This window comes from Streptomyces sp. Je 1-4 4N24, from assembly GCF_026239515.1.
GTDB classification, from domain to species: Bacteria; Actinomycetota; Actinomycetes; order Streptomycetales; family Streptomycetaceae; genus Streptomyces; species Streptomyces nigrescens.
Genome location: NZ_CP110836.1, coordinates 6,678,431 through 6,792,064, shown reverse-complemented (window position 1 = coordinate 6,792,064; position 113,634 = coordinate 6,678,431). Strand labels below are relative to the sequence as shown.

At 71.5% G+C, this 113,634-nt stretch carries 106 protein-coding genes, 1 pseudogene and 1 riboswitch (1 of these 108 running past the window's edge); of the genes and pseudogenes, 36 read left to right on the top strand and 71 right to left on the bottom strand.

What is annotated here, in order from left to right:
• The 11 genes from lgt to hisI all read right to left on the bottom strand — a co-directional run.
• Positions 1–243 carry the 5' end (the start) of a prolipoprotein diacylglyceryl transferase gene (gene lgt / locus SLV14N_RS29640; protein ID WP_263271760.1) on the bottom strand. It extends 828 nt beyond the left edge of the window, so only the first 243 of its 1,071 coding nucleotides appear in the window; its start codon is at positions 241–243; its stop codon lies off the left edge, out of view.
• A gap of 130 nt (positions 244–373) precedes the next feature.
• Positions 374–1,306 (bottom strand): thioredoxin domain-containing protein, encoded by a 933-nt coding sequence (locus tag SLV14N_RS29635; protein ID WP_208685043.1) that lies wholly within the window; start codon positions 1,304–1,306, stop codon positions 374–376.
• A gap of 115 nt (positions 1,307–1,421) precedes the next feature.
• On the bottom strand, positions 1,422–2,240 hold the full coding sequence (trpA, locus tag SLV14N_RS29630) for a tryptophan synthase subunit alpha (protein ID WP_263271759.1): 819 nt from the start codon (positions 2,238–2,240) through the stop codon (positions 1,422–1,424).
• On the bottom strand, positions 2,237–3,523 hold the full coding sequence (trpB, locus tag SLV14N_RS29625) for a tryptophan synthase subunit beta (RefSeq protein WP_208685041.1): 1,287 nt from the start codon (positions 3,521–3,523) through the stop codon (positions 2,237–2,239). Before trpB ends, trpA begins: the two co-directional genes overlap by 4 nt.
• Before the next feature lie 228 nt (positions 3,524–3,751).
• On the bottom strand, positions 3,752–3,880 hold the full coding sequence (gene trpM, locus SLV14N_RS39000; protein ID WP_368041447.1) for a tryptophan biosynthesis modulator TrpM: 129 nt from the start codon (positions 3,878–3,880) through the stop codon (positions 3,752–3,754).
• Positions 3,881–4,064: 184 nt separating this feature from the next.
• Positions 4,065–4,874 (bottom strand): indole-3-glycerol phosphate synthase TrpC, encoded by an 810-nt coding sequence (trpC, locus tag SLV14N_RS29620; protein ID WP_018090304.1) that lies wholly within the window; start codon positions 4,872–4,874, stop codon positions 4,065–4,067.
• A gap of 181 nt (positions 4,875–5,055) precedes the next feature.
• Positions 5,056–5,496: a DUF2752 domain-containing protein gene (locus tag SLV14N_RS29615; RefSeq protein WP_263271758.1), complete on the bottom strand. Its 441-nt coding sequence runs from the start codon at positions 5,494–5,496 to the stop codon at positions 5,056–5,058.
• Between the two features lie 165 nt (positions 5,497–5,661).
• Positions 5,662–5,913 (bottom strand): HGxxPAAW family protein, encoded by a 252-nt coding sequence (locus SLV14N_RS29610; protein WP_127150378.1) that lies wholly within the window; start codon positions 5,911–5,913, stop codon positions 5,662–5,664.
• A gap of 85 nt (positions 5,914–5,998) precedes the next feature.
• A complete protein-coding gene (locus tag SLV14N_RS29605; RefSeq protein ID WP_263273320.1) occupies positions 5,999–6,631 on the bottom strand; it encodes a TIGR02234 family membrane protein in 633 nt (210 codons plus the stop codon).
• Between the two features lie 239 nt (positions 6,632–6,870).
• On the bottom strand, positions 6,871–8,415 hold the full coding sequence (locus tag SLV14N_RS29600) for an anthranilate synthase component I (protein WP_208685038.1): 1,545 nt from the start codon (positions 8,413–8,415) through the stop codon (positions 6,871–6,873).
• 10 nt (positions 8,416–8,425) lie between these two features.
• Positions 8,426–8,815 carry a phosphoribosyl-AMP cyclohydrolase gene (gene hisI / locus SLV14N_RS29595; RefSeq protein WP_026169751.1) on the bottom strand — a complete coding sequence of 130 codons (390 nt, stop codon included), beginning with the start codon at positions 8,813–8,815 and terminating at the stop codon, positions 8,426–8,428.
• A 33-nt stretch (positions 8,816–8,848) separates the two neighbouring features.
• Here hisI and SLV14N_RS29590 point away from each other — a divergent pair, with 33 nt between their 5' ends.
• On the top strand, positions 8,849–8,992 hold the full coding sequence (locus tag SLV14N_RS29590; protein ID WP_158686037.1) for a hypothetical protein: 144 nt from the start codon (positions 8,849–8,851) through the stop codon (positions 8,990–8,992).
• A 61-nt stretch (positions 8,993–9,053) separates the two neighbouring features.
• Here the strand turns inward: SLV14N_RS29590 and SLV14N_RS29585 are convergent, their stop codons facing one another.
• On the bottom strand, positions 9,054–9,686 hold the full coding sequence (locus SLV14N_RS29585) for a TIGR03085 family metal-binding protein (RefSeq protein WP_018090298.1): 633 nt from the start codon (positions 9,684–9,686) through the stop codon (positions 9,054–9,056).
• A gap of 101 nt (positions 9,687–9,787) precedes the next feature.
• Positions 9,788–10,684, bottom strand: a complete 897-nt coding sequence (locus tag SLV14N_RS29580) for a LysR family transcriptional regulator (protein ID WP_208685037.1) — start codon at positions 10,682–10,684, stop codon at positions 9,788–9,790.
• Between the two features lie 95 nt (positions 10,685–10,779).
• Between SLV14N_RS29580 and SLV14N_RS29575 the strand changes: the two genes are divergently transcribed.
• From SLV14N_RS29575 to SLV14N_RS29565, 3 genes are read left to right on the top strand one after another with little or no spacing between them, the layout of a single operon-like run.
• The gene (locus SLV14N_RS29575; RefSeq protein ID WP_208685035.1) at positions 10,780–11,532 is read left to right on the top strand and encodes a succinate dehydrogenase; all 753 of its coding nucleotides are present in this window, start codon (positions 10,780–10,782) and stop codon (positions 11,530–11,532) included.
• Position 11,533: 1 nt separating this feature from the next.
• Complete coding sequence (locus SLV14N_RS29570) at positions 11,534–13,483, top strand: fumarate reductase/succinate dehydrogenase flavoprotein subunit (protein ID WP_208685033.1); 1,950 nt, start codon at positions 11,534–11,536, stop codon at positions 13,481–13,483.
• The gene (locus tag SLV14N_RS29565; protein ID WP_208685031.1) at positions 13,480–14,262 is read left to right on the top strand and encodes a succinate dehydrogenase/fumarate reductase iron-sulfur subunit; all 783 of its coding nucleotides are present in this window, start codon (positions 13,480–13,482) and stop codon (positions 14,260–14,262) included. The genes SLV14N_RS29570 and SLV14N_RS29565 overlap by 4 nt, the downstream gene beginning before the upstream one ends.
• Position 14,263: 1 nt before the next feature.
• Here the strand turns inward: SLV14N_RS29565 and SLV14N_RS29560 are convergent, their stop codons facing one another.
• Genes SLV14N_RS29560 through hisD form a run of 11 tightly spaced genes read right to left on the bottom strand, consistent with a single transcriptional unit; the run spans position 14,264 to position 21,192 of the window.
• Positions 14,264–14,854: a nitrile hydratase subunit alpha gene (locus tag SLV14N_RS29560; RefSeq protein WP_208685029.1), complete on the bottom strand. Its 591-nt coding sequence runs from the start codon at positions 14,852–14,854 to the stop codon at positions 14,264–14,266.
• Positions 14,851–15,135, bottom strand: coding sequence for an SH3-like domain-containing protein (locus tag SLV14N_RS38865; protein WP_208685026.1), 285 nt, complete (start codon positions 15,133–15,135; stop codon positions 14,851–14,853). The genes SLV14N_RS29560 and SLV14N_RS38865 overlap by 4 nt, the downstream gene beginning before the upstream one ends.
• Positions 15,128–15,397 (bottom strand): SH3-like domain-containing protein, encoded by a 270-nt coding sequence (locus SLV14N_RS38860; RefSeq protein ID WP_208685024.1) that lies wholly within the window; start codon positions 15,395–15,397, stop codon positions 15,128–15,130. The genes SLV14N_RS38865 and SLV14N_RS38860 overlap by 8 nt, the downstream gene beginning before the upstream one ends.
• A gap of 26 nt (positions 15,398–15,423) precedes the next feature.
• Positions 15,424–16,188 carry an imidazole glycerol phosphate synthase subunit HisF gene (gene hisF, locus SLV14N_RS29550; RefSeq protein ID WP_208685022.1) on the bottom strand — a complete coding sequence of 255 codons (765 nt, stop codon included), beginning with the start codon at positions 16,186–16,188 and terminating at the stop codon, positions 15,424–15,426.
• Positions 16,185–16,592: a Rid family hydrolase gene (locus SLV14N_RS29545; protein WP_208685020.1), complete on the bottom strand. Its 408-nt coding sequence runs from the start codon at positions 16,590–16,592 to the stop codon at positions 16,185–16,187. Before SLV14N_RS29545 ends, hisF begins: the two co-directional genes overlap by 4 nt.
• A gap of 21 nt (positions 16,593–16,613) precedes the next feature.
• Complete coding sequence (priA, locus tag SLV14N_RS29540) at positions 16,614–17,336, bottom strand: bifunctional 1-(5-phosphoribosyl)-5-((5-phosphoribosylamino)methylideneamino)imidazole-4-carboxamide isomerase/phosphoribosylanthranilate isomerase PriA (protein WP_026169748.1); 723 nt, start codon at positions 17,334–17,336, stop codon at positions 16,614–16,616.
• An 8-nt stretch (positions 17,337–17,344) separates the two neighbouring features.
• The gene (gene hisH / locus SLV14N_RS29535) at positions 17,345–18,001 is read right to left on the bottom strand and encodes an imidazole glycerol phosphate synthase subunit HisH (protein WP_208685018.1); all 657 of its coding nucleotides are present in this window, start codon (positions 17,999–18,001) and stop codon (positions 17,345–17,347) included.
• Positions 17,992–18,156: a hypothetical protein gene (locus SLV14N_RS29530; protein WP_208685016.1), complete on the bottom strand. Its 165-nt coding sequence runs from the start codon at positions 18,154–18,156 to the stop codon at positions 17,992–17,994. The genes hisH and SLV14N_RS29530 overlap by 10 nt, the downstream gene beginning before the upstream one ends.
• Positions 18,153–18,746, bottom strand: coding sequence for an imidazoleglycerol-phosphate dehydratase HisB (gene hisB, locus SLV14N_RS29525; RefSeq protein ID WP_020397738.1), 594 nt, complete (start codon positions 18,744–18,746; stop codon positions 18,153–18,155). The genes SLV14N_RS29530 and hisB overlap by 4 nt, the downstream gene beginning before the upstream one ends.
• Positions 18,743–19,861, bottom strand: a complete 1,119-nt coding sequence (locus SLV14N_RS29520) for a histidinol-phosphate transaminase (RefSeq protein WP_263273318.1) — start codon at positions 19,859–19,861, stop codon at positions 18,743–18,745. Before SLV14N_RS29520 ends, hisB begins: the two co-directional genes overlap by 4 nt.
• 8 nt (positions 19,862–19,869) lie before the next feature.
• Positions 19,870–21,192 (bottom strand): histidinol dehydrogenase, encoded by a 1,323-nt coding sequence (hisD, locus tag SLV14N_RS29515; protein ID WP_208685014.1) that lies wholly within the window; start codon positions 21,190–21,192, stop codon positions 19,870–19,872.
• Positions 21,193–21,455: 263 nt separating this feature from the next.
• On the opposite strand from hisD, the gene SLV14N_RS29510 reads away from it, so the two are divergent.
• The 3 genes from SLV14N_RS29510 to ybaK all read left to right on the top strand — a co-directional run bounded on the left by SLV14N_RS29510 (position 21,456) and on the right by ybaK (position 24,705).
• On the top strand, positions 21,456–23,057 hold the full coding sequence (locus SLV14N_RS29510; protein ID WP_263271757.1) for an oxidoreductase: 1,602 nt from the start codon (positions 21,456–21,458) through the stop codon (positions 23,055–23,057).
• 377 nt (positions 23,058–23,434) lie between these two features.
• Positions 23,435–24,181, top strand: a complete 747-nt coding sequence (locus SLV14N_RS29505) for an LON peptidase substrate-binding domain-containing protein (RefSeq protein ID WP_263271756.1) — start codon at positions 23,435–23,437, stop codon at positions 24,179–24,181.
• 29 nt (positions 24,182–24,210) lie between these two features.
• Positions 24,211–24,705 (top strand): Cys-tRNA(Pro) deacylase, encoded by a 495-nt coding sequence (ybaK, locus tag SLV14N_RS29500; RefSeq protein WP_159746571.1) that lies wholly within the window; start codon positions 24,211–24,213, stop codon positions 24,703–24,705.
• A 50-nt stretch (positions 24,706–24,755) separates the two neighbouring features.
• On the opposite strand, the gene SLV14N_RS29495 is transcribed toward ybaK, so the two are convergent.
• The 4 genes from SLV14N_RS29495 to SLV14N_RS29480 all read right to left on the bottom strand — a co-directional run bounded on the left by SLV14N_RS29495 (position 24,756) and on the right by SLV14N_RS29480 (position 28,831).
• Entirely contained in the window at positions 24,756–25,487 is a 732-nt protein-coding gene (locus tag SLV14N_RS29495; RefSeq protein ID WP_263271755.1) for a DUF2567 domain-containing protein, read from the bottom strand.
• Between the two features lie 68 nt (positions 25,488–25,555).
• Positions 25,556–26,377, bottom strand: coding sequence for an ABC transporter permease (locus tag SLV14N_RS29490; protein ID WP_263271754.1), 822 nt, complete (start codon positions 26,375–26,377; stop codon positions 25,556–25,558).
• Between the two features lie 64 nt (positions 26,378–26,441).
• Positions 26,442–27,374, bottom strand: coding sequence for an ABC transporter ATP-binding protein (locus tag SLV14N_RS29485; RefSeq protein ID WP_263273317.1), 933 nt, complete (start codon positions 27,372–27,374; stop codon positions 26,442–26,444).
• A 161-nt stretch (positions 27,375–27,535) separates the two neighbouring features.
• On the bottom strand, positions 27,536–28,831 hold the full coding sequence (locus tag SLV14N_RS29480) for an NYN domain-containing protein (RefSeq protein WP_263271753.1): 1,296 nt from the start codon (positions 28,829–28,831) through the stop codon (positions 27,536–27,538).
• Between the two features lie 273 nt (positions 28,832–29,104).
• Between SLV14N_RS29480 and SLV14N_RS29475 the strand changes: the two genes are divergently transcribed.
• The gene (locus SLV14N_RS29475; RefSeq protein WP_018090275.1) at positions 29,105–29,281 is read left to right on the top strand and encodes a hypothetical protein; all 177 of its coding nucleotides are present in this window, start codon (positions 29,105–29,107) and stop codon (positions 29,279–29,281) included.
• 77 nt (positions 29,282–29,358) lie between these two features.
• Here SLV14N_RS29475 and dnaE read toward each other — a convergent pair whose 3' ends face one another.
• Positions 29,359–32,910 carry a DNA polymerase III subunit alpha gene (gene dnaE / locus SLV14N_RS29470; RefSeq protein ID WP_208685007.1) on the bottom strand — a complete coding sequence of 1,184 codons (3,552 nt, stop codon included), beginning with the start codon at positions 32,908–32,910 and terminating at the stop codon, positions 29,359–29,361.
• Positions 32,911–33,126: 216 nt separating this feature from the next.
• Between dnaE and SLV14N_RS29465 the strand changes: the two genes are divergently transcribed.
• From SLV14N_RS29465 to SLV14N_RS29435, 7 genes are all read left to right on the top strand, one after another.
• Complete coding sequence (locus tag SLV14N_RS29465; protein ID WP_208685005.1) at positions 33,127–34,494, top strand: DUF2252 domain-containing protein; 1,368 nt, start codon at positions 33,127–33,129, stop codon at positions 34,492–34,494.
• A 581-nt stretch (positions 34,495–35,075) separates the two neighbouring features.
• Complete coding sequence (locus tag SLV14N_RS29460) at positions 35,076–35,426, top strand: hypothetical protein (protein WP_208685003.1); 351 nt, start codon at positions 35,076–35,078, stop codon at positions 35,424–35,426.
• A 1,084-nt stretch (positions 35,427–36,510) separates the two neighbouring features.
• Positions 36,511–37,197 carry a hypothetical protein gene (locus SLV14N_RS29455; protein WP_208688158.1) on the top strand — a complete coding sequence of 229 codons (687 nt, stop codon included), beginning with the start codon at positions 36,511–36,513 and terminating at the stop codon, positions 37,195–37,197.
• Positions 37,198–37,281: 84 nt separating this feature from the next.
• Positions 37,282–38,091, top strand: coding sequence for a DsbA family protein (locus tag SLV14N_RS29450; RefSeq protein WP_263271752.1), 810 nt, complete (start codon positions 37,282–37,284; stop codon positions 38,089–38,091).
• 114 nt (positions 38,092–38,205) lie between these two features.
• Entirely contained in the window at positions 38,206–38,916 is a 711-nt protein-coding gene (locus tag SLV14N_RS29445; RefSeq protein WP_263271751.1) for a hypothetical protein, read from the top strand.
• Positions 38,917–38,960: 44 nt separating this feature from the next.
• A complete protein-coding gene (locus SLV14N_RS29440; protein ID WP_263271750.1) occupies positions 38,961–39,902 on the top strand; it encodes a DsbA family protein in 942 nt (313 codons plus the stop codon).
• 90 nt (positions 39,903–39,992) lie between these two features.
• Positions 39,993–41,636, top strand: coding sequence for an alkaline phosphatase (locus SLV14N_RS29435; RefSeq protein WP_208684995.1), 1,644 nt, complete (start codon positions 39,993–39,995; stop codon positions 41,634–41,636).
• 70 nt (positions 41,637–41,706) lie between these two features.
• On the opposite strand, the gene SLV14N_RS29430 is transcribed toward SLV14N_RS29435, so the two are convergent.
• Positions 41,707–42,318, bottom strand: a complete 612-nt coding sequence (locus tag SLV14N_RS29430) for a dienelactone hydrolase family protein (protein ID WP_263271749.1) — start codon at positions 42,316–42,318, stop codon at positions 41,707–41,709.
• Positions 42,319–42,430: 112 nt separating this feature from the next.
• Between SLV14N_RS29430 and SLV14N_RS29425 the strand changes: the two genes are divergently transcribed.
• The gene (locus SLV14N_RS29425; RefSeq protein WP_263273316.1) at positions 42,431–43,525 is read left to right on the top strand and encodes a mechanosensitive ion channel family protein; all 1,095 of its coding nucleotides are present in this window, start codon (positions 42,431–42,433) and stop codon (positions 43,523–43,525) included.
• A 31-nt stretch (positions 43,526–43,556) separates the two neighbouring features.
• Here the strand turns inward: SLV14N_RS29425 and SLV14N_RS29420 are convergent, their stop codons facing one another.
• The 4 genes from SLV14N_RS29420 to SLV14N_RS29405 form a co-directional block, all read right to left on the bottom strand.
• Positions 43,557–45,152, bottom strand: coding sequence for a Na+/H+ antiporter (locus SLV14N_RS29420; protein WP_208684991.1), 1,596 nt, complete (start codon positions 45,150–45,152; stop codon positions 43,557–43,559).
• A 100-nt stretch (positions 45,153–45,252) separates the two neighbouring features.
• Positions 45,253–46,194, bottom strand: a complete 942-nt coding sequence (locus tag SLV14N_RS29415; RefSeq protein WP_018090264.1) for an RluA family pseudouridine synthase — start codon at positions 46,192–46,194, stop codon at positions 45,253–45,255.
• Positions 46,195–46,277: 83 nt separating this feature from the next.
• A complete protein-coding gene (gene lspA, locus SLV14N_RS29410) occupies positions 46,278–46,880 on the bottom strand; it encodes a signal peptidase II (protein WP_208684989.1) in 603 nt (200 codons plus the stop codon).
• A gap of 120 nt (positions 46,881–47,000) precedes the next feature.
• Entirely contained in the window at positions 47,001–47,774 is a 774-nt protein-coding gene (locus SLV14N_RS29405) for a TraR/DksA C4-type zinc finger protein (RefSeq protein ID WP_208684987.1), read from the bottom strand.
• A 652-nt stretch (positions 47,775–48,426) separates the two neighbouring features.
• Here SLV14N_RS29405 and ileS point away from each other — a divergent pair.
• The gene (ileS, locus tag SLV14N_RS29400; protein ID WP_208684985.1) at positions 48,427–51,582 is read left to right on the top strand and encodes an isoleucine--tRNA ligase; all 3,156 of its coding nucleotides are present in this window, start codon (positions 48,427–48,429) and stop codon (positions 51,580–51,582) included.
• 179 nt (positions 51,583–51,761) lie between these two features.
• Here the strand turns inward: ileS and SLV14N_RS29395 are convergent, their stop codons facing one another.
• From SLV14N_RS29395 to rsmH, 16 genes are all read right to left on the bottom strand, one after another.
• Positions 51,762–52,871 carry a DivIVA domain-containing protein gene (locus SLV14N_RS29395; protein ID WP_026169744.1) on the bottom strand — a complete coding sequence of 370 codons (1,110 nt, stop codon included), beginning with the start codon at positions 52,869–52,871 and terminating at the stop codon, positions 51,762–51,764.
• A 49-nt stretch (positions 52,872–52,920) separates the two neighbouring features.
• A complete protein-coding gene (locus tag SLV14N_RS29390; RefSeq protein WP_069568188.1) occupies positions 52,921–53,214 on the bottom strand; it encodes a YggT family protein in 294 nt (97 codons plus the stop codon).
• A gap of 72 nt (positions 53,215–53,286) precedes the next feature.
• Positions 53,287–53,907 carry a cell division protein SepF gene (locus SLV14N_RS29385; RefSeq protein WP_042162053.1) on the bottom strand — a complete coding sequence of 207 codons (621 nt, stop codon included), beginning with the start codon at positions 53,905–53,907 and terminating at the stop codon, positions 53,287–53,289.
• 124 nt (positions 53,908–54,031) lie between these two features.
• A complete protein-coding gene (locus tag SLV14N_RS29380) occupies positions 54,032–54,799 on the bottom strand; it encodes a YggS family pyridoxal phosphate-dependent enzyme (RefSeq protein WP_208684983.1) in 768 nt (255 codons plus the stop codon).
• The gene (gene pgeF, locus SLV14N_RS29375) at positions 54,751–55,515 is read right to left on the bottom strand and encodes a peptidoglycan editing factor PgeF (protein WP_208684981.1); all 765 of its coding nucleotides are present in this window, start codon (positions 55,513–55,515) and stop codon (positions 54,751–54,753) included. Before pgeF ends, SLV14N_RS29380 begins: the two co-directional genes overlap by 49 nt.
• Before the next feature lie 13 nt (positions 55,516–55,528).
• The gene (gene ftsZ, locus SLV14N_RS29370; protein WP_018090253.1) at positions 55,529–56,761 is read right to left on the bottom strand and encodes a cell division protein FtsZ; all 1,233 of its coding nucleotides are present in this window, start codon (positions 56,759–56,761) and stop codon (positions 55,529–55,531) included.
• 281 nt (positions 56,762–57,042) lie between these two features.
• Positions 57,043–57,858, bottom strand: a complete 816-nt coding sequence (locus SLV14N_RS29365; RefSeq protein ID WP_208684979.1) for a cell division protein FtsQ/DivIB — start codon at positions 57,856–57,858, stop codon at positions 57,043–57,045.
• A gap of 22 nt (positions 57,859–57,880) precedes the next feature.
• The gene (murG, locus tag SLV14N_RS29360) at positions 57,881–58,972 is read right to left on the bottom strand and encodes an undecaprenyldiphospho-muramoylpentapeptide beta-N-acetylglucosaminyltransferase (protein WP_208684977.1); all 1,092 of its coding nucleotides are present in this window, start codon (positions 58,970–58,972) and stop codon (positions 57,881–57,883) included.
• A gap of 6 nt (positions 58,973–58,978) precedes the next feature.
• On the bottom strand, positions 58,979–60,319 hold the full coding sequence (gene ftsW, locus SLV14N_RS29355) for a putative lipid II flippase FtsW (RefSeq protein ID WP_208684974.1): 1,341 nt from the start codon (positions 60,317–60,319) through the stop codon (positions 58,979–58,981).
• 60 nt (positions 60,320–60,379) lie between these two features.
• Positions 60,380–61,834: a UDP-N-acetylmuramoyl-L-alanine--D-glutamate ligase gene (gene murD, locus SLV14N_RS29350; RefSeq protein ID WP_263271748.1), complete on the bottom strand. Its 1,455-nt coding sequence runs from the start codon at positions 61,832–61,834 to the stop codon at positions 60,380–60,382.
• Positions 61,831–62,895, bottom strand: a complete 1,065-nt coding sequence (mraY, locus tag SLV14N_RS29345) for a phospho-N-acetylmuramoyl-pentapeptide-transferase (RefSeq protein WP_026169741.1) — start codon at positions 62,893–62,895, stop codon at positions 61,831–61,833. Before mraY ends, murD begins: the two co-directional genes overlap by 4 nt.
• A 5-nt stretch (positions 62,896–62,900) precedes the next feature.
• Positions 62,901–64,349 carry a UDP-N-acetylmuramoyl-tripeptide--D-alanyl-D-alanine ligase gene (murF, locus tag SLV14N_RS29340; protein WP_208684970.1) on the bottom strand — a complete coding sequence of 483 codons (1,449 nt, stop codon included), beginning with the start codon at positions 64,347–64,349 and terminating at the stop codon, positions 62,901–62,903.
• Positions 64,350–64,411: 62 nt separating this feature from the next.
• Positions 64,412–66,178 (bottom strand): UDP-N-acetylmuramoyl-L-alanyl-D-glutamate--2,6-diaminopimelate ligase, encoded by a 1,767-nt coding sequence (locus SLV14N_RS29335; protein WP_263271747.1) that lies wholly within the window; start codon positions 66,176–66,178, stop codon positions 64,412–64,414.
• A gap of 18 nt (positions 66,179–66,196) precedes the next feature.
• Positions 66,197–68,203 carry a penicillin-binding protein 2 gene (locus SLV14N_RS29330; RefSeq protein ID WP_263271746.1) on the bottom strand — a complete coding sequence of 669 codons (2,007 nt, stop codon included), beginning with the start codon at positions 68,201–68,203 and terminating at the stop codon, positions 66,197–66,199.
• Between the two features lie 7 nt (positions 68,204–68,210).
• A complete protein-coding gene (locus SLV14N_RS29325) occupies positions 68,211–68,870 on the bottom strand; it encodes a septum formation initiator family protein (RefSeq protein ID WP_263271744.1) in 660 nt (219 codons plus the stop codon).
• Positions 68,867–69,835: a 16S rRNA (cytosine(1402)-N(4))-methyltransferase RsmH gene (gene rsmH / locus SLV14N_RS29320; RefSeq protein ID WP_263271743.1), complete on the bottom strand. Its 969-nt coding sequence runs from the start codon at positions 69,833–69,835 to the stop codon at positions 68,867–68,869. The genes SLV14N_RS29325 and rsmH overlap by 4 nt, the downstream gene beginning before the upstream one ends.
• Positions 69,836–70,341: 506 nt before the next feature.
• Between rsmH and SLV14N_RS29315 the strand changes: the two genes are divergently transcribed.
• The 4 genes from SLV14N_RS29315 (at position 70,342) to SLV14N_RS29300 (ending at position 76,095) form a co-directional block, all read left to right on the top strand.
• Positions 70,342–70,902, top strand: coding sequence for a carbonic anhydrase (locus tag SLV14N_RS29315; RefSeq protein WP_208684960.1), 561 nt, complete (start codon positions 70,342–70,344; stop codon positions 70,900–70,902).
• A 231-nt stretch (positions 70,903–71,133) separates the two neighbouring features.
• Entirely contained in the window at positions 71,134–72,153 is a 1,020-nt protein-coding gene (locus SLV14N_RS29310; RefSeq protein WP_208684958.1) for a MoxR family ATPase, read from the top strand.
• Positions 72,153–73,505, top strand: coding sequence for a DUF58 domain-containing protein (locus SLV14N_RS29305; protein WP_263271742.1), 1,353 nt, complete (start codon positions 72,153–72,155; stop codon positions 73,503–73,505). Before SLV14N_RS29310 ends, SLV14N_RS29305 begins: the two co-directional genes overlap by 1 nt.
• Positions 73,506–73,662: 157 nt before the next feature.
• Complete coding sequence (locus SLV14N_RS29300) at positions 73,663–76,095, top strand: transglutaminaseTgpA domain-containing protein (protein ID WP_263271741.1); 2,433 nt, start codon at positions 73,663–73,665, stop codon at positions 76,093–76,095.
• A gap of 330 nt (positions 76,096–76,425) precedes the next feature.
• Here the strand turns inward: SLV14N_RS29300 and SLV14N_RS29295 are convergent, their stop codons facing one another.
• The 3 genes from SLV14N_RS29295 to SLV14N_RS29285 form a co-directional block, all read right to left on the bottom strand.
• A complete protein-coding gene (locus tag SLV14N_RS29295) occupies positions 76,426–76,839 on the bottom strand; it encodes a DUF3040 domain-containing protein (RefSeq protein ID WP_208684953.1) in 414 nt (137 codons plus the stop codon).
• Positions 76,840–77,097: 258 nt separating this feature from the next.
• A complete protein-coding gene (locus SLV14N_RS29290; RefSeq protein WP_018090237.1) occupies positions 77,098–77,853 on the bottom strand; it encodes a methyltransferase in 756 nt (251 codons plus the stop codon).
• A 312-nt stretch (positions 77,854–78,165) separates the two neighbouring features.
• Complete coding sequence (locus tag SLV14N_RS29285) at positions 78,166–78,651, bottom strand: SAV_6107 family HEPN domain-containing protein (protein ID WP_208684952.1); 486 nt, start codon at positions 78,649–78,651, stop codon at positions 78,166–78,168.
• Between the two features lie 230 nt (positions 78,652–78,881).
• On the opposite strand from SLV14N_RS29285, the gene SLV14N_RS29280 reads away from it, so the two are divergent.
• The 5 genes and pseudogenes from SLV14N_RS29280 (at position 78,882) to SLV14N_RS29260 (ending at position 85,306) form a co-directional block, all read left to right on the top strand.
• On the top strand, positions 78,882–79,874 hold the full coding sequence (locus SLV14N_RS29280) for an ATP-binding cassette domain-containing protein (RefSeq protein ID WP_263271738.1): 993 nt from the start codon (positions 78,882–78,884) through the stop codon (positions 79,872–79,874).
• Positions 79,846–82,054 (top strand): annotated as a pseudogene (locus SLV14N_RS29275) (YhgE/Pip family protein). The gene SLV14N_RS29280 and the pseudogene SLV14N_RS29275 overlap by 29 nt, the downstream one beginning before the upstream one ends.
• 35 nt (positions 82,055–82,089) lie before the next feature.
• Entirely contained in the window at positions 82,090–82,707 is a 618-nt protein-coding gene (locus SLV14N_RS29270) for a TetR/AcrR family transcriptional regulator (protein WP_026169738.1), read from the top strand.
• Between the two features lie 360 nt (positions 82,708–83,067).
• A complete protein-coding gene (locus SLV14N_RS29265) occupies positions 83,068–83,694 on the top strand; it encodes a DUF4126 domain-containing protein (RefSeq protein WP_208684949.1) in 627 nt (208 codons plus the stop codon).
• 94 nt (positions 83,695–83,788) lie between these two features.
• Complete coding sequence (locus SLV14N_RS29260) at positions 83,789–85,306, top strand: NAD(P)/FAD-dependent oxidoreductase (RefSeq protein ID WP_208684948.1); 1,518 nt, start codon at positions 83,789–83,791, stop codon at positions 85,304–85,306.
• Positions 85,307–85,417: 111 nt separating this feature from the next.
• On the opposite strand, the gene SLV14N_RS29255 is transcribed toward SLV14N_RS29260, so the two are convergent.
• The 5 genes from SLV14N_RS29255 to SLV14N_RS29235 form a co-directional block, all read right to left on the bottom strand.
• Complete coding sequence (locus SLV14N_RS29255; RefSeq protein WP_263271737.1) at positions 85,418–86,587, bottom strand: hypothetical protein; 1,170 nt, start codon at positions 86,585–86,587, stop codon at positions 85,418–85,420.
• A 36-nt stretch (positions 86,588–86,623) separates the two neighbouring features.
• Positions 86,624–87,541 carry a methylenetetrahydrofolate reductase [NAD(P)H] gene (metF, locus tag SLV14N_RS29250; protein WP_208684944.1) on the bottom strand — a complete coding sequence of 306 codons (918 nt, stop codon included), beginning with the start codon at positions 87,539–87,541 and terminating at the stop codon, positions 86,624–86,626.
• Between the two features lie 204 nt (positions 87,542–87,745).
• Entirely contained in the window at positions 87,746–88,405 is a 660-nt protein-coding gene (thiE, locus tag SLV14N_RS29245; RefSeq protein WP_263271736.1) for a thiamine phosphate synthase, read from the bottom strand.
• Between the two features lie 119 nt (positions 88,406–88,524).
• Positions 88,525–88,890, bottom strand: coding sequence for an Rv2175c family DNA-binding protein (locus tag SLV14N_RS29240; protein ID WP_263271735.1), 366 nt, complete (start codon positions 88,888–88,890; stop codon positions 88,525–88,527).
• Positions 88,891–89,014: 124 nt separating this feature from the next.
• On the bottom strand, positions 89,015–90,256 hold the full coding sequence (locus SLV14N_RS29235; RefSeq protein ID WP_208684940.1) for an NAD(P)/FAD-dependent oxidoreductase: 1,242 nt from the start codon (positions 90,254–90,256) through the stop codon (positions 89,015–89,017).
• 154 nt (positions 90,257–90,410) lie between these two features.
• Positions 90,411–90,525: riboswitch (TPP riboswitch) on the top strand.
• Between SLV14N_RS29235 and thiO the strand changes: the two genes are divergently transcribed.
• The 6 genes from thiO (at position 90,520) to SLV14N_RS29205 (ending at position 96,953) form a co-directional block, all read left to right on the top strand.
• Complete coding sequence (gene thiO / locus SLV14N_RS29230) at positions 90,520–91,743, top strand: glycine oxidase ThiO (protein WP_208684938.1); 1,224 nt, start codon at positions 90,520–90,522, stop codon at positions 91,741–91,743. (Overlaps the previous riboswitch by 6 nt.)
• A gap of 70 nt (positions 91,744–91,813) precedes the next feature.
• Entirely contained in the window at positions 91,814–92,029 is a 216-nt protein-coding gene (thiS, locus tag SLV14N_RS29225) for a sulfur carrier protein ThiS (RefSeq protein ID WP_093645833.1), read from the top strand.
• A gap of 9 nt (positions 92,030–92,038) precedes the next feature.
• A complete protein-coding gene (locus tag SLV14N_RS29220) occupies positions 92,039–92,833 on the top strand; it encodes a thiazole synthase (RefSeq protein WP_263271733.1) in 795 nt (264 codons plus the stop codon).
• 538 nt (positions 92,834–93,371) lie between these two features.
• Complete coding sequence (gene pknB / locus SLV14N_RS29215; RefSeq protein ID WP_272578151.1) at positions 93,372–95,339, top strand: Stk1 family PASTA domain-containing Ser/Thr kinase; 1,968 nt, start codon at positions 93,372–93,374, stop codon at positions 95,337–95,339.
• 66 nt (positions 95,340–95,405) lie between these two features.
• The gene (locus SLV14N_RS29210; protein ID WP_208684934.1) at positions 95,406–96,305 is read left to right on the top strand and encodes a deoxyribonuclease IV; all 900 of its coding nucleotides are present in this window, start codon (positions 95,406–95,408) and stop codon (positions 96,303–96,305) included.
• Positions 96,306–96,398: 93 nt separating this feature from the next.
• Positions 96,399–96,953 carry a DUF4396 domain-containing protein gene (locus SLV14N_RS29205; protein ID WP_263271731.1) on the top strand — a complete coding sequence of 185 codons (555 nt, stop codon included), beginning with the start codon at positions 96,399–96,401 and terminating at the stop codon, positions 96,951–96,953.
• Positions 96,954–96,997: 44 nt separating this feature from the next.
• Here SLV14N_RS29205 and SLV14N_RS29200 read toward each other — a convergent pair whose 3' ends face one another.
• Positions 96,998–97,630, bottom strand: coding sequence for a sulfite oxidase-like oxidoreductase (locus tag SLV14N_RS29200; protein ID WP_086021862.1), 633 nt, complete (start codon positions 97,628–97,630; stop codon positions 96,998–97,000).
• A 147-nt stretch (positions 97,631–97,777) separates the two neighbouring features.
• On the opposite strand from SLV14N_RS29200, the gene bfr reads away from it, so the two are divergent.
• Positions 97,778–98,254 carry a bacterioferritin gene (bfr, locus tag SLV14N_RS29195; RefSeq protein WP_018093517.1) on the top strand — a complete coding sequence of 159 codons (477 nt, stop codon included), beginning with the start codon at positions 97,778–97,780 and terminating at the stop codon, positions 98,252–98,254.
• Positions 98,255–98,323: 69 nt separating this feature from the next.
• Here the strand turns inward: bfr and SLV14N_RS29190 are convergent, their stop codons facing one another.
• Positions 98,324–98,578 carry a bacterioferritin-associated ferredoxin gene (locus SLV14N_RS29190; RefSeq protein ID WP_208684930.1) on the bottom strand — a complete coding sequence of 85 codons (255 nt, stop codon included), beginning with the start codon at positions 98,576–98,578 and terminating at the stop codon, positions 98,324–98,326.
• A 173-nt stretch (positions 98,579–98,751) separates the two neighbouring features.
• Positions 98,752–100,095, bottom strand: a complete 1,344-nt coding sequence (locus tag SLV14N_RS29185; protein ID WP_176740857.1) for a class II 3-deoxy-7-phosphoheptulonate synthase — start codon at positions 100,093–100,095, stop codon at positions 98,752–98,754.
• 259 nt (positions 100,096–100,354) lie between these two features.
• Here SLV14N_RS29185 and SLV14N_RS29180 point away from each other — a divergent pair, with 259 nt between their 5' ends.
• Positions 100,355–102,415 carry an anthranilate synthase family protein gene (locus SLV14N_RS29180; RefSeq protein WP_263271727.1) on the top strand — a complete coding sequence of 687 codons (2,061 nt, stop codon included), beginning with the start codon at positions 100,355–100,357 and terminating at the stop codon, positions 102,413–102,415.
• On the opposite strand, the gene SLV14N_RS29175 is transcribed toward SLV14N_RS29180, so the two are convergent.
• The 5 genes from SLV14N_RS29175 to SLV14N_RS29155 form a co-directional block, all read right to left on the bottom strand.
• Positions 102,381–103,397, bottom strand: coding sequence for a 2-hydroxyacid dehydrogenase (locus SLV14N_RS29175; RefSeq protein WP_263271726.1), 1,017 nt, complete (start codon positions 103,395–103,397; stop codon positions 102,381–102,383). The two genes, SLV14N_RS29180 and SLV14N_RS29175, sit on opposite strands and share 35 nt — an antisense overlap.
• A gap of 145 nt (positions 103,398–103,542) precedes the next feature.
• A complete protein-coding gene (locus SLV14N_RS29170) occupies positions 103,543–104,571 on the bottom strand; it encodes a 6-phosphofructokinase (protein WP_263271725.1) in 1,029 nt (342 codons plus the stop codon).
• 201 nt (positions 104,572–104,772) lie between these two features.
• Positions 104,773–105,444, bottom strand: coding sequence for a response regulator transcription factor (locus tag SLV14N_RS29165; protein WP_208684922.1), 672 nt, complete (start codon positions 105,442–105,444; stop codon positions 104,773–104,775).
• Between the two features lie 43 nt (positions 105,445–105,487).
• Entirely contained in the window at positions 105,488–106,819 is a 1,332-nt protein-coding gene (gene macS / locus SLV14N_RS29160) for a MacS family sensor histidine kinase (RefSeq protein WP_369292821.1), read from the bottom strand.
• 56 nt (positions 106,820–106,875) lie between these two features.
• On the bottom strand, positions 106,876–107,607 hold the full coding sequence (locus SLV14N_RS29155) for a 1-acyl-sn-glycerol-3-phosphate acyltransferase (RefSeq protein ID WP_208684921.1): 732 nt from the start codon (positions 107,605–107,607) through the stop codon (positions 106,876–106,878).
• Between the two features lie 162 nt (positions 107,608–107,769).
• Here SLV14N_RS29155 and SLV14N_RS29150 point away from each other — a divergent pair, with 162 nt between their 5' ends.
• Both SLV14N_RS29150 and SLV14N_RS29145 read left to right on the top strand, forming a co-directional pair.
• Positions 107,770–108,564, top strand: a complete 795-nt coding sequence (locus SLV14N_RS29150; protein WP_208684920.1) for a carboxylesterase — start codon at positions 107,770–107,772, stop codon at positions 108,562–108,564.
• On the top strand, positions 108,551–109,180 hold the full coding sequence (locus SLV14N_RS29145; RefSeq protein WP_208684919.1) for a hypothetical protein: 630 nt from the start codon (positions 108,551–108,553) through the stop codon (positions 109,178–109,180). Before SLV14N_RS29150 ends, SLV14N_RS29145 begins: the two co-directional genes overlap by 14 nt.
• A gap of 1 nt (position 109,181) precedes the next feature.
• Here the strand turns inward: SLV14N_RS29145 and SLV14N_RS29140 are convergent, their stop codons facing one another.
• From SLV14N_RS29140 to SLV14N_RS29120, 5 genes are all read right to left on the bottom strand, one after another.
• The gene (locus SLV14N_RS29140; protein ID WP_208688154.1) at positions 109,182–109,955 is read right to left on the bottom strand and encodes an endonuclease/exonuclease/phosphatase family protein; all 774 of its coding nucleotides are present in this window, start codon (positions 109,953–109,955) and stop codon (positions 109,182–109,184) included.
• Between the two features lie 127 nt (positions 109,956–110,082).
• Positions 110,083–111,024: an ROK family glucokinase gene (locus SLV14N_RS29135; protein WP_093645852.1), complete on the bottom strand. Its 942-nt coding sequence runs from the start codon at positions 111,022–111,024 to the stop codon at positions 110,083–110,085.
• A gap of 122 nt (positions 111,025–111,146) precedes the next feature.
• Positions 111,147–111,623 carry a DUF5304 domain-containing protein gene (locus SLV14N_RS29130; RefSeq protein ID WP_208684918.1) on the bottom strand — a complete coding sequence of 159 codons (477 nt, stop codon included), beginning with the start codon at positions 111,621–111,623 and terminating at the stop codon, positions 111,147–111,149.
• Positions 111,624–111,729: 106 nt separating this feature from the next.
• The gene (locus SLV14N_RS29125) at positions 111,730–112,935 is read right to left on the bottom strand and encodes an ArsA family ATPase (protein ID WP_208684917.1); all 1,206 of its coding nucleotides are present in this window, start codon (positions 112,933–112,935) and stop codon (positions 111,730–111,732) included.
• 2 nt (positions 112,936–112,937) lie between these two features.
• On the bottom strand, positions 112,938–113,420 hold the full coding sequence (locus SLV14N_RS29120) for an SRPBCC family protein (RefSeq protein WP_208684916.1): 483 nt from the start codon (positions 113,418–113,420) through the stop codon (positions 112,938–112,940).
• Between the last annotated feature and the right edge of the window lie 214 nt (positions 113,421–113,634).

Here is a 113,634-nt window from a genome sequence, read left to right as displayed (position 1 = left end):
GAAGTATGGCTCGTACGTCGTGATGACGTGGTAGAGGCGGCCGCCGATCAGCCCGAAGGGCACGGCCCATACGGCGATGTCCGCGACGGTTCCGGAGCGGCCGCCGCGCTGCACCCAGCGCTTGTTGCCGAGCCAGACGCCGACGAAGACGCCGATGATGATGCAGAACGCGTAGCCGCGCAGCGGGATCGGGCCGAGATGTACGACGCCGACCGACGGGCTGGGAATGAATGCGAGGTCCATGGCAGGGACGACGCTACCGCGCCGGGCGGGGTCGGCGGCAACCCGGCCCGGCTACGGCTGCGTAACGACCCCGTCCCCGCGCCGTGACGCTGTGTGTCCGGGGCGGTCGCGGCCCCCATGGGCCGCCCGTCTAGGGCGCGGGCGCGGCGCTCCTGCCGGTCAGCTCTCCCTGGGGTGCCCCGCCTTTGCCGGTCAGCTCTCCCTGCGGTGCGGCGCTCCTTCCGGGGTGCTTGTCCTGGGGTGAGGCGCCCGTGTGCGGTGCGGCGCTCTTCTTCCCCGGCTGCTTGGCCTTGTTGGCGTCCAGCACCATCTTCTTGAGGTCCGCGGGGCCGAACTGTCCGCCCTTCTCCTTCGAGAGATCCCTGCCGTTGAGCAGGACGGTCGGGGTGCCGCGGTATCCGGAGGTGGCGAAGGCGTCGTTGGACTTCTTCACGAAACGGTCGTAGGTGCCGTCGTTGACGCACTTGGTGAAGGCGGGGGTCACCAACCCCTTGACCTTGCCGGCCAGTTGGAGGAGGTACTTCTTGTCGCCGAACTTGTCCTGTGGCTCGGGCGGCTGGTGGGAGTAGAGGAGGTCGTGGTACGCGCGGAACTTCCCGGCGTCCTGCGCGCACAGGGCGGCGTTGGCGGCGTTACGGGATCCCTGGCCGCCGGCGTTGCCGTCGATGATGGTCACCAGGTGGTACTCGCTCTTGAGCCGGCCGGAGTCCTCCAGCTCATGGATGACCGGGCGGAAGCCGGTCTCGAACTGCCGGCAGGCGGGGCAGCGGAAGTCCTCCCACACCGTGAGTGTGGACGGGGCGTCGGCCGACCCCACCGGGACGGCGGGCCTGCCGCCGCCGCTGGCCCGCTTCGGGACGGCGACCTCGTTGTCGTTGGCGGCAGGTTTACCGGAGGACGACGACGCCCAGACGGCGATGCCGCCGGCCACCGCCAGCACCACCACCACCGCCCCCGCGACGATCGCCTGGCGGCCGCGCCGGGCGCGCGCCTTCTCCTTCTCCCGCTGTTCCTGCAGTCGCTCGCGGGCGGATTTCTTACCCTCATGATTCTTCTGGCTCACGCCCCTGGACAACGAAGCGGAGGGGTGCCGCCGCACCCCTCCGCACCGATGTTCGCCCTATCGAGGGACAGCGGCCGTGTCCGCGTTCCTCACGGCCCGGCCGCACGCACCGCCTCTAGGAGCGCTTGCGCACGCCCTCGGCCAGCTCGGCCGCCAGGGAGCGGACCCCGGCGAGACCGGCCGCCAGGTCGCCGTCCGCCGCCAGCATCAGCTTGACGAACGCCGAGCCGACGATCACTCCGTCCGCGAACCGGGCCACCTCGGCGGCCTGTTCGGCGTTGGAGACCCCGAGGCCGACACAGACCGGCAGTTCGGTGGTGGCCTGGGTGCGCCGCACGAGGTCCTGCGCCTGCTCGCCCACCGACTCGCGGGTGCCCGTGACGCCCATCAGCGAGGCGGCGTACACAAAGCCGGAGCCGGCCGCCGTGATGTCGGCGAGCCGCGCGTCCTTGCTGCTGGGGGCGACGACGAAGACGGTGGCGAGACCGTGCTTGTCGGCGTGCTCCCGCCAGGTCGCGGACTCCTGGACGGGCAGGTCGGGCAGGATGCAGCCCGCGCCGCCCGCCTCGGCGAGCTCGGCGGTGAAGCGCTCGATGCCGTAGCGGTCGATCGGGTTCCAGTAGGTCATGACGAGGACGGGCTTGCCGGTGGCCGCGTGGGCCTCGCGCACGGTCCGCATCACATCGGCGATCTTCACCCCGCCCCGCAGGGCGATGTCGTCGGCGGTCTGGATGACGGGACCGTCGAGGACGGGGTCGCTGTGCGGCAGCCCGACCTCCACGACGTCCGCGCCGCCGTCGAAGACGGCCTTGGCCGCCTCGATGCCACCGTCGACGGTCGGGAACCCGGCCGGGAGGTAGGCGATGAGCGCGGACCGGCCCTCGGCCTTCGCGGCGGCGAGGGTGTCACTCAACAGCTTGATGTTCCCGCTCACTTGACGTCCCCCTCGATCTCCGCGTCCTCGGTGCCGGCGTCCGCCTCGACGGCGGCGTCCGCGTCGTAGAGGCCGAAGTAGCGGGCCGCGGTGTCCATGTCCTTGTCGCCGCGCCCGGACAGGTTGACGACGATCAGGCCGTCCTTGCCGAGCTCCCTGCCCACCTCCAGGGCCCCGGCGAGGGCGTGGGCGCTCTCGATGGCCGGGATGATGCCCTCGGTCCGCGAGAGCAGGCGCAGCGCCTGCATCGCGGCGTCGTCGGTGACCGCGCGGTACTCGCCGCGGCCGCTGTCCTTGAGGAAGGCGTGCTCGGGCCCGATGCCCGGGTAGTCGAGACCGGCCGAGATGGAGTACGGCTCGGTGATCTGCCCCTCCTCGTCCTGGAGGACGTAACTCCTGGACCCGTGCAGGATTCCCGGCTCACCGGCGCTCAGCGTGGCGGCGTGCTCGCCGGTCTCGATGCCGTGGCCCGCGGGCTCGCAGCCGATGAGCCGCACCCCGTCGTCCGGGATGAACGCGTGGAAGAGCCCGATGGCGTTGGAGCCGCCGCCGACACAGGCGACCGCGGCGTCCGGCAGGCGGCCGGCGCGCTCCAGGATCTGGCGGCGCGCCTCGACGCCGATGACCCGGTGGAAGTCGCGCACCATCGCGGGGAAGGGGTGCGGTCCCGCGACGGTCCCGAACAGGTAGTGGGTGCGGTCGACATTGGCGACCCAGTCGCGGAAGGCCTCGTTGATGGCGTCCTTGAGGGTGCGGCTGCCGGACTTCACGGCGATGACCTCGGCGCCGAGCATCCGCATCCGGGCGACGTTCAGCGCCTGGCGCTGGGTGTCGATCTCGCCCATGTAGATGGTGCATTCGAGGCCGAACAGGGCGCAGGCGGTGGCGGTGGCGACGCCGTGCTGGCCCGCGCCGGTCTCGGCGATGACCCGGGTCTTGCCCATCCGCTTGGTGAGCAGCGCCTGGCCCAGCACGTTGTTGATCTTGTGCGAGCCGGTGTGGTTGAGGTCCTCGCGCTTGAGGAACACCCGGGCCCCGCCGGCGTGTCCGGCGAACCGCGGCACCTCGGTGAGCGCGCTGGGACGCCCGGTGTAGTTGACCATCAGGTCGTTGAGCTCGGCCGCGAACGCGGGGTCTCCCTTGGCCTTCTCGTACTCCGCGGCGACCTCGTCGACCGCGGCGACCAGCGCCTCGGGGATGAACTTGCCGCCGAACGCACCGAAATAACCTTCGGGGTTCGGCACCCGTCCCTCGGGATCGGGAAGGAAGAAATCGGAGGACATCAGACGCACTCCTCGCCGGGGCGGCTGCCCCGGAAGTCCGGTTGTGTCGGGATGGGCATCACGGTCTGCGGCGCGCACCGCGCGGGATCGCCGCCGCCACAGCTCCGGAGCGTCCGGTGCCGCGGGTGGGCGGGGCGTGGTCCGGCGGTCGTCGTGGGACGCCGTCGGCCGGCGGTCAGCGGACCGCCGTGCCGTGGAGCGGCCCGGTGCCGGCCAGGGGCCGACGCGTCAGTGCGCGGACCCCGGTCGCCATCGCATGCCGTTGATCTGTCCCGGCTCGGAACCGATGTGATACCTGACCCTGCGCCCGTGGACCCGCCGGGCGGGCGCCCGGCAGCCCCGGTGCCACGGCGGCAGCGCACAGCGCTGCGGGCCGGGGCTCCGTCGGGCGGCGGACGGGAAGCCGCGCACGGGCACCGGGCAGGGGACGCGGACGGCCGCCGCCCCGGCGCGCACACCGGCCGGGCCCGGGTGCGGTACCCGGACCTGGCAGCGGCTGCCTGCGGCGGTGGCGGTCATGTCGGTGTGCCGTCCCGGCCGCTCAGGACCGGCCGTGCCGGATCGCCGGGTGGGAGCCCGCGGCGACCAGGTCGGAGACCGCGGTCTTGGGGTCCTTGCCGGTGACCAGGGACTCGCCGACCAGCACCGCGTCCGCGCCGTCGTTGGCGTAGGCGATCAGGTCGTGCGGTCCGCGCACACCGGACTCGGCGATCTTGACGATGTGGTCGGGGATCTCGGGGGCGACCCGGGCGAAGTTGCCGCGGTCGACCTCAAGGGTCTTCAGGTTGCGGGCGTTGACACCGATGATCTTGGCGCCGGCGTCCACCGCGCGGGCGACCTCTTCCTCGTCGTGCACCTCGACCAGCGGCGTCAGCCCGATCGACTCGGCGCGCTCGATCAGCGAGACCAGCGCCTCCTGCTCCAGCGCGGAGACGATCAGCAGCGCGAGGTCGGCGCCGTAGGCACGGGCCTCCCACAGCTGGTAGGCGGTGACGATGAAGTCCTTGCGCAGGACGGGGATGTCGACCTTGGCGCGGACGGCCTCCAGGTCGGCCAGCGAACCACCGAACTTGCGCTGCTCGGTGAGGACGGAGATGACGGCCGCGCCGCCCGCCTCGTAGTCGGCGGCCAGACCGGCCGGGTCGGCGATCGCGGCGAGCGCGCCCTTGGACGGGCTGGAGCGCTTGACCTCGCAGATCACCGTGACGCTCTCGCCCTTGAGGGCGGCGACGCCGTCCTTCGCGGGGCGCGCCTTCTGGGCCCGCTCCTTGAGCTCGTCGAGGCTGACGCGCGCCTGCCGCTCCGCGAGGTCGGCACGAACGCCGTCGATGATCTCGTCGAGCACACTCACGCGAGCGGCCTCCTTCGGGAGCGGTGGCGGTGGACGGTGCCCCGGACAAGGGGTCCCATCCGGTACTCCGATGGTATCCGCCATGGGATGCAGGTCTCACATCCGGTGGACCGTGATCCCACGACCTGGACTTCTCCGGGTGCTGAGGGGCCGGTGGCACACGTTTTGCCCGGCTGCCGCATCACGGTGCGAGCCCGCTGCCGAAGGGGAGGTTGCGGACGACCGTGAAGGCCAGCAGCAGTCCGCCCAGCGCCCACCAGTGGACGGCTCCCGGCCGCGGGCCCGCCGTGCGGCGGCCGCGGACCGCATTGCCCAGCCAGAGCACCCAGAAGACCGCACAGGCGGCGTATGCGGCCACCGCGAGGGCATTGGCGCTCAGCGCCGCCGCGAGGTCGCCGTGCGCGACGGCATGCGCGCTGCGCAGTCCGCCGCAGGCCGGGCAGTAGACGCCGGTGAGGTGCAGGAGCGGGCACACGGGGTAGTGGCCGGGCTCGTTCGGGTCGACGGCACCGAGGACGGCGAAGGCGGCGGTGGCGGCGGCCAGGACGCCCAGGGGCGCCACGAGGCGGCGCGGCAGACCGCCGCGCGGGGAGGCGTCGGGCCGGGCCGCGGGTTGGCTCACGTGCTGATTGTCCGGCCGGACACGCGAAGGCGCAGCTTCTCGGCCGCCGTACGGAACGGTCACGGACGGCGGGTACGGCACCACGGTGCGTACGGGCCGGGAAGCGGCGCCTTCGAGGGATGCTGCGGAAGTGGCGCCGGGCCCCGGCGCCACGGGAGCGGGGGCTCAGCCCTCCTGCGGCTGCGGCTGGGCCTGCGCCTGGGGGCGCGGCTTGGCCGAACGCTTGGGCTCCGAACCCAGACCGGCCATGCGCATCAGACCGCCCACGACGGCACCGAGACCGATCAGCGCCATGCCGGCCCAGAAGCCGGGCACATTCGCCAGCACGATGAAGGCTCCGGCGACGCAGAAGCCGATGAACGAGATGATGACGCCGGTCCAGGCGGCGGGGGTGTGTCCGTGGCCACTGCTCGACATGAATGCTCCTCGATGCTCTGTCCGCGCCGGGTCCGGGCGCGATGATCCTCGTCGGACATTGTCACCGATGCCGCACGGAGCACCGTTACCGGGTGGGGTCCTCACCACGGTCCAGGGACTTCCAGATCTCCTCCGGACGGTCCAGATCCGGTGCGGCCGGGGCCCGCCGCGGGCCGCGTGCGCCGCCGGGCGTGCGCTCGTAACGGCCCGACATCGCCGGCCAGTGGCGTCCGTGGACCAGCGCCAGCAGTCCGGCGACCAGCAGCAGCAGCCCGCCGGCCGCGGCCACCCACGGCCATCCGGTGTGCGTGACGTGATGCACACCGGTTCCGGTCATCCCGACCGCGGTGGCGGCCTTCTCGCGCAGCGCCGAGGTGTCGGAGTTGCCCAGTACGGCGGCGACGGCGACGCCCACACCGCTGAGCGTCAGCAGGCCGGCGACCGCGATCCGGCCGGCCCGGCGGACCGCGAAGACGGCGACCAGCGCGGCCAGTCCGACGACGGCCAGCGCGCCGGGCACACCGGTCACATCGGCGCCGGTCACGGTGCGGGGCAACTCGCCCTGGGCCAGCACCGCGGAGCCCTCGGCCCAGGTGCGGCCGGAGGCCAGCAGCGCCAGGGCGGCGCCGGCCGCGCCGGCCAGCAGCGCCAGGGCGAGGCTGCGGTGCGCGCGGCGCACGGGCCGGGCCGGCGCGGGCCCGGAATCGCCCGGCGGCACGGTGTCGGTGGGGGTCTGGGATGCGGCACTCACGCGTACCACTATCGCGCACCGGCCGCCGGGGACCGGTGCGCGGGGGGTGGTGCGGGCGCCCCCAGCTCCAGGTGCCCAGGTGGTTGGCGGTATGCACGGCGCGCAGCACCGCGGCCGCCTTGTTGGGCACTCGGGGCACCCCGCGGCGGGGTGGACCGGGGCAGGAGCCGTTGGTGGTCCCGCCCGGTGGACCACCCCCCGGCGGGCTACCTGCCCAGGTGGTTGGCGGTATGCACGGCGCGCAGCACCGCGGCCGCCTTGTTGCGGCACTCGGTGTCCTCGGCCACGGGGTCGGAGTCGGCGACCACCCCGGCGCCCGCCTGGACGTAGGCGGTGCCGTGGCGCAGCAGGGCGGTGCGGATCGCGATGGCGGTGTCGGAGTCGCCGGCGAAGTCGAGATAGCCGACACAGCCGCCGTACAGACCGCGCCGGGACGGCTCCAGCTCCTCGATGATCTGCAGGGCGCGCGGCTTGGGGGCGCCGGAGAGGGTGCCCGCGGGGAAGCAGGCGGTGAGCACGTCGAAGGCGGTACGGCCCTCGGCGACCTGCCCGGTGACCGTCGAGACGATGTGCATGACGTGGCTGTAGCGCTCGACGGACATGAAGTCGACGACCTCGACACTGCCCGGTTCGCAGACCCGGCCCAGGTCGTTGCGGCCCAGGTCGACCAGCATCAGATGCTCGGCGCGCTCCTTGGGGTCGGCCATCAGCTCGTCCGCCAGCGCCTGGTCCTCCTGGACGGACGCGCCGCGCGGGCGGGTGCCGGCGATGGGGTGGACCATGGCCCGGCCGGCCTCGACCTTCACCAGCGCCTCGGGGCTGGAGCCCACCACGTCGAAGGCGCCGTCGTCACCGCCGTTGGGGCCCTCGAAGCGGAAGAGGTACATGTACGGGCTGGGGTTGGTGGCCCGCAGTACCCGGTAGACGTCCAGGGCGCTCGCCGTGCACGGGGTCTCGAAGCGCTGGGAGGGCACGACCTGGAAGGCCTCACCGGCCCGGATGCGCTCCTTGATGTCCTCGACGGCGTCCTGGTAGGCCGCGCCGCCCCACTTGGCGGTGTACGGCGGGACCTCGGACGGCGGCAGCGCGGCGGCGCTGGGGGGCGCGGGCCGGGCGAGGTCGTCGGCCATGGTGTCCAGACGGGCCACCGCGTCCGCATAGGCCTCGTCGATACCGGTGTCGAGGTCGTTGTGGTTGATCGCGTTGGCGATCAGCAGGACCGTGCCGCTCCAGTGGTCGAGGACGGCGAGGTCGGAGGTGAGCAGCATGGTCAGTTCGGGCAGCCGGAGGTCGTCGTCGGTCTGCTCGCCGATCTTCTCCAGGCGGCGCACGATGTCGTAGCCGAGGTAGCCGACCATGCCGCCGGTGAACGGCGGCAGCCCCTCGCCCTCGATGAGGTCCCGGGGGGTGTGCAGTGCCTCGACGGTGGCGCGCAGCGCGGCGAGCGGGTCACCGTCGGTGGGCACGCCGACGGGCGGGGTGCCGAGCCAGTGTGCCTGCCCGTCGCGGGTGGTGAGGGTGGCGGCGCTGCGGACGCCGATGAAGGAGTAGCGCGACCACGTACGGCCGTTCTCGGCGGATTCCAGGAGGAAGGTGCCGGGGCGCTCGGCGGCGAGCTTGCGGTAGAGCCCGACCGGTGTGTCGCCGTCCGCGAGCAGGCGCCGGGTGACGGGGATGACCCGCCGGTCCTTGGCGAGGGTGCGGAAGGTGTCGAGGTCCGGAAGGGCGGTGCCGGTGGTTCCCGTGGTCATGGCGCGGAGCCTACTGGTCCTGGCCGTCCCGGGTGGCCAGAACGTCCGCGTCGAAGCAGGTGCGGTCGCCGGTGTGGCAGGCGGCGCCGACCTGGTCGACGCGGACCAGGACGGTGTCGGCGTCACAGTCCAGCGCCACCGACTTCACGTGCTGGACGTGGCCGGAGGTGTCGCCCTTGACCCAGTACTCCTGGCGGCTGCGGGACCAGTACGTGCAGCGGCCGGTGGTCAGGGTGCGGCGCAGCGCCTCGTCGTCCATCCAGCCGAGCATCAGCACCTCGCCGGTGTCGTACTGCTGGGCGATGGCCGGGACCAGACCGTCGGCGCCGCGCTTGAGGCGGGCAGCGATGGCGGGGTCGAGGGCGGGGGTGGTGTCCGGGGTGGTGGCGCGGCTGCTCATGGTGTCCATTGTGCCGTGCGGCATCCTGCAGACATGCATCCTCAGCAGCCGTCCGTGCCGCCACCGCCGCCGGACCCGGACCGTGCCGCACGGGTGGCGGCGCGGGTTCTGGGTGCGGTGTTCGTGGCGGCGGTGGTGGTGGCCGTGGTGGTCGCGGTGGTGGTGCTCCACTCGTAGGCCGGGCCGGGAGGCGGGCTCAGGGAAACGGGTTCAGGCAGTCGGGCTCAGGGAGTCGGGCTCACATCCCCAGCTTCGCCGCCCGCAGCCGGTCGATCGCGTCCTTGTCGCCGTCCAGCGCCACATCGGCGACCTCCTGCCGGCCGAAGGCGAACATCGTCAGCTCGCCCGGTTCGCCGACGACCGTGACCACCGGGGTGCCGCGATGGGCCACCGCCGTCCGCCCGTCCGGCCGCCGCAGCACCAGGCCCACCGGCGATTTCCGGCCCAGCACCCGGGCCATCCGCTCGATCCTGGACCACAGGGCGTCCGCGAAGACGGGGTCCAGCTCCCGCGCGGCCCAGTCCGGCTGGGCGCGCCGGACGTCCTCGGCGTGGACGTAGAACTCGACGGTGTTGGACGCCTCGTCGATCTGCTTCAGCGCGAACGGCGACATCCGCGGCGGACCGGTCCTGATCAGCTGGATCAGCTCCCCGTACGGCTTGCCGGCGAACTCCGCCTGCACCCGCTCCAGCCGGGCGGCCAGCGGCTTGACGAGGAGCCCGCCGGCCGCGTCGGCACGCCGCTCGCGCACCACCACGTGCGCGGCCAGGTCCCGCGCGCTCCAGTTCTCACACAGCGTCGGCGCCTCGGGGCCGGCGCTCTCCAACAGGTCGGCGAGAAGGAGCCGTTCACGCTTCGCATGGGTCGACATGCGGCCAGCCTACGACCGGCCCCGCGGCCCTGCCACGGGGCCACGCCCCGCGCCCGCGCCGGTGGCCGCCCGGTCGCCCCCGGCCGCCGGGCCCGGCCCGCTCAGGACAGGCCCGGGTCCACATGCTCCATCAGGATGCGCTCCAGCTCCCGGGCGGCCCGCGGCGGGGAGACATCGCCCCGGTGGGCGACGGACACCACGCGGTGCATTCCGGGCGTCGAGAAGCGGGTGATCCGCAGGCCGGAGCGGGCGGCGACCATGCTGGGCACCACGGCGAGCCCCAGCCCGGCCCGGACGAAGCCGAGCACCGCGTCCATCTCGCCGCCCTCGACGGTGAAGGTCGGCTCGAAACCGGCCGCCCGGCACGCCGCGGTGGTGAATTCCCGCAGGTCGTAGCCGCGGCGGAACATGGCCAGCGGCCGGCCGCGCAGATCCTCCACCCGGATGCGGGTGCGCCGGCCGACGGGGGCGGGGCGGTCGGGGGCGGAGACCACGACGAGTTCCTCGCGCAGCAGCTCGGTGGTGGCCAGGGCGGGGGCCTGGACCGGGAGCGGGGTGATGATCAGGGCCAGGTCCAGGGCGCCGTCGGCCAGTGCCCGGACCAGGTCCTGCGAGCCGTCCTCGGTGACCATCAGGTCCACGCCGGGGTAGCCGGCGTGGAAGGCGCGCAGGACGTCGGGGACGAGGCTGGCGCAGAGGCTGGGCGGGGCGCCGAGGCGGAGCCGGCCACGGCGCAGCTGGGCGACCTCCTGGACCTCGCGGCGGGCGGTCTCGGCGTCGGCGAGGATGCGCCGGGCGAGCGGCAGCAGGGTCTCGCCGGCATCGGTGAGGGTGATGTGGCCGCGGGCCCGGTGGAAGAGCTCCGCCCCCAACTCCCGCTCCAGGGAGCGGATCTGCTGGGACAGGGAGGGCTGGGCGACATGTTCGCGCTCGGCGGCGCGGGTGAAGTGCCGGGTGTCGGCCACGGCGGTGAAGTAGCGGAGCTGCTGCAGCTGCATGAGGCGACGGTACGGCATCGATAGGCAGAGCCTATGGAGATGAGCCGCACCATGTCTTGGACTGATGGGCGGGCCGGTCCTTACCGTCGTGACCCATGGCACTGGACACACGGACGGACCGACGGCCGTCCTTCGCGGGCCTGCTGTGGGGCTCGACCGTCGGCAAGAAGACGGTGATGGCCGTGAGCGGTGTGATCATGCTGCTCTACCTGGTCGTCCACATGCTCGGCAACCTGAAGATCTTCTTCGGGGCGGCCGAGTTCAACGGCTACGGCCACTGGCTGCGCGTCGTCGGGGAACCGTTCATGCACGAGGAGTGGACGCTGTGGCTGGTCCGCGTCGTCCTCGTGGCCGCCGTCGTCGCACATGCCACATCCGCCTACCAGCTGAGCCGCCGCGACATCAGGGCCCGCCCCAGCAACTACGCCCACCCGTCGCCCGGCCACCGCCCCTGGCCGAGGCGCTTCGCGCCGCACCTCCTCCTCCGGACCAGCTACGCCACCCGCACCATGCGCTGGGGCGGGATCATCCTCGGCCTGTTCATCGTCTGGCACCTCCTCGACCTGACCACCGGCACCGTGCACTCCGGGGGCTTCCAGTCCGGCCGTCCGTACCAGAACGTCGTGGACACCTTCTCGACCTGGTACGGCAACGTCATCTACTGCGTCGCGATGCTGGCGCTCGGGCTGCACATCCGGCACGGCTTCTGGAGCGCCGCACAGACGCTCGGCGTCGGCAGCCGGGCCCGCGACCGCCTCCTGAAGACCCTCGCCCATGTCCTCGCGCTGGTGCTGACCGTGGGCTTCATCTCCGTACCCGTCGCCGTCATGACCGGAGTGGTGAGCTGACTTGACCTCTTACACGAACTACGCGACCGGGGAGCCGGTCCGCGACACCAAGGCGCCGGCCGGACCGGTCGCCGGACGCTGGGACACCCGGCGCTTCGAGGCGAAGCTCGTCAACCCCGCCAACCGCCGCAAGCACACCGTCATCGTGGTCGGCACCGGCCTCGCGGGCGGCTCGGCCGGCGCCACGCTCGCCGAACAGGGCTACCACGTGGTGCAGTTCTGCTACCAGGACTCGCCACGGCGCGCCCACTCGATCGCCGCGCAGGGCGGTATCAACGCGGCGAAGAACTACCGCAACGACGGCGACTCGGTCCACCGGCTGTTCTACGACACCGTCAAGGGCGGCGACTTCCGGGCCCGCGAGTCGAACGTCCACCGGCTCGCGCAGATCTCCGTCGAGATCATCGACCAGTGCGTCGCCCAGGGCGTCCCCTTCGCGCGGGAGTACGGCGGTCTGCTCGACACCCGCTCCTTCGGCGGCGTCCAGGTGTCCCGGACCTTCTACGCCCGCGGCCAGACGGGACAGCAGCTGCTGCTCGGTGCCTACCAGGCGCTGTCGCGGCAGATCGCCGCCGGGAACGTGGAACTGCATCCGCGCACCGAGATGCTGGACCTCCTCGTCGTCGACGGGCGCGCCCGCGGCATCGTCGCCCGGGACCTCGTCACCGGGACAATCGACACCTACTTCGCGGACGCCGTGGTCCTCGCGTCCGGCGGCTACGGCAACGTCTTCCACCTCTCGACGAACGCCATGAACTCCAACGCCACCGCCGTGTGGCGGGCGCACCGGCGCGGTGCGTACTTCGCCAACCCCTGCTTCACCCAGATCCACCCCACCTGCATCCCGCGCACCGGCGACCACCAGTCGAAGCTGACGCTGATGAGCGAGTCGCTGCGCAACGACGGCCGGATCTGGGTGCCGAAGGCCCCGGGCGACACCCGGCCGCCCGCCGAGATCCCCGAGGACGAGCGCGACTACTACCTGGAGCGCAGCTACCCGTCCTTCGGCAACCTCGTACCGCGGGACATCGCCTCCCGCGCCGCGAAGAACGTCTGCGACCAGGGCCGCGGGGTCGGCCCCGGCGGGCAGGGCGTCTACCTCGACTTCGCGGACGCCGTCCGGCGCATGGGCCGGGCGAAGGTCGAGGAGAAGTACGGCAACCTCTTCGACATGTACGCGCGGATCACCGCGGAGGACCCGTACGAGGTGCCGATGCGGATCTACCCCGCCGTGCACTACACGATGGGCGGCCTGTGGGTCGACTACGACCTGCAGACCACCGTCCCGGGCCTGTTCGCGATCGGCGAGGCCAACTTCTCCGATCACGGGGCGAACCGGCTCGGCGCGTCCGCCCTGATGCAGGGGCTGGCCGACGGCTACTTCGTCCTGCCGTCCACCATCAACGACTACCTGGCGCGCCACCCGCACCACGACGAGGTCGCCGCGGACCACCCGGTGGTCACCCGGGCCGTGCGGGAGACCGAGGACCGGCTCGCGCGGCTGCTCGCCGTCGGCGGTGACCGTACGCCCGACTCCTTCCACCGGGAACTCGGCGAGCTGATGTGGGAGTTCTGCGGGATGGCCCGCACCGATGAGGGCCTGCGCAAGGCCCTCGGCCGGATCCCGCAGATCCGCGAGGAGTTCTGGCGCCGCCTCAGGGTGCCGGGCACCGGTGAGGAGTTCAACCAGTCCCTGGAGAAGGCCAACCGCCTCGTCGACTACCTGGAGCTCGCCGAGCTGATGTGCCTGGACGCCCTGCACCGGGCCGAGTCCTGCGGCGGGCACTTCCGGGAGGAGTCGCAGACACCGGACGGCGAGGCGGCCCGCCGGGACGAGGAGTTCTCCTACGCGGCCGCCTGGGAGTTCACCGGCACCGGCGAGGCCCCCACCCTCCACAAGGAAGACCTGGTCTTCGAGTACGTCCACCCCACCCAGCGGAGCTACGCATGAGGCTCACCCTGCGCATCTGGCGCCAGCAGAACGCCGACGCCGACGGCGCCATGTCCACCTACGAGATCGACGGCATCTCGCCGGACATGTCGTTCCTGGAGATGCTCGACACCCTCAACGAGGAGCTGATCCTCAGCGGCGACGACCCGGTCGCCTTCGACCACGACTGCCGCGAGGGCATCTGCGGCGCCTGCTCGCTCGTCATCAACGGTGCGGCGCACGGCCCGAATGGGGTCTCCCCTGCTCAAGCGGATTCGAGAGCTTGGGGAAGCACGACGACCTGCCAGCTGCACATGCGGTCCTTCCGCGACGGCGACACCCTCGACATCGAGCCGTGGCGTGCCGCGGCGTTCCCGGTCGTCAAGGACCTGGTCGTCGACCGCTCCGCCTTCGACCGGATCATCCAGGCCGGCGGCTACATCACCGCGCCGACCGGTGCCGCGCCCGAGGCCCATGCGACCCCGGTGCCGAAGCCGGACGCCGACTTCGCGTTCGAGCACGCCGAATGCATCGGCTGCGGCGCCTGCGTGGCGGCCTGCCCGAACGGTGCCGCGATGCTGTTCACCTCCGCCAAGGTGAACCATCTCAATGTGCTGCCGCAGGGCGCGCCCGAGCGCGGGACCCGGGTGCTGGACATGGTGGCGCAGATGGACGACGAGGGCTTCGGCGGCTGCACCCTCACCGGGGAGTGCGCCACCGCCTGCCCCAAGGGCATCCCGCTGTTCAGCATCACGGCGATGAACCGCGAGTTCCTACGGGCGGCGCGGAAGGCCCGCTGAGTCAGACCGCGGCGGTCCCGATGAGCCCTTCCCGGGTGACGAGCGCGGCCAGCTCCGGCTCGCTCCGTCCGGCCGTGCCCTCGGGCCGCCGTGGCAGGACCATGTAGCGGCTCTCCGCGCTGGAGTCCCACACCGTGATCGCGGTGTCGTCCGGCAGCTCCAGCCCGAACTCGGCCAGGACGGCGCGGGGTTCGCGCACCACCCGCGAGCGGTAGGCCTCGCTCTTGTACCAGGACGGCGACGGCCCCAGCAGCCCGATCGGATAGCAGGAGCACAGCGTGCACACGAGGACGTGGTGTGTGGTGGCGGTGTTCTCGACGACCTTGAGCCGCTGCTCCTGGATACCGCCCGCCATCGAGAGCCCCACCTCGGGCAGCGCCGCGTTCGCGTCGGCCAGCAGCCGCTCCCGGAACCCGGCGTCGGTCCAGGCCCGCGCCACGATCCGCGCCCCGTTGACCGGCGAGGCCCCCTTCAGCATCGCGGCGAGCGCCGCGTCCAGCTGTGCCTCGGCGACCACCCCGGCCTCGATCAGCCGGGCCTCCAGCCGCCTGACCCGCGCCGCCACCGGTGTACTCGTGTGCCCGCCGCTCATGCCCCGTCCTCCCGTACCCGCTCGATGTACGACTCCCAGAGGTCGACCGTGACCTCATGACCGCCCTCGCCCCACAGGTCGGACGCGGCGAAGGCCACGGTGTAGACGGGCTCCGTCCGCGGCTCGGCGACCCCGGCCGCGCACTCGTCGGCGAGCGCCCACCGCCCCTGGCACTCGACGATCCGCCCCATGTGTCCGCGCACATACCGCGGCACCCGGGTGTGCCCCACCGGGTCGACGGCGCGCACCCGCACCCGCTCCCCCGCCCGGAATTCAGCCATCGCCGAGCAGCCCCCGTTCGGCGAGCAGCGTCTCGATCGCGTACAGCCAGCGCTCGTAGTACGACGCCGCCAGATATTCCTGCGGGGCCATCCGCTCGACGGCGTCGCGGAACTCGTCGAGCCGGTAGAGCCCGTTCCGCACCAGCACGGAGTTCAGCGCGAACACCCGCGCCTCCCAGTCGGCATGGAACGGCGGCTCGTCCGCCTCGATCTCCAGGGCCCCGAACCCCGACTGGCCACCCACATCGTTGACACGGCTCATGGGGCGAGCCTAGGCGCGCATCGCGGTCAGCGCACCGGGTGACCCGCCCCCCGCAGGGCGTCCTTGACCTGGGAGATGCGCAGATCGCCGAAGTGGAAGACGGAGGCGGCCAGGACCGCGTCGGCACCGGCCGCGACGGCCGGGGCGAAGTCGTCGAGCTTGCCGGCGCCGCCGGAGGCGATCACCGGGATCGTGACGTGCTTGCGGACCGCCTCGATCATCTCGACGTCGTAGCCGTCCTTGGTGCCGTCGGCGTCCATGGAGTTGAGGAGGATCTCGCCGGCGCCCAGCTCGGCGGCGCGGTGCGCCCATTCGACGGCGTCGATACCGGTGCCGCGGCGGCCGCCGTGGGTGGTGACCTCGTATCCGGACGGCGTCCCCACGTCGGTACGGCGGGCGTCGACCGAGAGGACCAGGACCTGGCTGCCGAAGCGTTCGGCGATCTCACGGATCACGTCGGGGCGGGCGATGGCGGCGGTGTTGACCCCGACCTTGTCGGCACCGGCCCGCAGCAGCTTGTCGACGTCCTCGGGGGTGCGGACGCCACCGCCGACCGTCAGCGGGATGAAGACCTGCTCGGCGGTGCGGCGGACCACGTCGTAGGTGGTCTCACGGTTGCCGGAGGAGGCGCTGATGTCGAGGAAGGTCAGCTCGTCGGCGCCCTCGTCCCCGTAGATCTTCGCCATCTCGACGGGGTCGCCGGCGTCCCGCAGGTTCTGGAAGTTGACGCCCTTGACGACCCGGCCGTTGTCGACGTCCAGGCAAGGGATGACTCGGACCGCCAGGGTCATGTCGGTTCAGGCCTCTCTGACAGTTCTCGGAAAGCTTCCAGTTCTACTTCGACCAGGACGCGGGAGTCGACGAAGCCGGAGACCACGACCAGGGTCGAGGCGGGCGGCGTGGCGGCGAACAGCTCCCGGTGGGCGCGGCCGGCCGCGTCCACATCGCGTAGATGGGTGAGGTACATACGGGTGCGGAGGACCGCTTCGGCGCCCAGGCCGAAGGGGGTGAGTGCCTCCAGGGCGTTGGTGAAGGCGACCCTGGTCTGCACATAAGGGTCGCCCTCACCCTGCAGGACGCCGTCGACCAGTGGCATCGTGCCGGCGACCAGGACCCGGTCACCGGCCGCCACGGCGCGTGCGAAGCCGATCTTCTCTTCCCAGGGACTGTCGGTCCGTACGCGCTCGATGGTCATCACGCCGCCTTTCGTTCGCGGTTACGACACTGCTGCCAGCGCCTCTTCGAGGGTGAACGCCTTCGCATAGAGCGCCTTGCCGACGATCGCGCCCTCGACACCTTCCGGCACCAGGGTGGCGAGTGCCCGCAGGTCGTCGAGCGAGGAGACACCGCCGGAGGCGACCACCGGACGGTCGGTGGCGGCGCAGACGTTGCGCAGCAGCTCCAGGTTGGGGCCCTGGAGGGTGCCGTCCTTGTTGATGTCGGTGACGACGTAGCGGGCGCAGCCCTCGGCGTCGAGGCGGGCCAGCGTCTCGTAGAGGTCGCCGCCGTCGCGAGTCCAGCCGCGGCCGCGCAGCGTGGTGCCGCGGACGTCCAGGCCGACCGCGATCTTGTCGCCGTGCTCGGCGATGACCTTGGCGACCCACTCGGGGGTCTCCAGCGCGGCGGTGCCGAGGTTGACCCGGCGGCAGCCGGTGGCGAGGGCGGCGGCGAGCGTGTCGTCGTCGCGGATACCGCCGGACAGCTCGACCTTGATGTCCATGGAGCGGGCGACCTCGGCGATCTGCGCCCGGTTGTCGCCGGTGCCGAAGGCCGCGTCGAGGTCGACGAGGTGCAGCCATTCGGCGCCGGACCGCTGCCAGGCCAGGGCCGCCTCCAGCGGGTCGCCGTAGGAGGTCTCGGAGCCGGACTCGCCGTGGACGAGGCGGACGGCCTGGCCGTCGCGGACGTCGACGGCGGGGAGGAGTTCGAGCTTCGGCATCAGGGGGCTCACAGGGTGTTGATCCAGTTGGTCAGGAGCTGGGCGCCGGCGTCGCCGGACTTCTCGGGGTGGAACTGGGTGGCCCACAGCGGGCCGTTCTCGACCGCGGCCACGAAGGGCTCGCCGTGCGTGGCCCAGGTGACCTTGGGCGCGGCGATATGCGGGTTGCCGACCTCCAGCTCCCAGTCGTGCACCGCGTAGGAGTGCACGAAGTAGTAGCGGGCGTCGGCGGGCAGACCGGCGAAGAGCTGTGAGCCCTCGGCGGCGTCGACGGTGTTCCAGCCCATGTGCGGGACGATGTCGGCCTTGAGCGGGCCGACCGTGCCGGGCCACTCGTCCAGACCCTCGGTCTCCACACCGTGCTCGATGCCCCGGCCGAAGAGGATCTGCATACCGACGCAGATGCCCATGACGGGGCGGCCGCCGGCCAGCCGGCGGCCGACGAGCCAGTCACCGCGGGCCTCCTTCAGCCCGGCCATACAGGCGGCGAACGCGCCGACGCCGGGGACCAGCAGCCCCTCGGCGTTCATCGCCCGGTCGTAGTCGCGGGTGATCTCCACATCGGCGCCGACGTGCGCCAGGGCACGCTCGGCGGAGCGGACGTTGCCGAAGCCATAGTCGAAGACGACGACCTTCTTACGGGGTGCCGAGGCGGTCAATTCCATACCCCCAGCCGCAGGACGCCGACGGCCAGGCACATCGCCGAGCCGATGGACAGCAGCACGATCAGGCTCTTGGGCAGCTCCTGCTTCCAGAAGGAGTAGACGCCGCCGAGGAGGAAGAGCCCGACCAGGATGAAGACGGTGGAGAGGCCGTTCACAGGGCTCCCTTGGTGGAGGGGATGATCCCGGCCGCCCGCGGGTCGCGCTCGCTGGCGTACCGCAGGGCGCGGGCCAGCGCCTTGAACTGGCACTCCACGATGTGGTGGGCGTTGCGGCCGTACGGGACGTGGATGTGCAGCGCTATCTGGGCCTGGGCGACGAAGGACTCGAAGATGTGCCGGGTCATCGTCGTGTCGTAGGAGCCGATCATCGGCGCCATGTTCTCCGGTTCGGTGTGCACCAGATACGGGCGGCCGGAGAGGTCGACGGTCACCTGGGCGAGCGACTCGTCCAGGGGGACGGTGCAGTTGCCGAAGCGGTAGATGCCGGACTTGTCGCCGAGGGCCTGCTTGAAGGCGGCACCCAGGGCGAGGGCGGTGTCCTCGATGGTGTGGTGGGTGTCGATGTGCAGATCGCCGTCGGTCTTGACCTTGAGGTCGAACAGGCCGTGCCGGCCGAGCTGGTCGAGCATGTGGTCGTAGAAGCCGACACCGGTCGACACGTCCACGTCGCCCCTGCCGTCGAGATCGATCTCGACGAGCACGGACGTTTCCTTCGTCGTGCGCTCCACGCGTCCTACGCGGGTCATCGCTTGCTCTCCTTCAGTACTGCGCGAACCGCGTCGAGGAACGCGTCGTTCTCGGCCGGGGTGCCGGCGGTGACCCGCAGCCAGCCCGGTACGCCGTTGTCACGGACCAGCACGCCGTGGTCGAGGATCGCCTGCCAGGTGGCGTGGGCGTCCTCGAAGAGGCCGAACTGCACGAAGTTGGCGTCGGAGTCGACGACCTGGCAGCCGGTCGCCCGCAGCTCGGTGACCAGGCGGTCCCGCTCGGTCTTGAGCTGCTCGACGTACTTCAGGAGCGTGTCGGTGTGCTCCAGCGCGGCCAGTGCGGTGGCCTGGGTGACGGACGAGAGGTGGTACGGGAGCCGGACGAGCTGGACGGCGTCGACCACGGCGGGGTCGGCGGCCAGATAGCCCAGCCGCAGCCCGGCGGCGCCGAAGGCCTTGGACATCGTCCGCGAGACGACCAGATTCGGCCGTTCCTCGATCAGCGGCAGCAGCGAGGGCCGGTGGCTGAACTCGCCGTAGGCCTCGTCGACCACCACCAGGGCCCCCGCCCCGTCGGCACGGGCCGCCTGCGCCGCCTCGTACAGCGCGAGCACGGTGCCGGCCTCGACGGCGGTGCCGGTGGGGTTGTTCGGCGAGCAGATGAAGACCACGTCGGGCCGCCGCTCGGCGATGGCCGCCACGGCCGCCTCGACGTCGATGGTGAAGTCGTCGTTGCGCGGGCCGGAGATCCAGCCGGTGCCCGTGCCGCGGGAGATCAGCCCGTGCATGGAGTACGACGGCTCGAAGCCGATGGCGGTGCGGCCGGGGCCGGCGAAGGTCTGCAGCAGCTGCTGGATGACCTCGTTGGAGCCGTTGGCGGCCCACACCTGTTCCTTGGTGACCTCGTGGCCGGCGGTGCGGGTGAGGTAGCGGGCCAGTTCGGTGCGCAGTTCGACCGCGTCCCGGTCGGGGTAGCGGTTGAGCTGCCGGGCGGCCTCGGTCACCCGCTCGGCGATCCGCCGGACCAGCGGCTCGGGCAGCGGGTAGGGGTTCTCGTTGGTGTTCAGCCGCACCGGGACGTCCAGCTGCGGTGCGCCGTAGGGGGACTTGCCGCGCAGCTCGTCCCGGATGGGGAGATCGTCGATACGGGTCACGTGCCTGCTCACTTGCTCTGCGGGACCTTCCAGTCGAACCTGGCCTTGAGCGCGGCGCCGTGGGCCGGGAGGTCCTCGGCCTCGGCGAGGGTCACCACATGGTGGGCGACCTCGGCCAGCGCGTCGCGCGAGTAGTCCACGACATGGATACCGCGCAGGAAGGACTGCACGGACAGCCCGGAGGAGTGGCAGGCGCAGCCGCCGGTGGGCAGCACGTGGTTGGAGCCGGCGCAGTAGTCGCCGAGCGAGACCGGGGCGTACGGGCCGACGAAGATTGCGCCGGCGTTGCGGACCCGGGCGGCCACGGCGGAGGCGTCGGCGGTCTGGATCTCCAGGTGTTCGGCGCCGTAGGCGTCCACGACCTTGAGGCCCTCGTCGAGGCCGTCGACCAGGACGGTCGCGGACTGCCGGCCGCCCAGCGCCTCGGTGATCCGCTCGATGTGCCTGGTCGCCGCGACCTGCCGCTTCAGCGCCTCGTCGACGGCGTCGGCGAGCTCGGTGGAGTCGGTGACCAGGACGGCGGCGGCGAGGGTGTCGTGCTCGGCCTGGCTGATCAGGTCGGCGGCGACGTGCTCGGGGTCGGCGGTGGCGTCCGCGAGGACCGCGATCTCGGTCGGGCCGGCCTCGGCGTCGATGCCGATACGGCCCTTGAGCAGGCGCTTGGCGGAGGCGACGTAGATGTTGCCGGGGCCGGTGACGAGGTTGACCGGCAGGCACTCCTCGGTGCCGTACGCGAACATCGCGATGGCCTGGGCGCCGCCGGCCGCGTAGACCTCGTCGACACCGAGCAGGGCGCAGGCGGCGAGGATGGTCGGGTGCGGGCGCCCGCCGAACTCCTTCTGCGGCGGGGAGGACACGGCGATGCCCTCGACACCGGCTTCCTGCGCCGGGACGACGTTCATGACCACCGAGGACGGGTAGACCGCGAGGCCGCCGGGGACATAGAGCCCCACCCGCTCGACGGGCACCCAGCGTTCGGTGACCGTGCCGCCGGGGACGACCTTGGTCGTCACGTCCGTGCGGCGCTGTTCGCGGTGGACGATCCGGGCGCGCCGGATGGACTCCTCCAGGGCGGCCCGGACGGCCGGGTCCAGCTCCGCGAGCGCGCTCTGCAGGGCCTCGGCGGGCACCCGCACCCGGTCGATCTCGACGCCGTCGAACCGCCGCGCACAATCGATCAGCGCCGCGGTGCCGCGATGGCGTACGTCCTCGCAGATGGGCCGCACCTTCTCCAGGGCGGCTTCCACGTCGAACTCGGCACGGGGCAGCAGGTCGCGCAGGGCGCCGCCCTCGGGAAGGGCGTCACCGCGCAGGTCGATTCGGGAGATCACCCTCCCAGTGTCTCAGACCCGCTCCGGGGCCCGACCGGCCGTATCACTCAGTGATACACAGCGGAGCACACCCCGGACGCATCGTGACCCGGCCGTTCGAAGTTGACCGGAGTTGGCCCTGACCACGCGTGTTCAAGCAGTCACGGGGCGGGCAAGGGCCACACAACGGCGTACGGGGAGACCTGCGGGACGCACGACGACCAGTGCACGAAATGCGTCCGAACAGGTTGCGACACACCACGGGAGAGCAAGGGGGACCCACTGTGACCGAGCCCGGGGACGGCGACGCGCCCGCCGACCTGCAGCTGACATCCGCGGAATGGAGCATGTGGCAGGCCTTCCGCAACGGCAGCACCTGCGATCTGCACATCGGCGATCCGGCCAGGGACGATCCGCACGGACAGCATCTGTGGGGCCCCGAGCGCCGGGTGCGGGCCCGGGTCGTGGCGCTGCTGCTGCTCGACGGGCCGCCCGCGCAGCCCGGCCGGGTCTCCGCGCTGCAGCTGACCGGGGCGTACATCACGGACACTCTCGACGTTGCGGGCGGCACGATCAAGCCATTCGTGGAGCTGCGGGACTGCCGCTTCGAGGCCGAGGTGGTGCTGCCGGAGAGCCACTTCACCACGCTGCGGATGGTGAACTGTGCGATACCCCGGCTGGAGGCGGCCCGGCTGCACACCGAGGGCGACCTCCATCTGCCGCGCTGCGTGGTGCACTCCGGCATCCGGCTCACCGACGCACAGATCGGCACGGACCTGATGCTCAATCAGACCGTGGTGCACAAGGACCGGCAGGGCCGGTCGGTGATGGCGGACGGGCTGACCGTCGCCCAGGACCTGCAGGCCGAGATGATGGAGTCCTACGGGGAGCTGTCGCTGCGCGGCGCCACCATCGGCGTGTCCCTGAGCCTGCGCGGCAGCCGGCTGAGCAACCCCTTCGGCCGGCGGGCCCTGAACGCCCCGCAGCTGACCGTCGAGCGCACCCTCTATCTGACCGCCGCCGGGCTGGCCAACTCCCCGTTCTCCAGCAGCGCCACTCCCCCGTACGGCACCGTGCACACCCCCTCGCGCGGCACCCGTGTGCAGCGCTTCGAGTGCGAGGGCGGGATGCGCCTGGACGACGGGCGGTTCGGTGACGCGGTCGACTTCGAGCACGCCCGGTTCATCATGGAGTCCGACCAGGAGCTGTCGCTGCGCCGCATCCAGACGCCCGAGCTGCGGTTCCTCGGTGAGCGGCCACAGCGCGGCCGGGTGATCCTCTCCGGCGCCCGGGTGGTCAACCTCATCGACAAGTCGGCGAGCTGGCCGGGGCTCGGCGGGCTGTGGATGGCCGGCTTCGCCTACGAGACGCTGATCCCGCGGGGCCACTTCCCACTCTCCCTGCGGCTGCAGTGGGTGGCCGCGGCGACCCCCGAGTACGCACCCGAGCCGTACGAGATGCTCGCCGCCTCGCTGCGCACCACCGGTGAGGACTCCGATGCCCGCGAGGTGCTGCTGGCCAAGCAGCGGCGCCGCCGCGAGACGCTGCCGCTGGCGGCGAAGGCCTGGGGGTTCCTGCAGGACTGGACGGTGGCCTACGGCTACCGCCCGGGGCGGGCCGCGGTGTGGATGGCCATCCTGTGGGCGATCGGCACGATCTACTTCTCGATGTCCCCGCCGCCGCCCCTCAAGCCGGGCGAGGCGCCGCCCTGGAATCCGTATCTCTACTCCCTCGACCTGCTGCTGCCGGTGATAGACCTCAATCAGAGCGCCGCCTGGAAACCGGGCGGCGGTGCGCAGTGGGCGGCCGCGGTGCTCATCCTGGCGGGCTGGGTGCTGGCCACGACGGTCGCGGCCGGTGCGTCCCGGCTGCTGCGGCGGCAGTAGCCAGTTCACTGCGGCCCACGAGGCGTACCCGACCACCACCATGCACCCCCACCGGCCTTCTTCCCCCCAATGGGAGGGGACGGGCCGGAGGGGCAGGGGTGCGGGGCTTTGCTTCCGAAGGCTCCGATAAAGAGCAAAGGCGGAGCGCAGCGGAGCGTAAAGCGAAGCAGTCCCGCACCCCTGCCCCGGAGGTCCGTCACCGCACCCCGACAGCCCCGCGCAGCGGCCCCGCCCGCCGCCAGGCGCAACGGCGAGCAACACCCATGGCGCCGCGGCCGACAACGCACCGGAAGCCGCGCGGCCGAAGCGCACCCCCCACGACGGGATTCCCGACCACGTGGGAACACAGCGCAGCGCAGCGTCTAGGCTTACGGGCTGTGACCTCCGTGCGCCTACCGCTCTTCCCGCTGAACTCGGTGCTCTTCCCGGGACTCGTGCTCCCGCTGAACGTCTTCGAGGCGCGGTACCGGGCCATGATGCGTGACCTGAGCGCGGTGCCCGAGGACGACCGCCGCTTCGCGGTGATCGCGATCCGGGACGGCCGGGAGGTCGCCGCCACCGCGCAGGGCATGCCGGACAGCACCCTGCCGGCCGCGGACGGTCCCGCGGCGGGCTTCGGTGACGACCCGATGCAGGCGTTCCACACCGTGGGCTGTATCGCCGACGCGGCCACCATCCGGGAGAAGTCGTCCGCCGACGACACCGGTTACGAGGTCCTCGCCACCGGCACGACCCGCTTCCGGCTGCTGTCGGTGGATACCTCGGGGCCGTATCTGACCGGTGAGGTGGAGGAGCTGGAGGACGGCGAGGGAGAGGGCGCCGGCGCGCTCGCCTCCGGCGTCGTGCGGGCGTTCCGTACCTATCAGAAGCGGCTGGCCTGGGCGAACGAGCGGACCCTGTCGAGCGGGCAGGATCTGCCGGCCGACCCGTCCGTGCTGTCGTACCTGGTCGCCGCGGCGGCCGTGCTGGACGTGCCCGCCAAGCAGCTGCTGCTGGAGGCGCCGGACACCGCGACCCGGCTGGGACAGGAGCTGAAACTGCTTCGCCAGGAGTCGGCGCTGCTCGGTAAGCTCCCGTCGCTGCCGGCCGTGGATCTGACCCGGCAGCCGACCAGCCCCAACTGAACGACCGGCCCGAGCGAGGCACGAAGACGTTGGCGAAGAAGTCCAAGAAGTCCGTCGGTACCCCGGCGACGGTCGCCCTCACCGCGGCCGGCGTCCCGTTCACCACGCACTCCTACGAGCACGACCCGGCCGCCCCGTCGTACGGCGAGGAGGCCGCCGAGGCCCTGGGTGTCGCGCCCGACCAGGTGTTCAAGACCCTGCTGGCGGAGGTCGACGGCACCCTGACGGTCGCCGTGGTCCCGGTGTCGGGGTCCCTGGACCTCAAGGCGCTGGCGGCCGCGGTGGGCGGCAAGCGGGCCACGATGGCCGACCCGGCGGCGGCCGAGCGCAGCACGGGCTACGTCCGGGGCGGGATCTCGCCGCTGGGTCAGCGCAAGCGGCTGCGCACGGTCGTGGACGCCTCGGCCGAGGGCAGGCCGACGGTCTGTGTCTCGGCGGGGCGGCGCGGGCTGGAGGTCGAGCTGTCGCCCGAGGACCTGGTGGCCCTCACGGGGGCGCACCTCGCGCCGATCGCCCGCGGCTGAACGTACGGCGGGGCGGCCGGTGGACCGGCCGCCCCGGAGCTCCGTGTGGCTCAGCCCTCGGAGGGCGGCCGCTGGTCGTGGTTCTCCCCGAGCCACTGCGGCACCTCCGGCTGCTGTTCCTGCTGCCCCTGGAACTGCTGTTCCTGCTGCCCCTGCCCCTGCCCCTGCCCCTGGAGCCAGTACGGCACCTCCGGCTCCGGATCGGGCGGCCCGAACAGTGCGGACAGCACCAGCTGGGTGAGCATCGCCCCGATCGGCCAGGCCAGCAGGGCGCCCTTGGCCTGCAGCCGCAGCGGGCCGTCGAAGGCCACGCCGGGGCCGACCTGCTTGGCGTGCTCGGCCACGTCCGGCGTGGGGCCCAGCCACATCCCGGTCAGCCAGCCCACCGTCGCGCCGAGCAGCCCGCCCACGACCAGCGCCACGACCAGCGGAATCCCGCCCCGCCGGCGGAAGAGGAAGACCGCGGCTGTGGTGAGCACGCCGAAGGCGAAGGCCAGCAGGAGGAAGGTGCCGTCGGCGCCGATCGACTCCTCGCCCTCGGTGTTCTTGAGGTAGACGTTGCGGGTGTCCGCGATCAGCGGGACATGCGGCGCGAGCCAGTTCCACAGCAGGCCGAGCAGCACACCGGTCGCCGCGACCAGGAGCGCGATCAGCGCGCCCTCGCGCAGCTCGCGGGCCAGCTCGGGGCCGCCGAGACCGCCGTCATCGGCCGCGGGCGCGGCCTCGGGGTGCCGGGGCTCTTCGGGCGGTTGGTTGTCGCGGGGCGTCAGCGGTGCGGTCACACCGTCATCGTGCCAGGTGGGGCTGGTGGGACCGGAAGCAGGACGCCCGTTCGGTGTGGTGGGACGGCTCATCGGGTCGCCGCCCGCCGGTAGGCCCAGGTGGCGACGGCCAGCGAGAGCACCCCGACGGCCGCGCAGACGCCCAGGTCGGCGCCGACCGCGATCCAGTCCGGGTGCGGGTCGAAGCTGCGCGCCAGCGCCTCCACGCCATACGTCGAGGGCAGCAGATCGCGGGCCCAGCCGATCACCGCGGGCATCCGCTCGGCCGGCAGGACGCCCAGCAGCAGCGCCGCCGACATGCCCAACTGGCCGCAGAGCGTGGCGAGTTCCTGGCGCGGGGCGAGCAGGCCGAGGGCCGCGCCGAGACCGGCCAGCGCCGCCCCGGCGAGCGGGAGCACCGCGGCCAGCACCCACAGATGGGCCATCGGCAGCTGGAAGAGCACACAGCCGGTGACCGCGGTGACCACCGTCCCCGGCACGGTGAACGAGGCGTAGGCCGCGGCCGCGCCGAGCACCACGGCGGCCGGCGGCACCGGCAGCGTCGCGTAGTGGTCGAGCCCGCCGCCGGCCCGCAGCTGGCCGAAGTACTGGGCGAGCAGATTGAGCGCCACGAAGGCGACGACCAGCACGCTGGAGCCGGACACCACGGCCCGCGCCGGTTCGCCGCCGTCGACCACCCCGCGCAGCAGGACCATGATCCCGATGGACTGGAAGGTCGCGACGAACAGCAGCGGGATCCGTGCGACCCGGGCCCGGGAGAGCTGGGCACGGTAGACGGCGACCAGCGCGGGCACCAGACGGGCGCGCGGCGCCAGCGGGGCCGCCTCCTCGTCTCGCGCTCCGGTCGCCGGAGCCGCCCCGGCCACCGCCTGCACGGGAACCACACTCACGCTGTCATCACGCCTTCCTCGCTGCCCCCGTGGTAGTTCATACGTCCGCCGGAGCGGTCCCCGTTCACCCCTTGACCAGCCCCTCGGCACGGCCGCCGAGGGCCAGGTACACATCTTCCAGGCTCGGGGTGGCCAGGGTGAAGTCGTCGAGGGCGGCGAAGGCGGGGCCCGCGGTGACGGCGGCGACGGCGGAGCGGGCCCGTTCGGCGGGGAGCCGGAGGGTCCAGCGGCGGCCGGAGGCGTGTGCGGCGGCTTCGAGGGCGGCGACCTCGGGCACGTCCAGCGGCGGCCGGTCGCGCCACACCAGCTCCAGCCGCACCTCGTCGCTCACCATCTCCTTCAGTCCGCCGGGCGTGTCGCAGGCGATGACCCGGCCACGGTCGATCACCGCCACCCGGTCGAGCACGCTCTCGGCCTCCAGGACGTTGTGCGTCACCAGCACCACCGTGACACCGCGCTCGGCCCGGCGCCGGTCCACCGCGGCCCAGACGGCGCGCCGCGCGACCGGGTCCATCCCGGTGGTCGGCTCGTCCAGCACCAGCAGCGGCCGCTCGCCGATCAGCGCGGTGGCGAAGCAGGCCAGCCGGCGCTGTCCGCCGGACAGCTTCTTCAGCGCCCGTCCGGTCAGGTCCGCGAGGCCCAGCTCGTCGATCACCGCGTCCCGCTCCGCGCGCGCCTCGCGGGCGCCGAGGCCGCGCAGCCGGCCGGTGGTCTCCACGGCCAGCGCGACCGTCATCTCGTCCAGGGCGGTGGATTCCTGTCCCAGGTAGCCGAGCAGCCGGGCGGCCCGCTCCGGGTGGCGCACCAGGTCATGGCCCAGTACGGAGATACCGCCGGAGTCGGGGCGCAGCAGTCCGGTGAGCTGGCGCACCAGGGTGGACTTGCCGGCGCCGTTGGGGCCGAGCAGCCCGAAGATCTCTCCGCGGTGCACATCCAGGGTGACGCCGTCGTTGGCCCGTACGGCGGGCGCCTGTGCCGCCCCGCGGCGCCCGCGCATCGCGGGGTACGTCTTGACCAGGTCGCGCACGGCGCACACCGGCACCCCGCGCTCCACCTGCTCTGTGCCCGTCCTCACGAGCTATGAGGGTACGCGTCCCCGGCCCGCCTCCGGCCCGCGGGGCTCCGGCGGGCGAGCCGGGCCCGGGACCGTCCGGGCCGTCAGTCCCCGGCAGGAGCGTGCTCGGCGGCCGTCCGCAGATCGACCTCGCGCCAGAAACCGGCCCGGATCGCATAGCGGTCGTGCTCGTCGATCTGGTCGTCCTTGTGGGCGAGCAGGCCGAACCGGGCGGCGTAGCGCAGCAGTTCACCGTCGATCCGGTGCGGGATGCGCGGGTACTCCGTGGACAGCTGCTGGAGGTGCGCGGCGTCGGAGAGCCGGTCGGTCCAGCGGCGGGCGAAGACCTGGCCGACCTCGAAGGGGTCGCCGCTGACGGCGGTGATGTCCTCCTCGCGGTCGGCCCAGCGCTGCTCGGCGCTGGTGAGCTGGGCGAGGGTCGGCAGGGCGGCGGTCCCGTCCGGCTCGCCGGCCGGTCCGCCGCGCTCGACCCAGCCCTTGTCGGACGACCAGCGCAGGGTGGCGCCCGCCGCGGGCGCCGGCCCCGTACCGGCGGGCTGCTGGCCCGCGGCGTGGGCCCGGCCGAGTCCGGCGAGGTCCTTGGGGGTGGGCACGACCTTGGAGCCGGCGGCGCCCTCGCCGCCTGCGGCCGTCCCGTTCCCGGCGGCGGCCGCAGGCCGGGAGGCGCCGTTGGCGCCGCTGTGCTCATGGGTGTGCTCGGCGGATTCCGGTCCGGCCGCGGCGACCGCCGCGGCTGCCGCGGCCGCGACCGCGGACTCGGGCAGCGGCGCGGAGAGGATCGCGGCGATCTCGGGGCGGGGTACGGGCGGCGGGGCGCAGGGGCCGCCGAGCTCCTTGGCCCGTACCGCGCGGATGATCCAGGTCCGGTCCAGCACCCGCCGCTCGTCGGCCTCGGCGACCAGGTCCTCGGACTGGTTGTAGTCGCCGTCCGCGGCCTGGACGGCCCACAGGTGGACGGCGACGCCGTGCTCCTTCGCCGACATCAGGCCGGGCAGCAGATCGCCGTCGCCGGTGACCAGCACGATGTCGGAGCAGGCGCGGTTACGGGCGAGCTCGGTCAGCTCGGCGTGCATGGCGGCGTCCACGCCCTTCTGCGCCCAGCGGCCGTCGCTGCGGGTCAGGGCACCCAGCCGGACGGTGACCCGGGGCATCACCCGCAGCCTGCGGTGCTCGGGCTGCGGGACGCGGTCGGGGGCGCCGTCGAACCAGTAGATCCGCAGCAGCGGGCGTTCGGTCTCCGCCTCGGCGCGCTGGCGCAGTCCCTGGATCAGGGCGGCATGGTCGACGGTGATCCGGGAACGGGCGGGCTCTCCGGCGAGCAGACTCGCGGCGGCACCGAGCAAATACCCGGCGTCCACCAGGACGACGCAGCGATCCACGTTCCACCCTCTTCCCTGAGGTGCTGAAAGTCCGGTCGCCCCCCGGCTCGGCCCATGGCACGAGTTTTCTTCGGCTTTCCTTCGAGTCTGCCCGACCGTACGGGCGTTATCTGCCCGAACTCGATCATCGGCGTGGCGGATTCGGCGGGGACGTCGAGCACAGTGCGTGATCAACCATATAACGCACGGTAATTGCCCGAAATGCAGGCGTCTGTCCGTCATGTAAGTCTGGTTCCGGCCCAGATCCCGGATTCCCCCTCAGGAGGCAAGATCATGGCCAAGGACAAGAAGCAGGACCGCAGTCAGCAGCAGAAGGCATCCGCGGCCGAGCGCGGCCAGCAGGAGGCCCAGAAGGCGAGCTTGGAGGCACAGTCCCAGGCGCGGTCGCAGGCGCAGGGCAGCCCGGCGGATGTTGCACGTAAGCACCAGCGGCGCTTCGGCCACAACTGACATACGCCGCACGGAAGTTGAGGGGCGCGTCCGCATCGGGCGCGCCCCTCGGGGTATCAGCGGCCTGGGCCGGCCGCTCAGCCGGCCAGGCAGGACGGGCCGAGCAGCACCTTCAGATCGCCGAACAGCGACGGGTCGGGCGTGACCCGATGCCGGTCCAGCCGCAGCACCGTCGTCTTGCGCGCCCCCTGCAGCTTGATCCGCACCTCGGTGGAGCCGCGGTGGCTGCTGAGCACCTCACCGAGCTTCTCGACCATCGGCGGGGTGACCTTGACCGTCGGAATGGTGATCGTCACGGGCGCGTTGGTGCCGGCCTCCGAGAGGTCGGGGACCATCATCTCCATGGCCACCAGCCGCGGGATGTCCTCCCGCTTGTCGAGGCGGCCCTTGACGAAGACCACGGTGTCCTCGACGAGTTGGGTGGACACCAGCTGGTAGGTGGCCGGGAAGAACATGCAGTCGATGGAGCCGGCCAGGTCCTCGACGGTGGCGATGGCCCAGGCGTTGCCCTGCTTGGTCATCTTGCGCTGGAGGCCGGAGATGATGCCGCCGATGGTGACGATCGACCCGTCCGAGTAGTCGCCGCCGGTCAGCTGGGCGATGGCGGCGTCGGCCTTGTCGGACAGCACATGCTCCAAGCCGAAGAGCGGATGGTCGGAGACGTAGAGACCGAGCATCTCGCGCTCCTGGGCGAGGAGATAGGTCTTGTCCCACTCGACGTCCGAGAACTCGACATCCAGCCCGAAGCCGGGCCCCTCGTCGGCGCTGTCGTCGCCCATGCCGCCGAAGAGGTCGAACTGCCCCTCGGCCTCCTTGCGCTTGACCTGGACCACGTTGTCGATCATCGGCTCGTAGTGGGCCGTCAGCCCCTTGCGGGTGTGGCCCATCTCGTCGAAGGCGCCGGCCTTGATCAGGGATTCGGTGGTGCGCTTGTTGCAGACGACCGCGTCGACCTTGTCAAGGTAGTCGGGGAAGGAGAGGTACTTCCCCTTCGCCTTGCGGCTGCGGATGATCGAATCGACGACGTTCTGGCCGACGTTGCGGACCGCGGTCAGGCCGAAGAGGATCACATCGTCACCCTGGGCGGCGAAGTTCGCCTCCGACTCGTTGACGTTGGGCGGCAGCACCTTGATGCCCATGCGCCGGCACTCGTTCAGATAGACCGCCGACTTGTCCTTGTCGTCGCGCACGGAGGTCAGCAGCGCGGACATGTATTCGGCGGGGTAGTTGGCCTTGAGGTAGGCGGTCCAGTAGGTGACCAGGCCGTACGCGGAGGAGTGCGCCTTGTTGAAGGCGTAGCCGGCGAACGGGACCAGGACGTCCCACAGCGCCTGGATGGCCTGGTCGGAGAAGCCGTTCTTGCGCGCGCCCTCCTGGAAGAGCACGAAGTTCTTCGCCAGCTCCTCGGGCTTCTTCTTGCCCATGACGCGGCGGAGGATGTCGGCCTCGCCGAGGGAGTACCCGGCGATGATCTGGGCGGCCTTCTGCACCTGCTCCTGGTAGACGATCAGGCCGTGGGTGAGGCCGAGGACCTCCTTGAGGGGCTCCTCCAGCTCCGGGTGGATCGGGGTGATCTCCTGGAGGCCGTTCTTGCGCAGCGCGTAGTTGGTGTGCGAGTCCATGCCCATCGGACCCGGGCGGTACAGGGCCGAGACGGCGGAAATGTCCTCGAAGTTGTCGGGCTTCATCAGCCGCAGCAGCGAGCGCATCGGGCCGCCGTCGAACTGGAAGACGCCGAGCGTGTCACCGCGGCAGAGCATCTCGTAGGTCTTGGGGTCGTCCAGCGGGACGGAGAGCATCTCCAGGTCGACGCCCTTGTTCTTCTTCACCATCTTGACGGCGTCGTCCATGATGGTGAGGTTGCGCAGGCCCAGGAAGTCCATCTTCAGCAGGCCGAGCGACTCGCACTGCGGGTAGTCCCACTGCGTGATGGTGACGTTGTCGGTGTGCCGGACCCAGACCGGGGCGTGGTCGACGATGGGCTCGCTGGACATGATCACGCCGGCCGCGTGCACACCCATCTGCCGGACCAGGCCCTCGACGCCCTTGGCGGTGTCGATGACCTTCTTCACGTCCGGTTCGTTCTCGTACATCCCCCGGATCTCGCCGGCCTCGCTGTACCGCGGGTGCTGGGGGTCGGTGATGCCGCTGAGGTCGATGCCCTTGCCGAGGACGTCGGCGGGCATCGCCTTGGTGAGGCGGTCACCCATGGCGTACGGATAGCCCAGGACGCGCGCGGAGTCCTTGATGGCGTTCTTGGCCTTGATCTTGCCGTAGGTGCCGATCATGGCGACCTTGTCGGCGCCGTACTTCTCCGTGACGTACCGGATGACTTCGACGCGCCTGCGCTCGTCGAAGTCGATGTCGACATCGGGCATGGAGACGCGCTCGGGGTTGAGGAACCGCTCGAAGATCAGTCCGTGAGTGATCGGGTCGAGGTCGGTGATGCCCATGGCGTACGCCACGATCGAACCGGCCGCGGAGCCCCGTCCGGGTCCCACCGCGATGCCGTTGTTCTTGGCCCACATGATGAAGTCGGCGACGACGAGGAAGTAGCCCGGGAACCCCATCTGGATGATGATGTCCATCTCGTACTCGACCTGCTTCTGCCGGTCCTCGGGGACCCCGTCCGGGAAGCGGCGCTTCATGCCGACCCGGACCTCCTCCTGGAACCAGGTGACCTCCGTGAAGCCCTCCGGGATGTCGAACTTCGGCATCAGGTCGCGCTTCTCGAACATCCCGTCGGTGTCGATCTGCTCGGCCACCAGGAAGGTGTTGGCGCAGCCCTCCTGCCAGGCGTCCGAGGAGTCGATGGCGTACATCTCGTCCGTGGACTTGAGGTAGTAGCCGGTGCCGTCGAAGCGGAAGCGGTCCGGGTCGGAGAGGTTCTTGCCGGTCTGGATGCACAGCAGGGCATCGTGGGCCGTGGACTCGTGGGCGTAGGTGTAGTGCGAGTCGTTGGTGACCAGCGGCGGGATGCCGAGCTTCTTGCCGACCTCCAGCAGGCCGTCGCGGACCCGGCGTTCGATCTCGATGCCGTGGTCCATCAGCTCCAGGAAATACCGGTCCTTGCCGAAGATGTCCTGATACTCGGACGCGGACTTCAGTGCCTCGTCGAACTGGCCGAGCCGCAGCCGGGTCTGCAGCTCACCGGAGGGGCAGCCGGTGGAGGCGATCAGGCCCTCGGACCACTGGGCGATGGTCTCCTTGTCCATCCGCGGCCACTTCTGCAGCCAGCCCTCGGCGTACGCGTCCGAGGACAGCCGGAAGAGGTTGTGCAGACCGGTCTTGTTGGCCGCCCAGATCGTCTTGTGGGTGTAACCACCGGAACCGGAGACGTCATCGCGCTTCTGGTGCGGCTGGCCCCACTGGATCTTGCGCTTGTTGCGCCGCGACTCCGGCGCCACATAGGCCTCGATGCCGATGATCGGCGTCACCCCGGCCTTCTTCGCCGAATGGAAGAAGTCGTAGGCGCCGTGGAGGTTCCCGTGGTCGGACATGGCGATATGCGTCATGTCCATCTCGTTGCACGCCTTGAACATGTCCGACAGCCGCGCCGCACCGTCCAGCAGGGAGTACTGGGTGTGGACATGCAGGTGCGTGAAGGGGGGCCTGGACGAGGCTGCCACGGCGGAGGACCTCCGGAAAACGGTCGGGTGGGGGCGCCTCCCCGGCAGGACCGGGAGGGGCGGATGGTGGTCTCGAAGTCTACGGCTCCCCGCTGACAATCGGCGGGCACCGACGAGTAGCCTCGCGCGTTGTCAGTGGCAGATCCGCCCCCGGCCGACGCCGGCGGGAGCTGTCACGGATCCCGTACCGTTCCGCACCTCAGGAGGCACCCAGCGATGCCGTCCCAGCACGCCCCGGCGCAGGACGCCGCGCAGCGCGGCGAGGAGATCCTCGCCGTTTTCGACACCGCCTTCGGGGAGCTGCTCGCCGCCGACCCCGCGGCCTTCCGCGTGAAATTCCGGAAGATGGCCGCCTCCGCGTTCGCCTTCTACCGGGGCACGGCCTGCCTGTTCTACCGGGACCTGGAGGAGTACGCCGCACAGGACGGCGGCGGCAAGGACAGTGGCCCGTATCTCGACGAGCGGACCGCCCGGGTATGGATCCACGGCGATCTGCACGCCGAGAACTTCGGCACGTACATGGACGCCACGGGCCGGCTGATCTTCAACGTCAACGACTTCGACGAGGCGTACGTCGGCCCGTTCACCTGGGACCTCAAGCGGTTCGCCGCCTCGGTCGCGCTGATCGGCTACGCCAAGGCGCTCAGCGACAAGCAGATCACCGACCTGGTGCGCACCTACGCGGCCGCCTACCGGGAGCGCATCCATGCGCTGGCCTCCAAGACGAAGAGCTCCGACAGGGACGAGCTGCCGCCCTTCACGCTGGACACCGCCGAGGGCCCGCTGCTGGACGCGCTGCGGGACGCCCGCTCGCTGACCCGGTTCGGACTGCTGGACTCGATGACGGAGATCCGCGACTTCGAGCGGCGGTTCGCGCCGGGCGGCGGCAGCGTCGAGCTGGACGCGGCGACCCGCTACAAGGTCCTCGCCGCCTTCGACGGCTATCTGGAGACGCTGCCGGAGTCGAGCCTGGACCGCCCGGACTCCTACCGCGTCAAGGACGTGGTGGGCCGCCGCGGCATCGGCATCGGCTCGGCCGGTCTGCCGTCGTACAACATCCTTCTGGAGGGCAACAGCGACGCCCTGGAGAACGATGTCGTGATCTACATGAAGCAGGCCCAGACCCCCGCCGTCTCCCGGCACATCACCGACCCCGCGGTCCGCGGCTACTTCCAGCACGAGGGCCACCGCACGGTGATCTCCCAGCGCGCCCTGCAGGACCACGCCGACCCATGGCTGGGCTGGACCGAACTTGACGGCGCCGGCCAGCTGGTCGCCGAGATCTCGCCGTACGCCGTCGACCTGGACTGGTCCGACATCGACGACCCGGAGGAGATCGCGGCGGTGGTCGCCGACCTGGGCCGGGCCACCGCGACCATGCACGCCGCCGCGGACGACGAGAGCGGCCACTCCCTGGTCCCGTTCTCCACGGAGCGCGCCATCGACGCGGCCATCGCCGCCGACGAGGAGGGCTTCGCCTCGCTGCTGGTGGACTTCGCGCACTCCTACGGCGCCCGCGCCCGTGCCGACCACCAGATCTTCGTGGACCTCTTCCGCAACGGCCGGATTTCAGGGCTACGGTGAGCCGCTCCGTCACTATGCGCCGCCAGGCAGCGCCGCCCGGACACGTTCGGTAGCCGCCGGTTACCTGCTGACCTGCACAGACTGCCACGTGGGACGGCGCACCAGTGGCTCAGGACAGTGCAGCGCGGCCCTGCTCACCGCGCTGCACCTCACCTGCCCTCACCTTCGTCACCCGCCGGCGCATGGCTCGGCGCTCCTTGCGACGCCTCGCCGATCTCACCGGCACCGCGGGGTCATCACGGCAAGACCTTGGCACCCCCAGGACGCCGCTCCGAAGCGAACTCTCAGCAACGGCAGCCCGTGTGCCATCAGGCGACTGGACAGCCGCATGGCGAACATTGCGGAAAAACCGTCGGCTCAAACAGCGACAAGGCCCTATTGGCGAATGGCTATCACAGATCGACGATAGCCGCAATACCGAAAAAACACCCGTCGCCGAACACTGCGGTCCTTTGAATGTACCTCAGGGACACAACCATCACTCCAAATGGAACCGGATATTCCATTAAATCCTTCGCCAGCACCCTCAGAATGGGGTAGCATCCCCCCGTTCCGATAAGCGAAGGAACAGGGGAGGAAAGATGAAACTCAAGAAGGCACTTGTGTCGATAACCGCCACAACAGCAGCACTGGGGGGCTTCACGATAGGCGGGGCAACGCCGGCCAGCGCCGCCGGCTACGGATGCGGGAGCGTCGGGCGCAACATCTCTGACGCCGTACATAAGGTCGTGGTAGGGGATATGCTCAATGGCCCGTCCGCGTCGTGCAGGCAGACCAGGTCTGTGGCAAGCGGCACAACCTTTTATGCATGGTGCGGCGTCTACAACAAGCACGGAAACCTCTGGGTGTACGGGCGCACATCGGACGACTCCACGGGGTGGATTTACTCACAGGACTTGACCAAGGAGTCCGGGTCAGTCAAGATCTGTTAATTTTGGTCTCGCGTAACGGTTCACCGGATATCTGGTCGCCCTTTTGCCTTGTTCCGAAGGAACTGCGACTGCTTCACTAAAGCGCCAGGTGGGTTTCGGTTTCCACGGCTCCCGAATTGGACTTCGGCTCGTCGAGACGGAATGGATACCGATCAGCCGAGGTTCGGGGAGTGCGTCGCCGCCCGATCGCAGATGTTGGTGACTTCCGCGTTGGAGTGCGGCTCCGGGTGGTCAGCCTGCTGCCGCCTGGACCGCCAGCAGCAGGCTAAGGCCAGCTGCACTGGCATCGTGCTCGCGAAGCTGAACGTGGCCAGCGAACTGGACCGAACGCGCGCTGCGTGGGCGGCTCCCTCAACTGTGCGAAAAAGGAGGGAGCCGCGACCGGTCCGTCGCCGGTCGGCCGATGGAAGTCGGGCAGCAAAACCTGATCTGCGATGGCAACGGTGCCCCGGCTCCATCTATCTCATCACCACCGCAGCGAACATCAGCGACGTCACGCAGACCTCGCCCTGGTCGGCGGCAGTTGAAACGTCTCGCCGTGAGCTGGGGGCGACGCCTCAAACTCCACGACGTCTTCCTCTCGTGGGATGCAGCCTCATCTGCTGGCGTCGCGTGAAGAAGACCAATTCATGATCCCGTTACGAGTTCATAGCCAGGCCAGCAACTTCAAGGCGGACTGAAAGATCTCCCGCCAGATACGCTTTTGCACGGCTTCCGCTCTGCTGTAGCAGGCCCGCAACCGGCTCCCCGCCGCTGTCCGGGCCACGATCAACCACCGCCGTCTACGGGTGGCGACCGCGCGTCCAGCTCGTCGCCACGTCCCATTTCGCGGATCGAACAAGCACCCCTACGATATCGGCGGTCACCTGCCTGCTGACGTCCGACGGTGCCGGCTTGCCAACAGTCGCCACGCCCGTAAGCGCAGGTCGCGACCACCAGATCTTCGTCGACCTGTTCCGCAACGGCCGGGTTACGGGTCTAAGGCGTCCGCCGCCCCTTGCGGGCCTAGGCAGGGGCCTTGACAGGGAACTCAAAGGGGCCCTTTAGGGGCCGCCTACAGGAACCCATGGCACACTCCTCCTCGATGGACATATCCGGGACCCAGCTCAGAGCCGTGCGCGCGGCGCTCTTCACGGCGCTCGTCGTGGCGCTCTCCGCCGCGTCGCACGTACTGCTCTCCCGGGTCCCCTTGCCGCTGACCACAGTGGCGGCCATCACCACCGCCGTCTTCGTCATCGCGTACGCGCTGGCGGGGCGCGAGCGCGGCTTCGGGCGGATCGCCGCCCTGCTGATCCCGCTTGAGCTGGCCGCCGACACGGTGTTCACCGCCGGTCAGCACGTCTGTTACGGCGAGGCGGGCGGCCCGGTGGCGGGTCCGCTGCGCTCCGTCGGCTTCGGCGTGCTCTGCGGTGGGGCTCCCCTGGGGACACCGCTGTCCAGGATGACCGGCGACGGGCACGGTGGCGCGGCGGCGCTGCTCGCGGACGTCGGCCCGGGCGCCGCCTGGCTACTGCTGGGGGCGCACGTCGGTGTGGGCCTGCTGGCGGCGGCCTGGCTGCGCCGCGGCGAGGCCGCGCTGGCGCAGCTGCTCGGCGCGGTGGCCGGCTGCGCCTTCCGTCCGTTGCTGGTCGCTGTCGCGGTGACCGGCGCCCCGGCCGCCCCCCGCCAGCCCGCGCCCGCCTACGCCCGATCCGTCGGGCCCGCCCGCGCCGTCCCGCTGCTCGTGCACAGCGTCGTCCGCCGTGGACCGCCCTGCGCGCTCGCTGCCTGAGACCGGCCGCGCCCTGTGCGCGCCCCTCGGACAGCACCGCCCCCAGGCATCCCCCGTCCACGGATCACACGGAGCACCACAGCCATGAGCAACCGCAACAACCAGGCCAACAAGCAGGCAGCACGCGAGCGGCTGCGCGCCGAGCGTGAGCGGCAGGCGAAGAAGGACCGGCTTCGCCGGCAGCTGATCGTCGGCGGCGCGATCGTCGGCGTCCTGGCGATAGCCGGCGGTATCGGGGTGGTGGTCGCCACCTCGGGCGACGACGGAGCGGACGCCCCGCTGGTCAAGCCCGCCAACTCCAGCGGCCCCAAGGGCACCACGATCGTCGTCGGCAAGGCGGACGCCAAGAACACCCTGGACCTCTTCGAGGACCCGCGCTGCCCCGGCTGCGCCTCCTTCGAGCAGGCCATCGGCGCCACCGTCGAGAAGGACATCAAGGACGGCAAGTACAAGGCGTCCTACCACCTGGGCACGTTCCTCGACGGCAACCTCCAGGGCACCGGCTCCAAGAACGCGCTGAATGCGCTGGGCGCCTCCCTCAACGTCAGCCCGGACGCCTTCCTGAAGTACAAGTACGCGCTGTTCTCGAAGGAGTTCCACCCGGAGGAGACCGGGCCGGACAAGTTCGCCGACGACGACTACCTGATCAAGGTCGCCGACACCGTCCCGGCGCTGAAGGGCAACGCCGCCTTCCAGAAGGCCGTCAAGGACGGCACGTACGACCGGTGGGCGCTGGAGGTCTCCAACGCCTTCAACTCCGTCAAGGACGTCAAGAGCACCCCGACGATCAAGCTCAACGGCACGGTGCTGGGCAAGGACACCCCGCAGGGCAAGGTGGCACCTTCCAGCGTGGCCGACTACAACTCCCTGGTGGACAAGGAACTGAAGAAGTGACGTAGGCGAAGGCCGGCCTCCGTGCCGCCTTCCTCGGCCGGCGTGCTCCGTGCGCGCCGGCCGATGCCAAATCTTGACCCGCCCCGGCGCCGTGCACATGGCAGACTCCCGACCGTGCAGGCGACGGGAGGACGTCCCGGGACCCGGCCGGCGGCCGCGCCGGGGGTCCAGCTCAGGGCGGTGCGGGCGGCGTTGTTCACCGCGCTGTGCACCACCCTGTCCGCGACCTCCCATGTCCTGCTCTCCCGCGCCCCGTTACCGCCCGCGTCGCTCGTCGCGATCTGCGCCGGCGTCTTCGCCGCTGCCTACGCGCTGACCGGACGGGAGCGTGGCTACGGCCGGACCGCCGCGCTGCTGGTGCCCCTGGAGCTGGCCGCCGACACCGTCTTCACCGCCGGACAGCACACCTGTTACGGCGGGGCCGGCGGCCCGGTCACCGGCCCGCTGCGCTCGGTCGGCGTCGATCTGCTGTGCGGGCGCGGCGAGTTGGGCACTCCGCTCGCCAGATTCGCCGCCCATATGGACACGCCGCTGCCCCCGGTGCCGGCGGCCGCCCCCTGGCTGCTGCTCGCCGCCCATGTCGCCGTCGGCCTGCTCGCCGCCGGCTGGCTGCACCGCGGTGACGCCGCCCTGGACGCCCTGCTGCGCGCCGCAGCGGCCGGCGCCTGCCGCCCGCTGCGCACCGCGGCCGCGGTGGTCACCACCGCGGTCCCCCCGCACCGCCGGCGGATCCGCCCCCTGCACCCGCTGCCGCCGGCCCGCCCGCTCCCCCTCCTCGTGCACTGCGTACGGCGCCGCGGTCCGCCCGCCCCGGCCGCCGCCTGACCAGTCCGCAGCAGTCACGACACCCCCGAGGGACGGAACCCCCCATGAGCAACCGCAACAACCAGGCCAACAAGGCCGCGGCCCGCGAACGCATCCGGGCCGAGCGCGAACGCCAGAAGAAGAAGGAGAAGCTGCGCCGTCAACTCGTCGTGGCGGGCACCGTGGCCGGTGTCCTGGTGGTGGCCGGCGGCGCCGGCTTCATGGTGATGAAGGCCAACGAGCCCAAGGGCTGGGAGGCCGCCAAGGAGGCCAAGCCCGTCGCGCCCGCCCACACCCAGGGCAAGAACGGCACCGAGATCCTGATAGGCGACAAGAACGCCAAGGAGACCCTGGAGGTCTTCGAGGACATCCGCTGCCCGGCGTGCGCCTCCTTCGAGCAGAGCAGCGGCGAGGCGCTGCTCAAGGACGTCGAGGACGGCCGCTACCGGGTCCGCTTCTCGATGTACACCTTCATCGACGACACCCCGGCCGGCGGCGAGGGCTCGAAGAACGCGCTGAGCGCGCTCGGCGCGGCGCTGAACGTCAGCCCGGAGGCGTTCCTGAAGTACAAGACGGCGCTGTACTCCGCCAAGTACCACCCCGAAGAGCAGGTGGACAGCTACGGCAAGGACTCCGAGCTGCTCAAGGTCGCGGCCACGGTGCCGGCGCTGAAGGGCAACAAGGCGTTCGAGACGGCGGTGAAGAAGGGCACCTACGACCGCTGGGCGATGGACATGACCGCGCTCTTCGGCCGTAAGGGCATCAAGCAGACGCCCAGCTTCATGCACGGCGACAAGAAGCTGGTGATGCCCCAGGTCCCGCAGCGGCAGATGACGCAGGCGCAGTACAACCAGCTCGCGCAGGCCAACTTCAAGAAGATGATCGACACGGAGTTCGGCCCGGCGAAGGGATCCGGGAAGCCGGACCCGGGCAAGGACGACAGCAAGGACGAAGGCGGATCGAAGGGCATTCGCGAGGGCGAAAAGGACCCCTCGGCCACCCGCTGAGCGCCTTTCGGACAACGGGTGGGCGAATTCTCGGGGTTCCCGTGAATTCGCCCTCCCGGGGCCACTTACCGAACAGTAGGGTGAGCGGCCGTGACCGATCATGACCAGATCTCGCGCCGCACTGCCGTCACGGCCGTAGCCGCCACCGCCGCACTTCTGCCGTTCGCCGGCGCCGCCACAGCGCACGCCCAAGAGGCCTCGGACCAGGCCCCGTTCTTCCAGCACGGGGTCGCCTCCGGTGACCCGCTCCCGGACGGTGTCCTGCTGTGGACCCGGGTCACGCCGACCCCGGCGGCCACCCCCGGATCCGGCCGGGGGCCGGCCACCAGGGTGAGCTGGCAGGTGGCGACCGACAAGGACTTCGCGTCCGTCGTCGCCCGGGGAAGCCTGACCAGCTCGGCCGCCACCGACCACACCCTCAAGGCGGACGTCCGCGGCCTGCAGCCGGCCACCCGCTACTACTACCGCTTCACCGTCGACGGGCAGCACTCCCCCGTCGGCCGGACCCGCACCGCCCCGGCCCACGACACCGCGGCCGGCAACATCCGCTTCGGTGTGGTCTCCTGCGCCAACTGGGAGTCCGGCTACTTCTCCCCGTACCGGCACCTGGCCGCCCGCACCGACCTGGACGCGGTGCTGCATCTCGGCGACTACCTCTACGAGTACAAGTCCGGCGAGTACCCGGAGTTCAAGTACGTCGTCCGCCCGCACTCCCCCGCCCACGAGCTGCTCACGCTCGCCGACTACCGCATCCGGCACGGCGTCCACAAGACCGACCCGGACGCGCTGGCCATGCACGCCTCGCACCCGGTCATCGCCATGTGGGACGACCACGAGTTCGCCGACAACGCCTGGAAGGGCGGCGCGACGAACCACACACCGGAGACCGAGGGCCCCTGGTCCGCGCGGATGGCCGCGGCGAAGCAGGCGTACTTCGAGTGGATGCCGGTGCGCCCGTCGACCGCCGGCACCACCTACCGCAGGCTGCGCTTCGGCACCCTCGCCGATCTGCATCTGCTGGACCTGCGGTCGTTCCGCGACGAGCAGGCCAAGCCGGGCAGCGGCGCGGTCGACGACCCGAGCCGTACGCTCACCGGGCGGGCCCAACTGGACTGGCTCAAGGCCGGTCTCGAACGCTCGGACACCGCCTGGCGGCTGGTCGGCACCTCGGTGATGATCTCGCAGGTCGCCTTCGGCGCCATCCCCGCGAAGCTGCTCGGCCCGCTCGCCGAGATCCTCGGGATACCCAAGGAGGGCCTGGCGATCAACACCGACCAGTGGGACGGCTACACCGATGACCGGCGCGAGCTGCTGAGCCACCTCAGCGACCGGGGTATCGACAACACCGTCTTCCTGACCGGCGACATCCACATGGCCTGGGCCAACGAGGTGCCGCTGCAGGCGGCGACCTACCCCGCCGACCAGCCGGTGGCGACGGAGTTCGTGGTCACCTCCGTCACCTCCGACAACGTGGACGACTTCCTGCACGTCGCCCCGCACACGGTCTCACTGGCCGGGGTCGCCGCCCTGAAGGCCGCCAACCGGCATGTGAAGTGGCTGGACATGGACTCCCACGGCTACGGGGTCCTGGACGTCAGCGCCGAGCGTACGCAGATGGACTACTTCGGGGTCTCCGACCGGACCGACCCGCAGGCCACCAGCGCGCTGCTGCGCTCGTACCGCACCCGGTCCGGCACCCAGCAGATGGAGCGGGCGGACCAGCCGGTCGGCTAGGGCCTGTCCGGCGGATCAGGGTCGGAGGGGCCCTGACCGAGCACGTCCCGGGCCTCGCCGGCCTGCCGGTTCACAGGTCGGCGAGGAAGCCCAGCGCCACCTTCCAGGCGCTCTCCGCGGCCTGTGCGTCGTAGTCGGGCAGCTCGGGATCGGTGAAGAGGTGGCCGGCGCCGGCGTAGCGGAAGACCTCCACGTCCGCGTCGGCCCGGCGCATCTGGAGATACCAGGAGTTCAGCCAGTCGTGCGGCTCGTACGGGTCCGGGTCGGCTACATGCAGCTGCACCGGCAGCTCGTCGGCGACGGTGTCCTCCGCGATGTCCGAGGTGCCGTGCAGCAGAAGCAGGCCGCGGGTCTTCTCGTCGCCCAGTGCGAGGTTCTGGGCGACCGAGCCGCCGAAGGAGAAACCGGCGTAGACCAGCCCGCGGTCGGAGTACGGCGCCACGGCCGTGATGGCCCGCTTGAGCAGCTCCTCCTTGCCGATCTCGTCCTTGATGAGAATGCCGTCCGGTACCGACTCGGCGGTCCGGCCGTCGAACAGATCGGGGACGATCACCTCGTGTCCCGCGGCCCGCAGCCGGTCCGCCGCGGCATGCACCGCGGGCCGCAGCCCGCACACCGAATGAAACAGGACAATCGTCGAAAGCCCGCTGGTCGAGGACTCGGTCGAGGCCGGCACTGACATCACTTCCCTGGGGTTGGATCGCTCTCGCCCCATCCTGCCAGTTACGGTCACGGGGACCGGGTACCAGCACACCACAGCCCCTCGCACCCCACGGAGGAGGAGTCCCGTGTCATTGGAGGACGTCCTGCGTCCGGTCGCCGTCATCGGCGGCGCGGTCCTGCTCACGCTCATCCTGGTCTGGCTCACCGACCGCGGCCTGCGCCGGATCGACGCCGCCCATCCCGAGACCCCGTTGTGGGGGCTGCTGCGGCGCTGCCGGATACCGCTGCAGGTGGCCCTGTGCACCGCGCTGCTGCGCGGCTCGTTCGACGAGGCGGGGCTGAAGGTCACCGCGGAGCACGAGGCGGGCGTCGGCCAGGCGCTGACCCTGGTCCTGATCGCGGCCACCGCCTGGCTGGTGGTCCGGGCCGCGGCGGCGATCGTCGAGTCCTCGTACTCCCGCTATGCGGCGAGCGGCCGGGACGCGGCACGGGTGCGGCGGGTGCGGACCCAGGTGACGCTGATCCAGCGGGTGGTGACGGCCGTGGTGATCGTCGTCGCGGCCGCCTCGATGCTGCTGACGTTCCCGGCGATGCGGGCGGTCGGCACGTCCATGCTGGCGTCCGCCGGACTGCTCGGCATCGTCGCCGGTATAGCCGCCCAGTCCACCCTCGGCAATCTCTTCGCGGGGCTGCAGATCGCCTTCGGTGACATGGTGCGCATCGGGGACACCGTCGTCGTGGACGGCGAGTGGGGCACCGTCGAGGAGATCACGCTGACCTCGCTGACCGTACGGACCTGGGACGAGCGCCGGATCACCATGCCGGTCTCGTACTTCACGGGCAAGCCGTTCGAGAACTGGTCGCGCGGCGGGGCGCAGATGACCGGCACGGTCTTCTTCCACCTCGACCACAGCGCGCCGGTGGAGAAGATGCGCCAGCAGCTGCTCGAAATCCTCCAGGAGTGCTCGGACTGGGACGGCAGGTCCTGGAGCCTGGTGGTCACCGACACCACCCCGTCCACGATCGTGGTACGGGCGCTGGTCACCGCCCGGGACGCGGACGCCCTCTGGGAGGTGCGCTGCGAGGTCCGTGAGCGGCTGCTGGAGTGGCTGCGGACCGAGCATGCCTACGCGCTGCCGCGGATCAGCACCGCACCGGCGCCGTCCGGGGTCCCGGAGGCCCGCCACGGCGAGGAGCCGGACGCCCGGCGGCCGTCGAAGGACTGAGGGTGCGCAGCCACCCGGCCGCGCCCCGGCGTCACGGCGTGTGCCGCAGACTGCGCATGTCCAGATGCCGCAGCACCCGGTCGACGATCTCCGGGTCCGCGCCCGGCTCACTGCGCGCGGCCAGCACCTCGTGCCGGGCGGCCGAGAGCATCTCGCCCTGGATGCGGTGCACCTTCTTCATCCGGTGGATGCGCTTCTCGAAGAGCTCGCGCCGCTCGTCGTCGACGATGTCCGGCGCGATTCGGGCGCCCATGTCGTACGCCCGGCGGGCCAGCTGGTCGCTGACCTCCTCGGGCAGCTCCTCGACCTCCAGGATCTCCTTCAGCCGCCGCTTGGACGCCTTGATCACCCGGATCGCCAGCTCCCGCTCCAGCGCGTCGACGGCATCGGTGTCGGCCCGCACCCGCAGTCTGCGCACCAGCCAGGGCAGGGTGAGGCCCTGGATGAGGAGGGTGCTGAGCACCACCGCAAAGGCGATGAAGAGGATGTCGTCGCGGGCCGGGAAGCCGTTGCCGCCGTCGATGCTGAAGGGAATCGCCAGCGCCAGCGCCACGGAGGCCACTCCGCGCATCCCCGACCACCACATGATGAGCGTCTCCCGCCAGCTCATCGGGATCTCCTCGTCATAGTCGCGGAGCTTGTGCATCCGCTTGGCCAGCCAGGCGGCGGGCAGCAGCCACAGCAGCCGGACGCCGACGACCACCGCGACGACGGCGGCGCCCGCCCCGAGCAGCTGCCCCCAGCGGTGCGAGGCGGCGCCGAAGATGTTGTGCAGCTCCAGACCGATCAGCCCGAAGGCGACGCCGGTGACGAGGGTGTCGACGACCTCCCAGAAGGTGTAGCCGGCCAGCCGGCCCATCACATCGTCCGCGTCGACGGCGTACTCGGCCAAAAAGAGCGCGCAGGTCAGCACCGCGAGCACACCGGACCCGTGGAACTCCTCGGCCAGCACATAGGCGACGAACGGCACCAGCAGCGTCAGGCCGATCTGCAGCGTCGGGTCACCGAGCAGCCCCATCAGCTTGTTGGTGACCCAGCCGAGCGCCAGACCGACCGCTATGGCCACCACCGCGGACAGCACCAGCGAGCCGACCGCGGCGGGCAGCGAGAAGGTGCCGCTGACGGCCGCGGCGAGGGCGACGTGGTAGAGCACGATCGCGGTGACGTCGTTGAACAGCCCCTCGCCCTCCAGGATGGAGACCAGCCGGCGGGGCAGTCCCAGCTTGCCGGCGACGGCGGTCGCGGCGACCGGGTCGGGCGGTGCGACCAGCGCACCGAGCACCACCGCCGCGGCCACCGGCATCCCGGGCACCACCGCCTGGGCGACCGCGGCGACCGCGGCGGTGGTGGCGAAGACCAGCGCCACGGCGAGCAGGAAGATCGGCCGGAGATTGGCGGTGAACTGCCGCCAGGAGGTGCGCTGGACGGCCGCGTAGAGCAGCGGCGGCAGCACCACCGGCAGGATGAACTCCGGCGGCACCTCGACATTGGGCACGAACGGCAGCAGCGCCAGGACGGCCCCCGCGAGGGTCATCAGCACCGGTGACGGGAGCCGCAGCCGGTCGCCGACCGGAACCATGACCACGGCTCCGAGCAGCAGGACGAACATCAGAGCCAGCTGGTCCACGGTGGCGACGCTCCGGGGTCGGATCCGGTCAATGTCCGCCCCCAGCCTGCCACGGGGCCGCAGGTTGCCCGCCGTGTCGGCGCCTTGGAAGGACGCTGCGTCAGCTGCTCTCGTCCCGGACGGTGTCGAGGGCGTGCTGCAGATCGTCCGGGTAGGAGCTCTCGAACTCGACCCAGCGGCCGTCCGAGGGGTGCTCGAAGCCCAGCCGGACCGCGTGCAGCCACTGCCGGCCGACGCCCAGCCGCTTGGCGAGGGTGGGGTCCGCGCCATAGGTCAGATCGCCGACGCAGGGGTGGCGGTGCGCGGCCATGTGCACCCGGATCTGGTGGGTGCGGCCGGTCTCCAGCTTGATGTCGAGCAGGCTGGCCGCCCGGAACGCCTCTATCAGGTCGTAGTGGGTGACGGACGCCTTGCCCTCGGCGGTGACCGCCCACTTGTAGTCGTGCTGGGGGTGGCGGCCGATGGGGGCGTCGATGGTGCCGCTCATCGGGTCCGGATGGCCCTGGACCAGGGCGTGGTAGCGCTTGTCGACCGTACGCTCGCGGAACTGCTGCTTGAGCAGGGTGTAGGCACGCTCGGACTTGGCGACGGCCATCAGACCGGAGGTGCCGACGTCGAGGCGGTGCACGATGCCCTGGCGCTCGGCGGCGCCGGAGGTGGAGATGCGGTAGCCGGCCGCGGCCAGGCCGCCGATGACGGTGGTTCCGGTCCAGCCGGGGCTCGGGTGGGCGGCGACCCCGACCGGCTTCATGATCACGACGATGTCGTCGTCGTCATGCACGATCTCCATGCCCTCGACGGGCTCGGCGACGATCTCGACGGGCGGCGCGGCCTGCGGCATCTCGACCTCCAGCCACGCGCCGCCGTGCACCCGCTCCGACTTCATCACCTCGGATCCGTCGACCCGGACCTTTCCGGCGGCGGCGAGTTCGGCCGCCTTCGTACGGGAGAAGCCGAACATCCGGGCCAGCGCGGCGTCTACGCGCTCGCCCTCCAGGCCGTCCGGTACGGGCAGGGTGCGGATCTCGGGAATGGTGCTCACCCCACGAGTATGGCAGTCCCGACATGGTGTCCTGCCCGGCGGCCGGGGCCCGGGCGGACGGACGGACGGTCCGCCGGGGCCGGTCAGTCCTTGTGCACGGTCCCGTCGGGGTCCAGCCCCCGGAAGGAAAGGATCACGATCAGCACGCCGCCGCAGACGATCGCGGAGTCGGCGAGGTTGAAGACCGCGAAGTGCGCCGGCGCGATGAAGTCGACCACCGCACCCTCGAAGACGCCGGGCGCGCGGAAGATCCGGTCGGTGAGATTGCCGAAGGCGCCACCGAGCAGCAGCCCGAGCGCGATCGCCCAGGGCAGGCTGTAGAGCTTGCGGGCGATCCGCGCGATCACCAGGATCACGGCCGTCGCGATGATGGTGAGGAAGATCGTCAGCGCCTCGCCCATGCCGAACGCCGCGCCGCGGTTACGGATCACCGTGAACCGCAGCAGCGTCCCGATCACCTCGATGGGCGCATGGTGCTCCAGCTTCGCGACCACGAGGAGTTTGCTGCCCAGGTCGAGCAGGTAGACGAAGAGCGCGACCAGCAGCAGTGCGAGGATCCGCCGCTTGCCGCGGTCCTTGCCCTGCTCCGGCTGCACCGTACCTCCCCCTTCGGATCCCGTCGTGGGATCCGCTCCGGCACCCGGCTCGGGTTCCGGCGTACCGGTGATGCGTTCCGCCTCTGCCACGTGTGAGTCCTCAGCCCGTTGTGTCCCCGGCCGGGCCGTGCCCGGCTGAACCACGAGAGTACGGCACACGCGTGCGGCAGCGGGCGGTACGGGTGCCGTCCGCGCCACCGGGCCGTCACCTCAGCGGCGCTCCTGTTGCTGCTTGCACTCCACGCACAGCGTCGCGCGCGGGAAGGCCTGCATCCGTGCCTTGCCGATGGGGTTGCCGCAGTTCTCGCACAGCCCGTAGGTGCCCGCGTCCAGCCGGCCGAGGGCGCGCTCGGTCTGGTGGAGCATCTCGCGGGCGTTGGAGGCGAGCGCCAGCTCGTGTTCGCGGGTGATGTTCTTGCTGCCGGTGTCGGCCTCGTCGTCCCCCGCGCCGTCCCCGGAGTCACGCATCAGCCCTGCGATGGCGTCCTCGGCCGAGACGATCTCCAGCCGCAGCCGGGACGTCTCCTCCATCAGTTCGGTCCGTGCCTCGGCGACCTCCGCCGGCGTCCAGGGGTCCTCGCCGGGCCGTACGGCGAGCTCGTCCGGCGCCGCGGCCACCCGGGCCATGGGCACCGCGGAGTCATTGCCGTGCGCCGTGGCCGATGCGGCCGCAGTCTTCTTCGCCACCACCGTCTTGGCTCCCGTCTTCTTAGCGGGCACCGCGGCCGTCTTGGCCGGAGCCTTGTTCGCGGCCTTCTTCGCCGCCGTCTTCTTCACCACCGTCTTCTTCGCCGCCGTCTTCTTCGCGGCGGCCCGCTTCGGCGCCGCCTTCTTGGCCGTCGCCTTCTCCGGCGTGGTCGTACCGGCCGCCGTCTTCTTGGCCGCGGCCTTCTTCGGAGCTGTCTTCTTCGCTGCAGGCTGCTTCGCGACGGCCTCGTCGGCAGGCGTCGTGCTCTTCTCCGCGGCGGTCTTTTTCGCCACCATGGCCGCGACCCCTTCACATATGTGACTTTGTTCGCGAATCGTGACGGGAACGATAAATCGCCACACGCCACGCGGCAACGGGACGCACCGCCCTTCGGGTCCCGGCACCCGGCCCGGAAGGGCGGCCCGTCTCGGTTGTGCCCGCTCCCCGCCCGGCGAATCCGCCCATAGGGGGTGCAGCGGGCCGCTGGCCATTCGGGTCATCGCGCGGGCCCGCCCCGCGGCGCGGCGAAGGGCCGGACCACCCCGTACGGCCCCCCTCGGCGGGCCCCGCCCCGGGCCGCCGGAAATCCGGTCGGCCGCTGTCGGCCCGGCCCCGTACACTGGGCCCAGCGAGAGGCATTGACGGGACGAGTAGCGCCGTACGCAGCCAGCAGCGACCCGGGGACGGTGGGAGCCCGGGGGCGTGCACGACGTGAAGATCACCCCGGAGCCGCCGGAAGAAAGCTTTGGGTAGTGGGCTCCGCCCACGGGCTTGGACAGTGGGCTTGGCCCACGGGCCTCGGGCCACCCAAGGGGAGTAGAACCGGCAGCGCGACCCCAATGAGGGGGCGGTGCAGCGACACCGCCAAGGAGGGTGGTACCGCGGGAGCCCAGGCTCTCGTCCCTCCGGACGGAGAACGCAGCAGGTGTCCGCCGGAGGAAGCCCCCGATGAGTCCGCAGCCCCAGTACCGCCAGGTACCCGCCCAGGTAGACCTCCCCGCCCTCGAGCACGCCGTGCTCGAGTTCTGGCAGGAGCAGAAGGTCTTCGCCCGTACCCTCCAGCAGTCCGAGGGACGGCCCGAGTGGGTCTTCTACGAGGGTCCCCCGACCGCCAATGGCATGCCCGGCGCGCACCACATCGAGGCGCGCGTCTTCAAGGACGTCTTCCCCCGGTTCCGGACGATGCAGGGCTACCACGTCGACCGCAAGGCCGGCTGGGACTGCCACGGCCTCCCGGTCGAGCTGGCCGTGGAGAAGGAGCTGGGCTTCAACGGCAAGAAGGACATCGAGGCGTACGGCATCGCCGAGTTCAACGCCAAGTGCCGGGAGTCGGTGACCCGCCACACCGACGCCTTCGCCGCGCTCACGACCCGTATGGGCTACTGGACCGACCTGGACGCCCCGTACCGCACGATGGACCCCGACTACATCGAGTCGGTGTGGTGGTCGCTGAAGGAGATCTTCAACAAGGGCCTGCTGGTCCAGGACCACCGCGTCGCCCCCTGGTGCCCGCGCTGCGGCACCGGCCTGTCGGACCACGAGCTGGCGCAGGGTTACGAGAACGTCGTCGACCCCTCGGTCTTCGTCCGCCTGCCGCTGACGTCCGGCCCGCTGGCCGGCCGGGCCGCGCTGCTGATCTGGACGACCACCCCCTGGACCCTGGTCTCCAACACCGCCGTCGCCGCGCACCCCGACGTCACCTATGTCGTCGCCACCGACGGCACCGAGCAGCTGGTCGTCGCCGAGCCGCTGCTGGAGAAGGCACTCGGCGAGGGCTGGACCGCCACCGGCGAGTCGTTCACCGGCAGCGAGATGGAGCGCTGGGCCTACGAGCGCCCCTTCGGCCTCGTCGAGCTCGAGGGCGCCAACATCGTCGTCAACGCCGAGTACGTCACCACCGACGACGGCACCGGCCTCGTCCACCAGGCCCCGGCCTTCGGTGAGGACGACCTCAAGACCTGCAAGGCGTACGACCTGCCGGTGATCAACCCGGTCCGCCCGGACGGCACCTTCGAGGAGCAACTGGCCCTGGTCGGCGGCCAGTTCTTCAAGAAGGCCGACGAGGCCCTGGTGGCCGACCTCGATGCCCGCGGCCTGCTCTTCAAGCACATCGCCTACGAGCACAGCTACCCGCACTGCTGGCGCTGCCACACCGCGCTGCTCTACTACGCCCAGCCCTCGTGGTACATCCGCACCACCGCGATCAAGGATGCCCTGCTCCGGGAGAACGAGAACACCAACTGGTTCCCCGAGTCGGTCAAGCACGGCCGCTTCGGCGACTGGCTCAACAACAACATCGACTGGGCGCTGTCCCGCAACCGCTACTGGGGCACCCCGCTGCCCATCTGGCGCTGCGAGGAGGATCACCTCACCTGCGTCGGCTCGCTCACCGAGCTCACCGAGCTGACCGGCACCGACCAGTCCGACCTGGACCCGCACCGCCCGTTCATCGACGGGATCACCTTCGCCTGCCCGACCTGTCAGGGCACCGCGACCCGCGTCCCGGAGGTCATCGACGCCTGGTACGACTCGGGCTCGATGCCGTTCGCGCAGTGGGGCTACCCGTACCGCAACAAGGAGCTGTTCGAGAAGCGCTACCCGGCGCAGTTCATCTCCGAGGCCATCGACCAGACCCGTGGCTGGTTCTACACCCTGATGGCCGTCGGCACCCTGGTCTTCGACAAGTCGTCGTACGAGAACGTGGTCTGCCTGGGCCACATCCTCGCCGAGGACGGCCGCAAGATGTCCAAGCACCTGGGCAACACCCTCCAGCCGATCCCGCTCATGGACCAGCACGGCGCCGACGCGGTCCGCTGGTTCATGGCCGCCGGCGGCTCCCCCTGGGCCGCCCGCCGGGTGGGCCACGGCACCATCCAGGAAGTCGTCCGCAAGACACTGCTGACGTACTGGAACACCGTCGCCTTCCAGGCGCTGTACGCCCGTACGTCCGGCTGGGCGCCCTCCGCGGCCGACCCCGCCCCGGCCGACCGCCCGCTGCTGGACCGCTGGCTGCTCGGTGAGCTGAACACCCTGGTCGAGCAGGTCACCGAGTCGCTGGAGTCCTTCGACACCCAGCGCGCCGGCAAGGTGCTGTCGTCCTTCGTCGACGACCTCTCCAACTGGTACGTACGCCGCTCCCGCCGCCGCTTCTGGCAGGGCGACGCGGCCGCGCTGCGGACGCTCCACGAGGTCATCGAGACCGTCACCCGGCTCATGGCGCCCCTCACCCCGTTCATCACCGAGCGGGTCTGGCAGGACCTGGTCGTCCCGGTCACCCCGGACGCCCCGGACTCCGTCCACCTCACCAGCTGGCCGGTCGCCGACCGGACGCTCATCGACCCGGCGCTGTCCGGCCGGATGCAGCTGGTGCGCCGGCTGGTCGAGCTGGGCCGGGCCACCCGCGCCGAGTCGGGGGTGAAGACCCGCCAGCCGCTGTCCCGTGCGCTGGTCGCGGCCCACGGGTTCGCGGACCTGTCCGAGGACCTGCGCGCACAGATCGCCGAGGAGCTCAACGTCAGCTCGCTGGCCTCGCTGGCTGAATCCGCCTCTGGTCGAGGGGGCGGCGGATCCCTGGTCGACACCACCGCCAAGGCGAACTTCCGTGCTCTGGGCAAGCGGTTCGGCAAGGGCGTCCAGGCGGTCGCCAAGGCCGTCGCCGCCGCGGATGCCGCCGCCCTCTCCCTCGCGCTGCGCGAGGGCACGGCGAGCGTCGAGGTCGACGGGGAGACCGTCTCGCTCGCCCCCGACGAGGTCATCATCACCGAGACCCCGCGCGAGGGCTGGTCGGTGGCGTCCGACGCGGGCGCCACGGTCGCCCTCGACCTGGAGATCACTCCGGAGCTGCGCCGGGCGGGCCTGGCCCGCGACGCGATCCGGCTGATCCAGGAGGCCCGTAAGAACAGCGGCCTCGACGTCGCCGACCGGATCGCGCTGCGCTGGCAGTCCACCGACGAGGAGCTGCGCACGGCACTGGCCGACCACGCCGGCCTGATCTCCGACGAGGTGCTGGCCACGGACTTCGCCCCCGGCGAGGCGGACGGTTCCTACGGCCCCGCGTTCACCGACGAGAGCCTGGCCCTCACGTTCCAGCTGCGCAAGGCGTAACCGCGGACGCGGTTCGCCGCGACGCACCGAGCCCCCCGGCGCCACCGCACCGGGGGGCTCTGCCGTCCCCGCGGACGGGCCCGCACCGCGCGCACAAGTCCACACAAAAGGGCCGGGCCCCGAAGGAATGTTCCCTCGGGGCCCGGCCCTGATTGCCGACTGTGCGCGCTACGCGGACGTCAGTTGTCGTCCTCGTCGATCAGGAAGCCGCGCATCGGCGACGGCGTCTGCTGCATCGGCTGCGGGCTCTGCGGACGCACCGGAGCCATCGGCTGGGTCATCGCCGGCGACATCTGCTGCTGACCGCCGTAGGACGGACCGCTGCTGGACTGACCGGCCATGGAGTGGTTGCCGCCACCCATCGACTGACCGCCACCCATGGTGTGGTTGCCGCCCATGGTGCCGGCACCGGCCGACGCCATCGACGGGGACGGCGGCAGCGAAGCGGTCGCCGGGGTCCGCGGCGGGGCCAGCGAGTCGTCCGCCTGGTTCTCCAGCTGACGCAGCTGGCTCTCCAGGTAGGACTTCAGCCGCGTGCGGTACTCGCGCTCGAAGCCGCGCAGGTCCTCGACCTTGCGCTCCAGCGTCGCGCGGGCCGACTCCAGCGAGCCCATCGCCACGCGGTGCTTCTCCTGCGCGTCCCGCTCCAGCGCATCGGCCTTGGCGCGGGCGTCCCGCTCCAGGCCCTCGGCACGGCTGCGCGCCTCGCCGACGATCTTGTTGGCCTCGGAACGGGCCTCCGCGATCGCCTGGTCAGCGGTCTGCTGTGCCAGCGACAGCACGCGCGCGGCGCTGTCACCACCGGGACCACCCTGCTGGCCGCCCTGCGGCAGCTGCTGGGGTCCGCCGGGGCCGCCCATCGGGCCACCCATCGGGCCGCCGGGGCCCATCGGACCGGGACCGTGCGGACCCTGCGGTCCGTGGCCACCGGGACCAGGAGGCAGCTGAGGTGCACCACCGGGCAGTTGGGGAGGTCCACCCATCCCCTGCTGCTGCGGCGGCACCGGCTGCGGACCGGATATGGCGGCGGGCACCGGAGCCCCGGGACGCTGCTGCTGCTCCTGCTGCTGGTCGGGTCCCTTGCGCAGGCCCTGCTGCTGCTGGTTCTGCGCGGCGGCGCGGGTGGCAGCGGCCAGCTTGGCGCGAAGGTCCTCGTTCTCCCGCAGGAGCCGGGTCAGTTCGGCTTCGACCTCATCGAGGAAGGCATCGACCTCGTCCTCGTCATAGCCTTCTCGGAGGCGGACGGTCGTGAACTGCTTGTTCCGCACGTCCTCGGGGGTCAACGGCATCTCTACTTCACCTCAACGTAGTCGTCGGCAATCGGCAAGACCGTATCGTTCACACCAACAACACCGTCCTCACGACGGTGATCAGGATGTACACGATGATCATCAATACGAAGAAGGACAGGTCGAGCGCCACGCCCCCGAGACGCAGCGGCGGGATGACCCGCCGCAGAAGCTTGAGTGGCGGATCAGTGACAGTGTAGGCGGCCTCAAGAACGACCACCATCGCCTTGCCGGGTTGCCATGAACGGGCGAACTGGAAGACATAGTCCATCACCAGCCGGAAGATCAACACGATCAGGAAGCAGTACAGCGCGATGTAGATCACCTGACCAAAGACACTCATCTCGCGCCGTCCCTCTCCCCTTGCCTTGCTCCTGTGTTGGCCTCACGGCCTCGGTGTGCCCGGTGTTGCGTCTCAGCTCTGGTTGAAGAACCCGCCCTCTGCGATACGGGCCTTGTCCTCCGCCGTGACATCGACGTTAGCAGGCGACAACAGGAACACCTTCTGCGTCACCCGCTCGATGCTGCCGTGAAGACCAAACACCAAACCGGCCGCAAAGTCGACAAGTCGCTTCGCGTCGGTGTCGTCCATCTCCGTCAGATTCATGATCACCGGAGTGCCCTCACGGAAGTGTTCCCCGATGGTACGGGCTTCGTTGTAGGTCCGGGGGTGGAGTGTGGTGATGCGGTAGGGCTCCCGCTCGGACACAACCTTGGGCATGATCACCGGTGCGTTCTTCTCCAGATTCGGACGGTCGGGTGTGATGGATGCCACGGGGGCGATTCGCGCGGGTCGTCCGTTTTCCGCGGCAAGCGGGGCCGGTTCACGTTGCGCCGGAGGTGTCACGGCGCGGACGGGTTCCTCCCGTTCCGGGGGAATTTCGGCCTGCACCGGGTGCTGTTGACGCCGCCCCCGATCGGGTTCCGGGTCAAGCTCGGGCTCGAACTCGTCATCGGGGTCGAACCCCCGGCCGTCGTACCCATCGTCCTCCACGAGGCCGAGGTAGACCGCCATCTTGCGCATCGCGCCGGCCATTCTCTGCGTCCTCCGCTCTGTGGTGGATCGGCTCCGTCACCAGGGGCCTTGGATCCACTCGGCCTGCCCCGCTTTTTACGGGAATGACCATATTTTGTGCTGTGGTCCGACTTGCTTGGCGACGTTACCGGAGCCGTGGTCGGACTCCGAGTACCGCAGTGCCGACGCGCACATGTGTCGCCCCGGCCGCCACGGCGTCTTCGAGGTCCGCGCTCATGCCTGCTGACACCATGTTGGCAGCAGGATGGTCCGTGCGCAGGTCGGATGAGATTTCCATGAGCCGTTCGAAGGCGGCGAGTTCACGTCCGGCATAGGGCCCGGCCAGCGGCGCGACGGTCATCACACCGTCCAGACGCAGACCTTGGGACCCGGCGATCTGCGCGGCGAGCGGCGCGGCACCGTCCGGCGCCACACCTCCCCGTTCACCCCGCACACCCGACTCCGCGTCAAGTGCCACCTGGATCAGGCAACCCAGTTCACGCCCGGCACGCACCGCCTCCTTGGAGAGCGCGGTGACAAGCCTGGAGCGGTCGACCGACTGAACAATTCCGGCATAACCGGCCACGGACCGCACCTTGTTCGTCTGCAGTTGACCAACGAAGTGCCAAGTAAGGGGCAAATCAGCGCATTCAGCGGCCTTGAACGCCGCTTCCTGATCGCGGTTCTCCGCGACCTGCCGCACCCCCAGTTCCGCGAGCAGCCGCACATCGCTCGCGGGGTAGGTCTTGGTGACCACGATCAGGGTCACCTCCTCACGCGGCCGGCCCGCCTTGGCGCAGGCGGCGGAGATACGTTCCTCCACCTGTGCCAGGTTCTGTGCCAGTTGCGTCTTGCGGTCGTCGGTCACGGCGTGGCCTCCCCCAGCCCCGGGCCGGGGGTGCCCCCGAGCCATACATAGCTCGCGAGCCGCCCCGTCGTACGGTCGCGCCGGTAAGAGAAGTGGTCCGCGGATTCGCGGGTGCAGATGTGGGAATCCTCACGCACCAGCACGCCCTCCGCGGCGAGTTGGGCCCGTACGCCTGCGGTGACGTCCACCGCGGGAGTGCCCCAACTGGTCGCCGCACGGGCCTCGGGCACCACCGCGGCGACATCGGAGCGCATCTCCTCGGGCACCTCGTAACAGCGCCCGCAGATCGCCGGTCCGGTGTACGCGACGATCCGCGCCGGCTCCGCGCCCCGCTTCACCATCGCCTCGACCACCGCCGGAACGACCCCGGCGACCAGGCCGGGCCGGCCGGCGTGCGCGGCCCCCGCGATCCCGGCGACCGGGTCGGCGAGCAGGACCGGGGTGCAGTCAGCGGTCAGGACCGCGAGCGCAAGACCCCGGCGATCCGTCACCACCGCGTCCACACCGGGGATGTCGTGGCCGTGCCAGGGACCGTCGACCACCGCGACGTCCCGGCCGTGGACCTGGTTCATCCAGACCACGGCGGCCGGGTCGAGACCGAGTTCCACCGCGGCGCGGGCACGGTTGGTGTGTACGGCCTGCGGGTCGTCGCCGACCGCGCCGCCCAGGTTGAGCTGCTCATACGGAGCGGCGCTCACCCCGCCCCACCTGTCGGTGAAGGCGAAATGCGCGCCGCTCTCGTGGTGCTGTTGCCCTATCACTTCAGTGCTTCGGTCACTTCAGGAAGTCGGGAACGTCCAGTTCCTCGGCCGCGGAGTCCGAGTACGGACGGGCCGGGGGAACCTGCGGAGCGCTCGCCGGGGACGACGGGACCTCGCCCAGTGAGGAGGAGGACTCGGCGGGTGCCGGCTCCTCGTCCCGTACGGGCACCGAACCCAGTCCGCCGAAGGACGACGAACGCGGCTCGGGCGGAGTGGCCGGACGGCTCGGGGCCGGGGCGGGCTCCTCGCGCTTCGGGGAGGACAGTGCGGAGGACTGCGCATCCCGGCGGGCCGGCGGCTGACCGCCGTCGAAGCCCGCGGCGATGACGGTCACCCGTACCTCGTCGCCCAGCGCATCGTCGATGACCGCACCGAAGATGATGTTGGCTTCCGGGTGTGCGGCCTCGCTGACCAGCTGGGCGGCCTCGTTGATCTCGAAGAGACCGAGGTCGGAGCCGCCGGAGATGGACAGCAGCACACCGCGGGCGCCGTCGATGGACGCCTCCAGGAGCGGCGAGGAGATCGCCATCTCCGCGGCGGCCACCGCGCGGTCGTCGCCACGCGCCGAACCGATCCCCATGAGGGCCGATCCGGCCTCCGACATCACGGACTTGACGTCGGCGAAGTCGAGGTTGATCAGACCCGGGGTGGTGATCAGATCGGTGATGCCCTGGACACCCGACAGCAGCACCTGGTCCGCAGACTTGAACGCGTCGAGCACGCTCACCTGGCGGTCCGAGATGGACAGCAGTCGGTCGTTGGGGATCACGATGAGGGTGTCGACCTCTTCGCGCAGCTGGGCGATGCCGTCCTCGGCCTGGTTGGCGCGACGGCGGCCCTCGAAGGTGAACGGCCGGGTGACCACACCGATCGTCAGGGCGCCCAGCGAGCGGGCGATGTTGGCGACGACGGGGGCGCCACCGGTGCCGGTGCCGCCGCCCTCGCCCGCGGTCACGAAGACCATGTCGGCCCCCTTGAGGACCTCCTCGATCTCCTCGCGGTGGTCCTCGGCCGCCTTGCGACCCACATCCGGGTTGGCGCCGGCGCCGAGTCCGCGGGTCATTTCGCGGCCGACGTCAAGCTTGACGTCGGCGTCGCTCATCAGCAGCGCCTGCGCATCGGTGTTGATCGCGATGAACTCGACGCCCTTGAGCCCGACCTCGATCATCCGGTTGATGGCGTTCACGCCACCGCCGCCGATGCCGACGACCTTGATGACTGCGAGGTAGTTCTGCGGTGCTGCCACGTCGAAGGCCTCTCGCCTCGAGTTACGTGTCGTCGCCGCACTGCGTGTGGACGCCGACTGATGCCGATGGGACGGTTCGTATCGCCGACCCGAACCCTAACGTTGAAGTTTAGGGTTACCTGTGCCTGTGTTCCTTGGTTCCATAGTCCCTTTGGAACGAGACACTAAGTCGACAAGGCGCGCCCGTTCAACGAACACGCCGAACCTCCCGTTTTTCTTTTCACCCTATGTGATCACCCATAGTCGTAGCCATCCAGGGTGCTGGCCTGCGGCTACGGACGTCAACTCCCGGACACCGCAGGGGCGCTGGGCACCGAGATGTCGAAGTGACGCCCGTCAGGTGCCGCTTTCAGCAGTGCGGTCAGCACCTTTGCCTTTTCGGGGCCCTGTTCGCGGCTGCCCCAGGCGACCGTGCGGTCGTTGTCCAGTTCGAGGGTGATGGCGTCGTAGGACCGTACGCGGACCTTCCGTACGTCCTTGTGTACGACGGCGGGCAGGTCCTGGGCGACCTCGACCGCGGCGCGCCGCAACCGGTCGATTCCGAACCGGCGCAGACTCGGGGAGTCGGATGCGGTCATTTCCAGAAGCGGAACGCCCTTGGGGGCCGTGCCGACGGTGGCGAACCGGACACCCTCGGCGTCCACTTCGACAAACTTTCTGCCCGCTCGCATCAGCAGTTCCGGCACTCTTTCCGTCACTTTGAGGCCGATTGTGTGCGGCCAGGACCGCTCGACGTCCACCGTCCTGATGCGCGGCAGCCGGGCCCGCAGCCGGCGGGCCAGCGCGTCCGTGTCCACGGAGGCCAGCGGCGCATTCATCGGGGCGTCCGCCGCGGCGACGACTTCATGCGGTGTCAGAACCTTGGTGCCGGTGGTGCTGACGCGCTCCGCGCGGAGCCAGTCCGAGGCGTAGAGGGCCCAGACGCCGAACGCGCCGAGCAGCACCGTGACGACCAGGATGATGATCAGACCACGGCGGCTCGGCGCGCGAAGAGGAAGGCGCTCCCACCGGAATCTTCGCCCGGGGGGCGCCGCGGCGGAGGGCGGGCCGGACGGTGACTTCTTCTCCCCGCGTTGGGCGGTTGTCGGTCCGGCCACGCTCCCTGCCTTCTCTCGTGGGCTACTTGTTGTTCTGCGCGATCGCCTCGTACACCATGCCGACCAACAGCTCATCGGCGTCCCGGCGGCCGAACTCGGAGGCCGCGCGCGACATCTCGTACAGCCGGTGCGGATCGGCCAGGACCGGGAGCACGCTGTTCTGCACCCAGTCCGGGGTCAGCTGGGCGTCGTCGACCAGCAGGCCCCCGCCGGCGTTGACCAGCGGCTGGGCGTTGAGCCGCTGCTCGCCGTTGCCGATGGGCAGCGGGACGAACGCGGCCGGGAGCCCGACGGCGGACAACTCGGCGACGGTCATTGCGCCCGCGCGGCAGAGCATCATGTCGGCCGCGGCGTACGCGAGATCCATCCGGTCCACGTACGGTACCGGGACATAGGGGGGCATCCCGGGCATGTTGTCCACATGCGGCAGTTCGTTCTTCGGGCCGACCGCGTGCAGGACCTGGATACCGGCGCGCTGCAGGACCGGAACGGCGGCCTGGATGACCTCGTTCAGCCGTCGGGCACCCTGGGAACCACCGGACACCAGCAGGGTCGGGAGGTTGGGGTCGAGGCCGAAGGCGGCCCGCGCCTCGGGGCGGACCGCGGCGCGGTCCAGGGTGGCGATGGTGCGGCGCAGCGGAATGCCGACATAGCGGGCACCGCGCAGCTTGCTGTCCGGGGTGCTGACGGCGACGAACTTGGCGTACCGCGAGCCGATCTTGTTGGCCAGGCCGGGGCGGGCGTTGGCCTCGTGGACGATGATCGGCACCCCGAGCCGCTTGGCGGCCAGATAGCCGGGCAGCGCCACATAGCCGCCGAAGCCGACGACACAGTCCGCCTTCGTGCGCTCCAGGATCTGCTCGGCGGCCTTGATCGTGCCGCGCAGCCGCCCGGGGACGGTGATCAGCTCGGGGGTGGGCTTGCGCGGCAGCGGCACGGCCGGGATCAGGCCCAGCTCATAGCCGCGCTCCGGGACGAGCCGGGTCTCCAGGCCCTTCTCCGTACCGAGTGCCGTGATCCCCACGGTGGGGTCCTGCCTCCGCAGTGCGTCCGCGAGGGCGAGCGCGGGCTCGATGTGGCCGGCGGTCCCCCCACCGGCGAGTACGACATGCACCGAAATTCACCGCTCTCCGGACGGCCGCTTCTTGACGCGCCGTCTCATCGTCTTCCATCTCACCCCAGCCTGCCTCCTGCCGAAGACCGGCTGCCGCATGGCCAACGCCGCCCGTGCAGCGGGCTCGTCACGCGCGAAGGCGATCAGGAGCCCGATGGCGAACATCGTCGGCAGCAGGGCGGAGCCTCCGTAGGAGAACAGCGGGAGCGGGACACCGGCGATCGGCAACAGGCCGAGCACTGCACCGATGTTGATCACGGCCTGGGCCGTGATCCAGGTGGTCACGCCTCCCGCGGCGTACCGTACGAAGGGGTCCTCCGTGCGTCCGGCCACGCGGATACCCGCATAGCCTAGAGCCGCGAAGAGGGCGAGCACCGACAGCGTCCCCGCCAGACCCAGTTCCTCCCCGGTGATGGCGAAGATGAAGTCGGTGTGCGGTTCAGGGAGTTCACCCCATTTTTCCATACTTGCACCGAGGCCGGAACCGAAGAATCCGCCGGACGCCAGGGCATAGATGCCGTGCACGGCCTGCCAGCACTGGTCACCGGGCCCCGGATCGGTCGCTCCGATGCAGGCCAGCCGGGACATCCGGTTGGCGCTGGTCTTGATCAGCAGCGCCCCGATCAGGGTGGCGGCGCCCAGCACCCCCACGAACAGCCGGGTCGGCGCCCCGGCCAGCCACAGCAGTCCGAAAAGGATCGCGGTGAGAATGATCGCGGTCCCCATGTCGCCACCGAGCATGATCAGCCCGAGCAGCAGGAACGCCACCGGGATCAGCGGCACCAGCAGATGCTTCCACTGCACCAGCAGCCTTTTGTCCTGTTTGCGGGCCAGGAGATCGGCGCCCCACATCACCAGCGCGAGCTTGGCGAACTCGCTCGGTTGCATCTGGAAAGGTCCGCCGAGGCTGATCCAGTTCTGGTTGCCGTTGACCGCGACCCCTATGCCCGGAATCTGCACCAGGCACATCAGGAACACCGAGACGGCGAGCAGCGGATAGGCCAGCCCGCGGTGCAGCCGTACCGGCATACGGGAGGCGGCCAGCAGCAGCCCGCCGCCGAGGACGGCGGCGAGCAGCTGCTTGCGGAAGAAGTACGTCGGGGCCAGACCGGACTGCAGCGCCTTGATCTGGGACGCCGAGTAGACCATCACCAGCCCCAGGACGGTGATCAGCAGGCTGCCGCCGAGGATCAGGTAGTAGGCGGTCAGCGGGCGGTCCCAGGCCCGTTTCAGCCGGGTGTGGAGCCCCCGGAGGCCGCCCGGTGTGCGTCCGCCGCGCGGCTTGCGCGCGGTGGAGGGCCGGCGCACCGGACGCGGCCTGGCCGCCTTCGCCGATCGGGCCGTCATCCTCGTCCCCTCCACAGGTGCGCTCGCCGCCGGCTGACGACGACAGCGGGGAGAAACGGTCTAGTGATCCCGTGCGGTCAGCTCACCGACCGCCTCGGCGAAGGCCTCGCCCCGCTTGTTGTAGTTGACGAACATGTCCATCGAGGCACAGGCCGGAGCCAGCAGGACGGTGTCGCCGGGCTCGGCCAGACGGGTCGCTTCCCGGACCGCCTCGGGCATCGCCCCAGTGTCGGTCCGGTCGAGGTCGACCACCGGGACATCGGGGGCGTGTCGCGCCAGGGCTTCCCTGATCAGCGCCCGATCGGCGCCGATCAGCACCACCCCGCGCAGCCGGGCGGCCGACTTCTGCACCAGCTCGTCGAAGGTCGCGCCCTTGGCGAGGCCGCCGGCGATCCACACGATGCGCTCGTACGCCGCCAACGACGCCTCGGCGGCGTGGGTGTTGGTGGCCTTGGAGTCGTCGATGTAGGTGACGCCGTCGCGCTCCGCGATGTGCTGGATGCGGTGCGCTTCCGGGTGGAAGGCGCGCAGTCCGTCGCGTACGGCGGCGGGACGGACGCCGAAGGCCCGGGCCAGCGCCGCCGCCGCGAGGGCGTTGGCGATGTTGTGCGGGGCGGGGGTCCCGGAGCCGGGCGCGATGTCGGAGACCTCGGCGAGCTCCTGGGCCTGCTGCTGACGGTTCTCCACGAAGGCGCGGTCGACGAGGATGCCGTCGACGACGCCGAGTTGGGAGGGGCCGGGGGTGCCGAGGGTGAAGCCGATGGCCCGGCAGCCCTCCTCGACGTCGGCCTCGCGCACCAGGTCCTCGGTCGCCTTGTCGGCCACGTTGTAGACGCAGGCGACGGTGTTCCCCTCGTAGATCCGGCCCTTGTCGGCGGCGTACGCCTGCATGGAGCCGTGCCAGTCGAGGTGGTCGGGTGCGAGGTTGAGGACCGTGGCGGAGTGCGCGCGCAGCGACGGCGCCCAGTGCAGCTGGTAGCTGGAGAGCTCCACGGCGAGCACGTCGTAGGGGGGCTCGCCGTCCTTGCCCTGCCCCAGGACGACATCGATGATCGGGGTGCCGATGTTGCCGACCGCCATGGTGCGCAGGCCCTCGGCGGCCAGGATCGAGGCCAGCATCCGCACGGTGGTGGTCTTGCCGTTGGTGCCGGTGACCCCGAGCCAGGCCGCGGCGTCCGGCCCGCGCAGCCGCCAGGCGATCTCGACATCGCCGACCACGTCCACACCGGCCGCCGCGGCCGCCGCGAACAGGGGGCTGTCCGGCTTCCAGCCGGGAGAGGTGACGACCAGGCCGGTGCCCTCGGGGAGGGTCTCCCCGTCGCCGAGGCGGACGGTGATCCCCTGCTCCGCCAGCTCACGGGCGGTGGCCCGCTGCTTGTCGCCGTCGCCGCCGTCCACGACGGTGACGTGGGCGCCGAGGCCGGCCAGGGCGCGGGCGGCACTGATGCCGCTCACGCCGAGGCCGGCGACGGTGATGTGCTGACCGGCGAAGTCCGCCGGGCCGTGCGTGGTCACTTTGCTGCCTGCCAGCCGCCGTAGAAGATGCCGAGTCCCACGATGACGCACATGCCCTGGATGATCCAGAACCGGACCACCACAAGGACTTCCGACCACCCCTTGAGTTCGAAGTGGTGCTGGAGTGGCGCCATACGGAAGACCCGCTTGCCGGTCAGCCGGAACGATCCGACCTGGATCACCACGGACATGGTGATCAGGACGAAGAGACCGCCGAGGATGGCGAGCAGCAGCTCCGTACGGGAGCAGATGGCCAGGCCGGCCAGCGCGCCGCCCAGGGCCAGCGAACCGGTGTCGCCCATGAAGATCTTGGCGGGCGAGGTGTTCCACCACAGGAAGCCGAAGCAGGCGCCCATCAGTGCGGAGGCCACGACCGCGAGGTCGAGCGGATCGCGGACCTCGTAACAGCCCGGTCCGGCGGTGATCTGGTTGGCGCACGACTCCTGGTACTGCCAGATGCCGATGAAGGTGTACGCGCCGAAGACCATCACCGAGGCGCCGGTGGCGAGGCCGTCGAGTCCGTCGGTGAGGTTCACGCCGTTGGACATCGCCAGGATCATGAACAGCGCCCAGATCACGAAGATCACCGGGCCGATCTGCCAGCCGAAGTCCTGGGTGAAGGAGAGCCGGTCGGACGCCGGGGTCTGCCCGCGCAGGTCCGCGAACTGCAGCGACAGCACGGCGAAGGCGATACCGACGATCAGCTGGCCGGCCATCTTGGCCTTGGCCCGCAGGCCCAGCGAGCGCTGCTTGACGATCTTGATGTAGTCGTCGAGGAACCCGACCAGGCCCATGCCCGCGAAGAGGAAGAGCACCAGCACACCCGAGAAGGTCGGATCGCTGGAGGTGATCACCTTTGTCACGGCGTAGGCGATGATCGTGGCCAGGATGAAGGAGATACCGCCCATGGTGGGCGTGCCCTTCTTGCTGCCGTGGGTCCGCGGGCCGTCATCGCGGATGAACTGCCCGTATCCCTTTTTGGCCAGCAGCTTGATCAGCAGCGGGGTGCCGATCAGGGTCAGGAAGAGCCCGATCATTCCGGAGAAGAGGATCTGCTTCATCGAGTTCATCGGGTCGCGGCTCCACCCTCAGCGCCCGCGGCGCCCCGCATGCCCTCGTCCAGCAAAGCTGCGGCGACCCGCTCCAGCCCCACCGACCTGGACGCCTTCACCAGCACGACATCTCCCGGCTGCAGCTCGCTGCGCAACAGGTCGACCGCCGCCCGCGCGTCGGACACGTGCACCGACTCCTCACCCCACGAACCCTCGTTCTTGGCGCCCATGTCGAGCCAGGCCGCTTCCCTGCCGCCGACTGCCACGAGCTTGCTGACGTTGAGCCGGACGGCCAGCCGTCCGACCGCGTCGTGTTCGGCGAGTGACTCCTCGCCGAGCTCGGCCATCTCACCGAGCACCGCCCACGTACGCGCGCCCGTCGCCTTGCCGGCTGCGCCCATGGCGACCAGCGCACGCAGCGCCGCTCGCATGGACTCGGGGTTCGCGTTGTAGGCGTCGTTGACGACCCGCACGCCGTCCGCGCGCTCGGTGACCTCCATACGCCAGCGGGAGAGCGTGCCGGCTTCGGAGAGCGCGGTGGCGATCTCGTCCACGGGCATGCCCAACTCATGGGCGACGGCGGCCGCGGCGAGCGCGTTCGACACGTGGTGCTCACCGTACAGCCGCATGGTCACATCACTGCACCCGGAGGGTGTGTGAAGCGTGAAGGCAGGCTGTCCGAGCTCCGTGAGCCGGACATTCTCGGCACGTACGGCGGCCTCCGCGGCCTCACCGAACAGGACCGTGCGGGCCCTGGTGCGCGGCGCCATGGCGCGGACGTACGGATCGTCGGCGTTGAGCACCGCGATCCCGCCGTCCTCGGCCGGGGGCAGCGCCTCGATGAGTTCGCCCTTGGCCAGGGCGATCTGCTCACGGCCGCCGAACTCGCCGATGTGCGCGCTGCCGACGTTCAGCACCACACCGATCCTCGGCGGGGTCAGCCCGGCCAGGTAGCGGATGTGGCCGACGCCGCGGGCGCCCATCTCCAGGACGAGATGGCGGGTGGTCTCATCGGCGCGCAGCGCGGTCAGCGGCAGCCCGATCTCGTTGTTGAGGTTCCCCTCGGGCCAGACCGTCGGGCCGTGGCGCTGCAGCAGCTGGGCGATCAGGTCCTTGGTGCTGGTCTTGCCGGCCGAGCCGGTGAGGCCCACGACGGTGGTGCCCAGACGTGCGACGACGGCGCGGGCGAGCGCACCGAGCGCGGCGATCACGTCGTCGACGACGATCGCGGGGACACCGAGGGGGCGGGCGGCCAGTACGGCCACCGCGCCCGCCTCGACGGCGCCGGACGCGAAGTCGTGGCCGTCGACGCGGTCACCGGCGAAGGCCACGAACAGCGCGCCGGGGCCCACCGCACGGGAGTCCGCCACGACCGGTCCGGTCACCCGGCGGCCGTCGTCCGGTATGTCGTGCTGCTGCCCTCCGACGATGCTCGCGATCTCGGCGAGCGACAGGGAGATCACAGGTCACCCCCGGTACTGGGCGGGCGGTGACGGCAAAAGGGTTGTGCGCGCATGGCGGTGTGTCATCCCTGGTGGTTCGGCTGCGGTGACTTCAAGGAAGCCTCGATGGCCTCGCGCAGTACCTGGCGGTCGTCGAAGGGGCGTACCACTCCGGCGATGTCCTGGCCCTGCTCGTGGCCCTTGCCCGCGACGATCACGGTGTCACCGGGCTCGGCGCGGGCGACGGCGGCGGCGATGGCGGCGGCGCGCTCTTCTTCGACGAGCACCGTGCCGCGTTCATGAATGGGGACCTCCGCGGCCCCCGCGAGCATGGTGGCGAGGATCGCGAGGGGGTCCTCGCCGCGCGGGTTGTCGGAGGTCAGTACGGCCGTGTCGGCGAGCCGGGCCATTGCGGCACCCATCGGGGCACGCTTGTGCGGGTCGCGGTCGCCGCCGCAGCCGAGGACGGCGTGCAGCTTGCCGTCGGTGACCTTGCGCAGCGCGCGCAGAACCGATTCGACGGCGTCGGTCTTGTGCGCGTAGTCGACCACCGCCAGGTACGGCTGGCCGGCGTCGATGCGCTCCAGGCGGCCGGGGACCCCGGGCACCGCGGCGACCCCGTCGGCGGCGGTCTGCGGGTCGATACCGGCGACGACCAGCGAGACGATCGCGGCGAGCGCGTTGGCGACGTTGAACGGGCCGGCGATCGGGGAGGCGGCGCGCAGGGTCTGGCCGTCCGGGCCGTGCACGGTGAAGTTCGAGCCGAGCGTGCCGACCTCGACGTCGGACGCCCGCCAGTCGGCGTCGGGGTGGCCCTCCGCGGAGAAGGTGGTGACCGGGACCTCGGACTCGCCCTCGGCCAGCCGCTTGCCGTACTCGTCGTCGAGGTTGACCACGCCGGCGCGGCTGCGGGCCTTGGTGAAGAGCTGCGCCTTGGCCTGGAAGTAGTCCTCCATCCCGGAGTGGAACTCCATGTGCTCCGGGCTGAGGTTGTTGAAGATCGCGACGTCGAAGACGCAGCCGTCGACCCGGCCGAGGACCAGGGCGTGGCTGGAGACCTCCATGGCGACCGCGCGGACACCGCGCTCGCGCATCACCGCGAAGAGCGCCTGCAGGTCGGTGGCCTCGGGGGTGGTGCGCTCGGACTTGATGCGCTCGTCGCCGATACGGGTCTCGACGGTGCCGATCAGGCCGGTCAGTCCCCCGTCGGGGCGCTTGGCGGCCGCGGCCCGCAGTCCGCCCTCGATGAGGTAGGCGGTGGTGGTCTTGCCGGAGGTGCCGGTGATGCCGATCTGGAGGAGGTCCTCGCCCGGCGCTCCGTAGATGGAGACGGCCAGGGCACCCATCCGCGCGCGCGGGTTGTCGACGACGAGGACCGGCAGGCCGGTCGCGGCGGCGCGCTCGGCGCCCGACGGGTCGGTCAGGACCGCCGCGGCGCCGAGATCGGCGGCCTGGGCGACGAAGTCGGCACCGTGCAGACGGGCGCCGGGCAGCGCCGCGTAGACGTCACCGGGGCGGACCGCCCGGGAGTCATGGGTGATGCCGGTGACCATCACGGGCTGTGCGGCATCGGCCGCTCCGGGGTGGCCGGCGTCGGGGGCCGGGCTTCCCAGCTGCTCGGCCAGGTCCGCCAGGGGGGTGGGGCGGACCCGTTCAGGGCGCGGCGCTCCCGGGTAGGTGGCGGCACCGCCCTTCTCGGCGTGCTGGGCTTTCGGGGACTGATCAGCGTGTGACACGGCGGTGAGCGTACCGGGCACCACCGGCCCGGGGCGAAGTGAGGGCCGTGGGGAGGAGCAGTTGCCCGGAGTGGAGGTGCCGTCGGGGGTGCCGTCGGGGGTGATGGTCGTCACGGCGGAATTGCCTCGATTTCATTGGCCTGGCGTGAAGGTGACCGGCAGCCGCGGGGGCTTGGCGCCGGTCGGCGGGACCTGGAGGGTTTTCAGCGCGAAGGCCATGACCTGCTGGTAGATCGGGCCGCAGACCTGGCCGCCGAAATAGCTGCCCGTCGTGGGGTTCTGGACGGCGCAGTAGACCGTGATGCGGGGTTTGTCGGCGGGGGCGAAGCCGGCGAACGAGGCGGTGTAGCCGTGGTAGCGGCCGGTCCGGGGGTCCACCCGGTTGGAGGTGCCGGTCTTGCCGCCGACCCGGTAGCCGTCGATCTTCGCCTTCGCTCCGGTGCCTTCTTCATCGTCCACCACCGATTCGAGCATGGTGGCGAGCGTGGCCGCCGTCTTCTGGCTGATCACGCGGTTCTTCGCGGGCTTGGGCGCCGGTGCGTAGTGCCCGTCGGGGCCGGTGCTGCCCCGGACCAGGGAGGGGGCGATGCGCTCCCCTCCGTTGGCGATCGTGGAGTAGACGGAGGCGGCCTGTACGGCGTTGAGGGACAGCCCCTGGCCGAACGGGACGGTGAACTGCTGCGAGGTGTTCCAGTCCTGCGGCTTGGCCAGGATGCCGTCGGTCTCCCCGGGGAAGCCGAGCCCGGTCGGCCTGCCGATTCCGAACTTGCGCAGATAGGAGTAGAGGACCTGGTTGGCCTCGGGCTGGGTCTTGCCGAGCTGGCCGGTGGCGAGGATCGTGCCGATGTTGCTGGACTTGGCGAGCACCCCGTTGAGGGTCAGATGCCAGGTCTCGTGGTCGACGTCATCCGCGAACAGCCGGTCGCCCCGGTGCAGCCGGTTGGGCACGGTGACCCTGGTGGCCGGGGTGGCGACGCCCTCCTCCAGGACGGCGGCCATCGACATCACCTTGCTGGTGGAGCCCGGCTCGAACGCGTCCGACAGCGCGGCGTTGCCCAGCGCTTCCGGATCGGCCTTCGACACCTCGTTGGGGTCGAACCCGGGCGCATTGGCGAGCGCCAGGATCTCCCCGGTGCGGGTGTCCTGGACGACGACATAGCCGCGGTCGGCCTGTGACTTGGCGACCTGTTCGGTGATGGCCTGCTGGGCCGCCCACTGGATGTCACGGTCGAGGGTCAGCTCGACGTCGCTGCCGGGGACGGCGGGGTGCTCCTGGGTGTCGGCGGTGGGTACCCGGCGGCCGCCGGACTGGGCGTAGACGAGCTTGCCGTCCTTGCCCGCCAGCTGCTTGTCCAGGCGCGCCTCCAGGCCGCCGCCGCCCTTGCCTGCGCCGTTGACGAAGCCGAGCACGCCGGCGGCGAGGTTCTTGTTGGGGTAGAGGCGCTTGCTGTGCTTGTCGGCGAAGATCCCCACCAGGACGTTGGGGCGGGGCGCGCTCTTGGGGGCGGCGGCCGCCTTGCTGTCGAGGGTCTTGCGCAGGTCCTTGATCTTCTTCCAGACCTGCGGGGTCTGCTGCCGGGCGAGCAGGGCGTAGCGCGCTTCGGGCCGGTCGAGCTTCTTGGCCAGGGTGGCCCTGTCCTCGCCGAGGACCGGGGCGAGCAGCGCGGCGGCCCGCTGCGGTGCATCGTCGATCTTGGTCTTCCCCGGGGCCAGCAGGCTCGGGTCGGCGGTGATGTCGTACGCGTCGACGGTGGTGGCCAGGTCCACGCCGTTGCGGTCGGTGATCGCACCGCGCTCGGCGGCCAGCTTGACCGGTACATAGCGGTTCTCGTTGGCCTTGGCGGCGAACGCTCCGGCGTCCACGGCCTGCACCTGGAAGAGCCGTACGACGAAGACCAGCATGATCAGCGTCAGACCGAGGGAGACCAGCCGCAGCCGCGGGCGCGGGCTGCCGAGGCGGAGCGCCGGGGCCCCGGAGCGGGGGCGCGCGGGGCGGGCGGCGGGCCGGGGCGGGCCGGGCCGGGAGCCGGGGCGGGCCGCGGGGCGCTTGGCGGCGGGCGGGCGTCCGGCACCGCTGCCGGCCCGGCCCCCGCGCTGGGCGGGGCGCGGCACCCGGCGAGGGTCCCTGGACTCGGTCATGCCGCGTTCACCTGCCGGAGGTCGTCGGGAAGGGGGCGGGCGCGGGTGCGGTGGGGGCGGCGCCGCCGGACGGGGCGCGCGAGGCGGACGAGGTCAGGGACGCCGGGGCGGCCGAGGGGGGCGGGGAGGCCAGGGTGGCCGGATCGGCCGGTGTCGCCTCGGTGCCCGGTGCGCTGTCCGGGCCCAGCACCCCGGCCAGGGCCGGGACCGGCGGCACCGCCGGACGGGGCAGCGCGGTACGGGTGGTGGTGCCCAGGGGCGACGGCGCGGCGGAGCTGCTCAGCGGCGCCCCCGTCGGCCCGGCCACGCTCGGCCGGCCGCGGACCGTGCCGTCCGGGAGCAGGAACACCGGAGTGCCGCCGGGCACCATCCCCAGCTTCCGGGCGCGCCGCTCCAGCGCGCCCGGTGCCGAGTAGGCGTCCACGTCCTGCTGCAGCGCCTGCTGCTCGTCCGTCAGCTCCTCGGTCTGCTTCTCCAGCTTGCTGAGCTCGAACGACCCCTGATTGAGGGCGGAGTTCAGCAGCAGCAAGGTGATCAGGCCGGAGCCGAGGAGGACGACGATGAGGAGCACGAAAGGGGTGCGGGCCGCGGTGCCGCGGGCACCCGCGCCGGAGGGGAACAGCGCGGCGAGGCGTTTCTGTCTGCCGCGCGGCCCCTGGCCTTTCATGCGGTGTCCTCGACGCTCTCGCGGATGCGCTCCGCGCCGCGCAGCCGGGCGGGGGCGGCCCGGCGGTTCTCGGCGATCTCCTCCTCCGTGGGGAGTTCGGCGCCGCGGGTCAGCAGCTTGAGCCGGGGCTGGTAGCGCTCGGGGACCACCGGCAGCCCGGGCGGCGCCGTGTTGGCCGCACCGGCCGCGAACACCTGCTTGACCAGGCGGTCCTCCAGCGAGTGGTAGGCGAGCACGGCGATCCGGCCGCCCACCGCGAGCGCCCGCACGGCGGCCGGGACGGCGCGCTCCACGCTCGCCAGCTCCCCGTTGACCTCGATGCGCAGCGCCTGGAACGTGCGCTTGGCGGGGTTGCCGCCCGTGCGCTTGGCGGCCTGCGGCAGCGCGTCACGGATCAGCTCGACCAGCCGCGCGCTGTTGGTGAACGGCTCCTTGGCGCGCTCGCGGACGACGGCCTCGACGATCCGCTTGGCCTGCTTCTCCTCCCCGTAGGAGCGCAGGATCCGGACCAGCTCACCGGGCGCGTAGGTGTTGAGGACATCCGCGGCGCTGATGCCGGTCGACTGGTCCATCCGCATGTCCAGCGGGGCGTCCTGCGCGTACGCGAAGCCGCGGTCGGCCTCGTCGAGCTGCATGGAGGAGACACCGAGGTCGAACAGCACGCCCTGGACGCGCGGGGTCCCGAGCCGGTCGAGGACCTCGGGGAGCTCGTCGTAGACGGCGTGCACCAGGGTGGCGCGGTCTCCGTACGGGGCGAGCCGCTCGCCCGCCAGCTTCAGGGCGGACGGGTCGCGGTCGAGGGCGATGAGCCGGGCCGCCGGGAAGGTGGACAGCAGTGCCTCGCTGTGCCCTCCGAGTCCGAGGGTGCAGTCGACGACGACCGCACCGGGCTCGGCGAGCGCGGGCGCGAGCAGGTCCAGACACCTCTGGAGCATGACGGGTACGTGGCGAGTGCTGCTGTTCATGCGAGGACCTCGCCGCGCTCGGCCCGCCTGCCTCGGCAGAGCGCGCACCTCTTCCTGATTCGCTCGCTACGCTCGCTCATGTGCCTTCCGATGGGCTGGGCGGCAGGTGGGGCCCCGGCCGCTGGCTGGGGGATGCCGCACGTACCGCTTGGTCCCCGCCCGCTCTGAAGGGGAAGTGGCCCTCCGGCGACGGGGAAGTGACGTCGGAAGACCATGGGAGCGGGAGGAGGCCGAGCCGTACGTACGACGCGCGCACGCGAGGAATTCGGTATCCAAGGAGAGCGTCACGCCTCCCACTTCGCGCCACTTTAGTCCACCGGCTGCCCCGGTCAATCAACCGGTTCCGCGCGTCCTGCGACGGCTTTCCCGCCGCCTTTCCCGCGGGCTTCTCACCCGGACGGCGGCGAGACGGTCAGACCTGTGGGTTACCTCACAAGGAGTGATGATGACCCCTATGCCCGACCTCTCATGCAGCCGAAAAGGCCGCCGCCGATTACCTTGAATCCATGCCCATACCTGCGTCGCAGCCGCTGCCCCCCTCCGCCGACGGTTCCGCCGTGCGCTCCGGTGACACGGTCACCGACAGTCTCGTCGAGGCGAACAAGCGCTATGCCGCCGCCTTCACCGACCCCGGAATGGACGCCCGGCCCGTCCGCAATGTCGCCATCGTGGCCTGTATGGACGCCCGGCTCGACCTGCACGCCGCGCTCGGCCTCGAACTCGGCGACTGCCACACCATCCGCAATGCCGGCGGGGTGGTCACCGACGACATCATCCGGTCCCTGACGATCAGCCAGCGGGCGCTCGGCACCCGCTCCGTCGTCCTCATCCACCACACCGGGTGCGGTCTGCTCAGCCTGACCGAGGACTTCCGCCACGAGCTGGCGGCCGAGGTCGGACAGCGTCCCACCTGGGCGGTCGAGGCGTTCAAGGACCTCGACGAGGACGTACGGCAGTCCATGCAGCGGGTGCGCACCTCCCCCTTCCTCCTGCATACCGACGACGTCCGCGGCTTCGTTTTCGACGTGACGACCGGTCTGCTGCGGGAGATCGACCCGCAGAACTGACCCCGCCCCGGCCGTCCCGGCATCCGGATCCCGTCCGGAATGCCGGGTTCGCCGGGAAGGCCGGGGGATAACCTTGTGAGTTATCCACAGGTCATGACGCGAAGCCGCGCGGGCAGCAAGAATGCGTAGGTGCCGTCGTCCCGGCCCCGGCCGGGCGCGATGCGCACTTTCGGGGTGGGCCGGGTCCGCAGAGGGGGCATCGGCCCGTAGTACGGGGCCGAGGAGGGCCGAGTGACGACGTATGACGAACGAGCGAGCCTCAGCGATCTGACCACCACCGCGGAGCGGGTTCACCGGTCGGTGGAGGAAGTGATCGAGGGCAAGCCGGAGGTCGTACGGCTCGCGCTGACCGTGCTGCTGGCCGAGGGACATCTGCTCATCGAGGATGTGCCCGGCGTCGGCAAGACCATGCTCGCCAAGGCGCTGGCCCGCTCCATCGACTGCTCGGTGCGGCGCATCCAGTTCACGCCCGACCTGCTGCCCTCCGACATCACCGGCGTCAGCATCTTCGACCAGCAGCAGCGGGACTTCGAGTTCAAGCCCGGCGCGATCTTCTCCCAGATCGTGATCGGCGACGAGATCAACCGCGCCTCGCCCAAGACCCAGTCGGCGCTCCTGGAGTCCATGGAGGAGCGTCAGGTCACGATGGACGGGCAGACCTACGAGCTGCCCGACCCGTTCATGGTGGTCGCCACCCAGAACCCGGTGGAGATGGAGGGCACGTACCCGCTCCCCGAGGCCCAGCGCGACCGCTTCATGGCGCGGGTCTCGATCGGCTACCCCAGCCCGGCGGCCGAGCTGCAGATGCTGGATGTGCACGGCGGCGCCTCGCCGCTCGACGACCTCCAGCCGGTCGCGCACGCCCACGAGATCGTGAAGCTGATCGACGCGGTGCGCACGGTCCATGTCGCCGAAACGGTGCGCCGGTACACCGTCGATCTGGTGGTGGCCACCCGCAGCCACCCCGAGCTGCGGCTCGGCGCCTCACCGCGGGCGACCCTGCATCTGCTGCGCGCCGCCAAGGCCTCGGCCGCGCTCCAGGGGCGGGAGTACACCCTCCCGGACGATGTCCAGTCGCTGGCGGTGGCGGTGCTCGCGCACCGGCTGCTGCCCACCGCCCAGGCCCAGTTGAACCGCCGTACGGCCGAGCAGATCGTGCTGGAGATCCTGCAGCGCGTCCCGGTTCCCGAGCCGTCCGCACAGCCGTGGCGGACACCCGGCCAGCAGCCGCCCGGCGTACGGGGGTTGTGATGTCCGACGGGGGGAGCGAGGGCACTCCGGAACGGGACGGGTGGCGGGCGGCCCTCGGGGGACTGACGACACGGGGCAGGTCGTTCCTGGCGGCCGGGGTGGCCGCCACGGTGTGCTCCTACCTCCTCGGGCAGGCGGATCTGCTGCGGGTCGGTCTGCTGCTCGCCGCCCTCCCGCTGGTGTGCGTCCTGGTCCTGCACCGCACCCGCTACCGCGTCGCGGGCAGCCGTACGCTCGCCCCCGCCCGGGTGCCCGCGGCCACCGAATCCCGGGTGCGGCTGCGGATGGAGAACATCTCCCGGCTGCCGACGGGCGTGCTGATGCTCCAGGACCGGGTGCCGTACGTCCTCGGGCCCCGGCCGCGCTTCGTCCTGGACCGGGTCGAGGCCGGCGGCCGCCGCGAGGTCTCCTACCGCGTCCGCTCCGACCTGCGCGGACGCTATCCGCTGGGGCCGCTGCAGCTGCGCCTCTCGGACCCGTTCGGGATGTGCGAGCTGACCCGCTCGTTCAGCGCCTCCGACACCCTGACGGTCGTGCCGCGGGTCGAACCGCTGCCCGCGGTGCGGCCGGCGGGAGAGGCCGCCGGGTACGGCGACGGACGGCACCGCTCGCCGGCGCTGGCCGGGGAGGACGACGTCATCCCGCGCGGCTACAGGCACGGCGACGATCTGCGCCGCGTCCACTGGCGTTCCACCGCGCGCTACGGCGAACTGATGGTCCGCAGGGAGGAGCAGCCGCAGAAAGCGCGCTGCACGGTCCTGCTCGACACCCGCGAGACCGCCCACCCGGGCTCGGGCCCCGACTCGGCCTTCGAGTGGGCGGTGGCGGGTGCCGCCTCCACCGCGGTGCATCTGCTGGAGCGCGGCTTCTCGGTGCGGCTGCTGACCGACACCGGCAGCTCGGTGCCCGGCCCCGACGGCGCCGGCAGCTTCGCGGGCGGCACCGACTCCGCCGACGCCGCGGGACTGCTGCTGGACACCCTCGCCGTCGTGGAGCACTCCGAGGAGGAGGGCCTGTCGGCGGCGTACGACGTGCTGCGCGGCGGCAACGAAGGACTGCTGGTCGCCTTCTTCGGCGACCTGGACGAGGAGCAGGCGGCGGTCGCCGGGCGGATGCGGCAGCGCAGCGGCGCGGCCGTCGCCTTCGTCCTGGACGGCGACGCCTGGACCCGGGGCCCCGGCGGCATCAGATTCTCCGACGGCCAGGTCCCGCTGGCCGAACGCCTGCGGCTGCTGCGCAAGGCCGGCTGGACGGCGCTGCCGGTGACACCCGGCGACACCCTCGCCGCCCTGTGGCGCGCGGCCGGAGAGCGCACGGGCGCCCCGGAGACGGTGGTGGGAGGCCGGTCATGAACGGGAGCGTGAGCCGTGGGCGGATCACGGACGGGCGGCCGCTGAGGGAAGAGGGCCTGCCCGTGGACGGACGGCCGGGGGCGCGCTGCCCACGCGGCCGGATCAGCGGCCGGCGCGGGCGTTGCCCGGGCGGCCCCGAGCGAAGTGAGGCACAGGCATGAGCGGCCGGGCGCGGCTGGCGCTGTGTGCGGCGGTGGCCACGCTGTGTGCCGCCGGCGCACTGCTGCCACTGGTGGAACCGATCAGCTGGCTGATCCAGGCGGCGGTCCTGCTGGCCCTCGTGACGGGAGTGGGCGCGGCCGCCCGCCGGGCCGCCCTGGCCGGACCGCTCGTCATCGGCGCGCAGGTCCTGGCCGGCGTGCTGCTGATGACCCTGCTCTTCACCCCGGGGGAGGCGGTCCTCGGGCTGCTGCCGGGCCCGGACGCCCTGATGGAATTCAGCCGGCTGGTGCAGGCCGGTGTACGCGACGTCGGCCGGTATGCCACCCCTGCTCCCGTCACCCCCGGCATCCGGCTGCTGCTGATCGCCGGCGTGCTGGTGATCGGCCTGATCGTGGACGCGCTGGCGGTCACGTACCGCAGCGCCGCACCCGCCGGGCTGCCGCTGCTCGCGCTCTACTCGGTGGCGGCGGGACTGTCCCAGGGCGGCGCGGGCTGGCTGCGGTTCCTGATCGCGGCGGCCGGCTATCTGCTGCTCCTGCTGGCCGAGGGGCGCGACCGGCTCTCCCAGTGGGGCCGGGTGTTCGGCGGAGCGGGCGGCGGAGCGGGGCCGCCGGGCCGCGGACAGGGACTCGCCGCCCTCGGCGGTCCCACCCCGGCCCCGGTCCGTACGGGCCGCCGGATCGGTGCGCTGGTCCTCGGGATCGCCCTGGTGGTGCCCGCCCTGCTGCCCTCTCTCGGCGGCGGGCTGTTCGGCACCTCCGGCAGCGGTGCGGGCCCCGGCGGCGGAGGCGGCACGATCTCCGCAGTGAACCCCCTGGTGTCGCTGCAGGACAGCCTCAACCAGCCCGAGGACAAGGAAGTCCTCAACTACCGCACGACCGCCGCCGACACCCGCGATCTGTATCTGCGGATCGTCGCCCTCGACCAGTTCGACGGCACGACCTGGAAGCCGTCCGAGCGCACGGTCACGGACGTCCCCGAGCGGCTGCCGGGACCGCCCGGCCTCAGCTCCTCGGTCGACCTCAACCGGGTCAACACCTCGATCTCGACCGCCGAGTGGTACGCCCAGAACTGGCTGCCGCTCCCCTACCCGGCGTCCAAGGTGGACATCTCCGGGCGCTGGCGCTTCGAGCCCCAGGGCCGCACGCTCGTCGGGGACCGCGGACAGAACACCCACGGCCTGCAGTACCAGGTCGAGAGCCTTCAGGTCCGTCCCACGTCCCAGCAGCTGGCCAACGCCCCCGCGCCACCCGCCGACCTGCTGCGCGAGTACACCAAGGTCCCGCGCTCGCTGCCCCAGGTCGTCCGGAGCACCGCCCGCCAGGTCACCCGCGGCGCCCCGACCACCTACGCCAAGGCCGTCAAGCTCCAGGACTGGTTCGCGCTCAACGGCGGCTTCAGCTACAACACGGACGTCCGGGCCGGCAGCGGTTCCGAGGCCATTGCGCGCTTCCTGCGGCAGAAGGAGGGCTTCTGCGTCCACTTCTCGTTCTCGATGGCGGCGATGGCCCGGACACTGGGCATCCCGGCCCGGGTAGCGGTCGGTTTCACCCCCGGCACCAAGCAGCCCGACGGCACGACCTCGGTCGGTCTCAAGGACGCGCACGCCTGGCCCGAGCTGTACTTCCAGGGCATCGGCTGGACCCGCTTCGAACCGACCCCGAGCCGCGGCAGCATCCCGGACTACGCGTACCCCGACACCCCGGACACGCCCGACCCGGGCAGCCCGGACCCCGCGCCCTCCCGGTCCACGGCCCCCTCGGAGGGCCCGTCGACCGCCCCGTCCTGTGGCCCCGATGAGCAACGGCCCGGCTCCGGTAAGGCCTGCATCTCGCTGCCCGCGGAGTCCGGCACCAGCCCGCCGGCTGGCGGCTCGTCCCCCTGGACGATCGCCCTCATAGCACTGGCCGCGGTGCTCGTCCTGCTGCTGCCCGCGGGCCCGCTGCTGTGGCGCCTCCGCATACGCTCCGGACGACTGGCGGGTACGGACGGCGGCATGGCCGCGGGCACCCTCGCCGCCTGGCGGGAGCTGCTGGACACCGCCTGGGACTTCGGCATCCTGCCGGACGAGTCACTGACCCCGCGCAAGGCCGCCGAGCGCATCATCCGCATCGGAGATCTGCAACCGGAGCCCGCCGCGGCCGCCCGCAGAGCAGCGGCGGCGGTCGAGCAGGTCCTGTACGCCCCGCAACCGCAGCCGGTGTCCGGACTCGCCCTGGACGTACAGCTCGTGCGGGCCGGGTTGCGGGCCGGCGCAAGCCGTGGTCTGCGGCTGCGTGCCCAGCTCGCCCCGCGCTCCGCGGCCCGGCTCCGCTGGGCCTGGTCGGCCCGCTGGTCGGCGCTGCTGCTGCGGTGCCGTACCAGCCGCCCCGTGACCGCGGCACGGCGCGCGCTGGCCGCCCTCCGGCCGGGCCCGCGGCGGGCATGACCGCGCGGCACGAAAAACATGAGAAAGGTGCTGGGGCCGCCCGACCGGATCGGGTGGCCCCAGCACCTTCTGCCTTCCGGCGCCGACGGAGCACGCCGTTGCGCACCTCAGGCCGGGAATCAGCGGAGAACCATCGGACCCACCGGAGGACGAACTGCGGGCCGGAGACGGCGAACTGCAACGGCAAAACTCGGCGGGAAAGAGTGACGCAAAGCGCCGCAAGCCGCAACTGGAACAACGACGAAAAGAAACGTCTCCCGAGGGCGCGAGAGATTCACCCAAGACCACGCTCTCGACGGGCTCGAGGAAAACCCACGGGCCCGTCGTGGCTCAGTGGCCCTGCTGTTCGTCCCTGCGCCGCTGCCAGCGGTCCTCGATACGGTTCATCATCGAGCGCCGCTGCCTGGCCTGACGGCGCGCCGGGGCAGCTGTGCCACCTCCGGCACCCGCACCGGACTGCTGCTCTCCCGGCTTGGGAGCCTTGCGCCAGCCGGTGACCGCCAGCACGGCACAGCCGAGCATGACGAGGAAGCCCACCACACTGATCCAGATCTGCTGCGCGACCATACCGGCCATGAGCAGGGCGATACCCACCAGGAAGCCCGCGACCGCTTGGTAGACCCGTCGCCGGGTGTACGTACGCAGCCCGCTTCCCTCAAGCGCTGTCGCGAACTTGGGATCTTCGGCGTACAGCGCTCGCTCCATTTGCTCGAGCATGCGCTGCTCGTGCTCCGAGAGCGGCACGGAGTCCTCCTACTCGTCGGTCGCGGGGGGCGACCGGGTGCGACCCTTTCAGGATAGGCAGGGAATCGCCCCCGTGAAACCCGCCCCTCGACGCCAGTTCACTGTCCGGGCCGCCACGGCGACCGGTGGTGATGCTGCCTGCATTCCCCACCCGCCTATCCGTCATGCCGGAACGTCGTACCCCGATCATACGGGGCGAAGGGGCTGATCGGGTGGTCTGTGGCCGACTGCACGCGGTAGTCGCGTGAGCCGCGTGGGTCAGTCGCGCTCCGCGAGGACGTGCAGCTGGGTGGCCACGGAGTGGAAGGCGGGTTGTTCGGCGGCGGCCGCCTCGAGCTTCAGCAGGGCCTCCATGGCGCCCGGCTCGGTGTCCACGAGCACCCCCGGGACCAGGTCGGCGAAGACGCGTACGCCGTGGACCGCGCCGACCTCCAGGCCGGTGGCGGACACCAGCTCGGTGAGCTGCTCGGCGGTGAAACGGCGCGGCACCGGGTCGCCCTCGCCCCAGCGTCCGGCCGGGTCGGTGAGGGCCTGGCGGGCCTCGGTGAAGTGGCCCGCGAGGGCGCGTGCGAGGACGGCGCCGCCCAGGCCGGCCGCGAGCAGGCTGAGGGTACCGGCCGGGCGCAGCGCGTCGACGGCGTTGCGGACGCCCTCGGCCGGGTCGTCGACGTACTCCAGCACGCCGTGGCAGAGCACGGTGTCGTAGCCGCCGCGCTCGACGACGTCGAACAGGCCGTGGGCGTCACCCTGGACCGCGCGTACCCGGTCGGCGACGCCCGCCTCCGCGGCGCGGCGCTCCAGGGCGAAGAGGGCGTTGGGGCTGGGGTCGACGACCGTGACGCGGTGGCCGAGGCGGGCGACCGGCACGGCGAAGTTGCCGGTGCCGCCGCCGGTGTCGAGGACGTCCAGGGCGTCGCGGCCGGCGGCCTTGACCCGGCGCTCCAGGGCGTCCTTGAGGACCTCCCAGACCACGGCGGTACGAAGGGATGCGCGCGGGCGCAGCGGGTCAGACACGGCGGGTGGCTCCTCGGCGGGGGCATGAACGTCTAGGCGTCCACCACCCTATTCCGTCCCGCGCCGTCCGCCGCCTGCGGAGCCGCCCGGAGCGAACGTGGCGCTCGGCGGGGCGGCGGGCAGAGACGGTCGGGACGGGGGGTCGGGACGGAGGGGTCGGGACGGAGGGGGACGGGGGTGGCGAGGGAGGCGGGAGGAGAGGGGCGGCGGGCGGGAGGGCGGACAGGCCGGGCCCGGTGGCCGCGCTGGGGCGACCGCTTCGCCCTCTTCCCTCTTCCCTCCTCCACCTCCGCCCCCGGGATCAGCCGCGCCTCACCCCGCCCTCTGGGGTGGCAGTGAGGGCTGGAGGAGCAGCATCCGCTCCACCAGGCGCAGGAACATGGCGGCGTCGCGCAGGAGATCGTCGGCGTCACGACGGCTGGCCGCGCCCGCTATACCGGCCTCGGCCTTTGCGCGGCGGGCGGCGCCGGCGGCGAACAGGGCGCTCCACTCGGCCAGTTCGGGCGCGACCTCGGGCAGCACTTCCCAGGCGCTGCGGATACGCTGCCTGCGGCGCACGGTGGTCTCGGGCCGGCCGCGGACGGCGAGGACGGCGGCGGCGGTGCGCAGCGCGGCCAGATGGGCCGTGGCGAACTGCTCGTTGGGGGTTTCGAGGCTCTGTGCTTCGTCGAGGCCCTGCTGGGCCTGGGTGAGCAGGTCGAGTGCGGCGGGTGGTGCGGTCGCCCGCCGCAGGACGGGGTGGACATCACTCGGGGGACCGTACGCAGCGGAGCTGCCCCTGTCGGGACGAGCTGCCATGACGAACCTCCTGTCGTCGCATGCCGGTTCGGGACCGAATGCCGATTCGGACCGTATGAGCCCATCGTGACGTGCACCACTGACAATCGGCACTGACCTGCACTTTCGTCGGAAAGGGGATGGGTTCGCCCGCGGAGGCGCGGGAACGGATTCCCTGCATCCCCTTGCGGAACGAGGGGTGGGGTGCGGCATACTTTTTGAACTGACCAGTCAGTTCAGGGGAGGGGATCGTGGACAGCACCCCGCACGGGGCGGCGGTCACGGCCGCGGGATTCGGGGTCAAGGGCCCCCGCGGATGGGCGTTCCGGAACATCGACTTCACGGCCGGGCCCGGCTCACTGATCGCCGTACAGGGCCCTTCGGGCTCGGGCCGTACGTGTCTGCTGCTCGCGCTCACCGGCCGGATGAAGTCCGCCGCGGGCACCGCCGAGGTCGGCGGACTGCCGCTGCCGAAGAAGAAGGCCGCGGTCCGGTCCGTCACCGCGCTCGCCCATGTGCCGGGGGTCGCCGAGCTCGATCCGGCGCTCACCGTGGGCGAGCATCTGCGGGAACGCGCCCTGCTGCAGGGGCGGTTCGGCGGCTCGCTGCGGGCGCTGCTGCGGCCGCGGCAGGAGCGCAGGGCCGCGGCCCGCGCCCTGGTGGACGCCGCGCTGTCGGCGGCCGGCCTCGACCTGGAGACGCTGCCCAAGGGGATCCGTACGTCCGTGCGCGACCTGGAACGGCTGGAGGCGCTGCGGCTGTCCGTGGCGCTCGCACTGATCGGCGGCCCCCGGCTGCTGGCCGTCGACGACACCGATCTGAAGCTGTCCGACGACGAGCGCGCCGCGGCCTGGAAGATGCTGCACGGCCTCGCGGCGGCCGGCACCACGGTGCTCGCGGTGTGCAGCGAGCCGCCGGAGGGCGACGCGGACGTGGTGCTGGTGCGTACGGGCAGTCAGTCGGAGCCCTCCTCGCCCGAGGGCGCACCCGGCACACCCACCGCCACCCCGGACGTCCCGGACGCGAGGGACACCACGGACACCACGGGCACCTCAAGCACCACGGACAGCAAGGACGGCGAGGCCGGTGCGGCCGAGGAGGGCGGCCAGGGCGGCCCGTCCGGATCGGACGGCACCGGCAGCGCGGACAGTGCGGACGGCACACCGGCCGGCGCCCCCGCCGCCGACGGGCACGGCGACGAGGAGGGGGCAGCCGATGCGCTCGCCGAAACTGGCCGCGCTTGAGCTGAAGCGGTTCGGCAGGGGGAAGCTGCCGCGCGCCGCGCTGGCCGCCCTCCTGCTGCTGCCGCTCCTGTACGGCGCGCTCTACCTGTGGTCCTTCTGGGACCCGTACGGGCGGCTGGACAAGATTCCGGTCGCGCTGGTCAACGAGGACACGGGCGCGGCCGTCGACGGGAAGCGGATCTCGGCGGGCGACAGCATCGTCTCGGGGCTGCGGGACAGCCACACCTTCGACTGGCGGCCGGTGGACGCCAAGGAGGCCGCCAGGGGCGTCGAGGACGGCTCGTACTACCTCTCGCTGTCCATCCCGAAGGACTTCAGCCGGCGGATCGCCTCCAGCTCCGGGGAGCATCCGGAGACCGGCGCCCTCAAGGTGCGGACGAACGACGCGAACAACTACATCGTCGGGCAGATCTCCCGGACGGTGTTCTCCGAGGTGCGCTCCGCGGCCTCCACGAAGTCGTCGCGCACCTTCCTCGACAAGATCTTTGTCTCCTTCTCGACGCTGCACGGCAAGACCGAACAGGCCGCGGACGGCGCCGACCGGCTCGAGGACGGCATCGGGCGGGCCAAGCACGGCACGGGCAGGCTGGCCGACGGCCTGGGCACCGCGAAGAACGGCAGCGGCAAGCTGGTCACCGGCCTGGGCGACCTCGACGCGGGCGCGGGGCGGCTCTCCCGGGGCAGCTCCGATCTCGCCCGGGGAGCCGGGACCGCCGCCCACGGTTCGCGCCAACTGGCCGAAGGTTCGGGGCAGGTGGCGCAGGGCACCCAGCAGCTGGCCGACAAGGTCAACGGAGTCGTCGGCAAGGTGGGGCCCTTCATCCGGGCGCACGGCAAGGAGATCGGCGAGGCGGCGCGGCTCGTCGCCGACGGTTCGCAGGCGGTCCGTGACCACCTGGACAAGCTCCCCGCCGCGGCCTCCACGGGGGCGAAGCTCTCCCGGGGGATCTCCGACCACATGGCCGCCTACTACCGGCTGCGCTGTGAGGGCGGGGTGCAGCTCGACACCTCCTGCGCGGAGCTGAAGCAGCTCAAGGAGGAGGCGGCCACCGCGGCGGACAAGGCCGAGGAAGTCAGCGGGTACGTCCACGACCAGGAGAACCTCGACCAACTGGGCCGGGATCTGGACACGCTGCACTCCCTGGCGAACGAGCTGGCGCAGCGCGGGCCCACCCTGGGCGCCGACATGGACGCCGCGGTCAAGAAGATCAACGATCTGAACGACGGTGCGCACAAGGTGTCGTCGGGGGCGCGCAAACTGGCCGCCGGCAATGCCCGGCTGGCCGCCGGCGCGGACACGCTCAACGACGGTGCGCACCGGCTGCACGACGGTACGGGCCGCGCGGCGGCCGGGATCGGCGACCTCGACTCCGGTGTGGGCAGGCTCAAGGACGGTGCGCAGACACTGAACGGCGGCATGTTCAAGCTCTCCGACGGTTCGCAGAAGCTGGCCGGCGGGCTGCACGACGGGGCGAAGCAGATCCCCGACTACGGCAAGAAGGACCGCGACGCGCACACCCTGGTCATGTCCGACCCGGTGCAGCTGTCCTCGGACGCGGCCCACAAGGCGCCGAACTACGGCACCGGGTTCGCCCCGTACTTCATCCCGCTGTCCCTGTGGGTCGGCGCCATGGTGGCGTACATGCTGATCCAGCCGCTCAACCGGCGGGCGCTGGCGATGGGAGCGGCCTCCTGGCGGGTGGCGCTGTCCGGGTGGCTGCCGGTGTTCGGTGTGGGGGTGCTGCAGACCGCGGCGCTGATGTCCGTACTGCACTTCGCGATCGGTCTGGAGATGGTGCGGGCGGCCGGCACGATCGGCTTCCTCGTCCTGGTCACGGCGTGCTTCTCGGCAATCGTTCAGTGGCTGAACGCGCAGTTCGGACCGGCCGGGCGGATCCTGGTGCTGGCGCTGCTGATGCTCCAGCTGACCTCGGCGGGCGGCACCTACCCGGTGCAGACCAGCCCTGGCTTCTTCGCCGCCATCCACCCGTATCTGCCGATGAGTTACATCGTGGAGGGGTTGCGCCGGCTCATCACGGGCGGGGATCTCGCGCCCGTGTGGCAGGGCGGTGTGGTGCTGCTGGCGTTCACCGCGGGGGGCGCTCGCGCTGACGTCCCTGACGGCGCGCGGCCGCCAGGTGGTGCGGATGAAGGACCTGCATCCGGAATTGAGCCTGTGAGCACGCACCTGTCGGGGGGCGGCACAATCGCCCCCATGGACAGCTCCAATACACGCCGCGACGCCACCCGGCGCAAGCTCTTCGAGGCCGCGGTCACGCTCATCGCCGAACAGGGCTTCTCCTCCACCACGGTGGACGAGATCGCCGAGCGGGCGGGTGTCGCGAAGGGCACCGTCTACTACAACTTCGCGAGCAAGAACGTGCTCTTCGAAGAGCTGCTGCGGCACGGCATCGAGATGCTGGCGACGTCCTTGCAGGCGGCCGCGGAGGAGGTGGCCGACCGGGGCGGCAGCCGGATCGACGCGCTGGACGCGATGATCCGGGCCGGGCTGGACTTCATCTCCCGTTACCCGGCGCTCACCCAGCTCTACGTCGCCGAGCTGTGGCGCACCAACCGGGCCTGGCAGTCGACGCTGATGGTGGTGCGGGAGCGGGCCATCACGGTGGTGGAGGACGTGCTGCGGGAGGCGGTCGCCCGCGAGGAGCTGAGCGAGGAGATCGATATCCCGCTGACCGCCTCGGCGTTGTTCGGGATGGTCCTGGTGGCCGCACTGGACTGGCAGTCCTACCAGCCGGACCGGTCGATCGACGAGGTGCACGCGGCGCTGTCGCGGCTGCTCCAGGGACGGATCAGCGGCCGGCCCTCGCAGTGACGGAGGGGTCCCCCGGAACCGGAGAGAGGGTGCGCGCCGGAGCGGTCAGGTACGGCGCGCACCCCTTTTTCTTCCCCCTGGGCCCGCACAAAAGTGTGCGCTGCCCTGGCACGGATCGTTCCCCCTCCGATCCGACCAGGACAGCGCTTCCCCCGTGCTCCCCCGTGTTCCCCCGTCACGTCCGGGAGCCGCGCCGCTCCGCCGCCCCGTGTCGGCGGTGCGGCGCCGCTTCCCTTCCGTGATCCCTACTCTTCCGTCCGGGCGGCCTCCGGCCCATCCGCGTACCTACTCATCTCGGCGTCTGAGTACGGATACTCAAACCTGAGCACCGGCCCCCAGTTGGGGCCTACGATCTGCGACGTGTCCGTACTTCCCTTGGTGTTCACCAGTGGCTGGGCGAGCGGGATCAACGCCTACGCCGTCGTCCTGCTCTTCGGTCTGCTGGGCGCGACCGGCGTCACCGACGAGGTGCCCGCCGCGCTGCAGCGGCCCGATGTGCTGATCGTGGCCGGGGTGCTGTTCGTGGCCGAGGCCGTCGCCGACAAGGTCCCGTACGTGGACTCGGTCTGGGACGCCGTCCATACGGTGATCCGGCCCGTCTCCGGCGGCGTGGTGGCGGCGCTGCTGGCCGGCCACAACGGTTCGCTGCCCGAGCTGGCGGCGGGCGCGGTGGGCGGCTCCACGGCGCTGCTGAGCCATCTGGTCAAGGCGGGCACCCGGATCGCGGTCAACACCTCGCCGGAGCCGGCCAGCAACATCGTGCTGAGCCTGGCCGAGGATCTGGGTGTCGCGGGGCTCATCGCCTTCGCCGTCTTCCATCCGGTGGCCGCGGCGGTCATCGCGGGAACGCTGCTGGCCGCGGGGATCGCGGTGGTGGTCTTCCTGTGGTCGCGGATCCGCAGATTCCTCCAGCGGCGGCGGCAGCGGCGGGCGGAGAAGGCGAAGCGGCCGGCCGCGGTGGACGGTGCGGCGCCTCCGGTGACCTGACGGCGGGCTCCGACCGGTGGCGCACGGCCGCTGCCGGGCCCGGCCCTCCGTGGCCGTGCGGGCGTTGTCAGTGGGTCCGGATAAAGTCGCAGGCATGGCACGGATTGCGGTGATCGGCGCCGGGATGGGCGCGATGGCGGCCGCTGCCCGGCTGGCCGTCGCGGGCCACCGGGTGGCGGTGTTCGAGCGTGACGCGACGCATGGCGGCGCGGTGCGGCGGCTGGCACGGGACGGCTTCACCTTCGACACGGGGCCCGGGCTGCTGCATCTGCCGGCCGTCTACCGCGATCTGTTCCTCAAGACCGGCCGGGAGCCGCTGGAGAGCTGCATCGAGCTGACCCAGGTCGACCCCGCCGCCCGCCATGTCTTCGCCGACGGCACGGCCGTCTCGCTGCCGAACGCCTCGCGGGCCGGCGTGCTCGCGGCCCTGGACGAGGCACTGGGCGCGGGCTCCGGGGAGCGCTGGAGCGAGCTGGTGGGCCGGGCCCGCGAGGCCTGGGACGCCACCCGCCGGCCGCTCCTGGAGGAGCCGCTGTGGAAGGACTGGCGGGTGCTGGGGCGCGATCCGTATCCGGCGGTGCGCAGACGCGGCCTGTTCGGCCGGGGCAAGGGCCCCACGACCGCCACCCTCGCCGAGGTGGCCCGCCGCGAGCTGGCCGATCCCCGGCTGATCGCGCTGCTGGAGAGCCATGCGCTGGCGTACGGCTTCGACCCGCGCAGCGCCCCGGCGAGCGCCGTCGTGCTGCCGTACATGGAGCAGACCTTCGGGAGTTGGTACCCGCGCGGCGGGATGCGGGCGCTGGCCGACGCACTGTACGAGCGCTGTGTGGCGCGCAAGGTGGAATTCAGCTTCGGCGCAGCGGTGACCGGGATCGTGGAGAAGGACGGCAGGGCGGCGGGCGTCGAGCTGGCCGACGGCCGGGTCTCCGAGGCGGAGTTCGTGGTCGCGGGCGTCGATCCGGTGCGGCTCGTGGAGCTCTGCCGGGGGCGGGAGCCATGGGGTGCGGACGATGTCCGCCCCGACCTGGGCCCGGGCGACCGTGCCACCGGCCGGCTCACGGTCTGTCTCGCGCTGCGCGGCGCCCGCCCCGGGGACGCCGCGCACCGGACGGTGGTCCATGCCGCGGACCGCACGGCCGAGCTGGCGGGCGTGTTCGGCGACGGGTCCGGGCTGCGGACGCCCTGTGACCGGCCCACGGTGACGGTGCTGCGCCCGGACGACCCGGCGACCCGGCCGGACGAGGCCCATGAGGCCGTCACCCTCACCGCGACGGTGGCTCCGCACGGGCCGGTCGACCGGCATGACGGGGAGGCCGTGGCGGCCTACGCGGAGCGGATGGTGGAGATCGCCGAGGCCGCGGTTCCCGGGCTGCGGGAGCGGGTGCTGTGGCGGGAGGTGCTGCCCCCGTTGGAGGACGCGCTGGTGCCGGGACCGGCACTGGCGGGCCAGGAGGGCCGGTTCCTGCGGCCCGGCAACCGCACCCGGATACCGGGGCTCTACGCGGTCGGCGGCTGGTCGCACCCGGGCGGCGGTCCGGCGCATGCCGGGATGTCCGGCGCGATCGTCGCGGGCCTGATTGTGAACGGCGACGACTGGCACGGCTCCACGTGAGGCACGGTCTTACGTTGGCGCGGCTTTACGTGAGGCACGGCTCGACCTGAAGAGAAGGGGGCGGCCGCCGCGGCGCCGCCCGTCCGGTCATCCGGCCGTCCCGCCGTCGGCTCAGTAGCGGTACTGCTGCCCGTCGTAGCCCGGCTGCTGGTACGGCGGATAGGGCTGCTCGGGCGGGAGTTCACCGTCGCGCTGCTGCGGGACCCAGACGCCGCCGGGCGGGGTCTCCCCGTAGCCCTGGCCGGGGTACTGCCCCAGCGGCTGCCCCTGGCTGTCGTACTGCTGCGCGGCGTAGGGCGGTTGGGCGTAGGGGTCCGGCTGCGCGTACGGGTCGTAGGGCGCGGCGTACTGCTGGGCGCCGAGGTACGGATCGGCGTAGGGCGCCTGCCCGCCCTGGGCCGGACCCTCACCGTAGGCCGCGTAGGGGTCGGCATAGGCATCCTGGGCGGCCGGCCCCTGGCCGTAACTGCCGTCGTAGGCATAGCCGTTGCCGTTGCTGTTCCCGTTGGCGGCGGCGCCGTTGTAGGCGTCGTAGTAGCCGTTCTGCTGGGCACGGGCGTCGGGGCTGTAGATGCCGTACTGGCCGGTCTCTTCGGGCATCGGCTGCGGGGCGTAGACGGCGGCAGCATCGGCCCGTGCCGCGTAGTCGTCCTGGACGGCGAACGCCTGGGTGGCGTAGGCGTCCTGGTCCTGCTGCGGCTGGTAGGGGTCCTGGCCGGGGTAGCCGTCGCCGGCGTCGTAGGTGTAGGAGCCCGGCCCGCCGTAGAAGCCCTGTCCGGCAAAGGTTTCCTGCGCGGCGAAGGGCTCCTGCGCGGCGAAGGGCTCCTGCCCGACGAGGGTTTCCTGCGCGGCGAAGGCGTCCCGGCTCTGGAAGCCGCCGGTGCTCTCGAAGGTGTCCGGGCCCCCGTCGGCGACCGGGCCGGGGCCGTCGGCGGGCGGTACCGCCTCCAGGCCGGAGACCTGCAGGGTCGGTTCGGCGGGCGGCGGGCCGGACGGACGGGCCCGCCGGCGCCGGCTCTCACCGGGCTTGCCGCCCAGGGACCAGCCGGTGGTGAAGCCGCGGCGGAAGGAGAGCGTGACCTGTGTCTGCCCGATGGCGAAGGCGATCAGACCCAGCCCGATCACGATCACCGAGGGGATGATCACGCCGATGACCACAGCGAGGAAGCCGGTGAAGGCGAGCAACCGCCAGCGCAGCCGCGCCTTGTACTGGAGCAGCACCTCACCCAGCAGCCACAGGGCGACCAGACCGAATGCGATGTAGAGGATCGTCCAGCCCATATACGCCCCTCTTCCGCCGCTCGCCGGCCACCGTGATCAGGACTGCTGGTGCAGCCCCAGATTCTCGTAGATTTCCAGGGTCGCCGTGGAGTGGTTCAGGGTAATGAAGTGCAACCCGGGAACATCCTCGGCCATCAAGCGTGCGCACAGTTCCGTTGCGTACTCGATCCCAATGGAGCGTACCGCCGCGGGGTCGTCCTTGACGGCCAGGATGCGCTCGGCCAGCTCGGGCGGGAACGCCGCATTGCTGAGCTGAGCGAACCGTTCGATCTGGCGCACGTTCGTCACCGGCATGATCTCCGGAATGATCGGCGTGGAGCAACCCGCCGCCGCAACCCGGTCCCGGAGCCGGAAGTAGTCCTCCGGGTAGAAGAACATCTGGGTGATGGCGAAGTCCGCACCGGCCTGGCACTTGGCGACGAAGTGTGCCACATCGGTGTCCCAGTCCGTCGAGCGCGGATGCATCTCGGGGAAGGCGGCGACGCCGACGCAGAAGTCGCCGGACTCCTTGATCAGCCGGACCAGGTCGGCGGCGTAGCCGACGCCGTCGGGGTGCCTGACCCACTCGCCCATCGGGTCGCCGGGCGGGTCGCCGCGCAGCGCGAGCATATTGCGGATCCCGGCGTCGGCGTACTGGCCGATGATGTTGCGCAGGTCCGCCGTGGAGTGGTTGACCGCGGTCAGATGGGCGACCGGGGTCAGGGTGGTGTCGGTGGCGATGCGCTCGGTGGCGCGCACCGTGCCATCACGGGAGGTGCCGCCGGCGCCGTACGTCACGGAGACAAAGGTCGGGGAGACGGCCTCGATCCGACGAATGGCGTTCCACAGGGTCCGCTCACCCTTCTCGGTCTTCGGGGCAGCGAACTCAAATGAATAGGACTGCTTGCCGGAGGCGAGCAGTTCGCGCACCGTGTGCGCGCGATCAGTCCTGGTGGAAGCTGTACCTAGGGCCATACCGGCAGGTTAACCACCGGCCGGGCACACACCAACCGTCATCGGCGTAATGCCTGGTTGGTCGGGTTCGTGTCCACTGACTGGACATTTTCCGGTCGCCCGGACGACGGAAAGCCGTCCCTCACCGGCAAGCCACCGCCGCGAAGTGACCCCGGTCACACCGGGGGGCTGCCGCGACGCCGCCGGGCGGCGGCGCGCTCGTGCTCAACGCGCCTGGTCCTCCCAGGTCCGGATGCGCTTGGCCAGGGAGGCGGCCGCGGCGCCCGGATCATCCGCCTCGGTGATCGCGCGGACCACGACGACCCGACGGGCACCGGCCCGCAGCACCTCGTCCAGATTCCCGGCGTCGATCCCGCCGATCGCGAACCAGGGGCGCTCGGGGGCGCGGGCGGCGGTGTAGCGGACCAGGTCGAGGCCGGGGGCGTGGCGGCCCGGCTTGGTGGGCGTGGGCCAGCACGGGCCCGTGCAGAAGTAGTCCACACCGGCCTCGGTGAGCGCGGCGTCCACCTCGGCCTCGGCATGGGTGGAGCGGCCTATGAGGACGTCCGGGCCGAGGAGGGCACGGGCGGCCGGGACCGGCAGATCGCCCTGGCCGAGGTGCAGCACACCGCTGCCGGCCGCATGGGCGACATCCGCCCGGTCGTTGACCGCCAGCAGCTTTCCGTGCCGCCGGCAGGCGTCCGCGAAGACCTCGAGGTGCCGGAGCTCCTCACCGGCCTCCATGCCCTTGTCGCGCAGCTGGACGATGTCCACGCCCGAGGCGAGCACCGCGTCCAGGAACTGCGGGAGATCGCCCTGCTGCTTACGGGCGTCCGTGCAGAGGTAGAGGCGGGCGTCGGACAGGGCCTGGCGTGCGGTGGTCATCGGGCGGCTTTCCCCCAGGTCGGGGGCGTACGGACCGGGCCTTCCGGCACGTACGCCCCTCGGGTGTGGTTACGGATGCGGGTGCGGCGGCCGGACGGGAGCGCGCCGCGCCGGGCGGATCAGACGGCGAGCGCCTGGGCCCGGCGCTTCACCTCCGTACCGCGATTCTCGCGCAGCGCCTGGGCAGGCGTGCCGGGCAGGGTCTCATCCGGGGTGAACAGCCACTCCAGCATCTCCTCGTCGGTGAAGCCGTCGTCCTTGAGGAGGGTGAGGGTGCCGACGAGGCCCTTGACCACCTTGTCGTCCTTGATGAAATCGGCGGGCACGTGCAGCGCCCTGTTCTCGCCGCGGCGCACCGCGATCAGCTGGCCCTCCTTGACCAGCTGCCGGACGCGCGTCACCTCGACGCCGAGCTGTTCGGCGATGTCGGGGAGGGTGAGCCAGGCGGGGACGAGTTCATCGATGTTTGCGTCAATCTCGGTCACAGGACAAGCCTGCCACCTCGCACTGACAGCCGGTAGCCGGGCATCGCCATCAGGGGCTTCCTGCACACCGGAGGGTGACCTCGCCCGCCCGGCAACCGGCGGTCACGGCGCGGGCCGGCGCACGCTAGACGGCCGCGGCCTTCAGCGGTACGGACGCGTTCGCGGCCCGCTCCCGGTCCAGTACGACGCCCCGCTCGATCAGCTTGCGCCCCTGGGCGAGGTCCCGCGGCCGCCCCACGGCCAGCAGCGCGACGAGCCGCCCGTCCCGAAGCCAGATCACCGACCAGGCGGCCCCGGCCGGGTCACCGCGCCAGACCAGCTCGTCGGCGTTCCCGTGATGGCCCGCGTACTGCACGAACCGGCCGAACTGCTCCGACCAGAAGTACGGCACGGGGTCGTAGACCAGACCTTCGGCGTCGCCGCGGGCGATGTTCTCGGCGACCGTACGGGGGCCCTGGAGGGCGTTGTCCCAGTGGTGGATCAGCAGGCGGGTGCCGTAGCGGGCGGACGGGAAGGAGGCGCAGTCGCCGACCGCGTAGACGTCGGGCACGGAGGTGCGCAGCCGGTCGTCGGCGAGGACGGCGCCGTCCTGCGGTGAGACCTCGACGCCCGAGCCGGCCAGCCAGGCGGTCGCGGGCCGGGCACCGATCCCGACGACCACGGCGTCGGCGGGCAGAGTCGTGCCGTCGGCGAGGGTGACCGCGCCCGCGGTGACGGACGCGACCCGGGCGCCGGTGCGCAACTCGGCGCCGGCGGCCGTGTACCAACCGGTCATATGGGCGGCGACCTCGGCGGGCAGCGCACCGGCCAGCGGGCGGTCGGCGGCCTCGACGACGGTGACCGCGCAGCCCGCCTCGCGTGCCGCCGTCGCGAACTCGGCGCCGATCCAGCCGGCCCCGACGACCACGATCTCGTGCTGGGCGGCGAGCACCGGACGCAGCCGTTCGGCGTCGTCGAGGGTGCGCAGCAGGTGGACACCGGGCATGCCCTCACTGCCGGGCAGCACGATCGGGTCGGCACCGGTGGCGAGGACCGCGTAGTCGTAGGAGACCGGGCCGTCGGCCGTCTCGACGACATGGGCGTCCGGCAGCAGGGCGGTGACCGGGCGGCCGAGATGGAGCTCGATGCCGAGCGCGGCGAAGTCGACGTCGAAGGTGGAGCCTTCGGCCTTCCCCAGCAGGACCGCCTTGGACAGCGGCGGGCGGTCGTAGGGCGGGTGGGGCTCGTCGCCGAGGAGCGTGATCGCGCCGCGCCAGCCCTGTTCGCGCAGGGCGACCGCGGTCTGCACACCCGCGATTCCCGCGCCGACGATCACGACGCGCGGCGTGCGGTCAGGGGTCTGGGAGGACTTGCTCTGCTCGCTCACCCGATCACTCTAGGACGGTCCGTGACGCCGCTCGCAGCAGCACGCAAGGAGATCTCTGACACACCGTCACGGTCGGCCGTCCCGGGCCGCGGGCCCCCGGGGGCCCAAGGCGCTGTCTTACGGCACGTCGCGGCCCCGTATTAGGGTGACGGATACACGCACTCGCGGGAGCCCGGACGTACCGGGCTGAGAGGGAGGCTGGCCGGCCTCCGACCGTACGAACCTGATCCGGGTCATGCCGGCGAAGGGAGGGGCTGGAAGCCATGCATTCACCTGCCACACCGTCGGGACCGGCCGCGCCGAGTTCCGATGTGCTCGTCCTCGGCGGCGGCGTCATCGGCCTGGTCACCGCCTGGCGGGCGGCCGGCCGCGGGCTGACCGTCGCGCTGGCCGATCCCACACCCGGCGGCGGCGCTGCCCGGGTCGCCGCCGGGATGCTGGCCGCGGTCACCGAACTCCACTACGGCGAGCAGACCCTGCTGGGCCTCAATCTCGCCTCGGCGCAGCGCTACCCCCGGTTCGCGGAGGAGTTGGAGGAGGCCGCCGGGCAACGGATCGGCTATCGGCGGTGCGGCACCCTGGCCGTCGCGCTGGACGCCGACGACCGCGCCCATCTGCGCGAGCTGCACACGCTGCAGACCCTCTCGGGGCTGGACTCGCAGTGGCTCACGGGGCGCGAGTGCCGCCGTCTGGAGCCGATGCTGGCTCCCGGGGTGCGCGGCGGGCTGCGGGTGGACGGCGACCACCAGGTCGATCCGCGGCGGCTGGTGAGCGCCCTGCTGGCCGCCTGTGAGCGCGCCGGAGTGGCGTTCCACCGGAGCCCCGCCGCGCGGCTGACGGTCGACGGCGGGCGTGCCACGGGCGCCGAACTCGCCGACGGCACGCGGCTGTCGGCGGGTCAGGTGGTACTGGCCGCGGGCAGCCACAGCGGCCGTCTCGCCGGGGTCCCCGACGAGGTGCTGCCGCCGGTGCGGCCGGTCAAGGGCCAGGTGCTGCGGCTGCGGCTGCCGGACGTGCCGCCCGGCAGCCCCGCCTTCCTGTCGCGCACCGTACGGGCCGTCGTCCGCGGCGGGCCCCTCTACCTGGTGCCGCGGGAGAACGGCGAACTGGTCGTCGGCGCCACCAGCGAGGAGCTGGGCTGGGACACCACCGTGACCGCGGGCGGGGTCTACGAGCTGCTGCGGGACGCCCATGAGCTGGTCCCGGGCATCACCGAACTACCGCTGGTCGAGACCTGCGCCGGGCTGCGCCCCACCTCCCCCGACAACGCACCGCTGCTCGGGCCGACCGAGCTTCCCGGCCTCCACCTGGCCACCGGCCACTTCCGCAACGGTGTCCTGCTGACGCCGGTCACCGGTGACGCGATGGCCGAGGTGCTGGCCACCGGCAGCCTCCCCGAAGAGGCCCGCCCCTTCTCCCCCGCGCGCTTCTCCCCCACCACCACGGGGCCGCTGCGCACCCGTGCCCCCGAGGAGCAGCCCGTATGAGCGAGCGCAGTGAGCGAACGGCAAAGACTGGTGGCGACGGCACACCCGCCGAACGAAACGAGGCCGGCGCATGAGCGCGTCCACCGTGTCCGTGTCCGTCAACGGCGAGGCCCGTGAGATCCCCGGCGGACTCACCCTCGACCGGCTCGTCGCCACGCTGTCCCAGGCGCCCGCCGGGGTGGCCGCGGCGGTCAACGAAATCGTGGTGCCGCGCACCCAGTGGCCCACCACCCCGCTCGGCGACGGCGACCGCGTCGAGGTGCTCACCGCGGTCCAGGGAGGCTGATCCGCAGACATGGCCGACGATGCGCTCACCCTTGCCGGCACCACCTTCGACTCCCGTCTGATCATGGGAACCGGTGGCGCGCCCAGCCTCGACGTCCTGGAACGGGCACTGCTCGCCTCCGGTACGGAGCTGACGACGGTCGCCATGCGGCGGCTGGACCCGACCGTGCAGGGCTCCGTGCTGTCCGTACTGGAACGCCACAGCATCCGGGTGCTGCCGAACACCGCGGGCTGCTTCACCGCGGGCGAGGCCGTGCTCACGGCCCGCCTGGCGCGGGAGGCGCTCGGCACCGACTGGGTCAAGCTCGAGGTCGTCGCCGACGAGCGGACCCTGCTCCCCGACCCGATCGAGCTCCTCGACGCCGCCGAGACCCTCGTGGACGACGGTTTCACGGTGCTGCCCTATACGAACGACGATCCGGTGCTGGCCCGCAAGCTGGAGGACGTCGGCTGCGCCGCGATCATGCCGCTCGGCTCGCCGATCGGCTCCGGGCTCGGCATCCGCAATCCGCACAACTTCCAGCTGATCACCGAGCGGGCCGGCGTCCCCGTCATCCTCGACGCGGGCGCGGGCACGGCATCGGACGTCGCCCTGGCCATGGAGCTGGGCTGCGCGGCGGTGATGCTCGCCTCCGCGGTGACGCGTGCGCAGGAGCCGGAGCTGATGGCGACGGCGATGCGCCACGCGGTTGCCTCCGGCCGGCTGGCCTACAGGGCGGGCCGGATCCCGCGCCGCCATTTCGCGTTGGCGTCGTCGCCGACGGAGGGCGTACCGGATCTGGATCCGGAACGGCCGGCTTTCTAGCCCCACGTTTTCGGCTGTCCCGCCGTGGGGGTTTCTCGCCGTTGCGCCTGCGGCGGGCGGGTGGGTGTCGGGTGCGGTGACGGGCCTCCGGGGCAGGGTTTCCGGACTGCTTCGCTTTACGTCCGGAAACCCTGCCCCTCCGGCCCGTCCCCTCCCGTGGGAGGAGTCAGTGACGGTGAGTGGGGGCGAGCGTCCGTAGACGCCGATTTCACTCCTGCTTCACGAGGAGCACATGACCACCGACGACCACCCCCACCCACCGTTTCCCATCCCCCAACGGGAGGGGACGGGCCGGAGGGGGAGGGGTGTGGGACGTAAAGCGAAGCAGTCCCACACCCCTCCCCCGGAGGCCCGTCACCGCACCCCGACAGCCCCGCGCAGCGGACCCCGCCCGCCGCCATGCGCCACGGCGGGGGCACCGCGCAGCGGGCCACAAACGGCGAGCAACCCCCACGGCGGGAAAGCCAAAAACGTGGGAAGAAAGAAAAATCGCAGCCGAAATTCGCCTTGTCCCCCACAACTCGTAGACTCGTCTGCCGTGGATATGACCCTTCAGGACCCGCTCGTGGGCCAGCTGCTCGACGGCCGCTACCGCGTCCAGGCGCGCATCGCCGCCGGTGGTATGGCCACGGTGTACCAGGCCGTGGACACCCGGCTGGACCGTCTGCTCGCGCTGAAGGTGATGCATCCCACGCTCGCCACGGATGCGGCGTTCGTCGACCGCTTCATCCGTGAGGCGAAGTCGGTCGCGCGGCTGTCGCATCCGAATGTGGTGGGCGTCTTCGACCAGGGCACGGACGGGACGTACGTCTATCTGGCGATGGAGTACGTCGCCGGCTGCACGCTGCGCGATGTGCTGCGCGAGCGGGGTGCTCTGCAGCCGCGTGCCGCGCTGGACATCCTGGAGCCGATCCTGGCCGCCCTGGGCGCCGCGCACCGTGCCGGGCTGGTGCACCGGGACATGAAGCCGGAGAACGTCCTGATCGGCGACGACGGCCGGGTGAAGGTCGCCGACTTCGGTCTGGTGCGTGCGGTGGACACGAACACGACCGCCTCGACGGGGTCCGTCCTGGGCACCGTCTCCTATCTCGCCCCCGAGCAGATGGAGCACGGCACCGCGGACGCCCGGGTCGATGTCTACGCCTGTGGTGTGGTGCTCTACGAGATGCTGACCGGCGGTAAGCCGCACACCGGCGGCTCCGTGGCGCAGATCCTCTACCAGCATCTGCACGAGGACGTGCTGCCGCCGTCGGGGCTGGTGCCCGGTCTCGCGCCGCAGCTGGACGAGCTGGTGGCGCTGGCCACCGCCCGCGACCCGCAGCAGCGCCCGCAGGACGCGGTGGCGCTGCTGTCCCGGGCACAGGAGACCCGTGCGCAGCTGACCGATGCCCAGCTGGATGTGGTGCCGCCGCAGGCCAAGGAGGTGCCCGAGGGCGGCCTCGGCGACGGCTCGGAGCGTACGGACGTGATACCCCGCCCCGAGGGCGTACAGCCGCCGCTGCCGGGGACGGACGAGGCGGAGCTGAACCGCACCAGCCGGCTGGAGGTGCCGCCGACGGAGCAGACGACCCGGCTGCGTCCGGTGCCGGCGCCCGCGGCGCCCCGCGGCGGGCTGCTGCAGCGGCACCGGCTGGCCACGATCATCGCGGCGGTGCTGCTGCTCCTGGGGGCGGGCACGGGCGTCTGGTACATCAACGCCGGTCAGTTCACCACCGTCCCCGCGGTCCTGGACATGTCGCAGGCCAAGGCCGAGAAGACGCTGCGTGACGAGGGCCTGGGCGTGAAGGTGGTGCGCGGCTTCAGCTCGAATGTCGACCGTGGCCATGTCATGAAGACGGATCCGGCCAACGGCAAGCAGATCCGGGGTACGGGCACGGTCACGATCACCGTCTCCAGGGGCCCCGACATCGTCGACGTCCCGGATCTGTCGGGCACCCCGGTCGCCGACGCCAAGCGCAAGCTGCGGGACCTCGGGCTGATCCCGGGCACCGAGAAGCGGGCTTTCAGCGCGGAGGTCGCCAGGGGTTCGGTGATCGGTACGGACCCGGCCGCGGGCAGCAAGCGGCGGCCGGACACGGCAGTGGCGCTGACCATCAGCCGGGGCGCCGAGGTCAAGGCGCCCGGGGTGCTCGGCAGCGAGCGCGCGGACGCCGCGGAAACCCTGCGTGCGGCGGGCCTGAAGGTGCGCTTCGCCGACGAGCCGGTCCACTCGGCCCAGGACAAGGGCACCGTCGCCCGGCAGACGCCGGCCGAGGGCAAGAAGCTGGGCAAGGGCGAGACGGTCACCCTCACGCTCTCCAAGGGCCCGGAGATGGTCCCGGTCCCGGATGTCACCGGCAAGAACGAAGAGGACGCCAAGAAGCAGCTGACGGATCTCGGCTTCCAGGTCGAGGTGGACAAGCCGTTCCTGTTCCCGCAGGACGAGGTCGACTCGCAGTCTGTGGAGGCCGGCCAGAAGGCCCCCAAGGGCGGCACCATCACCATCAAGATGAAGGGCGCGCTGTAGCGCCCCGATGCGGCGGGGCCGCCGTCCGGCGGACGGCGGCCGCGCAGCACCTGGCACCCTGGGAGGGTGAGTACCTCCCCCTCCCCGAAGGGCGCCGAGCAGCGCGCCCGTGCCCGTAATCCGGTCGGTGGCCATGTGCCGGTGGCCGGCGGCCTGGCGAAGGCCGGCATTCCGTACGCCCGCGAGATGGGCGACGAGGTCGTGCAGGTCTTCGTGGCCAATCCGCGCGGCTGGGCGACGACCCCCGGCAACCCCGAACAGGACGAGGCGTTCCGGGCGGCCTGTGCCCTGCAGGGGATTCCGGCGTACGTCCATGCGCCGTATCTGATCAACTTCGGTTCGCACACCGAGGCGACCGTCGAGAAGTCCGTGGCGTCGCTGCGCCACTCACTGCGCCGCGGCCGGGAGATCGGGGCGCTCGGGGTGGTCGTGCACACCGGCTCGGCGACCGGCGGACGGCCGCGTGCGGCGGCGATGGCGCAGGTCAGGGAGCGGATGCGGCCGCTGCTGGAGGAGCTGACGCACCCGGACGACCCCTGGCTGCTGCTGGAGCCGACGGCCGGGCAGGGCGCGTCGCTGTGTGCGCTGGCCGAGGACCTCGGGCCGTATTTCGACGCGCTGGACCGGCACCCCAAGCTGGGGATCTGCCTCGACACCTGCCATGCGTTCGCCGCCGGGCACGACATGGCGGCGCCGGGCGGGATGAAGGCGCTGCTGGACGAGCTGGTGGAGGTCACCGGCGAAGGCCGGCTGAAGCTGATCCACGCCAATGACTCCAAGGATGTGGTCGGCGCCCACAAGGACAGGCACGAGAACATCGGCGCAGGTCACATCGGTGCGGAGCCGTTCGGCGAACTGTTCGTCCATCCGGCGACGGCCGGGGTGCCGCTGGTCGTCGAAACACCGGGCGGCAAGGAGGGCCATGCGGCGGACGTGGCCAGGCTCAAGGAGCTGCGCGCGCCCTGAGCCTGCCGGTGCCCCCTGGCGGGAAAGGGAATCCCAGGGGTACCGGGTTCTTGCTGTCGGGCAGGGACCGTTACCTCGCGCTGGAGGTATGCCATGGAACGCGCACCGCACGAGCACCGGACGGCCGCACCCGGCGAGCGGGGCGGCGCTCCGGAGGCCACCGGCCACCCGGACCGCGCCGGCCATGCGCCACCCGCCGGGCCCCCCGGCCCGGCCGGCTGGGCACCGGCGGCGCGGGCGACCCTGCACTGCCTGACCGGCTGCGCCATCGGTGAGATCCTCGGCATGGTGATCGGCACGGCCCTGAACTGGCACGATGTTCCGACGATGGTCCTGGCCATCGTGCTGGCCTTCGTCTTCGGCTATGCGCTCACCGTGCGCGGCGTCCTGGCGGCGGGCGTCGGCTTCCGGGCGGCGCTCCGGGTCGCGCTGGCCGCCGACACGCTCTCCATCGCGGTCATGGAGCTGATCGACAACGGTGTGATCGCGCTCTGGCCGAGCGCCATGGACGCCCAGCTCTCGGACGCACTGTTCTGGGGCGTGCTGGCCGCGTCCCTGGTGCTCGCCTTCGTGGTGACCACGCCGGTCAACAAGTGGATGATCGGCCGCGGCAAGGGGCATGCGGTGGTGCACCGGTACCACCACTGATCACGGACCCCGCCGGGCGCGGAAACCCACCCGGGGTATGCGGCTCAGAGTTCGGGGCCGTCGCCGGGCTCTTCCTGGTACGAGTAGCGCTGCTCGCGCCACGGGTCGCCCAGATTGTGGTAGCCGCGCTCTTCCCAGAAGCCGCGGCGGTCGGCCCGCATGTATTCGATACCGCGGACCCATTTGGGCCCTTTCCAGGCGTACAGATGCGGCACGATCAGACGGACCGGGAATCCGTGCTCCGCGGTGAGGAGTTCACCGGAGCGATGGGTGGCGAAGAGGCACTTCTCCGCGGCGAAATCCTCGATCCGCAAATTCGAACTGAACCCGTACTCCGCCCACACCATGACATGGGTGACATCGGGTGCCGGCGGCGCCAGATCCAGGATGGTCCGGGTGCGGACCCCGCCCCATTCGGCTCCCAGCATGCTGAATTTCGTCACGCAGTGCATATCCGCGACGACCGTGCTGTACGGCAGGGCCGTGAATTCCTCGTGCGACCAGCAGTGCTTCGCGTCGTCAGCGGTGGCGCCGAAAGCCCGGAACTCCCAGCGTTCGGCCCGGAACTTCGGCACCGGCCCGTAATGCGTCACCGGCCAGCCCCGCTGGAGCCGCTGCCCCGGAGGCAGCTCAGGAGGCTCCTCTTCGCGGCTTTCCGGCTGACCCATGCCCTCCATGTTGTCAGACTGGAGGGGGTGCCGATGACCAGGGAGGGAGGGATTCGGGCAACTCGTACTAAGCATGCACTTACTGGACGCCCCACTCCGGGCGGTGCGAGGATGCGCGGCACCTGCCCAGTTCTCGCGTGGAAGGAGCCCGCAGCCATGCAGGGCGACCCCGAGGTCATCGAATTCCTCAACGAGCAGCTGACCGCCGAGCTGACCGCGATCAACCAGTACTTCCTGCACGCCAAGATGCAGGAGAACTTCGGCTGGACGAAGCTCGCCAAGTACACCCGCTCCGAGTCCTTCGACGAGATGAAGCACGCGGAGATCCTCACCGACCGGATTCTCTTCCTCGACGGTCTGCCGAATTACCAGCGGCTGTTCCATGTACGGGTCGGCCAGACCGTCACCGAGATGTTCCAGGCCGACCGGCAGATCGAGGTCGAGGCCATCGACCGGCTCAAGCGCGGTATCGAGCTCATGCGCAACAAGGGCGACATCACGTCGGCGAATATCTTCGAGGACATCCTCGCGGACGAGGAGCATCACATCGACTATCTCGACACCCAGCTGGAACTGATCGAGAAGCTCGGAGAGGCGCTCTACATCGCCCAGGTCATCGAGCAGCCGAGCTGAGCGAAAGGCCTGATGGCCACCCTCCGCGACGGCCCGGCCGGCACGGGGAGATCACCCGCGCCCTGAGGGCTACGCGGCCTCCGAAAGCACCGCGGGCGCCACTGCGTCCGCCTCCGCGCCCAGCGGCTCGGGCGCACCGCTGTCGATGAGCTCGCGGCGAGGGCAGTCCCCCCGGCCGAGCAGCGACTGGATACGGCGCACACAACCGCCGCAGTCGGTGCCGGCCTTGCAGGCGGAGGCGATCTGGCGGGGCGTGCAGGCGCCCGCGTCCGCGTGCTCGCGGACCTGCTTCTCGGTGATCCCGAAGCAAGAGCAGACGTACACGCGGTTCACCTCCGGTGGGATGCCCCACCGATCCGGCTGATCTTGAGTGAGGTAACCCTTACCTTACCTGGCCCGGCAGGGGCTACACAACGCGGTGGGGCGCGGATCACAAGGATCCGCGCCCCACTCCCGTTGTCTCCCTGACCGTCAGTGCAGGTCAGCGGCCGACTGCCTCACTGGTCGCGGTACATCTCCGCCACCAGGAACGCCAGGTCGAGCGACTGGCTGCGGTTGAGCCGCGGGTCACAGGCGGTCTCGTAGCGCTGGTGGAGGTCGTCGACGAAGATCTCGTCGCCGCCGCCCACGCACTCGGTGACATCGTCACCGGTGAGCTCGACGTGGATACCGCCCGGGTGCGTGCCGAGGGCCTTGTGGACCTCGAAGAAGCCCTTGACCTCGTCCAGCACATCGTCGAAGCGCCGGGTCTTGTGACCGGAGGCCGCCTCGAAGGTGTTGCCGTGCATCGGGTCGCAGATCCAGGCGACCTGCGCACCGGAGGCGGTGACCTTCTCGACCAGCTCGGGGAGCTTTTCGCGGATCTTGTCCGCTCCCATGCGGGTGATGAAGGTCAGCCGGCCCGGCTCCCGCTCCGGGTCGAGGCGCTCGATGAGCGTCAGCGCGTCCTGTGCGGTGGTCGTCGGGCCCAGCTTGACGCCGATGGGGTTGCGGATGCGCGAGGCGAACTCGATGTGCGCACCGTCCAGCTGACGGGTGCGCTCGCCGATCCAGACCATGTGGCCGGAGACGTCGTAGAGGTTGCCGGTGCGCGAGTCGACCCGGGTCAGCGACGACTCGTAGTCGAGGACCAGGGCCTCGTGGGAGGCGTAGAACTCGACGGTGCGGAACTCCTCCGGGTTCACCCCGCAGGCGTTCATGAAGTTCATCGCGCGGTCGATCTCGCGGGCGAGGTCCTCGTAGCGCTGTCCGGCGGGCGAGGACTTCACGAAGTCCTGGTTCCAGGCGTGCACCTGCCGCAGGTCGGCGTAGCCGCCGGTGGTGAAGGCGCGCACGAGGTTCAGGGTCGCCGCGGAGGCGTGGTACATCCGCTTCAGCCGCTGCGGGTCCGGGATCCGGGCCGCCTCGGTGAACTCGAAGCCGTTGACGGAGTCGCCGCGGTAGGTCGGCAGCGTCACCCCGTCACGCGTCTCGGTGGGCTTGGAGCGCGGCTTGCTGTACTGGCCGGCGATCCGGCCGACCTTGACCACCGGGACGGACCCGGCGTAGGTCAGGACGGCGCCCATCTGGAGGAGCGTCTTGAGCTTGTTCCGGATGTGCTCGGCGGATACGGCGTCGAAGGCCTCCGCGCAGTCGCCGCCCTGAAGCAGGAACGCCTCACCACGGGCGACTGCTCCCAGGCGCTCGCGCAGCTGGTCGCACTCGCCCGCGAAGACGAGCGGCGGATAGGACTCGAGCTCCGCGATCACATCGCGCAGAGCCTCTTGGTCCGGCCAGTCAGGCTGCTGCGCCGCGGGCAGGTCTTGCCAGGTGTTGCCACCGGCGTGGGTTTCAGCGTTCACGGTCACAAGCCCCACATTACGGGGTCCCGTCGGGGTGTCCGTCCCGGCATCCGGACTTTGAGACGCATGGCACTCCGACGGTCCGGTAGGGTGCCCGGCATGTGCACGCGACCTGCCTTGAACAGGACCTGGTGGTGGACCGCTCATCCGGCGGCCCACTGATTCGCGCGCACATCCCACACTTCGCGAAGGCCGCCCGAGGGGCGGCCTTCAGCCTTTTCCGGCGGCCGTTCCTCCTCTCCTGGAAGGAACTCCCGCCATGCACCGCGAGCCCCCCGCCCGCACCGACGCCGCCGCGCTCGTCCAGCGGCTGCTCGACCCCGCCTGCCCGCCGTTCGCCCTGCTGCGCCGCCGTACCCCCGGGCGGGACGCCGCTGACACCATCGAGGTGCTGACCGGCGAGGTGACGGAGGTCGAGCGGCTGGCCGACATCCCGCTGGGCGACGGGACACCGGACGCGCCGGTGACCGACGCGCTCGCGCTGATCCCGTTCCGGCAGATCCGCGAGCGCGGCTTCCGGGCCCATGACGACGGCACACCGCTGGCCGTGCTGCGCCCCCGGGAGACCGCCGAGCTGCCCCTGGACGAGATGCTGGCGGCGCTGCCCGCCCATGACGTGCGGGTGACGGACGGGGCGTTCGACGTGGACGACGACGCCTACGCCGGGATCGTCGGGCGGGTGGTACGGGACGAGATCGGCACCGGCGAGGGCGCGAACTTCGTCATCCGCCGGACGTTCGAGGGCGAGATCGCGGACTTCTCGGCGGCCGACGCGCTGGCGCTGTTCCGGCGGCTGCTGGCCGGTGAGCGCGGCGCGTACTGGACGTACGTGGTGCACCGTCCCGGGGTGCGCACACTGGTCGGCGCCAGCCCCGAGGTGCACGTCCGGATGACAGGCGAGAGGGGCGAGCGCGAAGCGCTCTCGGCTGTGGGTGGCGGAGGGCGACGGGTGGGCGGGACGGTCGTGATGAATCCGATCAGCGGCACCTACCGCTACCCGGAGGGCGGCCCCACCGCCGAGAGCCTGCTGACGTTCCTCGACGACCGCAAGGAGGTCGAGGAGCTGTCCATGGTGGTGGACGAGGAGCTGAAGATGATGTGCACCGTCGGCGACAAGGGCGGTGTGGTGATCGGGCCCCGGCTCAAGGAGATGGCGCATCTCGCGCACACCGAGTACGAGCTGCGCGGCCGGTCCACCCTCGATGTGCGCGAGGTGCTCAAGGAGACGATGTTCGCGGCGACGGTCACCGGGTCGCCGGTGCAGAACGCCTGCCGGGTGATCGAGCGGCATGAGCCGGCCGACCGCGACGGCCGGGGGCGCGGCTACTACGCGGGGGCGCTGGCGCTGATCGGACGGGACGCGGGCGGTGCGCAGACGCTGGACTCGCCGATCCTCATCCGGACCGCCGACATCTCCGCCGGAGGGCGGCTGCGGGTGCCGGTCGGCGCCACGCTGGTGCGCGCCTCCGACCCGCACAGCGAGGTCGCCGAGACCCATGCCAAGGCCGCGGGGGTGCTCAGCGCGCTGGGTGTCCGGCCGGCGCCCGCGCGCCCGGGGGCCGGGGGACGGCCGCCGCGGCTGGCCGACGACCCGCGGGTGCGGGCCGCGCTGGACGCCCGCCGGGCCGATCTGGCGCCGTTCTGGCTGCGGATGCAGACCACCGCGCCGACCGCCGAGCTGAGCGGGCACGCCCTGGTCATCGACGCGGAGGACACCTTCACCGCGATGCTGGCGCATCTGCTGCGCACCTCGGGGCTGACCGTGACCGTGCGCCGCTTCGACGAGCCGGGGCTGCGCGAGGCCGCCCGTGCGCACCGGGGACCGGTCGTGCTGGGCCCGGGGCCGGGCGATCCGTCCGACGCCGCCGACCCCAAGATGCGCTTTCTGCGGTCGCTGACCGCCGAGCTGGTCGCGGGGCACCGGCACGGGCCCGCCCGTCTCCCGACCACCACCCCTCATCGAGGCCCTTCGGGCCGCGCGATTCTCGGGGTCTGCCTCGGCCATGAGCTGATCGCCGCGGAGCTGGGGTTGGAGATCGTCCGCAAGGAGGTGCCCTTCCAGGGCGCGCAGGAGCGGATCGAGTTCTTCGGACGTACGGAGACGGTCGGCTTCTACAACACCTTCACGGCCCGCTGCGATGACACCACCGCGGCCGAACTCGCCATGCACCGCGTGGAGTTGAGCCGGGATCCGGCCTCCGGCGAGGTGCATGCGCTGCGCGGTCCGGGATTCGCGGGGGTGCAGTTCCACCCGGAGTCGGTGCTGACCCTGGACGGCGCCTCGGTCACCGCGCAGCTGCTGGCAGCTGTCCTCGTGTGACCAGCATGTTCTCGTTGGTGCGGTGGGCCAGGTAGTCCTCGACATTGGCCACGGTGGCCTCGATGATCTGGCCCACCGCCTCCTGAGTGAAGTACGCCTGGTGCGAGGTGATCAGCACGTTCCCGAAGGTCATCAGGCGGGCGAGGGTGTCGTCGCCGATGATGTCCAGGGACTTGTCGAAGAAGAAGAACGCGGCCTCCTCCTCGTAGACGTCCAGGCCGACACCGGTGAGCCGGCCGGCCTTGAGCGTGTCGACGAGGGCCGCGGTGTCGACGAGCCCGCCGCGGCTGGAGTTGATCAGGATCGCGTCGTCCTTCATCGCGGCCAGCGCGGCGGCATCGATGAGATGCCGGGTGGACTCCACCAGCGGGAGGTGCAGGGTGAGCAGATCCGCCTCGGCGAACAGCCGCTCCCGGGCGACGTACTGCATGCCGAGCGCGACGCAGCGCGGGTTCTCGGCGAGGTCCCAGCCCAGCAGGTTCATGCCGAAGCCATGGGCGATCCGGATGAAGGCCTCGCCGATCTTGCCGGTGCCGAGCACCCCCGCCGTACGCCCCCGCAGATCGCGGCCCATCAGGCCGTCCAGCCGGAAGTCGAAATTATGGGTGCGGTTGGTGGCCCGGACGATCCTCCGGTTGACGGCGAGCGCCAGGGCCCAGGCGAATTCGGCGACCGCGGAGGGCGAGTAGTGGGCGACCCGGCCGACGCTCATCCCGAGGTCGGCCGCGGCCTCCAGATCGATGTTGTTGAAGCCCGTCGAGCGCTGGGCGATCATCTTCGTCCCGCCCGCGGCGAGGGTCTGCAGGACATCCGCGCCCAGATCGGCGTTGACGCTGGAGCTGACGATCTCGTATCCGCGCGCGATGGGGGCGGTGTCGCGGTTGAGGAAGACATCCAGGCTGCGGACCTGGTGCCGGCCGGCGAAGCCCTTCTCCAGGAACGGCTGCTCATCCGCCTGCACGCCGAAGGCGACGATCTCCACGAGCTCTCCCGGGTTCTTGCGCCGGTTCGGAATCTCCCACCCATGAGCGATAGGCCGGATATGTCGCGTATGGCGAATATACGGCCCCTCGCCCGGCGGTGCCGCCCGGGATGCGGGACGGCGGTGGGAACGGTGGGCGTCCGGCTCAGCCGAAGAACACCCCCACCTCGGAGTAGAGCGCCGGATCGACGGTCTTCAGCTTGGCGGTGGCTTCCGCGATCGGCACCCGGACGATGTCCGTGCCGCGCAGCGCGACCATCTTCCCGAAGTCGCCGTCCCGCACCGCGTCGATGGCGTGCAGCCCGAAGCGGGTGGCCAGCCAGCGGTCGAAGGCGCTGGGCGTGCCGCCGCGCTGGGTGTGCCCGAGGACCGTCGTCCGCGCCTCCTTGCCCGTGCGCGACTCGATCTCCTTGGCCAGCCACTCCCCCACCCCGGACAGCCGGACATGCCCGAAGGAGTCCGTGGAGCCGTCCTTGAGCACCATCTGCCCGTCCTTGGGCATCGCGCCCTCGGCGACGACCACGATCGGGGCGTAGCGGACCTTGAAGCGGGACTCGATCCACCGGCAGACCTGCTCGATGTCGAAGCGCTGCTCCGGGATGAGGATGACGTTCGCCCCGCCGGCGAGACCGGAGTGCAGCGCGATCCAGCCGGCGTGCCGGCCCATCACCTCGACGACCAGCACCCGCATATGGGATTCGGCGGTGGTGTGCAGCCGGTCGATGGCTTCGGTGGCGACGCCGACGGCGGTGTCGAAACCGAAGGTGTAGTCCGTGGCCGACAGATCGTTGTCGATCGTCTTGGGGACGCCGACACAGGGGACGGCGTGTTCGCCGGAGAGCCGGGCGGCGACGCCGAGGGTGTCCTCGCCGCCGATCGCGATCAGCGCCTCGATCTCCTGCTTGGCGAGCGTCTCCTTGATGTGGCGGACGCCGTCCTTCTCCTTGAAGGGGTTGGTCCGCGAGGAGCCGAGGATGGTGCCGCCGCGCGGCAGGATGCCGCGCACCGCCGGGATGTCCAGCGGCACCGTGTCGCCTTCCATCGGCCCGCGCCAGCCGTCCCGGAAGCCGACGAATTCGTATCCGTACTCCTGGGTGCCCTTGCGGACGATGCCCCTGATCACCGCGTTCAGACCCGGGCAGTCGCCGCCGCCGGTCAGTACTCCGACCCGCATCGCTGCTTCACCTACATCCCGTCAGTGGCCGCGCACACGGCCGTGCTCGATCCGACCCCGGTCACGCTAATGGTGATCTGGGTCACTCAGGGATGGGACAAACGGTGATGCCGGTGATTTATCGGGGAGTTGCTGCCGGGTGTTCACCCGGACGAGCGGATCCCGCCGGGCCGTGGCCGCTCCGGCCGGTGCTCCCGCCGGTCAGGCCTCGTCGAGGCCGCGCTCGATCGCATACCGCACCAGCTCCACCCGGTTGTGCAACTGGAGCTTGCCGAGGGTGTTCTGGACGTGGTTCTGGACCGTGCGGTGCGAGATGACCAGCCGTTCGGCGATCTGCTTGTACGAGAGTCCCTTGGCGACCAGCCGCAGCACCTCGGTCTCCCGGTCCGTCAGCTGCGGGGCGCCCGGCTCGTCCGCCGTCGCGGGGGCCGGCTCGGTCGCCAGCCGGCGGTACTCACCGAGCACCAGACCGGCCAGGCCCGGGGTGAACACCGCATCGCCGGCGGCCGTGCGCCGCACCGCGTCCAGCAGCTCGGCCGTGCTCGCCGACTTCAGCAGATAGCCGGTCGCCCCGGACTTGACCGCCTCCAGGACATCGGCGTGCTCACCGCTCGCGGACAGCACCAGCACCCGCAGCGCCGGATTGGCGCCGACCAGTTCCTTGCACACCTGGACTCCGGGCAGCCCCGGCAGATTGAGATCCAGGACGAGCACATCGGGCGAGGCGGCCTGCGCCCTGCGCACCGCCTGGAGGCCGTCACCGGCCGTCGCCACCACCTCGCACCCGGCCTCCGCCAGATCCCGCGCGACCGCGTCCCGCCACATCGGGTGGTCGTCGACCACCATGACCTTCAGACCCGTCTGCTCACTCATGCCGGCACCTCGCCCCGCGCGGCCTCGTCCCGCTCCGTGCTGCTCACGCTCTCGCCTTCCCCCGCCTTCCGCCCTCGGGCGCCGTGCCCTTGGGGACCGTCAACTCCACTTCCGTGCCCTGGCCGGGGACCGAGACCCACTCCGCGGCACCGCCCAGGTCCCGCAGCCGGCCGCGGATCGACAGGGCCACCCCCAGCCGTCCCTCGCGTTCGGCGTCCGCGAGCCGGCCCTCGGGAATACCGGGGCCGTCGTCGCGGACCGTCACGATCACCGTCTGCGGTTCGTCCTCCACCAGGATCCATGCGCGGGCCTCCGCCCCCGCATGCACCCGGACATTGTCCAACGCCGCACTGACAGCGGCCGCGAGCTCGGCCGCCGCGGCGGCCGGCAGCTCGACCGGGGCACCGGGCTCGGAGAACGTCACCCCGGCACCCGCGAACGGCGCGAGCAACGCCCGGACGTCGCACGGCCCGTCGTCGGCCGGCTCCGGTGCCGGTGCGGGTGCGGGTGCGGTCGGGGTGGAGGGCACCGCGTCGTCCGCCGCGCCCTCGCCGGCCGGCTGCGGCACCGTCCGCGCCGCATCGCGCGGCGGCGACACCAGCCCGCCGGCGACCAGGGTCCGCAGCGCGACCTCCTGTTCCCCGGCCATCCGGCCCAGCTCGGCCGCCTCGCCGCCGATCGCGGCGCCGCGCCGCTGCACCATCGCCAGGACCTGCAGCACGCTGTCGTGGATGTCCCGGGCCAGCCGCTCCCGCTCCCGGGTGGCGGCCTCTATCTGCAGCGCACGGGCGAGGGTCCGCTCACTGGCACGGGCCACCTCGACGACATAGCCGATGGCGACGCTGGCCACCCACACCAGCACCACGTTGTGGACGGTGTCGCGGGCCAGCTCCTGGCGCTCGACGAGATTGGCCACCGCCACGGCGCTGGAAGCCACCGCGGCCCAGCGCCAGCCGCCCTTGATCGCGAAGCCCAGGACGGCGCCCGCCGTCCAGATGGAGGGCAGCGTCGGTGCGCCGTCCATGATGCGGGCGTGGGTGTCGACCAGCGGGGTGAGCAGGATGCCGCCGACGGCGAAGCCGAGGTCGGCGAGCAGGAAGTGCCGGGTGCAGCGCTCGGCGGAGGTCGTCCGGCGCCAGGTCAGCACCATCCAGACGGTGAGCGCGCCCATGTAGGCGGCGGCGGCCGGCGGATGCTCGTACTTCTGGTAGGAGAGCCCGACCAGGCACAGGGTGTAGACGAGGGTCAGGATCCGGTAGCCGGTGAGCGCACGCCACAGCGGCAGCTCGACGGACATCCGCAGCGCCTTCGGCGGCTTGCTCCTGCCCTTGGCGGCCAGGCCGCCGCGCACGGTCCGTGTCTGCGTATCCGTCATTGCCGGCCCCCACCCCTCGCCGGGCGCCCCCGGCGCCCGGCCTCGGCCCTGCCCGTCTATTCGGCGGCTGACTTCTTGGCCTGCTCCGCCTCGGCCTGCTGCTTCGCCTCGGCCTTGGCCGCGTCGGCGATCTGCCGCTTGGCCGCGGTCGCGTAGATGTCGACGTACTCCTGGCCGGACAGCTTCATGATCTCGTACATGACCTCGTCGGTGACCGACCGCAGAATGAAGCGGTCGCCCTCCATGCCCTGATAGCGGGTGAAGTCCAGCGGCTTGCCGATACGGATGCCCGGACGGATCATCTTCGGCACGATCTTGCCCGGCGGCTGCACCTTCTCGGTGTCGATCATCGCCACGGGGATGACCGGCGCCCCGGTGGCCAGCGCCACCCGGGCCAGTCCGCCCGGCTTGCCGCGGTAGAGCCGGCCGTCCGGGGAGCGGGTGCCCTCCGGGTAGATGCCGAACAGCTCACCGCGCTCCAGCACCTCGATACCGCTCTTGATCGCCGCTTCACCGGCGCCACGGCCGCCCGAGCGGTCGACCGGCAGCTGACCCACGCCCTTGAAGAACGCGGCGGTCAGCTTGCCCTTCACGCCGGGCGAGGTGAAGTACTCGGACTTGGCGATGAAGGTGACCTTGCGGTCGAGCACCGCGGGCAGGAAGAAGGAGTCCGAGAAGGACAGGTGGTTGCTCGCGAGGATCGCCGGACCCTCGGCGGGGATGTTCTCGATGCCTTCCACCCAGGGCCTGAAGGCAAGCTTCAGCGACCCGCCGATGGAAAACTTCATTGCGCCGTAGATCAACCGACTGCCTCCTGTGTGTGACGCAAAGACCTTAACCTGCCCCGGTGGCCCCCTCGCGCCGCGGCGGTCGTCGGACCTACCCGCCTGCCGTCGCTTTGCGTACCCTGAGGTAACTCGCCAGACCCCCTCATCGATCGGAGTCCCCCGGTGCCGCTCCTTCCCGGAGCCGAGCCGTTCCGCCGTGACGGCGGAGAGGTCGGCGTCCTTGTGTGCCACGGCTTCACCGGCTCCCCCCAGTCTGTACGCCCCTGGGCCGAATATCTGGCCGACCGGGGCCTGACGGTCGCCCTCCCCCTGCTGCCCGGTCACGGCACCCGCTGGCAGGACATGCAGATCACCACGTGGCAGGACTGGTACGCCGAGGTCGACCGCGAACTGCGTGCGCTGACCGAGCGCTGCGCCAAGGTCTTCGTCTGCGGACTGTCGATGGGCGGTGCGCTGGCACTGCGGCTGGCCGCCAAGCACGGCGACGCCGTCAGCGGGGTGGCGGTGGTCAACCCGGCCAACAAGCTCCATGACGCGGCCGCGCCGCTGCTGCCGGTGCTGCGGCATCTCGTACGGACCACCAAGGGCGTGGTCAGCGATATCGCCAAGCCCGGCGCCGAGGAGGTCGGCTACGAGCGGGTGCCGCTGCACGCCGCGCATTCGCTGAGCCGGTTCTTCCGGCAGGTCGACTCCGAACTCCCGGGCGTCACCCAGCCGTTGCTGGTGATGACCAGCCCGCAGGACCATGTCGTACCGGCCGCGGACTCCGAGCGGATCCTCGCCCGGGTCTCCTCCACGGACGTCCGGCAGACGCTGCTGGAGCGCAGTTACCACGTCGCGACGCTGGACCACGACGCCGAGCAGATCTTCCGGGACACCTTCGCCTTCATCTCCCGGCTCGCGCCACAGGCGGGGGCGGAGGCACAGGAGGGGGCGGCGGCCAGTGGCGGAGCGTAGCCCCCGCGACCCCCGGGACCCGCTGGACGAAGAGGCCGCCTGGGCCGAGATCGTGGCGGGCTACGGCGAGCAGCCGTCGTTCCCCGCGGGCGACGGGGACGGCGGGGACGGGACGGCCGGGGCCTCCGGGACCTCCGGGGTCTCCGGCTCGTCCGGCTCGTCCGGCGCGGCCACGAAGGACGGCACGGACGGGAAGCCCGAGGCCGCCGCACCGTCCGAGGCCGCCGGGAAGGACGGCACGGGCGAGGGATCCGGCACCGGCGACGCCGCCCGTCCGGGCAGCTTCGTCGTCTTCGCCCCGGGCGTCGGGCCCCGCGACTGGAGCGCCGGCACACCGTCCGACGACGACTTCGACGAGACCGACGAGGGCCACTTCACCCCGCCCGAGCCGCCCCCGCTGCCGAAGGCCGATGTCACCACCAAGTTCGCCTGGCTCGCGGTGGTCGGCGGTCCGCTGCTGCTGGTGGCCATGGTGCTCTTCCAGCAGCCGGTGACGTGGTGGATCACGGTCCTGGGCATCGGCGGCTTCCTCGGCGGTTTCGCCACCCTGGTGGCCCGGATGAAGGACGACGACGAGGACGACAACGATCTGCCGGGCAGCGGCGCGGTGGTGTGAGTCAGCCGGTGGCCGGCACCCGCAGCGCGGCCAGCACCGGCAGATGATCCGTGGCGGCCCGCAGGTCGGCCTCCCGTACCCCCGCCAGCCCGTGCGGCACACCGCAGCCCAGGACCTCCACGCCCTCCGTGGTGAAGATCGCGTCGATCCGCTGATGCGGGTCGTGGGGCGTGGAGGTGAACTCCCCGCCCCAGGGCTTGGCCGCCCAGGCGTCCGTGAGCGCCCCCGCCAGCCGGCGGAAGCTGCGGCCCTCCGGCCGGTCGTTGAGGTCGCCCCCGGCGACGGCGTAGGGCACCTCCAGGGTGGCCAGCCGCTCCAGCAGCAGCCCGGCCTGCTCGTAGCGCTCCCGGTCGGCGAGGCTGAGATGGCAGCTGAGCACCCCGAGCCGGGCCCCGCCGATCCGGACCACGGCGAGGGCGAGACCGCGCTGGTGCAGTCCGGGGGTGCGGGGCAGCAGCACCTCCTCCGTACGCTCCACATGGGCGCGCAGGGTGGACAGGATCATCGGGCCCGCGGTCGTGCCGCCGCCGGTGACGTACACCAGACCGGCCGCGCGGGCCAGCCGCTCGGCGGCCTTGCGCCAGCGGAAGAACCGCGGCGCCTCCTGGATCAGCACGAGGTCGGGTGCGCAGGCCCGGATCACCCTGGCCAGCGCCGCCCGGTCGTCGCGCAGTGAGCGGATGTTGTAGCTGAGCACCCGGATCACGGCCGCACCGGCGGGTCCTGATTCCCCGGAAACGGGGCCGGGCTCGGTGGCGGAGGCAGGGAGCGGGATCACGGCGGCAGGTCCTCTCACCGGGAGGGTCACGCGGGCCAAGATAGAGCACCGTCCGCCGCACCCCCATGGGGCGCGACGGACGGTGCCGTACGGATGAGCGGGCGCTGGACGGCCCGGAGGCGGGTCAGCCCTGGCGCGCCAGGTCGGCCGCGCCGACCAGACCGGCCTTGCCGCCGAGCTGGGCGGCGAGCACCTGGGCGTGCGGCCGCCACTGGTTGCCGACCAGCCAGCGGCGGAAGGACTTGCGGATCGGTTCCAGGACCAGCTCGCCCTCGTCCGAGACGCCGCCGCCGACGATGAAGGCGGAGGGGTCGAAGAGCGAGGCGAGGTCGGCGAGCCCGGCGCCGGCCCAGCGGGCCAGTTCGCGGAACGAGTCGATGGCGACCGGGTCGCCCTGGCGGGCGGCCTCGCTCACGTGCCGCCCCTGGATGCCCTCGGAGGTGCCGTCGCCGAGCGACAGCAGGATCTGGGCGTTCTCGGGGGTGGCGAAGGCGCGCTGGCGGGCGTAGCGCAGCAGGGCGCGGCCGGAGGCGTACTGCTCCCAGCAGCCCTGGTTGCCGCAGCCGCACAGCAGGCCGTCCGGCACGACCCGGATGTGCCCGAATTCGGCGGCGACGCCGAAGCGGCCACGGCGCAGCTTGTTGCCGATGATGATGCCGCCGCCGAGGCCGGTGCCGAGGGTGATGCAGATGACGTCGCTGTGGCCCTGGCCCGCGCCGAACTTGTACTCGCCCCAGGCCGCGGCGTTGGCGTCGTTCTCGACGACCACCGGGAGGCCGACGCGCTGTTCGACCTTGTCCTTGAGCGGTTCATGGCGCCAGTCGATGTTCGGGGCGAACAGGACCGTGGCCCGCTTCTCGTCGACATAGCCGGCCGCGCCGATGCCGACGGCCTCGACATGATGGCCCGCCCCGACAGTGCGCACCGCGTCCGCGATGGCCTCGGTCAGCGCATCGGTGGCATGCGGAGTCGGCACCTTGCACGTCTCAAGGATCGAGCCCTCTTCGTCGACCACGCCGGCCGCGATCTTCGTGCCGCCGATGTCGACGCCGATGGTGAGTCCCATGTGTCCCTCAGTTTTTCGCTCGAACCCCGCCGAGTCCCACCGTACCGGAGGCAGGAGGGCCGCCCACGTTCTTCGGGCTGTGGGGGGAGGGACACATCCCGTACACCCAAGGCCCCGAGGGCTCAGTCGAGATCGATCCGCTCGGTGCCGGTGGGGCCGTCGTCGTCGCGCGGGTCGTCGTCGCGGCGGCCTTCGGGCCGGTCGTCGAGGTCGTCACGGGTCCAGCGGCGCTCGCTGCCCTCGACGGCGGAGCGGTAGGCGGCGAGCAGCTCGGAGCCGGCCGCGGCGAGGTGGTCGAAGATGTCGGGGTTGCGCTCGATGACCGGCTCGACGGCTGCCTTGGCCTGCTTGAACAGCTGGTTGACGGCGCCCTGTGCGGCGATGCCGCCCAGCGCGCCGGGCAGCTGGATTCCGGCGAGCTTGTCGGTCACCGCCTCGGCGAGCTTGCGCAGCTCCTCGGCGGCGCTGCCCGGCTCCGGGCCGCTGCCGGTGCGGCGGCGGGCCTTCTCGGACGCGAGGTCCTCGGCACAGGCGGTCGCCCAGGCGTCGGCATCGGGCTCGGCCTGGCGGTCGGCGGGGCGCTCGGTGGCATCACTCATGAGGAACTCCGTGACTCCTGCGGCGAGGCGGTACGGCGAAGCAGTGCGGGACGGGCACATCGGGGCGGGGCCCACCCTCGACGGTACCCGAACGGTGGTAGCGCGTTCAGTCGCTCTTGGGCCACAGATCCGGATCCGGTGTGAAGCGGATCTCCAGGGCACCGTCGCGCAGTCCGGCGCCGGAGACGGTGCAGCGGCGCAGCGCGGAGGGGAGGGTACGGATCCGCCGGAAGCGGCCGACGGTGACCACGATCTCGTCGCCGCGGCGCACCAGGCCGAGGCCCTTGCGCTCGGCGCCGGGCAGCGGCACCCGCCAGACGAGGATGCCGTCGGCGGCCAGCCGGTCCTCGACGGTCCAGGGGTCGGGGTGGGGCAGCCCGTCGGCGGGCGCGGCCGCGCCGATCTCGCCCACCGGTCCGCCGATCAACTCGTCGAGCTCGTCGACGCCCTGGGGGTCGCGGCCCAGGTGCGGCACCTCATGGACGGGGAGGTCGGGGAATTCCTCGCGCAGCGCCTTGAGGGCGGTCTGCTGGCTGCCGGAGAGCGCGGCGAGGAACGGGTCGGCCGAGCCGGTGGGCAGCAGCCGGTTGACGACCACGCCGTCGGTGCGCCGGCCGTGCAGCGCGAGTCCGGCGCGCAGGGTGCGCAGGGTGGCGGCGGCGACCGGTCCGGCCTCGGTGACCAGGCGTACGGAGGTGCCGGGGTCGTCGATCGTCCGCTGGACGGCGGCGAGTTCGGTCTCCCAGCGCTCGGCGGCGTCGTACAGCTTCTGGGCCGGCATCGGGACGCCGGCGAGCTGGGCGAGCACCGGGCGCAGCGCACGGGCCGCCTGGCGCTCGGGCGGCAGCAGCCGGCGCAGATAGCGGCGCACCTGGGCCGGCAGGGCGAGCAGCCGGACGGTCTCGTCGGCCGAGGGCATGTCGACGACGACGAGGTCCCAGTCGTCCGAGGCGTGTTCGGCGCGCAGCGCGTGCAGCAGCGCGAAGTCCTCGGAGCCGGGGAGTTCGGTGAGTTCGTCCTCGTCGAGGGGGGCGGCGCCGAGCAGGTCGAGGGCGGCGCCGGCGCGCTCCTGGAAGGCGAGGAACTCCTGGCGGAAGCGGTCGCCGGGGTCGATGCGGCGGGCGTGCAGACCGGGCGCTATCGGGGTGGGGGCGTCGGCGCCGAGGGGCGTGCCCAGCACCGTTTCCGGTGCGCTGCTCCCGGTGGTGAGCAACAGGGCCCGCTCGCCCCGGCGGGCGCCGGCCAGGGCGGTCGCGGCGGCGAGCGTGGTGCGGCCCGCGCCGCCTGAGCCCGTGACGAGGACGATGCGCACGCTCAGAGCTTCTTGGCCTCGTCGGCGGGCGTCTGCGGGCCGTCGTGGCCGCTCTCGACGCGCTTCTTCAGCCCGGCCAGCGCACGGTCGATGATGACCTTCTCGGCCTTGCGCTTGATCATCCCGAGCATCGGGATCTTGACGTCGACGGTGAGCTGGTAGGTCACCTCGGTGCGCGCGCCGCTGCCGAGCGCGGAGAGGTGGTAGGAGCCGTCGAGGGCGCGCAGCATCTGGGACTTGACCAGGGACCAGCTGACCTCGTTCTCGCCGGTCCAGGTGTAGGCGAGGGTGTGGTCGTCCTTGATCGCTCCGGCGTCCAGCAGCAGGCGCACCTGCTCGGCGCGGCCGCGGTCGTCCTTGGCGAGCACCTCTGCCTCTTTGACCTCTCCGGTCCATTCCGGGTAGCGGTCAAAGTCGGCGATCACTCCCATCACTTCGGCGGGTGCCGCCTCGATCGTGATGCTCGAGCTGGTGTGTTCGGCCATCGCCGTGACTCCTCCATGCCGATCCGTGCCGGTCCGCCGACTCCTCCCCCGAGCTCTCAGCTCCTCCCCCGCTCCCGGCTTCGCCCGAGCGGGGGCACCCCCATGAGCCGGGGAGACCCCATGACGTGCTGTCTCTGCTGCTGAAGGCTACCGCGCGGGCGAACGCGGGCGGACACCAGCAGGCCCGGAACGACGGGGCGGGGCGGCCGCCGGG

Excerpts from the sequence above, each read along its gene's own strand:
- SLV14N_RS29585 (WP_018090298.1), bottom strand. The coding sequence starts at position 9,686 with ATGTCGACCCATGCGAAGCGTGAACGGCTCCTTCTCGCCGACCTGTTG.
- SLV14N_RS29135 (WP_093645852.1), bottom strand. The coding sequence starts at position 111,024 with ATGGGACTCACCATCGGCGTCGACATCGGCGGCACGAAGATCGCGGCC.
- SLV14N_RS29200 (WP_086021862.1), bottom strand. The coding sequence starts at position 97,630 with ATGGAGGGCATGGGTCAGCCGGAAAGCCGCGAAGAGGAGCCTCCTGAG.
- SLV14N_RS29315 (WP_208684960.1), top strand. The coding sequence starts at position 70,342 with ATGCCCATACCTGCGTCGCAGCCGCTGCCCCCCTCCGCCGACGGTTCC.
- SLV14N_RS29475 (WP_018090275.1), top strand. The coding sequence starts at position 29,105 with ATGGCCAAGGACAAGAAGCAGGACCGCAGTCAGCAGCAGAAGGCATCC.
- bfr (WP_018093517.1), top strand. The coding sequence starts at position 97,778 with ATGCAGGGCGACCCCGAGGTCATCGAATTCCTCAACGAGCAGCTGACC.
- ftsW (WP_208684974.1), bottom strand. The coding sequence starts at position 60,319 with ATGACGGCCCGATCGGCGAAGGCGGCCAGGCCGCGTCCGGTGCGCCGG.
- ileS (WP_208684985.1), top strand. The coding sequence starts at position 48,427 with ATGAGTCCGCAGCCCCAGTACCGCCAGGTACCCGCCCAGGTAGACCTC.
- SLV14N_RS38865 (WP_208685026.1), bottom strand. The coding sequence starts at position 15,135 with ATGGCTGAATTCCGGGCGGGGGAGCGGGTGCGGGTGCGCGCCGTCGAC.
- hisI (WP_026169751.1), bottom strand. The coding sequence starts at position 8,815 with ATGAGCAGCCGCGCCACCACCCCGGACACCACCCCCGCCCTCGACCCC.
- hisH (WP_208685018.1), bottom strand. The coding sequence starts at position 18,001 with ATGGAATTGACCGCCTCGGCACCCCGTAAGAAGGTCGTCGTCTTCGAC.
- SLV14N_RS29325 (WP_263271744.1), bottom strand. The coding sequence starts at position 68,870 with ATGAAAGGCCAGGGGCCGCGCGGCAGACAGAAACGCCTCGCCGCGCTG.
- SLV14N_RS29610 (WP_127150378.1), bottom strand. The coding sequence starts at position 5,913 with ATGTCGAGCAGTGGCCACGGACACACCCCCGCCGCCTGGACCGGCGTC.
- thiO (WP_208684938.1), top strand. The coding sequence starts at position 90,520 with ATGCATTCACCTGCCACACCGTCGGGACCGGCCGCGCCGAGTTCCGAT.
- SLV14N_RS29430 (WP_263271749.1), bottom strand. The coding sequence starts at position 42,318 with ATGTCAGTGCCGGCCTCGACCGAGTCCTCGACCAGCGGGCTTTCGACG.
- SLV14N_RS29120 (WP_208684916.1), bottom strand. The coding sequence starts at position 113,420 with ATGGCCGAACACACCAGCTCGAGCATCACGATCGAGGCGGCACCCGCC.
- SLV14N_RS29270 (WP_026169738.1), top strand. The coding sequence starts at position 82,090 with ATGGACAGCTCCAATACACGCCGCGACGCCACCCGGCGCAAGCTCTTC.
- SLV14N_RS29380 (WP_208684983.1), bottom strand. The coding sequence starts at position 54,799 with ATGGCTCGGGGGCACCCCCGGCCCGGGGCTGGGGGAGGCCACGCCGTG.
- SLV14N_RS29405 (WP_208684987.1), bottom strand. The coding sequence starts at position 47,774 with ATGGTGGCGAAAAAGACCGCCGCGGAGAAGAGCACGACGCCTGCCGAC.
- SLV14N_RS29575 (WP_208685035.1), top strand. The coding sequence starts at position 10,780 with ATGGCACTGGACACACGGACGGACCGACGGCCGTCCTTCGCGGGCCTG.
- SLV14N_RS29385 (WP_042162053.1), bottom strand. The coding sequence starts at position 53,907 with ATGGCCGGCGCGATGCGCAAGATGGCGGTCTACCTCGGCCTCGTGGAG.
- SLV14N_RS29600 (WP_208685038.1), bottom strand. The coding sequence starts at position 8,415 with ATGACCACGGGAACCACCGGCACCGCCCTTCCGGACCTCGACACCTTC.
- mraY (WP_026169741.1), bottom strand. The coding sequence starts at position 62,895 with ATGAAGCAGATCCTCTTCTCCGGAATGATCGGGCTCTTCCTGACCCTG.
- SLV14N_RS29560 (WP_208685029.1), bottom strand. The coding sequence starts at position 14,854 with ATGAGCGGCGGGCACACGAGTACACCGGTGGCGGCGCGGGTCAGGCGG.
- SLV14N_RS29165 (WP_208684922.1), bottom strand. The coding sequence starts at position 105,444 with ATGAGTGAGCAGACGGGTCTGAAGGTCATGGTGGTCGACGACCACCCG.
- trpB (WP_208685041.1), bottom strand. The coding sequence starts at position 3,523 with ATGTCCTCCGATTTCTTCCTTCCCGATCCCGAGGGACGGGTGCCGAAC.
- SLV14N_RS29455 (WP_208688158.1), top strand. The coding sequence starts at position 36,511 with ATGGACATATCCGGGACCCAGCTCAGAGCCGTGCGCGCGGCGCTCTTC.
- metF (WP_208684944.1), bottom strand. The coding sequence starts at position 87,541 with ATGGCCCTAGGTACAGCTTCCACCAGGACTGATCGCGCGCACACGGTG.
- SLV14N_RS29205 (WP_263271731.1), top strand. The coding sequence starts at position 96,399 with ATGGAACGCGCACCGCACGAGCACCGGACGGCCGCACCCGGCGAGCGG.
- SLV14N_RS29440 (WP_263271750.1), top strand. The coding sequence starts at position 38,961 with ATGAGCAACCGCAACAACCAGGCCAACAAGGCCGCGGCCCGCGAACGC.
- hisB (WP_020397738.1), bottom strand. The coding sequence starts at position 18,746 with ATGACCCGCGTAGGACGCGTGGAGCGCACGACGAAGGAAACGTCCGTG.
- SLV14N_RS29390 (WP_069568188.1), bottom strand. The coding sequence starts at position 53,214 with ATGAGTGTCTTTGGTCAGGTGATCTACATCGCGCTGTACTGCTTCCTG.
- SLV14N_RS29300 (WP_263271741.1), top strand. The coding sequence starts at position 73,663 with ATGAGCGGCCGGGCGCGGCTGGCGCTGTGTGCGGCGGTGGCCACGCTG.
- SLV14N_RS29260 (WP_208684948.1), top strand. The coding sequence starts at position 83,789 with ATGGCACGGATTGCGGTGATCGGCGCCGGGATGGGCGCGATGGCGGCC.
- thiE (WP_263271736.1), bottom strand. The coding sequence starts at position 88,405 with ATGACCACCGCACGCCAGGCCCTGTCCGACGCCCGCCTCTACCTCTGC.
- hisF (WP_208685022.1), bottom strand. The coding sequence starts at position 16,188 with ATGACCCTGGCGGTCCGAGTCATCCCTTGCCTGGACGTCGACAACGGC.
- SLV14N_RS29580 (WP_208685037.1), bottom strand. The coding sequence starts at position 10,684 with ATGCAGCTGCAGCAGCTCCGCTACTTCACCGCCGTGGCCGACACCCGG.
- SLV14N_RS29155 (WP_208684921.1), bottom strand. The coding sequence starts at position 107,607 with ATGAAGTTTTCCATCGGCGGGTCGCTGAAGCTTGCCTTCAGGCCCTGG.
- SLV14N_RS38860 (WP_208685024.1), bottom strand. The coding sequence starts at position 15,397 with ATGAGCCGTGTCAACGATGTGGGTGGCCAGTCGGGGTTCGGGGCCCTG.
- SLV14N_RS29395 (WP_026169744.1), bottom strand. The coding sequence starts at position 52,871 with ATGCCGTTGACCCCCGAGGACGTGCGGAACAAGCAGTTCACGACCGTC.
- priA (WP_026169748.1), bottom strand. The coding sequence starts at position 17,336 with ATGCCGAAGCTCGAACTCCTCCCCGCCGTCGACGTCCGCGACGGCCAG.
- SLV14N_RS29485 (WP_263273317.1), bottom strand. The coding sequence starts at position 27,374 with ATGCGCGGGCGCCGCGGGGCGGCACAGGCGCCCGCCGTACGGGCCAAC.
- SLV14N_RS29180 (WP_263271727.1), top strand. The coding sequence starts at position 100,355 with ATGCACCGCGAGCCCCCCGCCCGCACCGACGCCGCCGCGCTCGTCCAG.
- macS (WP_369292821.1), bottom strand. The coding sequence starts at position 106,819 with ATGACGGATACGCAGACACGGACCGTGCGCGGCGGCCTGGCCGCCAAG.
- SLV14N_RS29130 (WP_208684918.1), bottom strand. The coding sequence starts at position 111,623 with ATGAGTGATGCCACCGAGCGCCCCGCCGACCGCCAGGCCGAGCCCGAT.
- SLV14N_RS29545 (WP_208685020.1), bottom strand. The coding sequence starts at position 16,592 with ATGACCATCGAGCGCGTACGGACCGACAGTCCCTGGGAAGAGAAGATC.
- SLV14N_RS29170 (WP_263271725.1), bottom strand. The coding sequence starts at position 104,571 with ATGCGGGTCGGAGTACTGACCGGCGGCGGCGACTGCCCGGGTCTGAAC.
- SLV14N_RS29330 (WP_263271746.1), bottom strand. The coding sequence starts at position 68,203 with ATGACCGAGTCCAGGGACCCTCGCCGGGTGCCGCGCCCCGCCCAGCGC.
- SLV14N_RS29305 (WP_263271742.1), top strand. The coding sequence starts at position 72,153 with ATGTCCGACGGGGGGAGCGAGGGCACTCCGGAACGGGACGGGTGGCGG.
- thiS (WP_093645833.1), top strand. The coding sequence starts at position 91,814 with ATGAGCGCGTCCACCGTGTCCGTGTCCGTCAACGGCGAGGCCCGTGAG.
- SLV14N_RS29590 (WP_158686037.1), top strand. The coding sequence starts at position 8,849 with ATGCATCCTCAGCAGCCGTCCGTGCCGCCACCGCCGCCGGACCCGGAC.
- SLV14N_RS29465 (WP_208685005.1), top strand. The coding sequence starts at position 33,127 with ATGCCGTCCCAGCACGCCCCGGCGCAGGACGCCGCGCAGCGCGGCGAG.
- SLV14N_RS29220 (WP_263271733.1), top strand. The coding sequence starts at position 92,039 with ATGGCCGACGATGCGCTCACCCTTGCCGGCACCACCTTCGACTCCCGT.
- SLV14N_RS29460 (WP_208685003.1), top strand. The coding sequence starts at position 35,076 with ATGAAACTCAAGAAGGCACTTGTGTCGATAACCGCCACAACAGCAGCA.
- SLV14N_RS29285 (WP_208684952.1), bottom strand. The coding sequence starts at position 78,651 with ATGGCAGCTCGTCCCGACAGGGGCAGCTCCGCTGCGTACGGTCCCCCG.
- SLV14N_RS29255 (WP_263271737.1), bottom strand. The coding sequence starts at position 86,587 with ATGGGCTGGACGATCCTCTACATCGCATTCGGTCTGGTCGCCCTGTGG.
- SLV14N_RS29450 (WP_263271752.1), top strand. The coding sequence starts at position 37,282 with ATGAGCAACCGCAACAACCAGGCCAACAAGCAGGCAGCACGCGAGCGG.
- rsmH (WP_263271743.1), bottom strand. The coding sequence starts at position 69,835 with ATGAACAGCAGCACTCGCCACGTACCCGTCATGCTCCAGAGGTGTCTG.
- SLV14N_RS29565 (WP_208685031.1), top strand. The coding sequence starts at position 13,480 with ATGAGGCTCACCCTGCGCATCTGGCGCCAGCAGAACGCCGACGCCGAC.